Below are 114,989 nucleotides of genomic sequence, written 5' to 3' on the forward strand. Positions count from 1 at the left end.
GCGACGGGCTGCGCGTGAAGCTCACGCGCGCGCTCGAGGCGGGGCTCGATTCGGTGGATGCCGACTGGCTCGCGCGCATCGAGAGCGCGCAGCGCAACAACCCGCGCGACGCCAACCTGCAGTACCTCGCCGGCATGGCCTGCATGAAGCGCCAGCTCTGGGGCAAGGCCCAGCAGCTGCTCACGCAGGCCGGGCTCGGCTTGCAAGACCCCGACCTCTACCGGCGTGCCTGGCTCGCGCTGGCCCAGCTGGCCGAGGCGCGCGAAGACCACGCGCAGGCGGCCGACGCGTGGAAGCGCGCGGCGCAGGTCGACAACACGCCCTGAGCGTTGCCTCGGTTCGCCGGCTTCAAGAGCACGCGGATTCCTTTGCGGTCGCCAGGCCTGTTGTTCGCACCGACGGCTTGCCGTTGCCGAAGATCAGCAGGCTGAGGCCGGCCAGCACCCACACCCCGATCCCGCCGTAGAGCATCACCCAGCCGAAGCTGTGCACCAGCGCCGCATGCACGGCGGCGCCCGACGGATCGACCTGTGACAGCACCGGAAAACTCTCGGGCAGCGACGCAAAGCTGCCCGCCGCGACCTTCTCGGCCAGCGCGCGCAGCTGCACCGCATCGAGCGACGCGGACAAGGCCTGCTTCAGGTGCGCGTGAATGCCTTCGAGCAGCAGGAACCCCATCAGCGCAATGTTGATGGCCAGCGTGATCAGCCGCGCGCTCATGTCCATGCCCGAGGCCATGCCCGCGCGCGCGCTCGACACCGAGCCGGTGGTGGTGTTGGTCACGGGCGTGTTCGTCAGCCCCAGCCCGATGCCGGCCAGCAGGCAGCCGGGCAGCAGCGTGAGCCAGCTCGCATGCGCCACGCCGCTGCCCCAGCGCATCGCGATGAAGCCCAGGCCGATCACGAACAACCCCGCCGGGATGACCACGCCGGGCCGGTAGCGCATCGACAGCCGCTCGGCCAGCGGCGGCAGCACCAGCGTGGGCAGCGTGTAGGCCAGCAACGCCGAGCCTGCCGTGACGGCGTCGTAGCCCAGGCCGCTCTGGAAGTAGATCGGCAGGTAGATCATGAACGGCCAGAAGCTGAAGTTCATGCCGATGGAGCCGACGATCGAGCCCGAGAAGTTGCGGATGCGAAACACCGAGAAGTCGAACATCGGGTGCGGGTTGATCTTCTCCACCCACACGAAGACCGCGAAGCAGGCCAGCGTCGCCACGAGGATGCTGATGGCCACGGGGCTCGCGAACCCAAGGCCCGGCCCCTGCGTGATGAAGTACGTGAGGCCGAACACCGCGAGCGACAGCGTGACGATGCCCGGCAGGTCGAGCCGCTTCGCATCGGGGTCGCTGGACTCTTCCACGCTGCCCAGGACCAGCGCCAGTGCCACCACGGCCAGCGGCACATGGACCAGGAACACCCATTGCCAGCTCGACAGCGCCACGATCGCGCCGCCGACGATCGGCCCGAAACCCAGCCCCATGCCGAACACCACGCCCCAGATGGCGAAGGCCTTGCTGCGCTCCTTGCCTTCCTGGAACTGGTGTGAGAGCACCGCGAGCTGGCAGATCAGCATCGCGCCGCCGGCCAGGCCCTGCAGGAAGCGGCTGACGATCAGCACCGGCGCATTGCCCGCGACGCCGCAGGCCAGCGAGGTGGCGCCGAACAGCACTACGCCGACGATCAGCACGCGCTTGCGGCCGTAGCGGTCGGCCAGCGTGCCGGCGGCCATCAGCACCGTGGTGCAGGCGATGGTGTAGGCGTTCATGATCCACTGCATGTCGCTGAAGTCGCCATGCAGTGATTTTTCGAGCGTGGGAAGAATGACCGGCACGCTGGAGATTTCCAGGCCGAACATCAGGGCAATCAGGCAGACCGCGGACAGGGCGATCCGGTTCTTGCCGGCAGGGGAGAGGGACATCGGACGGTTTCCAAAAAGGCAGAGCGGCCGATTCTGGTGAAACCCTCTTCATGATGGAAATGATTTGATTTCCTAGAATTCATTAGGAAACATCATTGATCAAAACTCGCCATGGACTTCGACCCCACGCTGTTGCGCGCCTTCGTGGCCGTCAAGGAAACCGGCGGCTTCACGCGCGCCGCCGAGCGCCTGCACCTGACCCAGTCGGCCATCAGCCACCAGATCCGCAAGCTCGAGGAGCAGGTGGGCCGGCCGCTGCTGCACCGAACGACGCGCCGCCTCACGGTGACCGAGGACGGTGAAGACTTCCTGCGCTACGCAACGCAGATCCTGGACACGCTCGACGCGATGACGCGGCGCTTTCAGCCCTCGCCGATCTCGGGTGTGGTGCGCTTCGGCGTGCCGGACAACTTCATGGGCGACCGCCTGCCGCCGCTGCTCTCGCAGTTCGCGCGCGGGTTCCCGGCCGTGCGCATGGAGGTCTGCGTGAGCATGCACACCGACTTGCGCGCGGCCATCCGCGCCGGCGAGCTCGACCTCGCGGTCGTGATGTCGCCGCCCGACGTGGTGGAGGGCACCTGCCTGCGGCGCACGCAACTGGTGTGGGCCGCGGCCGAGGCCTTCGAGGCGCCGAAGGGCGCATCGCTGCCGCTGGCCTTCTTTCCGAAGCCGTGCGTCAACCGGCAGGTGGCCGGGTCGGCGCTCGACCTCGTGTCGCTCGACTGGCACGTGGTCTTCACTTCGGCCAGCCCGCAGGGCATTCGCGCGGCGGTGCTGGCGGGGCTCGCGGTGACGGTGCTCACGCGCGAGGAGGTGGAGCCGGGCATGAAGATCGTCGACGGCCGCTACGGCCTGCCACCGCTGCCGAGCGTGAACTTCTCGCTGATCTGGAGCGAGAACGGCAAGACGCCCTGTGCCTGCCGCTTCGGGCAGCTGATCCTGGAGATGCCGGACCTGCCCGGTGTCGAGGCGCTGCCACCGCAGGCCTGAATTCCGAAGCAAAAAAAACGGCGCCACGAAGGCGCCGTTTTCATTTGCGAGGAGGCAGGGCTCAGAGCGAGCGCTGCTGTTCCTGCGGCTGCTGTTGCTGCTCGAACGGCAGCGACATCGAACCGAGGTCGCGGCGGGTTTCGACCAGCACCAGCGGACCTTCGTCGAGCACGATCACCGGCGGGCGCTCGCGCGGCACGTGCACCGGCTTCGGCTCGGCGGCGATCGCGGCGCGCGCCTGCGCGATGCGCTCGGCATCCGAGTTGACCCACTGCAGGCCCGAGCTTTCGGCGATCTGCGCGAGTTCGTTCAGCGGCAGTTCGAAGGCCTGCACCTTGGGCAGTGCGCGGCCGTTGCCGGCGGGTGCTGCGGCTGCGGGCTTGGCTGCGGCTTCGACCACGATAGGCGCTGCGACGGGTGCCGGTGCGGGCGCGGCGGGGCGCTCGAAGCGCGGCTGCTCTTGCACCTGCGGTGCAGGTTCGCGCACTTCGACAGCGGTGGCCACCACAGCCACGGCAGCGGCTTCCGCCACCAGCGGCAGTTGCTGCTGCGGCTGGCGTTCGGCCTGGCCTTCGGCAGCCACGGCGCCTTCGGCGACCGGTGCGGCGTCTGCGCCGTTGGCTTCGTTGCCACCGTTGCCGGCGTCGTCACGCGGACCGCGTTCGCGGCGGTCACGGCCGTAACGGTCGCGCGAACGGCCGCGGCGCTCTTCGCCTTCGCGGCGCGGGGCTTGCTGCTCGTTGCCTTCGTTGTTGCCTTGCTCGGCATCGCCGGCGGAGGCCGATTCGGCCACGCGTGCGTCGCCTTCGTTGGCGGCAGGCGCGTCGTTGCGGCGCTCGCGGCGGCCGTCGTTGCGCTCGCCGCGCGGGCCGCGCGACTCGTCGCCACGGCCGTTGCGGGGCTGGCGTTCGCCGTCGCCGGCGGTGGCTTCGTCGCGCGGCTGTTGCTGCTGCGCGTCGCCGTTGCGTTCACCGCGCTCGTTGCGTTCGCCGCCACGTTCACCACGCTCGCCGCGCTCGCCACGTTCACGGCGCTCGCCGCGGGCGCGCGGTGCGCGTTCCGCTGCGGCATTGCCGTTCTCATCGCCGCCGGGTGCCGGCTGCTGTTGCTGCGCGTCGAGGTTCAGGTTGCCGTCGAGCAGGGCTTCGGCCGGCGCGTTGCGGCCTTCGCCACCTTCGCGGCGCTCGCCGCGACCGCCACGGCGTTGTTCGCCGTCGCGCGGGGCGCGTGCTTCACGGGGCTCGCGTTGCTCGCGTGCCGGGTTGGTGCTGTCGTTGCGCTGCTCGGTGTTGCGAGCCTCGCCGCGGCGTTCGCCGCCTTCACGGCGCTCGCCGCCGCGTCCGCCACGGCGGTCGCCGTCGCGTCCGCCCGAACGGCCGCCGCCTTCGCCACGGCCTTCGCCGCCGCGTCCGCCACGGCGCTGTTCGCCGTCGGCGCCGCGCGCACCGCGCGTTTCGCCATCACGGCCCGGGCGACCGCCTTCGCGGCGGGGCTTCGGTGCTTCGACCGGAATGGCGCTGGGGGCCGGTGCCGGTGCGGGCGCCGGCGAGGCGCCGCCGAAGAAGCTCTTGATCCAGGCCATGAAGCCGGTCTGTGCCGGGGCCGGAGCGACCACCGCGGGCGGGGCCACCGGGGCGGGCGCGGGCGCAGCGCGCACCGCTTCGGGCTTGGGCGGCACCACGGGCGCGGGTGCGTCGGGCAGCACGCCCTTGATGACCGGCGTCTGCTTGTTGGTGGGTTCTTGCGAACGGCGCGTGACCGAGGTCGGGTCTTCGATCTCGTCGGCCATCTTGTAGCTGGCTTCGATGTGATCGAGGCGCGGATCGTCGTGCTTCAGTCGCTCGAGCTTGTAGTTCGGCGTTTCGAGCGTCTTGTTGGGCACCATCAGCACGGTGACGCGCTGCTTGAGCTCGATCTTGGCGATTTCAGGGCGCTTTTCGTTCAGCAGGAACGAAGCGACTTCCACGGGCACCTGCACATGCACGGCGGCCGTGTTGTCCTTCATGGACTCTTCCTGAATGATGCGCAGGATCTGCAGCGCGCTCGATTCGGTGTCGCGGATGTGGCCCGAGCCGCCGCAGCGGGGGCAGGGGATCGACGAGCCTTCGGACAGTGCCGGCTTCAGGCGCTGGCGGCTCATTTCCATCAGGCCGAACTTGCTGATCGAGCCGAACTGCACGCGGGCGCGGTCTTGCCGGAGCGCGTCGCGCAGGCGGCTTTCGACTTCGCGGCGGTTCTTCGACTCGTCCATGTCGATGAAGTCGATGACGATCAGGCCGCCCAGGTCGCGCAGGCGCATCTGGCGGGCCACTTCGTCGGCGGCTTCGAGGTTGGTGCGGGTGGCGGTTTCTTCGATGTCGCCGCCCTTGATGGCGCGGGCCGAGTTCACGTCGACCGACACCAGTGCTTCGGTGTGGTCGATCACGATGGCGCCGCCCGAAGGCAGCTGCACGGTGCGGGCGTAGGCCGACTCGATCTGGTGCTCGATCTGGAAGCGGCTGAACAGCGCCGCGTCGTCGCGGTAGCGCTTCACGCGGGCGGCATGCTCGGGCATGACGTGCGCCATGAACTGCTGCGCCTGGTCGTAGATGTCGTCGGTGTCGATCAGGATGTCGCCGATGTCGTGATTGAAGTAATCACGGATGGCGCGGATGACGAGCGACGATTCCTGGTAGATCAGGAAGGCGCCCTTGCCGCCCTTGGCCGCGCCGTCGATCGCGGTCCACAGCTTGAGCAGGTAGTTCAGGTCCCACTGGAGTTCGGGCGCCGAGCGGCCGATGCCGGCGGTGCGCGCGATGATGCTCATGCCCTTCGGGTACTCGAGCTGGTCCATCGCCTCCTTGAGTTCGGCGCGGTCGTCGCCCTCGATGCGGCGCGACACGCCACCGCCACGGGGGTTGTTGGGCATCAGCACGACATAGCGGCCGGCCAGCGAGATGAAGGTGGTGAGGGCTGCGCCCTTGTTGCCGCGTTCTTCCTTTTCGACCTGGACGGTGAGTTCCTGGCCTTCACGGATCACGTCCTGGATGCGGGCCTGGCTGGCCGACACGCCTTCGGCGAAGTACTGCTTGGAGATTTCCTTGAACGGCAGGAAGCCGTGGCGGTCTTCGCCGTAGTCGACGAAACAGGCTTCGAGCGACGGCTCGACGCGGGTCACGACCGCTTTGTAGATGTTGCCCTTGCGCTGTTCGCGCCCTTCGATTTCGATTTCGTAGTCGAGCAGTTTCTGCCCGTCGACGATGGCCAGGCGGCGTTCTTCGGCCTGCGTGGCATTGATCAGCATCCGCTTCATGATGCGTTGTCCTTATATGTATCGTTCTACCGGCTCATGACGAGCCAACGATGCACGGACGACGCCCGCGAAACCAGGGAATTGCCGCTTGGCCCCGGATGCTGTGACTGCCGCGCCAGGCGCGAACAGGCCTCTCGAGCGTCAGCTCAAGAAGACAGCCGGGGTGGGGGCGCGTGGATGGGCGCGAGCCAGATTCGGTGTTGGGTGGCTGCCTTTTTGACAGCCGGTTGCGCAAGGGTGGCGCGCACTGCGGGCGATTCAATGCCTGAGGCGACTGGTCGAAACCAGGTCGACCAGCGCAGGCATATTTGAATCAGCAGCATCAACACAACAAGGGACTCGCTTCGATCCGCCTGCAGCTTGGAAGCTGCAGGCTGGGTATTCCGTATCGGTGTTTCGTGGGTGTCGGCTTGACTTGGGTGCCTGGCCTGCCACTTTGCGCGATTGCGCGGGGTTTGCGGGCTGGACGCCAAAGCGGCATCGACCTCACAGCATGGTCGTCAGTGCTCTAAACTTCTGTCTAATCAAGCACTTACACGACCGCGCTGGTGAAAAACATTATAGGTGCGAAGAAAAGCCCCGCGGGGGCTCCAAATCCCGCAGATCGACCCGCGGGCGCCGACACCGGCACGCCGCACGCCGCCATCCACTACCTGACCGTCGACGCTGAATCCGCCGGGCAGCGGCTCGACAACTTCCTGTTTCGCCATCTGAAAGGCGTGCCGAAGACGCACGTCTACCGGATCATCCGGTCGGGCGAAGTGCGCATCAACAAGGGCCGGGCCCAGGCCGAAACCCGCATCGAAGACGGTGACCTGGTCCGGATTCCGCCGGTCCGCATCTCGCCACGCGCTGAAGAGGGCGCCACGCCGCCCGCGCCGGCGCGCGAGTTTCCGGTGCTGCTCGAAGACGAGGCCGTGCTGGCCATCGACAAGCCCGCCGGTGTGGCGGTGCACGGCGGCAGCGGCGTGAGCTTCGGCGTGATCGAGCAGTTGCGCACGGCGCGCCCGGGCGCCAAGTTCCTGGAACTGGTGCACCGGCTCGACCGCGAAACCTCCGGCATCCTGCTGGTCGCCAAGAAGCGCAGCGCACTGGTGGCATTGCAGGACCAGTTTCGCGAGCGCGAAACCGGCAAGACCTACCTGGCGCTGGTCGAAGGCGACTGGCCCGCCAACAAGAAGGTGCTCGATGCGCCGCTCGCCAAATACCTGCTCCCCGACGGCTCGGGCGCCGGTGCCGGCGAACGCCGCGTGCGCGTGGTCGCCAAGGACCACCCTGACGCCATGCGGGCCGTCACGCTGGTGCGCGTGCTGGCCCGCCTCAGCCTGCCGGGCGACGCCACGCCGCTGTCATTGCTGGCGGTGACCATCAAGACCGGGCGCACCCACCAGATCCGCGTGCACCTGGCCTCGGCCGGGCATCCGATTGCCGGCGACGACAAATATGGCGAGTCCGAGCGCCAGCGCGCCTTGCACAAACTCGGCCTCAAGCGCATGTTCCTGCATGCGTGGCGGCTGCAATTCAACCACCCGGCCAGCGGCGAGCGCATTGCGCTGCAGGCCGGGCTGCCGCCCGAGCTGCATGCGCTGATGTCGCGTGCGGCGCTCGAGGCGATGGCGCAACACCCCACCCCCACGGCCCATGACTGATTCTTCCGTTCGCCCCCCGCGCTTCGACCTGATCGCCTTCGACTGGGACGGCACGCTCTACGACTCCACCCGCCTGATCGTGCGCTGCATCCAGGCGGCCGTGGTCGATGTCGGCGGCGCCAAGCCCAGCGAGGACGATGCCGCCTGGGTGATCGGCCTGGGCCTGGCCGAGGCGCTCGCGCGCGCGGCGCCCGACGTGCCCAAGGAAAAGTACCCCGAGCTCGGCGCCCGCTACCGCTATCACTTCCTGCAGCACCAGGACGACCTCGTGCTGTTCGACGGCGTGCTGCCCATGCTCGATGCGCTGCGCGCGCGCGGCCACAAGCTGGCCGTGGCCACGGGCAAGTCGCGTCGCGGCCTCAACGAGGCCCTGAAGACGGTGGCGCTGCGCGACCGCTTCGACGCCTCGCGCACCGCCGACGAAACCTTCGGCAAGCCGCATCCGCGCATGCTGCTCGAACTGATGGAAGAGCTCGACGTGCCGGCCGAGCGCACGCTGATGATCGGCGACACCACGCACGACCTGCAGCTGGCGCAGAACGCCGGCTGCGCCAGCGTGGGCGTGGGCTTCGGCGCGCATGCGTCGTCCACCTTCGACGAATTCAAGCCGCTGTACGTGGCGCAGTCGATCGCCGAGCTGCAGGCCTGGCTGCTCGACAACGCCTGAGGGGCAGGGCATGAGCAACCAGCGCATCCCGTTGTGCAACGCTTCGGACCTGGTCGAGGGCGGCAACGCCGTGCCCTTCGACGTGGTCCACGGCGGCGAAACCTGCCGTGCCTTCGCGGTGCGCTTCGAGGGCCTGCCGTACGCGTACCTCAACCGCTGTAGCCATGTGGCGATGGAGATGGACTTCCAGCCCGACCGCTTCTTCGACGACAGCGGCCAGTGGCTGCTGTGCGCCACCCACGGCGCCGTCTACAAGCCCGACACCGGCGAATGCGCGGGCGGGCCGTGCCGCGGCGGGCTCGTGAAGATCGCGCTGAGCGAAGAAGACGGCGTGGTGCACTGGCATACTGACTGGAACCTCCAACCTCTTTCCTTCTGACATGACCGATCCGAACCGCAGGGAACCCCAGGGTTTCGAACCGCTGGAGCCGGCCGTCCCCCTCACGACATCCCAAGACAGCCCCCGCACCATGGCCCAAGATCCCACGCAGCGCCCCGGGTGGGAGCGCGCCACGCTCGAGAAACTCGCGTTCGCCTCCCTGAATGAGCAGAAGGCCACGCGCCGCTGGAAGACCTTCGTGCGCCTGGGCTGGCTGGCTTTCTTCGTGTTCCTGGCCTGGTTTGCGTTCTCGCGCAGCACGCCCAGCACCGCCAAGACCACGGCCCATACGGCCGTCGTCGAGATCAAGGGCGAGATCGCCAACGGCGGCGACGCTAGCGCCGAGTTCGTGATCGCCGCCATGAAGACGGCCTTCGAGGACGAGGGCGCCAAGGGCGTGGTGTTGCTGATCAACTCGCCCGGCGGCAGCCCGGTGCAGGCCGGCATCATCAACGACGAGATCAAGCGCCTGAAGGCCAAGCACAAGAAGCCGGTCTACGCGGTGGTCGAAGAGACCTGCGCCTCGGCGGCGTACTACATCGCCGCCGCCGCCGACAAGATCTTCGTCGACAAGGCCAGCATCGTCGGCAGCATCGGCGTGCTGATGGACGGCTTCGGCTTCACCGGCGTGATGGAAAAGGTCGGCGTCGAGCGCCGCCTGCTGACGGCCGGTGAAAACAAGGGCTTCCTCGATCCGTTCAGCCCGATGAACGACGCGCAGCGTGCGCATGCCCAGTCGATGCTCAACCAGATCCACACGCAGTTCATCAACGTGGTGAAGACCGGCCGCGGCGACCGTCTCAAGCTCGACACCCCGGGCCTGTTCAGTGGCCTGTTCTGGAGCGGCGAACAGGCCGTCGAGTTCGGCCTGGCCGACCAGCTGGGCAACGTCGACTTCGTGGCACGCGAGGTGATCAAGGCCGAGGAAGTCATCGACTACACGCGCCGCGACAACGTGGCCGAGAAGCTGGCCAAGAAGTTCGGCGCCGCCATGGGTGCGGCCTCGGTGAGTGCGCTGAAGACTTCGCCGGCGCTGCGCTGAGCGCGGCTTTTTTTCAGGCGGCGCTGCTGTCGTCGCTGCCGGTGAAGCGGGCCGAGGCTGCCAGCGCGGCGGCAAAGGCCACCACCACATAGAGCGCGGCGGTCAGGGAGCTGACCCGCGCCAGCAGGCCGATCACCGCGGGCCCTGCCATGAACCCCAGGTAAGCGATGGCCGACACGGCCGCAATGCCGTTGGCGGGCGCCACGCCCGGCACGCGGGCCGAAGCGCCGAACAGGATCGGCACCACGTTCGCAAAACCGACGCCGACGCCAGCGAAGCCCAGCAAGGCGAGCCAGGGCAGGTCGGTCAGCAATACCAGCGTCATCGCCCCCGCCGCCAGCAGGCCGCTGCCGCGCAGCAAGGCCGTGGGTGAGAAGCGGGCGCGCATCGCGTCGCCACCGAAACGCGCAGCCGCCATCGCGGCGGAAAAGCTCGCATAGGCCAGCGCGGCCTGCTGCTGCGGGCTGCCCAGCTCCTGCTGCATGTAGAGCACGCTCCAGTCGTAGATGGCGCCCTCGGCGATCAGCCCCAGCGCGGCCAGCACGCCGAGCACCGCGAGCACGCCGCGTGGCAGACGAAAGCCGTGGTCCGCCGCAGCCGCACCGTCGGCGGGTGCGGCCGGCGTGGGCAGCATGCGCGTCGACGCGATTGCGACCAGCCCGATCATCACCACGGCCACCGTCCACAAGTGGGTCTGCGGCGCCATGCCGGCGGCCAGCGCCGCGCTGCCGCTCGCGGCGCCGACCATGCCGCCGAGGCTGAACATGCCGTGCATGCCGCTCATCAACGGCTGATTGCCGCGCAATTCGAGCTGCGCGGCTTCGGTGTTGATCGCCACGTCGAACACGCTGGTGACCAGGCCGAACACCGCCAGCAGGCCCAGCAGCGCGGCATAGCCGGGCATCGCGATGAGGCCGGCGATCAGCAGGGCGTAGACGCAGCCGCAGAGCGCGGCCATGCGGCGCGGGCCGTGATGGCCGATCCAGCGCCCGGCGCTGGTCAGGCCGACCATCGCGCCGGCGCCGGCCGCGAGCATGGCGAGCCCGAGCTGCGCCTCGTCGATGGCGTAGTGCGCCTTGACTGTCGGCACGTGCACGCCCCAGGTCGCGAAGATGAAGCCCGACGCGAAGAACTGGGCGCGCGACGCCCAGCGCGTACCGGCCGTGACGCCCGGCCCCACCCTCAGCGCCCGATCGCGAACACGGCGGGCAGGCGCTCGTCGGTCGTGGCCTGCGGCTTGGCGGCGCGCCAGGCTTTCACCGTCTCGCTGCGCACCTGCGCGGTGGCGAGCGTCAGGCCGCGCGCGACGGCGAGGCGGGTGTTGTGCTGCAACGTCTGCACCAGCGCCTGCAGCAGGGCGGCGTTGCGGTACGGCGTTTCGATGAAGAGCTGCGTCTGGCCGGTCTTGAGTGCGAGCGCCTCGAGCTCGCGGATGCGCGCCTGGCGTTCGCCGCCGTCCTGCGGCAGGTAGCCGACGAAGGCGAAGTTCTGTCCGTTCAGGCCGCTTGCTGCGAGGGCCAGCAGCAAAGACACCGGTCCGGTGAGCGGCACGACGGTGATGCCCAGGTCGTGCGCGGCGCGCGCCACCGACGAGCCAGGATCGGCCACGGCGGGCATGCCGGCTTCGCTCAGCAGGCCGACGTCGTGGCCTTCGAGTGCGGCGGCCAGCAGCGGGCGGGCGTCGAACTGGCCGGCGTGGTCGCCTTTCTTGTGCACCTCGCGCGGCAGTTCCTGGATGTTCTGCGCCTGCAGCGGCGCGGCCAGCGGCACGACGGCGTCGATGCGCTTCAGGTAGGCGCGGGCCGACTTGGCGTTCTCGCAGATCCAGTGCGTGATGCCTGCGGCGGCCTGCAGCGTGCCCAGCGGCAGGGCGTCCTGCAGCGGGGCCTGGAGGTCGCAGCCGAAATCGAGCGGCGCGGGGACGAGGTAGAGCTTGCCTGGGGTGGTCACAGCAGGTCGACCCCCGCGGCGCGCAGCATCCGGCAGGTGCGGATCAGGGGCAGGCCGACCAGCGCGGTGGGGTCGTCGCTGTCGATGGCGTCGAGCAGGGCGATGCCGAAGCCCTCGCTCTTGGCGCTGCCGGCGCAGTCGTAGGGCTGCTCTGTTAATAGGTAGCGCTCGATGGCGGCGTCCGAGAGGTCGCGGAACACCACGCGCACGGGGGCGATGTCGCGCTGGACGAAGCCCGTCGCATGGCAGACGACGGCTACGGCGGTCTGGAAGATCAGCGTCTGGCCGCGCATGCGGCGCAATTGGGCGGTGGCTCGTGCGTGGTCGCCGGGCTTGCCGAGCGCTTCGCCCGCCAGGTCGGCGACCTGGTCGGAGCCGATCACCACCGCGTCGGGAAAGCGCGCGGCCACGGCATTGGCCTTTTCCAGCGCCAGGCGCTCGGCCAGCGCGCGGGGCGTTTCGCCGTCGAGCGGGGTTTCGTCGACGTCGGGGGCGTGCACCTCGAAGGGCAGATGGAGGCGGGTGAGCAGTTCGCGCCGGTAGCGCGAGGTCGAGGCGAGGATCACGGTGCGTTGCATGCAGCGATTGTGCGTGAGCGACCGGACCCGACCGGCTCGACGGGTTGCTCGCCTGGGAGGCCGGCCGGCGCGCTAGACTGGGACGGATGAAGAGAGAATTTGCCCCCGAAAGGCTCAATGTGCCCGCGTTCACCGCGGCGGCTGCCACGCTGGATGGTGCCGATCCGGTCCCGGGTTTCGCACGCCTGGTCGCCGAACTGGCGACGCCGGCCACCGATGCCGTGGTCCGCTGGGAAGCGACCGGCGAAGAGCGCCCCGGCGCCGACGGCAAGGCAACGCCCTGGCTGCATCTGGACGTCGAAACCACCGTGCCGCTGGTCTGCCAGCGCTGCCTGTCGCCGGTCGATACCGAACTGTTCGTGGACCGCTGGTTCCGCTTCGTGGCCGACGAGGCCACGGCCGAGGCGGAAGACGAGGAGTCCGACGAAGACCTGCTGGTCGTCAGCCGCGACTTCGACCTGCGCGGGCTGATCGAGGACGAGCTGCTGATGGAAATCCCCGTCATGCCGGTCCACGACGTGTGCCCGACGCCGGTGCGCCTGTCCTCCAGCGACGACGATTTCCAGGCGGCCGAAGAGGCCAAGCCGAACCCCTTTGCCGTGCTCGGTGCGTTGCGTCCGCGCAAGCCCGAAGAGGGCAAGTAGCCCTTTCTCTTTGGCTGGGCTATAATCATGGGCTTCGCGCGCGCCGCCGTGAGCAGCAATGCATACAAGGCAAAGGCAGAACGTGGCATTCCATGCATGCCGCCGGAGCTTTCGCCTCATTGCCACCGCTTGAGCCCGCATCCAGTCACCCACCTAACCGTCCAGGAGCCATCATGGCCGTCCAGCAAAACAAGAAGTCGCCTTCCAAGCGCGGCATGCACCGTTCCCACAACGCCCTGGGTGTGCCCGGCATCGCTGTCGAGCCCACCACCGGCGAAACGCACCTGCGCCACCACATCAGCCCGAACGGTTTCTACCGCGGCCGTCAGGTGCTCAAGAACAAGTCCGAAGCCTGATCTCGAATCCCAAGGCCAAGGCCCGAAGCTACTTTTGCTGTAGCGTCGGGCCTTTGTTTTGATGGCTGCGCCTTTTTCTCCCGAACTCACTGCTGCGCCCGCCGCAATCACGCTCGCCGTGGATTGCATGGGGGGTGATCATGGGCCGCGTGTCACGCTCGCGGCCTGCCGCGCGTTTCTCGAGCGGCACAGCGAAGCCTTGTTGCTGCTCGTCGGTGCACCGGCCGCATTGGCGGGGTTTGCCGACCATCCGCGCGCCCGCATCGTGCCGGCCAGCGAAGTGGTCGGCATGGACGATCCCATCGAAATCGCCCTGCGCAAGAAGAAGGACTCTTCGATGCGCGTCGCGATCCAGCAAGTCAAGGATGGCGCGGCGCAAGCGGCCATATCTGCCGGCAACACGGGCGCATTGATGGCGATCGCACGCTATCTTCTCAAGACGCTCGATGGCATCGACCGTCCGGCCATCGCGCCGCAGCTGCCCAATGTGAAGGGCGGGGCGACCACCGTGCTCGATCTCGGTGCGAACGTCGATTGCGACGCCGAAGACCTGCTCCAGTTCGCCGTGCTGGGCTCGGCGCTCGTTTCGGCATTGACCGGCAACGAATCGCCTTCGGTCGGCTTACTCAATATTGGCGAAGAAGCCATCAAGGGCAGCGAAACCATCAAGAAGGCCAGCCAACTGCTGCGTGCAGCTGCCAACTCCAAGGATCTGAACTTCTACGGCAACGTCGAAGGGAACGACATTTTCAAGGGCACGACCGACATCGTCGTATGCGACGGATTTGTCGGCAACGTGGCGCTGAAGGCCAGCGAAGGCGTCGCGTCGATGATTGGCGAGTTCATTCGTGTCGAGTTTTCGCGAAGCATTCTCACGAAACTGGTGGCTATTGTTGCTTACCCGGTTCTAAAAGCGTTCAAAGGTCGTCTGGATCACCGTCGCTACAACGGCGCGGCCTTGCTGGGCCTGCGCGGGCTGGTGTTCAAGAGCCATGGCTCGGCCGACGAAGTGGCTTTCGGCCATGCGTTGGATCGCGCTTATGATGCCGCTCGCAACAACCTGCTCGATCGCGTGCGGGCCCGCATCGCCCACGCCGCGCCTTTGCTCGCGCGGCAGGAGTCGGCGGCGCCGGCCGACGCGACAGCCCTTCACGCTTGATGACCCCTTTTTCGCGCATTACCGGCACCGGCAGCTACCTGCCCCCCCGCCGCGTCACCAATGACGACCTTGCCAAGGATCTGGCGACACGCGGCATCGAAACTTCCGATCAGTGGATCGTCGAGCGCACCGGCATCCACGCGCGCCACTTCGCGGCGCCCGATGTCAGCAGCAGCGATCTCGGCCTCGAAGCCGCGAAACACGCGCTGGAAGCCGCCGGTCGCAAGGCGAGCGATGTCGACCTGATCATCGTCGCGACCTCGACGCCCGACATGGTGTTCCCGTCGTCGGCCGCGATCCTTCAGCACAAGCTCGGCATTGCCGGCTGCCCGGCCTTCGACGTCCAGGCGGTCTGCAGCGGTTTCGTCTACGCACTGACGGTGGCCGACGCGATGATCCGCACGGGCACCGCGCGCTGCGCGCTGGTGATCGGCGCCGAAGTGTTCTCCCGCATCCTCGACTTCAACGACCGCACCACCTGCGTGCTGTTCGGCGACGGCGCGGGCGCGGTGGTGCTCGAGGCCTCCGACGAGCCCGGCATCCTGGCCAGCGACCTGCATGCCGACGGCAAGCACGTCGGCATCCTGTGCGTGCCCGGCCACGTGTCGGGCGGCAACGTGCTCGGCACGCCGCTGCTGCACATGGACGGCCAGGCTGTCTTCAAGCTGGCGGTCCGCGTGCTCGAAGACGCCGCGCGCGCCACGCTGGCCAAGGCCGGCAAGACCGAGGCCGACATCGACTGGCTGATCCCGCACCAGGCCAACATCCGCATCATGGAAGGCACGGCCAAGAAGCTGAAGCTGCCGCGCGAGAAGCTGGTCGTCACGGTGCACGAGCACGGCAACACCTCGGCCGCCTCGATCCCGCTGGCGCTCGACGAAGCCGTGCGATCGGGCAAGGTGAAGAAGGGTGAGACCCTCATGCTGGAAGGCGTGGGCGGTGGCTTCACCTGGGGCGCGGTGCTATTGAATTTGTAGTGCGTCGCGGCGCCCCGGAGCGGGCGTCGGCGCGGTGACGAAGAAACAACAATGAAATCCTTTGCTTTTGTCTTTCCGGGTCAGGGCTCGCAGGCGGTCGGCATGCTCGACGCCTGGGGCGATCACCCGGCCGTGGTCGAGACCCTGCGCGAAGCCTCTGAAGCGCTGGGCGAGGACATCGGCGCGCTGATCAAGAACGGCCCCAAGGAAGAACTGGCGCTCACCACCAACACGCAGCCCGTGATGCTGGTGGCTGGCGTGGCCGCCTGGCGTGCCTGGCTGGCTGAAGGCGGCGCCACGCCGTCCGTGGTCGCCGGTCATTCGCTGGGCGAGTATTCGGCGCTGGTGGCCTCGGGCGTGCTCACGCTCTCGCAGGCCGCACCGCTGGTGCGTTTTCGTGCGCAGGCCATGCAGCAGGCGGTGCCGGTCGGTGTCGGCGCGATGGCGGCGATCCTCGGCATGGCGTCCGACAAGGTGGTCGCCGGCTGCGCCGAAGCCACCGCCACGTTCGGCCCCGGCAGCGCCGAAGTGGTCGAGGCCGTGAACTTCAACGATCCGATGCAGACCGTGATCGCCGGCAGCAAGGCCGCGGTCGACAAGGCCTGCGAGCTGCTGAAGGCCAACGGTGCCAAGCGCGCATTGCCGCTGCCGGTGTCGGCGCCGTTCCATTCGAGCCTGATGAAGCCCGCGGCCGAAGCCCTGCGCGAGAAGCTCGCGAGCGTGGCGCTGGCCGCGCCGCAGATTCCGGTGCTCAACAACATCGACGTGGCCGTCGAGACCGATGCCGGCCGCATCCGCGATGCCCTGGTGCGCCAGGCTGCCGGTCCGGTGCGCTGGGTCGAGAGCGTTCAGGCCTTGAAACTGCGCGGTGCAACCGCCATCATCGAGTGCGGTCCCGGCAAGGTGCTGGCCGGCATGGTGAAGCGCATCGCCCCCGAACTGGAAGCCGCGTCGGTGTACGACCCGGCCACCCTCGCGGACGTCCGACAATCGCTCGCCGGCTGAACGCCGCCAGGCCCCGATACTCTTTCTCTTATGAGCACTCCCAAATTCGAAGGCCAGGTCGCCCTGGTCACCGGCGCAACGCGCGGCATCGGCGCTGCCATTGCGCTCGAACTCGCGCAGCGCGGCCTCAAGGTCGTGGGCACCGGCACCACCGACGACGGCGCCGCCAAGATCACCCAGGCGCTGAGCGCGTTCGACGGCCGCGGCCGTGCGCTCGACGTGAACGACGGTGCTGCCGTCGAAGCCCTGATCGACGAGATCGTGCAGGCTTACGGCGCGATCCACGTGCTGGTCAACAACGCCGGCATCACGCGCGACACGCTCGCCATGCGCATGAAGGACGACGACTGGGACGCGGTGCTTGACACCAACCTCAAGGCCGTCTTCCGTCTCTCGCGCGCGGTGATCCGCCCGATGATGAAACAGCGCTATGGCCGCATCATCAGCATCACGAGCGTGGTGGGCGCGTCCGGCAATGCCGGCCAGGCCAACTACGCGGCCGCCAAGGCCGGCGTGTCGGGCATGACCCGTGCGCTGGCCCGCGAACTCGGCAGCCGCAACATCACGGTCAACTGTGTCGCGCCGGGCTTCATCGAAACCGACATGACGGCCAGCCTGCCGGAAGCCCAGCAACAGGCGCTGCTCTCGCAGATCCCGCTGGGCCACCTGGGCAAGCCGGCCGACATCGCGCATGCGGTGGCCTACCTCGCATCGCCGCAGGCCTCGTACGTGACGGGGCAGGAGCTGCACGTCAACGGCGGCATGCACATGTAGCCGAAAGGCGCAATCTTTTTCCGTACCGGAGCGCGGGGCAAATGCCACGGGCCGCCCGGCTAAAATCCACCAGTTACCTACAACCCTTAGAGGGAATCAAATGAGCGATATCGAAGCACGTGTCAAGAAAATCATCGCCGAGCAGCTCGGCGTGGAAGAGTCCCAAGTGACGAACGAAAAGGCTTTCGTGGCCGACCTCGGCGCTGACTCGCTCGACACGGTCGAACTCGTGATGGCACTCGAAGACGAGTTCGGCATCGAGATCCCGGACGAAGACGCAGAGAAGATCACGACGGTGCAGAACGCCGTCGACTACGCCACCAAGAATCAAAAGGCCTGATCGGCCAGCTGACACTGCAACGACGGCCGGCGGCTCTTTTTTCAACCGCCCGCGCCGCTCGGCAGCTGCTCAGCGCTTCCAGAAAGGTTTGCCGGCATGACCAAACGCCGCGTCGTCGTGACCGGACTCGGTTGCATCGCTCCTGTCGGAAACACCGCAACCGAATCCTGGACCAACCTGTTGGCCGGGAAGTCGGGAATTGCGAACATCACCGCGTTCGATGCAAGCGCCTTCGCCTGCAAGTTCGCCGGTGAGGTCAAGGGTTTCGACATCACCCAATACATCTCGGAGAAAGAAGCGCGTCACATGGACCGCTTCATTCATCTGGGACTCGCCGCCGCCATCCAGGCGGTGCAGGACAGCGGACTGCCGACCGGCGAAGCGCTGTCCTATGAAAAGGCCGTGCGCATCGGCTGCAACATCGGCTCGGGCATCGGCGGTCTGCCGATGATCGAACAGACGCACGGCGAGTACGCGAGCCGCGGCCCGCGCCGCATTTCGCCGTTCTTCGTGCCGGCGTCGATCATCAACATGATCTCGGGCCATGTCTCGATCAAGTACGGCTTCAAGGGCCCGAACATCGCCGTCGTGACCGCCTGCACCACCGGCCTGCATGCCATCGGCACGTCGGCGCGCATGATCGAGTACGGCGATGCCGACGTCATGATCGCGGGCGGCGCTGAATCGACCATTTCTCCGCTCGGCATCGGCGGCTTCACCGCGCCTCGCGCGCTGAGCACCCGCAACGACGATCCCGCCACAGCCTCGCGCCCGTGGGACAAGGACCGCGACGGCTTCGTGCTGGGCGAGGGCGCTGGCGTGCTGGTGCTCGAGGAGTACGAACACGCTAAGGCGCGCGGCGCCAAGATCTACGCCGAGGTCTCTGGCTTCGGCATGACCGGCGACGCGTACCACATGACCGCGCCCGACGTCGACGGCCCGCGCCGTTCGATGGCGATGGCACTGGCCAATGCGGGTGTCAACGCCGACGAGGTCCAGTACCTGAACGCGCACGGCACTTCGACGCTGATCGGTGACCTCAACGAGACCAACGCGGTCAAGCTGGCTTTCGGCGATCACGCGAAGAAGCTCGTCGTCAATTCGACCAAGTCCATGACCGGCCACCTGCTGGGCGGCGCGGGCGGCATCGAATCGGTGTTCACGGTGCTCGCGCTGCATCACCAGAAGAGCCCGCCGACGATCAACATCTTCAACCAGGATCCGGAGTGCGATCTCGACTACTGCGCCAACGAGGCGCGCGATCTGAAGATCGATGTCGCGGTCAAGAACAACTTCGGCTTCGGCGGCACCAACGGCACGCTGGTGTTCAAGCGCGCTTGAGCGTCGCTCTCCCATGCACAGCGCACCGTCGGTGACCTATCCGGTGGGGCGCACCCGCGGCGCGACCCGGATTCTTCTGGCCCTTTGGACCCTGGGCGTCTGCTGCGCGGGCGCGGCCTGCTATCTGTTCGATAGCAATGGCTGGCGCCAGTTGCTGCTGCTTCTCAGCGTCGTCTTTTCCGGTGTCGCGGCAGGTTTCGGCCTGCGGCGCGACGGTGCGGCGACGCTGCATTTCGATGGATCGCATTGGTCGCTGACCGGTGCCGATCCGACGCGCGGCGTGCTCGCCGCGCGCGCCGTGGTGGCGCTCGATTTCCAGTCGCTGTTGCTGGTCCGCTTGGCCGAACCCGGCCGCGCGGCGCGATGGGTCTGGCTCGAGCAGCGGGCCATGCCCGAGCGCTGGCGCGACGTGCGCCGCGCGGTCTATGCGCGGCCCCCGGCGGCCGAGCCGGCCGGCGATCCCTGGCGCGCGACCGCTCCGGCCGACGCGCCCTGACCCGTTTCGATGACCACTTCTTTGCCTCCCGTGCCTCCGGAGTCCGCGCTGCCCGATGAGGCGGCGCAGGCGCCGCGCCCGGGTGAGGTCGATTTCCAGCTGGTCCAGCGCACCGTCGCGGGCGACCAGAAGGCGTTCGAGCTATTGGTCATCAAGTACCAGCGCCGCATCGAACGGCTGATCGGGCGCATGGTGCGCGATGTCGACCTGATCGAGGACATCGCCCAGGAGACCTTCATCCGGGCCTACCGCGCGCTGCACCAGTTCCGCGGCGAGGCGCAGTTCTACACCTGGCTGTACCGGATCGCCGTGAACACCGCCAAGAAGGCGCTGGTGGACATGAAGCGCGATCCGACCGTCTCCGAAAGTGCACTGCGTTCGTCCTCGGACGACGAAGATGAAACTTACCGTCCTGGAAACGAACCAACCAGCGATGAAACCCCCGAATCGGTCATGGCGGCGAATGAAATCGCCAGTGCCGTCGAGGCTGCCATGGAAGCGCTCCCGACCGAGTTGCGCCAGGCGGTCACGCTGCGCGAGATCGAGGGGATGAGTTACGAAGAGATTGCCGAGGTCATGGATTGCCCGATCGGCACGGTGCGCTCGCGTATTTTCCGGGCGCGTGAGGCCATTTCGGCCAGGGTCAAGCCGCTGCTGGACAACCAGTCCGGCAAGCGTTGGTAGATCAGCAGGTGAATGACATGAATCAGACGATGACGGTTCGGGAACAGGTGTCCGCGCTGGCGGACGGCCATTTGCAGGGTGAGGCGTTCGCGCGTGCGATCGAATCCGTCTGCGCCGAGGACGACTCGCGCGACGCCTGGCACGCCTATCACGTGGTGGGCGATGTGCTGCGCTCGTCGGCGCATTCGCGCTGCAGCGACACCTCGGCCTTCCTGGCGCGTTTCCAACAGCGGCTGGCGCAAGAGCCGGTCGTGGCGGCGCCGCCTGCGGCCGTGGCACCGCTGGCCGCCGTGCCGGCTGCGATGCCTGTGCGGCAACGCGCCGAGGCGGCCAACGAGCCGGTGTTCCGCTGGAAGCTGGTGGCCGGTGCCGCGTCGCTGATGGCCGTGGCGGCCATCAGCTGGACGCTGGTCGGCAACGGTGCCGCGGTGCCGAACGGCGGTGCCCAACTGGCCGCGGTGCAGCCGCCCGTGGCGAACTCGGTGCTCGCGGCCGCGGCCGGTGGCAGCGCGGCGCCCGGCAGCGGCGCTCTGACGCCAACCCGCGTGCTGGTCGGCAATGGCAATCCGCAAGTCATGCTGCGCGATCCGCGCCTTGACCAGTTGCTCGAAGCCCACCAGCAGGCCGGTGGTGCGTCGCAAATGCCGTCCGGTTTCCTGCGCAACGCCACCTTCGAGGGCCCCACGCGCTGATTGCGCGACCGTCGCCGCCTGCAATGACCGTTGTTCACATGCCGATTTCCGCACGCACCCTGGTGCTCGCGTTTGCTGTTCTTTGCCTGGGGCAGATGGCCACCGCGCAGACCCGCTACGGTGCGGCGAACACGAAGAGCGTGCCCTCGGCGCAGACCGACGAACCGCCGGCCATGGGCGTGACCGAATGGCTGCAGCGCATGCATGCGGGCGCACGGCAGCGCAGCTACGTGGGCACCTTCGTGGTGTCGGCCCCGGGCGGAGACCTGTCGAGCGCGCGCATCTGGCATGTGCGCGACGGCGATCACCAGTTGGAGCGCATCGAAGCGCTGTCGGGCCCGCCGCGCTCGACCTTCCGGCGCAACCGCAACGTGATGACCTTCCTGCCCGAGGCGAAGGTCGTGAAGGTCGAGAAGCGCGAGAACCTCGACCTCTTCCCCAATCTGCCCGACAAGCCCGATTCGTCGGTGGGCGACTACTACGACGTGCGCGCGATCGGCAAGGACCGCGTCGCGGGCTTCGATACCGACGTGGTGCAGCTGGTGCCGCGCGACGGCCTGCGCTTCGGCTACCGCATCTGGAGCGAGCGCCGCTCCGGCCTTGTGGTGAAGCTCCAGACCGTCGACAGCGACACCCGCGTGGTCGAGCAGTCGGCGTTTTCCGAGCTGCAGCTCGATGCGCCCGTGAAGGCGCAAGCGCTCGCGCAGATGATGGCCAACACGAACGGCTACCGCATCGAGAAGCTCGAACTCGAGCGCAGCACCGCGCAGGACGAAGGCTGGATGCTGCGCACACCCGTGGCCGGATTCAAGCCCCGAAGCTTCTTCCGGCGCCCCGCGCTGCCCGCCGGCGACGGCAAGCCGCCCAAGCCCGAGGCAACCACCGTCCAGTGGACCTTCTCCGACGGACTGGCGACGGTCTCGCTCTTCATCGAACGCTACGACCCCGCGCGCACGCCCAGCGATGGCGTGCTGACCATCGGTGCCACCAACGCGATCCGTCGGCGACTGCCCGCACCGGCCAGCGACTGGTGGCTGACCGCGGTCGGCGAGGTGCCGCAGCAGACGCTCAATGCCTTTGCCCAGAGCCTCGCGCGCACGCGCTGACGGGCGGTGCGCTGACGCCGTGCAGGCGTTCGGGCTGAACCAAGCCGGCGCCGGGTACTCATAGCCTCTGTCGTTATTTGCAGCTCTGTTCTTTTTGAAAGACAACCGATGATGTTCAAAGTCGAGGGACACAAGCTTCGTTCCGGTCTGCTGGCCTTTGCGCTGGCGCTGACGGCCGGCGCCACTTTCCTGCCGGTCGAGTCGGTGCATGCGCAGACGCGCACGCTGCCCGACTTCACCGACCTGGTCGACCAGGTCGGTCCGTCCGTGGTCAACATCCGCACCGTCGAGAAGGTCGCGCAGCGCGGCGGCGGCAACGGCGAGATGGACGAGGAGATGCAGGAGTTCTTTCGCCGCTTCTTCGGCCAGCCGCTGCCGGGCACGCCACGCCAGGGGCCGCGTCCGAACCGTCCGCAGCAGGAAGAAGAACGTCCGCGCGGCGTGGGCTCGGGCTTCATCCTGACGGGCGACGGCTACGTCATGACCAATGCACACGTGGTGGAAGACGCCTCCGAGGTACTGGTCACGCTGCCCGACAAGCGCGAGTTCAAGGCCAAGATCATCGGCGCCGACAAGCGCACCGACGTGGCCGTGGTGAAGATCGAAGCCACGGGCCTGCCCGCGGTGAAGGTGGGCGACATCTCCAAGCTGCGCGTGGGCGAGTGGGTGATGGCGATCGGCTCGCCCTTCGGCCTGGAGAACACCGTCACGGCCGGCATCGTGAGCGCCAAGCAGCGCGACACCGGCGAGTACCTGCCGTTCATCCAGACCGACGTGGCCATCAACCCCGGCAACTCGGGCGGCCCGCTGATCAACATGCGCGGCGAAGTGGTGGGTATCAACAGCCAGATCTATTCGCGTTCGGGCGGCTTCATGGGCATCTCGTTCTCGATCCCGATCGACGAGGCGATCCGCGTCAGCGAGCAGCTGCGCACCTCGGGGCGCGTCTCGCGCGGGCGCATCGGCGTGCAGATCGACCAGGTCACCAAGGACGTGGCTGAAGCCATCGGCCTGGGCAAGGCGCAGGGCGCGCTGGTGCGCGGCGTCGAAGCCGGGTCGCCGGGCGAGAAGGCCGGCGTGGAGCCGGGCGACGTCATCACCAAGTTCGACGGCAAGGCGATCGAAAAGCCGAGCGACCTGCCGCGTCTCGTGGGCAACACCAAGCCGGGCACCAAGAGCACGCTGACCGTGTTCCGCCGCGGCAGCTCGCGCGACTTGAGCGTGACCATCGCCGAGATCGAGCCGGACAAGCCCGCCAAGCGCGCGACCGACCGCGATGAGCCGGCTGCGAAGCCGTCTGCTTCCGCGGCCCTCAAGTCGCTGGGCCTCGCGGTCAGCGACCTCAGCGATGCGCAGAAGAAAGAGCTCAAGCTGAAGGGCGGCGTGAAGGTCGATGCCGCCAACGACGCCGCGGCACGGGCCGGCCTGCGTGAGGGTGACGTCATCCTCGCGGTGGGCAATCTCGAGGTGGCGAATGCCCGCGAATTCGAGGCGGCGGTCACCAAGGCGGACAAGGCCAAGTCGCTCAGCGTGCTCTACCGCCGGGGCGACTGGGCGCAGTACGCCCTGATCCGACCCGCACGCTGATACGGCGGCGGCGTCAAGTGGCCCCACCCGGCAGTCGGGTTTGGGGCCATTTTTTCGAGGTGTTTACGACGCTTCGGTGCCGGCCTCTAAAAAAATCCGGGGCCTCGAAAACTACAAGATTTGTTTGCGTTCACTAACTTATAAAAGGGCTAAGGACGAATTTCGGTAGAATAGACAGCTCCTGGCGGCCAGTCAGCGCATAAAGAGGGCGACGGCCTTCACGATGCGAGATGTCACACAGCCGTCCACCGGTGCTCCACAGATCGCCCACAAGTTGTTCAGCTACTGCTCCACCGATCCTGTTGATAAGTTGTGAGTATCTTTGATGTTGTGGACCTGCAACGAGCCCTTTGGACCCTGTTCCCGGATGTACGTGCTTCCCTTTTTGCCTACAATGAAGTTCCAACTACTGCAGTTGCCATTGCTTGTTGGTTCAGGGCGCGTCTCCAGAAGACGCGCCCTTTTTTCTTGGCCCCGCCCCTCGGCGCCCGAGCCAATTCAAGTACTTAAGCGTTCCCGTTGATGAATCACATCAGAAATTTTTCGATCATTGCGCACATCGATCATGGCAAGTCGACGCTCGCAGACCGTTTGATCCAACGTTGCGGCGGCCTCGCGGAACGCGAGATGGAAGCGCAGGTGCTCGACTCGATGGACATCGAAAAAGAGCGTGGGATAACCATCAAGGCACAGACCGCCGCGCTGCACTACAAGGCACGCGATGGACAGGTCTACAACCTCAATCTGATCGACACGCCGGGCCACGTCGACTTCTCGTACGAAGTGAGCCGCTCGCTGTCGGCATGCGAAGGCGCATTGCTCGTCGTCGATGCATCGCAAGGCGTTGAAGCGCAGACGGTGGCCAACTGCTACACCGCGCTCGACCTCGGCGTCGAAGTGGTGCCGGTGCTCAACAAGATCGATCTGCCGAATGCAGACCTCGACAACGCGCGCACTGAAATCGAAGACGTGATCGGCATCGACGCGACCGACGCGATTCCGTGCTCCGCAAAAACCGGTGTCGGCATCGACGACATCCTCGAGACCATCGTCGCGCGCATGCCCGCACCGCGCGGCAATCCCGACGGCCCGCTGCGCGCGATGATCATCGACAGCTGGTTCGACCCGTACGTCGGCGTCGTGATGCTGGTGCGCGTGGTCGATGGCCGCCTCGTGAAGGGCGAGCGCATCAAGATGATGGCGTCGGGTGCGATGTACAACGCCGACAGCATCGGCGTCTTCACACCCGCCAACGAAGCACGCGCGTCGCTCGAAGCCGGCGAGGTGGGCTACATCATCGCGGGCATCAAGGAGCTGCAGGCGGCCAAGGTCGGCGACACGGTCACGCTGATCCGGCCCGGCACCGGCGGCGCGGCCGCCACGGCCACCGAGGCGCTGCCCGGCTTCAAGGAAATCCAGCCGCAGGTGTTTGCGGGCCTGTACCCGACCGAAGCCAGCGAGTACGACTCGCTGCGCGACGCGCTCGAGAAGCTCAAGCTCAACGATTCGTCGCTGCGCTACGAACCCGAAGTGAGCCAGGCGCTGGGCTTCGGCTTCCGCTGCGGCTTCCTGGGCCTGCTGCACATGGAGATCGTGCAGGAGCGCCTGGAGCGCGAGTTCGACCAGGACCTGATCACGACCGCGCCCAGCGTGGTCTACCAGGTGGTGCGCAACGACGGCGAAGTCATCATGGTCGAGAACCCGTCCAAGATGCCCGACGTCGGCAAGATGGCGGAGATCCGCGAGCCCATCGTCACCGTGCACCTGTACATGCCGCAGGAATACGTCGGCTCCGTCATGACGCTGGCCAACCAGAAGCGTGGCGTGCAGCTGAACATGGCCTACCACGGCCGCCAGGTCATGCTGACCTACGAGATGCCGCTGGGCGAGATCGTGCTCGACTTCTTCGACAAGCTGAAGTCGGTGAGCCGCGGCTACGCCTCCATGGACTACGAGTTCAAGGAGTACCGTGCGTCCGACGTGGTGAAGGTCGACATCCTGCTCAATGGCGACAAGGTCGATGCGCTGTCGATCATCGTGCACCGCAGCCAGTCGCAGTACCGCGGCCGGGCGGTGGTGTCGAAGATGCGCGAGATCATTTCGCGCCAGATGTACGACGTGGCGATCCAGGCGGCCATCGGGGTCACGATCATTGCGCGTGAGACAATCAAGGCACTTCGCAAGAACGTGCTCGCCAAGTGCTACGGCGGCGACATCTCCCGCAAGAAGAAGCTGCTCGAGAAGCAGAAGGCGGGCAAGAAAAGAATGAAGCAGATCGGCTCCGTCGAAGTCCCGCAAGAGGCCTTCCTCGCGATTCTGCAAGTCGAAGACTGATCACCACGAACATGGCATACCTCACCACCCTGGTTCTCGCGGCGTTCGCCAGCTACGTCGGCGCCTGGTATTTCGGCGCGCTCGAAGGCAACTTCGCGCTGCTGCTGTTCGTGGCCACGGTGGTCACCGGGGTCTACTGGCTGGCCGAGCGCTTCTACTTCCTGCCGCAGCGCGAACGCGCCGCCGCCACGCTCGAGAGCTCCATCGCCGAACGCAACACGCGGCTGGCGGGGCAAGGCATCACCCAGGTCGACACCACCGACGCCAAGGCCAGCGAGCGCCTGCTGATGCAGCCCTGGTGGCTCGACTGGACGGCGGGCCTGTTCCCCGTGATCCTGGTGGTGTTTTTGCTGCGCTCGTTCCTGTACGAGCCCTTCAAGATTCCCTCGGGCTCGATGATGCCCACGCTGCTGACCGGCGACCTGATCCTGGTCAACAAGTTCACCTACGGCCTGCGCCTGCCGGTCGTCAACACCAAGCTCACCGACGGCACGCCGCTGGCGCGCGGCGACGTGGTGGTGTTCCGCTACCCGCCCAAGCCCAGCATGGACTACATCAAGCGCGTGGTCGGCATCCCGGGCGACGAGGTGGCGTACCTGAACAAGAAGCTCACGATCAACGGCCAGCCGGTGGGCAAGGCCCCGATCGCCGACTACCTCGATGGCGAGTCGATGCGCATCCTGAAGCAATTCGACGAAGACCTCGGCGGCAAGCAGCACAAGATCCTCAACGATGAGAACGCTCCCGCCTTCGTGCCGGGTGCCAGCGACTTCCCGTTCCGCGAGAACTGCCGCTACTCGGTTGAGGGCGTGGTGTGCAAGGTGCCCGAAGGCAACTACTTCATGATGGGCGACAACCGCGATAATTCGGCCGATTCCCGTTTCTGGGGATTCGTACCGGACAAGAACATCGTGGGCAGGGCCTTCTTCGTCTGGATGAACTTCGGCGATCTCGGTCGCATCGGTCCGTTTCAATAATTAATCAACAGTCAACGTTACTGTTCGAGGGGTAAGAGGGCATGAGAACCAACAGTCGGTCCGTCCGTGGCAGTGCCGCGCACCAGCGCGGCATCTCGTTCATCGGCCTGGTGTTCGTCGCGGCGGTGCTGGGCTGCGTGGGCGTCGTCGTCGCGCAGGTCATTCCGACGCTGATCGAATGGCAGGCCATCGACAAGGCCGCCAACAAGGCCAAGGAAGGCGCCACGGTGCCCGAGATCCGCGCGATCTTCGACCGTGCCCAGGCCATCGACGACTTCAAGTCGGTCAGCGGTCGGGACCTCGAGATCAAGAAGGTGGGCGACAAGGTCGTCGTGTCGTATGCGTACGAGCGCGAGATCCCCCTGTTCGGGCCGGCCTACCTGACGCTCAAATACAAGGGCGCGTCCCGCTGACCGCGGTGTCGAACAAGAAGGTGGACGGCAGCCTCGTCGCGCTGCAGGCGCGCCTTCAGTACACGTTCTCGGACCCGCGCCTGCTCCAGCTCGCGCTCACGCACCGCAGTTTCTCGGCCGACCACAACGAGCGCCTCGAGTTTCTCGGCGACTCGGTGCTGAACCTGGCCGTCTCGCACCTGCTGTACATCCGTCTCTCGGAACTGCCCGAGGGCGACCTGTCGCGCGTGCGGGCCAACCTGGTCAAGCAGGACACGCTGCACCGGCTCGCGCTGGGACTGGCGCTGTCGCCGCTGCTGCGCCTGGGTGAAGGCGAGGCCCGCTCGGGCGGCCCGAACCGGCCCTCCATCCTGGCCGACGCGCTCGAAGCGCTGATCGGCGCGGTCTACCTGGACGCCGGCTTTGCCGCCGCGCAGGCGCTGGTGCACCGGCTCTACGAGGCGGTCGAGATCAATCCGCGCATGGAAGCCGCCGCGAAAGACCCGAAGACCGAATTGCAGGAATGGCTGCAGGGCCACAAAATGAAGCTGCCGGTGTACCGCGTGGCAGCGACGCTGGGTGCAGCGCACAAGCAGACCTTCGATGTCGAGTGCGAGGTGCCCGAGCTGGGCCTTCGCGAGCGCGGCATCGGCGGCTCGCGCCGCGCCGGCGAGCAAGCTGCCGCGGCCGCCATGTTGATCCGGCTCAAGGCACGCGGCGCCGCGTGAAATCAGAATGAACGATGTAACCAATCCCGCAGCGGGACCCGAAGACACCGCAGGCGACACGCCTGCCACCGGGCCGCAGCATTGCGGCCTGATCGCCATCGTCGGCAAGCCCAATGTGGGTAAGTCGACGCTGCTCAATGCGCTGGTCGGCCAGAAGATCAGCATCACCTCGCGCAAGGCGCAGACCACGCGCCACCGCATCACCGGCATGCGCACGCTGGGCGCCACGCAGTTCGTGTTCGTCGACACGCCGGGTTTCCAGACCCTGCATGCCAACGCGCTGAACAAGTCGCTCAACAAGACCGTGCAGGGTGCGGTCGGCGACGTCGACCTGATCCTGTTCGTGGTCGAGGCCGGCAGTTTCACGCCGGCCGACGAGCGCGTGCTCAAGCTGCTGGGCAAGGGCATTCCGACCGTGCTGCTGGCCAACAAGCTGGACAACGTGCACCGCCGCGGCGACATCGCGCCCTGGCTGCAGACGATGCAGGCCAAGCACAGCTTCGCGGAGTTCGTGCCGATGTCGGCCAAGAACTCGAAGGACGTCGAGCGCCTGTTCGGCATCTGCGAGAAATACCTGCCCGAGCAGCCCTGGTTCTACGACGAGGACGAACTCACCGACCGCAGCGAGAAATTCCTCGCCGGCGAGCTGGTGCGCGAAAAGCTCTTCCGCCTCACGGGCGACGAGCTGCCCTACACCTCGACCGTCATCATCGACAAGTTCGAGGAAGAGCCGCCCCAGAAGAAGGGCCAGAAGCGCCTGCTGCGCATTGCCGCCACCATCGTGGTCGAGCGCGACGGCCACAAGGCCATGGTGATCGGCGACAAGGGCGAACGCATCAAGCGCATCGGCATGGAAACCCGCGTCGAGCTCGAGAAGCTGGCCGACGCCAAGGTGTTCCTCGAGCTGTGGGTGAAGGTGCGCTCCGGCTGGGCCGACGACGAAGCCCGCGTCCGTTCGTTCGGCTACGAATGAAGTGGCCGCCGCTCATCGCGTTTCGCATGAACCGGCTTACGTGCTCCATCGCTACGACTGGAGCGAGTCGAGCCTGATCCTCGAGGTCTTCACCCGCCACCACGGGCGCATCGCGCTCGTGGCCAAGGGGGCGAAGCGGCCGAGTTCCAATTTCCGTCCCGTGCTGCTGCCGCTGCAGCCGCTGCAGCTCAACTACGGCGGCGACGCCGAGATCCGCACGCTGAAAGGCGCTGAATGGATGGGCGGCCACGTCATGCCGACCGGCGAGGCGTTGCTCTCGGGCTACTACGTCAACGAACTCCTGTTGCGCCTGCTGGCGCGCGACGACGCGCACGAGGCGCTGTTCGACGCCTACGCCGGCGTGGTGCAGGTGCTGGCCGGCGACCACGCGGGCGCCCAGGCCGCGACGCAGGCCGCCGCGCTGCGCGCCTTCGAGCTGCTGCTGCTGCGTTCGGTCGGCTTGCTGCCCTCGCTCGACGTGCAGACGCTCACCCTGGAGCCGCTGGCGGCCCGCACGCGCTACACCCTCGTGCCCGAAGCCGGCCTGCGCCAGGCGGCCAAGGACGAGGCCGCGCTGGCCGGTGCCGACTGGCAGGTGCTGCAGAGCGTGCTCGACGACCGCACGCCGTTCACCGCCACCCTGCGCGAGGTCGCGACGATGAACGCCGGCAGCAACAGTGCCCTGCGCAACCAGCTGCGGGCCTTGCTCAACTACCATTGCGGCGTGACCACGCTGCGCACGCGGCAGATGATGAGAGACCTGCAAGCGCTCTAGCCCGGCGCACGATCGATCGAAACGCCAACCTGAGAACCGAAGCCATGCGTCTGGGTGTCCTTGTCTACGTCGACGACAAGAAAGAAATCGTCGACGAGTTCCACTGGCTGTACCGGAGCATGATCGTCTCCGGCGTCTTCGCGCGCGGCGGTGAGCTGATCGCGGTGTGCCACCCGAACGTCATCGCGCAGCTGCCCGCCGACGACCGGATCGTCGTGATTCCGGGCCTGCCCTACGCCGACCAGCACGCCGAATGGGCCGGCTACGGCTACATCAATTCGATCGCGAACCTGTGCGACCCGGCGGTGCTCGCCGTGTGCCGCAACTACGACGCGATCCTCAAGACCGACTGCGACACCTTCGTCACGCCGGCGCTGGCCAGCTTCGAGCCGACCGGCCTGTGCTTCGGCTTCGGCGCCTATGCGTACCAGGAAGAGGTGCGCCGCAAGCTCTCCGAATGCAGCGCGCGCTGGGGCTTTCCGCATTCGGGGCTGCACAACGTCGGCGCGTCGGTGCTGGGGCCGACCGAGTTCGTGGGCAACTTCGTGCAGGCCCAGCTGGACTACTGCCACAAGCTGCTCGACGAGGAGTTCCGCGATTTCCAGGGCGAGTGGCCCGGCTGGTGCAAGAACGTGCTCACCATGTACGCCGGCGAGCTGGCGCTGCGGCGCACCTACCCCCAGCGCTGCTCGCTGGGCCTGCTCGACCACCTGCCGTACACCGACCGCAGGCTGGGCGGCGACGTGCTGCATATCCACGGCTGGCACACCGACCAATACTGGTCCAAGCATCATTTCCGTGCCGGCGCCTACGATCACATGGCGCCCGGCGACATCGACAGGACGACGCTCGGCGGCTACTGTCACTGGCTTGCCGTCACCCCCACCGACGACCTCCGGGCCGGCGCGGGCGGCGAATGAACGAAGAGAAGAAAGCGATTGCGTCCATGAGCGATACCTCGTCCTCCCTCCCTCGCACCACCACGGCCCTGTCGGTCAACCTCAACAAGGTGGCCCTGGTGCGCAACACGCGCCACCTCGGCATCCCGAGCGTGGTGGGCGCCGCCCAGGCCTGCCTGGCCGCGGGCGCGCAGGGCATCACCGTGCACCCGCGGCCCGACGCGCGCCACATCCGCGCGCACGACGTGAGCGACCTGTCGGAACTGCTCGCCAAGGACTGGCCGGCCATCGAGTTCAACATCGAAGGCAACCCCTTCCACAACCTGATGGACTTCGTGCGCGAGCTCAAGCCGCACCAGGCCACCTTCGTGCCCGACAGCGAAACCCAGTCGACCAGCGACCACGGCTGGAGCTTCCCGGAAGACTCCGAGCGCCTGCGCCCGCTGATCGCCGAAGCCAAGGCGCTGGGCGTGCGCGTGAGCCTGTTCATGGACCCGATCCCCGAGATGATGGCCGCCGTCAAGGCCGTGGGCGCCGACCGCGTCGAGCTCTACACCGAAGGCTACGCTGCCTCGCGCGGCACGCCGCAGGAAGCCGCCGTGCTCGCGCGCTACGTGGACGCGGCGCAGGCCGCCCATGCGGCGGGCCTGGGCGTCAACGCCGGCCACGACCTGAGCCGCGACAACCTCACGCCGTTCCTGCGCGCCGTGCGCGGTGTGCATGAGGTGTCGATCGGCCATGCTTTTGTCGCCGATGCGCTCGAACTCGGGTACGCCGCGACCACGCGCGACTACCTGCGCTGCATCACCGACGCCGCATGATCTACGGCATCGGGACCGACATCTGCGACGTGCGCCGCATCGCGGCCACCTTCGAGCGCCAGGGCGAACGCTTCGCCCGCCGGGTGCTGAGCGACGCCGAGTTCGCCATCTGGCAGGCCCGCGCCGCGCGCTGGCCCAAGCGCGGCCTGAGCTACCTCGCCACGCGTTTTTCCGCCAAGGAAGCCTTCAGCAAGGCCATCGGCCTGGGCATGCGCATGCCGATGAGCTGGCGCCTGTGCGAGATCGCCAACCTGCGCAGCGGCAAGCCGGTGATCGTGCTGCACGGCGAGCTGAAAGACTGGTTCGAGGCGCAGGGCCTGACGGCGCACGTGACCGTCACCGACGAAACCGAGTACGCCGCCAGCTTCGTGGTGGTGGAAAAGGCCTGAACGAATCTCCGGCGCCGTTGCGCCTTGCCGACCGATCGACCGACATGACCGAACTGAACCACGCGCCGCTCCTCATCGATGTGGCCGGCACCGAACTCACCACCGCCGACCGCCGGCGCCTCGCGAACCCGCATGTGGGCGGCGTGATCCACTTCACCCGCAACTGGCAGGACCGCGCACAGATGACCGCGCTGAACGCCGAAATCAAGGCGATCCGGCCCGATCTGCTGATCTGCGTCGACCACGAAGGCGGACGCGTGCAGCGCTTTCGCACCGACGGCTTCACACGGCTGCCCTCGATGCGCAGCCTGGGCGAGCTGTGGATGCACGATGCCCTACGCGCCACGCAGGTCGCCACTGCGGCCGGGCAGGTGCTGGCCGGCGAGTTGCGCGCCTGCGGCGTCGACTTCAGCTTCGCGCCGGTGCTCGACCTGGACTACGGCGGCAGCAGCGTGATTGGCGACCGCAGCTTCCACCGCGACCCGCGCGTGGTCGCGCTGCTCGCCAAGAGCGTGATGCACGGCATGCTGCAGATGGGCATGCGCAACTGCGGCAAGCACTTTCCGGGGCATGGCTTCGTGCAGGCCGATTCGCACGTCGAAATTCCGGTCGACCGGCGCAGCCTGAAGGCCATCCTGGCCGACGACGCGCGGCCCTACGACTGGCTGGCGGGCACGCTCGCGGCCGTGATGCCGGCCCACGTGATCTACCCGAAGGTCGACAAGCGGCCGGCGGGCTTCTCCAAAAAATGGCTGAAGGACATCCTGCGCCAGCGCTTCGCTTTCGACGGCGCGGTGTTCAGCGACGACCTGAGCATGGAGGCCGGTCGCTACATCGACGGCCAATTGCTGAGCTACACCGACGCCGTGCTGGCGGCCCTTGCAGCGGGTTGCGACCTCGCGCTGCTGTGTAACCAGAGCATCGGCGAAGGCCGGCCGCTGGACGAGATGCTCGACGGCTTCACGGCTGCGGCGGCCGACGGGCGCTGGCAGGGCGATGCGGCCAGCGAAGCGCGGCGCCGGTCGCTGCTGCCGGGCGACGAAGCGCTCGACTGGCAGGCGCTCACGGCCTCGACGCGCTACTTGCAGGCGCAACGCCTGCTGGCCGGCGCTCAGTCGCGGAAGGGCCGCACCGGCAGCTGATTCGCCGCGGGGCCGAGCAACGCGGCCACCTCGGGCGTCTCGAACAGCGACTCCAGCCAGGGCTTGTCGGCCAGGCCGGCCTGGAAGAACACCTGCAGCAGCCGCAGGGTTTCGGTGCGCAGCGCGCGCGTCAGCATTTCAGCGTCGATTCGCGGCATGCCGGCGGGCGCGGCGCAGGCGTGCGCCACGGTGCGCAGCAGCTGTTCGGCGAAGTCGCGCTGCGGCGGCCACAGGTGCGCGTAGAGCTGGGCGATGAGGTCGATGTCTTCCACACGGCTGCGCGGCAGCAGGTGACGCAGCACCGCGCGCCGCGCGCGCATGGCGAGCGAGGCGGCCTGCGCGAGGTCGGCCGGCGGCGCGACCGGTGCCGCGCGGTGCAGCAGCTCGGGAATGACCGCGAAGCGCGCACCGGCCACGATGCAGCGGCACAGCATCTGCAGCGCATCGTGGACAGCGAACTCGGGGTCGTGGCGCACGCCGGTGCGTTCCAGGAAGCCGCGGCGCACCAGGCAGGCCGACAGCCGCAGCGGCTCGGGGCCCAGCGCTTCGGCCACGATCTCGTCGTGCCGCTGGGCGTATTTCAGCGGTCCGGCGGGCGTCTCGCTCCAGCAACCGACGATGTCCAGGTCCGGGCAGGCGGCGAGCAGCGCGGCCTGCCGCTGCAGGCGGCCGGGCAGGGCGCGGTCGCCCGCATCGGCGAAGACGACGTGCTCGCCGGTGGCTTGTGCGAGCGCAAGGTTGCGCAGGGTGGCGCGGTCGCAGGCCATGGGCAGCGCGATCCAGCGCAGGTCGGGGGCGATGGCGAGCGCCTCGCTTTCAGCTGCTGCGGGCAGGCCTGCCGCCACCACGACCAATTCCAGCGCCACGTCGGCTTGTGTCGTCCAGTCGCGCAGGTCCTGCAGCCAGTCATCACCGCTGCCGTCGGGTGTCAGGCAGACCGTCACGCGCGGCATCGCCACAGGCGGCATGCGGTCGGGCTGCTGGGCGCGCCAGGCGAAGTAGCGTTCGAGCGCGGGGCCGATGTCCGGCGGCGCGAAGGCCCGCTCGAGCGTGTCGAGCCCGTCGCGTTCGAGCTGCGCGCGGCGCGGCGCATCGGCGACCAGCGCGACCACGGTGTCGACCAGCTGGTCGTAGGGCACGCCCACCACCGCATCGCGGAAGGCGGGGTCGATCTCGCTGTCGGGGTAGAGCTCGCAGACCACGGCCTTGCGATGGCGCAGCAGGATCGACAGCCGCGGCGTTTCGACCACGCGGGACGCTTCCCAGTTGTGCAGGTTCAGCATGACCTTGGCGCGGCGCATGCGGTCTTCGCGCTCGGCCTGGGTCCAGAATCCGCCGCGCGTCATCTCGACGCGCAGGCCGCGCGCCATCAGCGCTTCCAGCACGTCGATCCGGCGCTGCGTGAACGAGCCGAAGAAGCAGACGTCGATGTCGCGCTCCTCCTCGGGCAGGACTTCCGACAACGGCAGGATGCGGGCCGCGTCGGGCTCCCAGCCCAGCGGCACGTAGTCGGCGTTCTGGTAGCCGAGCTCGCGGTGGCGATGGAAGTTGGTCTTGCTGTACTCCCACAGGTAGCAGCGCGGGAGCAGGTCGAGGTAACGGTCGTTCCAGGCATGCGTGCCTTCGACCATCGGTTCGAAGTTGACGACGATGCAATTCGGGTGGAACGGCTCGAGGCTCTGCCAGGGGAAATTCCAGAAGAAGAACAGGATGTTGATCGCGCCGGGGTCGATGTTCGCCGGCGTGTAGCTCGTCGGGTAGCCCAGCCGCTCGGCCGCCAGGCGGTAGGTCCGCACGATGTCGCCGCAGACCGCGTCTTCGGACAGTGACGTGAAGTGCAGCCGTGGCAGGGTCATGGGCGACGACTGTACCGGGTCAGTCCGCGGCCGGCGCGCCCACCGCCGCGGGCCACAGCGGCGCACCGCCCGCCTCCAGGTGCGTCAGGTACAGGCGCAGCTCGAACTCGAAGCGGTGGTACTCGGGCTCCATGTGCGTGCACAGTGCGTAGAAGGGCTTGTCGTGGCTCTTCTCGCGCGTGTGGGCCAGTTCGTGCACGACGATCATGCGCAGCCATTCGAGCGGCACGGTCTTGAACAGGCTGGCCACGCGGATCTCGCGCTTGGTCTTGAGCTTGCTGCCCTGCACGCGCGCGATGGTGGTGTGGGTGCCCAGCGCGTGGCGCACCACATGCAGCTTGTTGTCGAACACAGCCTTGGCCAGCGGCTCGGCCTTGCGCATGTACTCGCCCTTGAGCTCGCAGGCGTAGTCGTACAGTGCGCGGTCGGTGCGGATGTCGTGCAGGCCGGCGTAGCGTCCGCGCAGCAGGGCGCCGAGCTTGTCGGCGGCCATCAGCTCGCTCACCTGCGCCAGCAGCGCGGGCGGGTACGCGGACAGGTACTTCATCTGCGGCTCACCCCGCCGTGCGCGCCGAATAGGCGAGCCCCGCCGCCACGCCACCGAGCAGATCGCCCTCGATGAGCGGCACGCCGGCGAAACTCGCGCGCAGCGCCCGCTGGAACGGGCGCAGGGCCGACGAGCCGCCGGTGAGGTAGATGGCGTCGAGGTCGCCGCTGCGCAGGCCGGCGCGCTTCACGCAGGCGTGGGCGCAGGCCACCACGTTCTCGAGCGGCGCTGCGAGCTGCTGCGCCATGTCGGCCGGCGTCAGCGCCGACACCAGCCCCACCTCGATGCACGACAGGTCGATCTGCACCTCGGCATCGCTGACCGAGCCGTTGATCTTGGCCTGTTCGACCTCGCTGGCGATGCGGTGGCCGTGGCGCTCCTCGAGCACCGTCATCAGGCGGTCGTGCAGCTGCCGGTCGCTGTAGCTGGTGCGCAGTTCGCGCGCCTGGCGCACGGCCTTCGGGGCGTAGAGCCAGTTGATCAGGTGCCAGGACGACAGCTCGAAGAACACCTTGCTGGGCACCTCGCGCCCGCTCGGGCCGAGGTGGCGCAGCCCGAGCAGCGGCATCACGCGCTCCAGGTTCAGGCGCTGGTCGAAGTCGGTGCCGCCGATGTGCACGCCGCTGGTGGCCAGCACGTCGTCGGCGCGGTCGGGGCGCGCCATGCGCTCGGGGCCCAGGCGCACCACGGTGAAGTCGGAGGTGCCGCCGCCGATGTCCACGATCAGGATCAGCGACTCGCGCGTGACACGCTGCTCGTAGTCGAAGGCCGCGGCAATGGGTTCGTACTGGAAGGACACGTCGCGCAGGCCGGCCGCACGCGCGGCGTGGCGCATGCTTTCCTCGGCACGCTGGTCGCGCTTGGCGTCGTCATCGACGAAGTGCACCGGGCGGCCGATGACCACGCGCTCGGGGCGCTGCCCCAGCTCGCGTTCGGCGCGCGTCACCAGTTCGTGCAGGAAGCGCGCGATGATGTCCTCGAAGCTGACCAGCCCGTCGTAGACGGCGGTTTTCTCCTGCATCAGCGGGCTGCCGAGCAGGCTCTTGAGCGAGCGCATGAGCCGGCCTTCGACGCCGGACAGGTACAGCGCGATGGCGTCGCGGCCGAAATGCGTGCTGCGGTCCTCGGCGTTGAAGAAGAGGGCGGTCGGCAGGGTGGTGGCGCTGCCTTCGATGGGCAGCAGGCGCGCGGCCTCGCCGGGGGAGGCGTAGGAGACCGCGGAATTCGAAGTGCCGAAATCGATGCCGATGGCCGGGGTGCGTAGGGGATTCATTCAAGCAGGAAATCGGAGGGCCCAAGAGTGTAGAGGGTCGGCCGGAGCGCGCGATAGACTGCGGCCCAATGACCACCCCACCCGGAAGCCGTCGATGCCGCTGTGCCTGACCTTCTTCGACCGGCTCGACGAGCCGGTGCTGCGCAACCACAGCCACTACTGCCGACGTTTCGGCTACCCCCATGCCTGGGTGGAGACCGAGCGCGCCGGGCACTCCGCGCTGCGCGACTGCGCGAAATACGCCGAGATGCTGCGCCGCCTGCGCGGGCTCGACGAGGGCGACTGGCTGCTCTTTCTCGATGGTGATTCGGTGGTGTTCCACCCGGTGGCCGTCGAAACGCTCCTGGAAGGCCGCGACCTGCTCGTGGTGGACGGGCCCAAGGGCCTGCCGCTGTGCAACCTGATGATCCTGCGCAACACGGCGGCCAACCGCGCGTTGTTGCATGCGCTCATCCGGGCGGCGAGCCAGGTCGTCGCGCGCGTCACGCCCCGTCTCGACGCGGCGGCGCTGCTGCAGCCGGCCGGCCTGCTGCCGTGCAACGGGCCCATCGGCGACTGCTATGTGAACGTCTCGTGGCGCATCGCGACCTGGTTCCATGCCCGCATCTTCGTGGTGCACCTGGCGGCCCTGCCGGAGCTGGATGCCGAAGGCCGCGTGATGGAAGAGCTGCTGCACGACGCCAACCTGCAGCGCCTGCTGGTGCGCCGGGTGAACGCGGCGCTGATCGACGGCGAGCCCGTGCTGCCGCCGCCGGCCTACCCGGCGATCTCGGAGGACGCGTATTCGTGCGTCAACCCGCAGGCGTCCATCGCCTTCGTCACGCTCTACACGCACCACATCAACGACTACGCGCGCGTGTCGGAGCACAACGTGCGGCGCTACTGCGAGCGGCACGGGTGCGGCTACCACGTCTACCGCGGCATCCCGGACGAACTCGATCCGTCGATCAGCGGCGCCTGGGTGAAGAGCTGGCTCGTGAAGCGGCATCTCGCGCAGCACCAGTGGGTGGTCTGGATCGACGCCGACACCCTGTTCGTCAACCAGGCCCAACGCATCGAGCCGCTGCTCGAAGGCCGCGACCTGCTGTTCGCCAAGGACATCGGCGCGTGGGACGTCAACTCGGGCGTGATGGGGTTCCGCCACACCGAGCGCAACCTCGAACTGCTCACGCAATTGTGGGAGCGCATCACCGGCGTCGACGACAAGTCGACCGTGTACGCCAGCCAGGGCGACCAGTACTACACGAACGTGGTGCTGGGCGAACACGGCCTGATCGGCGACGCGGTCGTGACCGACCTGCTGAGCATCAACACGCCGCCGCACCTGGCGGGCGACGACAGCCTGCTGGTGCACTTCGTGGGGCTCGGGGAGCCTTACCGGTCGGTGTACATGGCGGACGTCGACGCGCGGTCGAAGCGCCTGGGCTGAGCGGGCGGCACGCGCCGCGCTTCAGCCGCCGAAGGTGTAGGTCGTGGGGTAGCTGTTCGACGCCATCTCGCGCTCGCTGTCGTCGCGGAAGTCGCCGTGGTGCGGGCTGAGCAGATAAAGGTTGCGGTCGGCGCACAGCCGCGCCAGGTCGTCGGCCGATGCGACCTGCAGCGAGAGCCCGCCCAGCGTCAGCACCAGGGGGAAGGGCTCGGCCTGGTGGCGCTCGTAGATGCCGCGGCCTTCGCCGAGGTAGTCGAGCCGGTGGTCGATCACGCGAAAGCCCGTCTGGTAGAACATCTTGCGCGCGTCGAAGTCTGTGAAGAAGCGCAGGTGCGTGAAGTCGAGCAGGCCCCAGTGGGTGTAGCGCCAATGCCCGCGCATGGCGTCGTACAGCATCGGCAGGTTGGACGCGTTCGGCAGGCTGACCAGGATCTGCGCATCCGGCGCGACGATGCGCTTGAGGCCGCTGAGCAGCTGCCAGGGATTGACGAGGTGCTCGAGCACGTCGAACAGGCACACGAGGTCGAAGGGGCGCGTGAGGCCCATCGCGGCGAAGTCGACGTTTTCCACGTCCTGCTCGACGACCTTGTCGAAATGTTCGCGCGCCACCTGCGCCGCCGAGGCGTTGAACTCGCAGCCCCAGAGTTCGCAACCGGGGTGGCGCCGGCGCAGTTCGTGGCCCACGCCACCGGAGCCGCAACCGATGTCGAGGGCGACCGTGGGAGGACGCTGGATCATGTCCAGGCACTCGGGCCTGGGGTTGAACGGGTAGACGTATTCCTTCTTGTCGCGGTCTTGCCAGAGAAAGTCGGTCATGGACAGCGTCCCCGTCGGGTGGGTCAGCCTTCCCGGCGCAGCGCCGGGAACAGGATCACGTCGCGGATGCTCGGCGAATCGGTCAGCAGCATCATCAGGCGGTCGATGCCGATGCCGCAGCCGCCGGTGGGCGGCATGCCGTATTCGAGCGCGCGCACGAAGTCGTGGTCGTAGAACATGGCTTCGTCGTCGCCGCTGTCCTTGGCGGCCACCTGCGCGTTGAAGCGCGCGGCCTGGTCTTCGGCGTCGTTCAGCTCGCTGAAGCCGTTGCCGAACTCGCGACCGGTGATGTACAGCTCGAAGCGCTCGGTGACCTCGGGGCGCTCGTCGTTGGCGCGCGCCAGCGGCGAGATCTCGGTCGGGTGCTCCATGATGAAGGTCGGCTGCCAGAGCTTCTCTTCGACGGTCTCCTCGAAGTACATCACCTGCAGGCTGGCGAGGCTGCGCTGCGAGAGCTTGTCCTTTTCTTCGCTCAGGCCGAGCTTGCGCAGGGCGTTGATGAGCCAGGCGGTGTCGTCCACGCCGTCACCCGCATCGGTGTGCTTGAGGATCGCTTCGCGGATCGTCAGGCGCTCGAAGGGCTGCGTGAGGTCGACGGCCTTGCCGCCGTAGGTGAGCTGCTGCGTGCCCACGGCCTTGTCGGCGATGGTGCGGATCAGCGTCTCGGTAAAGTCCATGAGGTCGCGGTAGTTCCAGTAGGCCGCATAGAACTCCATCATCGTGAACTCGGGATTGTGCCGCACCGAGATGCCCTCGTTGCGGTAGCTCCGATTGATCTCGAACACGCGCTCGAAGCCGCCGACGATCAGGCGCTTGAGGTACAGCTCGGGCGCGATGCGCAGGAACATCTCCTGGTCGAGCGCGTTGTGGTGCGTCTTGAACGGCTTGGCGTTGGCGCCGCCCGGGATCGGGTGCAGCATGGGCGTCTCGACCTCGAGGAAGTCGTTGGCCACCATGAACTCGCGCAGCGCGCTCACGGCCTTGCTGCGCGCGGTGAAGCGCACACGGGCCGATTCGTCGGTGATCAGGTCGACATAGCGCTGGCGGTACTTCTGCTCCTGGTCGGCCATGCCGTGGAACTTGTCGGGCAGCGGACGCAGGCTCTTGGTGAGCAGGCGCAGGCGGCTGACCTTGATCGACAGCTCGCCGGTCTTGGTCTTCATCAGCGTGCCTTCGGCACCGAGGATGTCGCCGAGGTCCCAGCGCTTGAAGTCGGCGTACGCCTCTTCGCCGATGGCGTCGCGCGTCACGTACAGCTGGATGCGGCCGGTGGCATCCTGCACGGTCGCGAAGCTGGCCTTGCCCATCACGCGCTTGAGCATCATGCGGCCGGCCACGCTGACGGCGACGGCCTGTGCTTCCAGGGCTTCCGGCTCGGTGCCGCCGTGCTGCTCGACCAGCGCCGCGGCGCGGTGGCCGGGCTTGAAGTCGTTCGGGAACGCGACCCCCTTGCCTTCGGTCTGCGCCGTGCGCAGCAGCTTGAGCTTTTCGCGGCGTTCGACGATGAGCTGGTTGTCGTCGGCCGTGGACGTGGGAGAAGAGGAGGGCAGTTGTTCGTCGGACATGGGAGGCGTGTGGGGGCGCAGCAAGAAGAGGGAGGGTGTGCGCGGGCCGTGCATTTTAGCCCATCGGCCTTGAGCGGAATCGGCCTGAAGCGCCCGTCAGTTCTGTGAGGATTGCTATCAAAAGTAGAGCTTAACCCTCAACGTTTTCAGCCGTTCGGCGGTGTCGCGGCGTCTGGCGTGCCCGCGTGGCGGTGCGCGATCCGTTGGGCGTCGTGCTGCATCACCAGCGTGCGCAGGCGATCCGGGTAGCCCATGTAGTGCAGCATGAAGCTGTCGCCGTCGTACAGCGCGGGGTGCGAATTGAAGGACACGCCGTCGGAACGCGGCATGACCGCGTCGCCGCCGGCCTCGGCCCAGGCGGCGACGAAGAAGGCCTGGTCACCGCCCGAGGCGTAGACACCGCGCTTGTCCTGCACGGCGTCGATCAGCGCTTGCACGCGCTCCAGGTAGGCGATGCAGGCCGGCGTGTTCGAGAACACCATGAAGCCGCTGTTGAATTCGTAGCCCGACACGTCGCGCGCCAGCGCCACCGGCCGGCCACGCAGCAGGGACGCGAGCGGCCGTGCGCGGTCGTGGATGAGGATGTCGGCATCGACCCACGCGACCTGTTCGTGTTCGGCCAGGTGCTTGAGCAGCAGCCGGGGCTTGATCCAGTTGCCGGCCACGCGGCCCCGCAGGTCGGCGGGCAGGTTGCGGTAGACGTGGTGGGTGTGGCCGTGGTGGTCGGCGTACGCGGCGATGTTGCGTTCCGACAGCGTGGCATAGCCGGCGATGTTGGGCGTGTAGCTGGTCAGCAGGGCGACGGGGCGGCCGGGGTTGCGCACTTCGTAGTCCGGCTGGCCCGTGGGTGCCGGCGGCAGGTCGTCGTAGAGCTGGCCGTCGCGCGCGAGCACCGTGTTCAGGTGCGCGACGAAGAGGCCCCGCACCCGCATGTCCTGGACATCGATGTGGACCGCGGGATTGAACGAGAGCACGAAGGCCGAGACCTCCGGCAGGTAGTGGCCGAAGCGGGCGAACAGCAGGTTGGGGTAGTGCCGGCCGTCGATGAGCTGGTGGTGCGGATGGGCCGCCAAGCCTTCGAGCTCCCGGTGCGCCCAGCGGTCGGTGCCCGCGTCGGGCGCGGTGCGCAGGCGGTCGAGCACGGAAGCCACCAAAGCCGCGGCCTCGGGGCCGGCGCGCAGCATGAAGCAGCTGCCTTCGGGGCGGTGGTTGTGCTCGTTCTCGGCGATCCAGTAGGGCGCGTCGCCGATCACGGTCGGCGCGGGCAGGGGCACGAGAAAGGCCGCGTCGTCGTCCGCGAAGACCAGCAGCGTGCCGTCGGGCGCATCGGCCAATGCCGCGCTCACCACGCTGTACTTGTAGACCAGCAGCGTGCGCGCGCTGTTGTGCGGCGTGCCGATGGCGTGCAGGCGGTGCGCGTAGCCCCAGCGGGCGCAGTAGGCGCGGTGGTTGTCTGCGAAGGCGTCCGCGCCCGCGCGCAGCAGGATCGAGTGGAAGCGGACCGGCGCCGGGCTCATCTCGCAGCGGGCCGTGTCTAGTCGGTGATGCCGGTACGCGCCAGCAGGTCGCTCACCAGCTCCAGCCGCATCAGCGGGCTGTCGAGTTCCATCAGGCGCTGCTTGCGTTCCAGCTGCATCGGCACCAGCTCGCACCAGCGGTTGGCCACCCAGCCGCAGTCGTCGAGGCGGTAGGGCGCGCTGATCGGCAGGCGCACGGTGTCGCCCTGCGCGTGGCGGCGCTCTTCGAGGGTGTCGATCAGGCGGCGCAGCGCGGTGGCGGTGTGGCGCAGGTCGTCGGGGATCTCGAGGTCGACATCGTCGGCGACGGCGTCGACCTCGGCGATCCACAGGCCGTGCTTCTGCAGCTCGCTGCTGCGCACGCGAAAGCGCTGCGTGCCGACGCATTCGATCTGCAGCAGGCCGCTTTGCGGCGCGTCGAAGGTGCGGATGTCGGCGAGCGTGCCGACGGCGGCAAAGCTTTCGGCTTCGGCGCCAGCCTTGCGCACCTCGGCGCCGCTCGTCAGGCTGACGACGCCGAACGGGGTGCCGGCCTTGCGGCACTTGCCGACCATGTCGAGGTAGCGGACCTCGAAGACACGCAGCGGCAGCAGGCCGCCGGGAAACAGAACCGTACCGAGCGGAAAGAGAGGAATGCGCACGTTGAAAGGGCCGGGCCAGTCGCCGCGGTCAGCTGGGTTGAAGGATCAGGTTGAGGACGGTCGCGTGTTCGGGCCGCAGTATCCCCTGCATCTGGAACGCGTGGCGCGCGTGGTTGAGCAGGTTCAGGATCGACTGCTGGCACTCGCCGGCGCTCTGGCCCCAGCGCGTGTCGACCTCGGACAGGGCGCTGTGCGCCGCGCGATGCAGGTCGACCAGGTGGGCCAGCGTCTGGGGCATGTCGCCGGGGTTGCGGTACAGCGTCAGCAGCTGTTCGCACTCGCGGCCCCGCAGGCGCGGGAAGACCAGCGGCAGCAGGCGCCGGTAGATGCGGTCTTTCGAGGCGTAGAGCCGGTCGCGCGGCAAGGTGCGGGAGGTCATGCCCGGGTGGATGCGGTAGCGCGTCAGTGGCTCGGGCAGGTTCGCGAAACGCGCGCCGTGCAGCATGCAGTCGACCCAGAACCCGAGGTCGTCGACGGCGTAGAGGTTGGGGTCGAACTGCAGCCCGTGCGCGCGGTAGAAGTCCAGCCGCCCGGTCGTGCTCTGGTTCGCGAGGTAGTCGTAGCCCTCCACCATGCGGGCCTTGATCGTCGCGTCGTCCAGCGGCAGGCCGGTGACGCCGGCCTGGTCCTGGAAGTGCTCGAGCTGGCTGCCGACGACGGTGACCGACGGGTTGCTTTGCAGGAACGCGACCTGCTTGGCGAAGCGCTCCGGCGTGGCGCAGTCGTCGTGGTCGACGCGCGCCAGGTAGGTGCCCCGGGCCATCGCCATCGCGAGGTTCATGTTGGCCGGCAGGCCGACGTTGCAGGCGTTGCGGTGCCGCCGGATGCGCGGGTCGTCGAAGGCGGCCAGGCGCTCCCAGGTGCCGTCGGTGCTGGCGTCGTCCATGACCAGCAGCTCGAAGTCGGTGAAGGTCTGTGCCTGCAGCGACTGCAGCGTCTCGATGAGGAACTCGCCGCTGTTGAAGGTGGGGAGCACGACGCTGAGCAAAGGCATGGGGTTCCGTAGGGCGGTGTGGCCGGGGGCGAGGCTTGTGGTCCAGAATCGGAGCAGTCGCGCGCGTGCGCACCTCCCTGCCCATCCGACATGTTGTACCAGATACCCTCGTTTCTTCTCGACGTGATCGTCGGCCTGCTCGGCGGCGCCTGCCTGCTGCGCCTGTACATGCAATACCACCGCGTGCCCTTCGGCAATCCGCTGGGGCGTTTCGTGTTCGCCATCACCGACTGGATCGTGCTGCCGCTGCGGCGCATCGTGCCCGCGGTGAAGCGCTGGGACCTCGCGAGCCTGATCGCGGCCTGGCTGCTGGTGATGCTCAAGTTCCTGGTGCTGTGGCTGCTGGCCGGCAGCCTGGCGCGGATCACGGCGCTGCCGCTGGTGTCGCTGGTCGGCCTGCTGCAGCTGGCGGTGTCGGGCCTGACGGCGCTGCTGGTGGTGTACGCGGTGCTGTCGTGGATTCCGGGCGCTTCGCCGATGCTGCTCGACCTGATCTCGCGCTTGGCCGAGCCGCTGGTGCGGCCGTTTCGCCGCTTCATTCCGCTGATCGGCGGGGTCGACCTGTCGCCGCTGGCCGCCATCGTGGTGCTGCAGGTGGTGGCGATCGTGCTGGGCAACCTGCTGGTCTTCGCGTTCCGGCTCGGCGCCTGAGGACGTTCACTCCAGACAGCAAAACGCCCGCATCGCCTTTCACAGCGTGCGGGCGTTCAGGCCGAGGCCTGAGCTACGGTGAAGGTCAGAGCACCGCGTCGGCCGGCTGGCGCAGCAGCATGGCCAGCGTGCTGGCGATGGTCTTGCGCAGTTCGCGGCGGTCGCTGATGAAGTCGATCGCGCCCTTGGTCTGCAGGAACTCGGCGCGCTGGAAGCCTTCGGGCAGCGTCACGCGCACGGTCGATTCGATCACGCGCGGGCCGGCAAAGCCGATCAGCGCCTTGGGCTCGGCGATCACCACGTCGCCCACGAAGGCGAAGCCGGCGCTCACGCCGCCCATGGTCGGGTCGGTCAGCACGCTGATGTAGGGCAGGCCCTTCTTCGCCAGGCGCGTGAGCGCGGCGTTGGTCTTGGCCATCTGCATCAGCGAGAGCAGGCCTTCCTGCATGCGCGCGCCGCCGGTGGCGGTGAAGCACACGAAGGGCACCTTCTGCTCGATGGCGGTCTCGACGCCGCGCACGAAGCGCTCGCCGACCACGCTGCCCATGGAGCCACCCATGAACTCGAACTCGAAGCAGGCCACGACCACGCTGATGCTGTGGACGGAGCCGCCCATGACGACCAGCGCGTCGGTCTCGCCGGTGTTTTCCAGGGCTTCTTTCAGGCGCTCGGGGTACTTGCGGCTGTCCTTGAACTTCAGGGCGTCGACCGGCAGCACTTCCTGGCCGACTTCGTAGCGGCCTTCGGCGTCCAGGAACGCATCGAGCCGGGCGCGGGCGCCGATGCGGTGGTGGTGGCTGCAGCTCGGGCAGACGTTCTGGTTGTGCTCGAGGTCGGTCTTGTACAGAACGGTCTCGCAGGCCGGGCATTTGATCCACAGGCCCTCGGGCACCTGGCGGCGCTCGGACGGGTCGGTTTGTGCGATCTTGGCGGGTAGCAGTTTTTCAAGCCAGCTCATGGGGGCTCCTTGTGAGGGCAGTGATTATCGACCAGCCGCGTTCTTGGCTGTGGCGGCCGGCAGGGCGTCGAGCGCCTCGCGGATGCCGGCCAGGAATTCGCGCACCGTGGGCACCACGTTTTCGCGGGGCTGGTCTTCGATGAGTTGAATGATCTTGGTGCCGATGACCACGGCGTCCGCCGCCGAGCCGATGGCCTGCGCCGTGCGCGCGTCGCGGATGCCGAAGCCCACGCCGACGGGGATGCTCACGTGCTCGCGGATGCGCGGGATCATGCGCCCGACCGCCTCGGTGTCGAGGTGGCCGGCGCCGGTCACGCCCTTGAGCGACACGTAGTACACGTAGCCGCTCGCGATGCGCGCCACCTGCGCCATGCGCTCGGGGGTGCTGGTGGGGGCCAGCAGGAAGATCAGGTCGATGCCGGCGGCTTTCAGGTCGGCGGCGAAGTCCTCGCACTCCTCGGGCGGGTAGTCGACGACCAGCAGGCCATCGACGCCGGCCGCGGCCGCGTCGCGGATGAAGGCCTTCTTGCCGTGCACGAGGTCGTAGCGCTCGACCGGGTTGGCGTAGCCCATGAGCACGACCGGCGTGGTCGTGTCCTTCGTGCGGAAGGCGGCCACCATGGCGAGCACCTGCTTCATGCCGACGCCCAGCGCCAGCGCGGCCTCGCCGGCCTTCTGGATCACGGGGCCGTCGGCCATCGGGTCGGAGAAGGGCACGCCCAGCTCGATCACGTCGGCGCCCGCCTCGACCATGCCGTGCATGAGCTCGGGCGTGATGTCGGCGAAGGGGAAACCGGCGGTGACGTAAGGGATCAGTGCGCGACGGCCTTGCGTTTGCAGGGCCTGGAACTTGGCGGCAATGCGGCTCATCACTTGCCTCCCTTCACGCTCAGACCGCGCATCGAGGGCCGGTCGTAGAAATCGACGCCCGACAGGTCGGCGACGGTGCCGATGTCCTTGTCGCCGCGGCCCGAGAGGTTCACGAGGATGGACTGGTCGGGGCGCATGGTCTTGGCGAGCTTCAGGGCGTAGGCCATGGCGTGGCTGGATTCGAGCGCGGGAATGATGCCCTCCGTGCGGCACAGGTAGTGGAAGGCTTCGAGCGCCTCGACGTCGGTGATGCCGACGTACTCGGCGCGGCCGATGTCGGCCAGGTAGGCGTGCTCGGGGCCCACGCCCGGGTAGTCGAGGCCCGCGCTGACGCTGTGCGTCTCGGTGATCTGGCCGTCGTCGTTCTGCAGCAGGTAGGTGCGGTTGCCGTGCAGCACGCCGGGGCTGCCGCGCAGGATCGAGGCGGCGTGCTTGCCGCTGTCCAGGCCTTCGCCGGCCGCTTCCACGCCGATGAGGCGCGTGCCCGCGAACGGAATGTAGGGGTGGAAGATGCCGATCGCATTGCTGCCGCCGCCCACGCAGGCGACCACCACGTCGGGCTGCTTGCCTTCCGCTTCGCCGGTGATGCCGTCGGCCGCGAGCATGGCGGGCATCTGCGCGATGCACTCGGTGCCGATCACGCTCTGGAAGTCGCGCACCATGGTCGGGTAGGGGTGCGGGCCCGCCACCGTGCCGATGATGTAGAAGGTGTTTTCGACGTTGGTGACCCAGTCGCGCATGGCCTCGTTGAGCGCGTCCTTCAGCGTCTTGCTGCCCGATTCGACGGGCACGACGGTCGCGCCCAGCAGGTTCATGCGGTAGACGTTGGGGCTCTGGCGCTTCACGTCCTGGCTGCCCATGTAGACCACGCATTCGAGGCCGTAGCGCGCGCAGATGGTGGCGGTGGCCACGCCGTGCTGGCCGGCGCCGGTTTCGGCGATGACGCGGGGCTTGCCCATGCGGCGCGCGAGCATCGCCTGGCCGATCACGTTGTTGATCTTGTGCGCGCCGGTGTGGTTGAGGTCCTCGCGCTTCAGGTAGATCTGCGCGCCGCCCATTTCGCGGCTGGTGCGCGCTGCGTGATAGATCGGCGAGGGGCGGCCGACGAAGTGCTTCAGCTCGTAGTGGAACTCGGCCAGGAAGGCCGGGTCGTCCTTGAACTTCGCATACGCGTCGCGCAGCTCGTTGATCGCGTGGGTGAGCGTTTCGCTCGCGAAGGTGCCGCCGTAGGGGCCGAAATGGCCGCTGGCGTCGGGTTGCTGGTAGTCCTGGAATTGGCTTTGCATGGTTCTCGATCGATGGGCCGCAGCCCGAATGCGATCGGGTGCGGCGGCTAACTGGAGAAGGACGAAGCGTCGGCTGCCGAGGCTTTGACAGTGTTCGCCGCATCTGCGGCTCTCACGGCGGCGACGAATGCCCGGATCTTTCCGGCGTCCTTGAGGCCCTTGTGCCCGGGACCGTCGATTTCGACGCCCGAACTCACATCAACGGACAGCGTCTTGCAGCGCGTCCGCAGGCTGTGAATGCCATCGCTCACGTTTGCAGGTGTGAGCCCACCACTCAAGACGAGGTGAGCGTCGACGGCGGGTGGAAGAAGTGACCAATCGAAAGCCTTGCCGCCTCCGCCATAACCTTCGACATGGGCGTCGAGCAGGATGGCCTGGGCGCGGGAGTAATCGGACGCGTATTTTACGAGGTCGAAGCCGGCCCCGGCAGCCCCCAGTGGAATCCGGGCGGCGCGCATGTAACGAAAGCGTCCCGGGCCGGTGGCTTCCTCGCACTGTTCGGGCGTTTCTTCCCCGTGGAACTGCGCGATGGCGCCTTTCACGCGGGCCAGGGAGGCCAGGACTTCGGGCGCGTCCGCGTTCACGAACAGCAGCACGGGCGTGATGAAGGGCGGCAGGCGCGAGGCCAGCTCGGCGGCGCGCTCGACGCTCACGGCGCGCGGGCTCTTCGGGTAGAGCACGAAACCGATCGCGTCGGCGCCAGCCTCGACCGCCGCGTCGACGTCGGCCTCACGCGTGAGGCCACAGATCTTGATGCGGGTGCGTGGGGCGAGAGGAGCGGGAGATGTCATGGCGGGCCATCATACGAAGCCCGCTCGCCCTGGAGCGTGGCCTCGGCCGGCAGACCCCACTTGGCGTCGTACAACGGGCCGAGGAAGTACAGGCCGTCGGCGGAAAAGGTGGGCGCGGCCACCTTGCGGCTGCGCGCCTCGAGCACCTCGGTGATCCATTCGGGCCGCTCGTCGCCGCGGCCGATGCGCACCAGGCTGCCCATCAGGTTGCGGATCATGTGGTGCAGGAAGGCGTCCGCCTCGAACTCGAAATGCCAGCGGCAGCGTTCGCCGTTGCCCACGCGCGTGATCTCCAGGCGCCGCAGGTCCTTGACCGGCGAGAGGGCCTGGCAGGCCGAGGCGCGGAAGGAGCTGAAGTCGTGCCGGCCCACCAGCAGCGCTGCCGCGGCGCGCATCGCATCGCCGTCGAGCGGGTACATCGACCAGCCGACCCGGCCCGCATCGAGGCTGGGCCGCACGGGCGACTGCGAGAGCACGTAGACGTAGCGGCGCGCCAGGGCGCTGGCGCGGCAATGGAATTCGTCGGGCACCGGGTGCGCCCACTGCACCGCGATGTCGTCGGGCAGGTAGCGGTTGGTGCCGCGCATCCAGGAGAACGGGTCGCGTTCGATGTCGGTGTCGAAGTGCACCACCTGCATCAGCCCGTGCACACCGGCGTCGGTGCGGCCGGCGCACAGCGTGCTGACCCGGCTGCCGGCGGGCAGGCCGGCGAACTTCGCGAGGGCGGCTTCGAGCTTGTCCTGCACCGTGCGGCCCGAGCGCTGGCTCTGCCAGCCCTCGTATGCCTGGCCGTTGTAGCGGATGCCGAGTGCCAGCCTCACGAAGCGATCAGAAGGGCAGTCGGCAACCGGCTCAGCGCAGTTCGGCGAGCAGCTGCTTGGCTTGCGACTTGAGGTCGCCGGCGCTTTCGGCTTCGACTTCCTCGACCAGCGAGCGCGCGCCTTCGACGTCGCCGATGGCCTGCAGTTCGCGGGCCAGCGAGAGCTTCACGGCGTGCGGGTTGTCGTCACCGTCGTCGTCCAGGGCGGACGGCGAGGTGGCCACGGCCGCAGAGCGCGGTGCTTCGGCGGCGGCGGAGCGGGCCGGGAGGCCGGCGAGGGCGCTCATGTCGAACTCGATGAAGCCCGAGTCGGCAGGCAGCGTGTCGCGCAGCATGGCCGGGCGGGTGTTGTGCTCCGCGTCGTTCAGCGACGAGGGGCGGGTGTGGGCCGTCAGCGCGCCGGGGGCCGTGTCGAAATCGTTTTCAAGGTCGACAGGCGCTGCGGCGTGGCCGTTGCTCAGCGGGGCCGGCGCGGCCGTCGGCGCGTAGACCGACTTCGGCAGGCTGGCACCCACCGGAGCAGGTGCCGGTGCGGGCGGCTGGGTCAGGTCGAGGTCGAAGTCCAGTGGTGCGACCGAGGGCATGAAGGCCGGCGGGGCCGACGCCACGGGCGGTGCGGCCGGGGGCGGCGGTGCCACGACGGCGGCTGCGACTGCGGCAGCCGGCTTGGCGGCAGCGGCCAGCGCGCCGGCGAATGCGGCGGTCTCGGCCTGGCTGGCGCCTCGCGCGGTGCCCGTGCCCGATTCGTACAGCGGGTTGCCCGGGTCGAGGTCCTTGCCCATGTCGACCACGCGGTTCCATTCGGAGCCCGCACCGTTGGTCAGCTTGTGCACTTCGGTGGCCAGGCCGTCGAAGGCGCGCACATCGCGGCGCTTGGCGTGGATTTCGAGCAGCTTCAGGTGGATGGCGGTGCGGTCCGGGTTCAGGCGCAGCGCTTCACGCAGGATTTCCTCGGCCTGCAGGTCGCGGCCGTAGGCCAGGTAGACGTCGGCTTCGGCGACCGGGTCGACATCGCCCGCATCGAGCTGGCTCGGCGAGTACGACAGCGACGACACGGTGGAGTCGCCGCGGTTCTTGGTGTCGACCGATTCGCCGCCGCTGGCGCCGAAGAACGAGTCCTTGGGAATGCGGCTCTCGAGGAACACGCTTTCGCTCATCTCTTCGCGGCGGCGGCCCAGCACGCGGTACAGCAGGAAGCCGACCAGCAGCGCGATCAGCGCGGCGCCGGCAAGCATCAGCGGGTTGTCGAGCAACTCGTCGAGGAAGCTGCGCTCCGGCGGGGGCGGCGGCGGTGCGGCCTTGACCACAGGCTTGGGAGCGACGATGGGCGCGGCGGCTGCAACTGCAGCGCTGGCTGCGGCTGCCACGGGCAGGGCGGCTGCGTCGGTGGCCGACGGTGCGGCGGCTGCGGCGGGTGCTGCAGCGGAGGCCGCGGCGACGGGGGCCGTTGCAGCGGGAGCGGTTGGTGCGGCTGCCGGCGCCGGCGTTGCCGGTGCGGTGGCTGCGGCGGTAGGGGCCGCGGCGGGCGCAGGAGCGGCCGCTACCGCTGGCGTCGGCGTCGTGGCACCGGTCAGCGGTGCGGGAACGGCGATGCCGGGCGTGGTGGCCGGCGCTGCGGGCGCGGCGGCCGCAGCGGACGATCCCGTGCCCGTGCCGGTGCCGGCCTTGAGCTTGTTCAGCTCGTTGATGTTCTTCGTGAGTTCGGCGACGCGGCTGCTGCTGTCCTGCGCCTGGCGGGCCTGCGCGACCTTTTCATCGGCGGCGCGCGTGGCGGCGTTGCCTTGCGACACCGTGAGCTTGTCGGGTGCGCTGGCGGCGGCGTTGCGGTCTTCCACGCTGGCCTGCAGCTTGCCCGAGGCCTGGCGGCTTGCGGCGGCCACGTTGGTGGTCGGGGCGTTTTCGGCGAGGCGCTGGCGGTAGCTGCCGAAGTCGCGGCTTTGCGCGGTGATCGTGCGGCGTGCGTCGGCGGCCGGCACGGCGCTCGCTGCGGCGGCGTTCGGCAGGTCGAGCACGGCACCGGCCTTCATCCGGTTGACGTTGCCGCCGACGAAGGCGTCGGGGTTGGCGTTCAGCAGCGCGACCAGCATCTGGTCGAGCGAGACATCGGCTGGCTTGTGAGTAGAGGCGATCTTGCCGGCGGTGTCGCCACGGCGCACCGTGACTTGCTCGTCACTGCCGCCGCTGGGGGCAGCAACGGCGGCACGTGCCGGCGCGGCCGCAGGGGCCGGTGCAGCCGCAGCGGGTGCGGGCGTTGCAGCGACCGCAGGCGCGGGTTCGCGGCGCACGCGCGGGGCGGGCGCGGGGCGCTCGACCGGCGTGGCGATCTGCGGTGCGATGGGCGTCACCGGCGCGGCTGCCGCCTGGCGCGTGGCCGGCGGATCGAGCAGCACGGTGTAGTCGCGGACGATGCGGCCCGAGGCGCCATTGGCTTCGAGCAGCAGGTCGATGAAGGGGTCGTTGAGCGGACGGTTGCCGGCCAGGCGCACCACGTACTGGCCGCCGGCGCGGCGTTGCAGCGTGGCTTTCACGTCGCCGAGGGCCGCGTTGTACGGGATGCCTGCGTTCTTGAAGGCTTCGGCCGTGGCGATGTTGATCTTCAGGCCTTCCGCCTCGTTGGCGGCCATTTCAGTGACATCGATCTCGGCGCGCAGCGGTTCGCCCAGTGCCGACTGCACCCGCAGCGGTCCCAGCGCGAAGGCGCTGGCGTCGGCGCTGGCCAGTCCCAGCGTCAGGGCCGCAGCGGCACCCAGGATGGAAAGGCGCCAGCCATTCGACGGCAGGGCGGGGCGGGCGGCCGAAGGGCGGGCCGCGGGCAACAGATGTCTTGTCATGCTGATAGGGGCGGCTCAGGCCCTGAATTTGTAAGAGGACGTTAGCATCATCAACATGCACTGACAAGGCAATGCGCCTGATCTACCCAGTGCGCGCATACTTCCGATGACATCCTGTGTTGCCTTTTGGCAACATTTTTGTATTTCAAGGCCCTGAGCTGCCCGCATCAGGCTTCGAGCAGGATGCGCAGCATGCGACGCAGCGGTTCGGCCGCGCCCCACAGCAGCTGGTCGCCGATGGTGAAGGCGCCGACGTACTCGGGGCCCATCGCCAACTTGCGGATGCGGCCGACCGGGATGTCCATGGTGCCGGTCACGGCCACCGGCGTCAGGTCCCTCACGGTGGCTTCGCGCGTGTTCGGCACGACCTTGGCCCAGGGGTTGTCGGCGGCGATCATCGCTTCGATGTCGGCCACCGGCACGTCCTTCTTGAGCTTGAAGGTCAGGGCCTGGCTGTGGCAGCGCATCGCGCCGATGCGCACGCAGAAGCCATCGACCGGCGTGGCGGCGGTGCCGAAGCCCGCGCCCTGGCCGAGGATCTTGTTGGTCTCGGCGCCGCCCTTCCACTCTTCCTTGGACATGCCGTCGCCCAGGTCCTTGTCGATCCAGGGGATCAGCGAGCCGCCCAGCGGGGCGCCGAAGTTGGCGATTTCGGAGGCGCTCAGGTTCTGCTGCTTGTGCAGTACCTTGCGGTCGATCTCGAGGATGGCCGACTTCGGGTCGTCGAGCAGGGCGCGCACTTCGGCGTTCAGCGTGCCGAACTGGGTCAGCAGCTCGCGCATGTGCTGCGCGCCGCCGCCCGAGGCCGCCTGGTAGGTCATGCTGGTCATCCACTCGACCAGGCCGGCCTTGTAGAGGGCGCCCACGCCCATGAGCATGCAGCTGACGGTGCAGTTGCCGCCGACCCAGTTCTTGCCGCCCTTGGCGAGCGCGTTCTGGATCACGGGCAGGTTGACGGGGTCGAGCACGATGATCGCGTCATCGTTCATGCGCAGCGTGGAGGCCGCGTCGATCCAGTGGCCGTTCCAGCCGGCGGCGCGCAGCTTGGGGAAGACCTCGCTGGTGTAGTCGCCGCCCTGGCAGGTGATGACGATGTCGCACTTCTTCAGTGCCTCGATGTCGTTCGCATCCTTGAGCGTGGTTTCGTTCTTGGCCATCGCCGGGGCCTTGCCGCCCGCGTTCGAGGTCGAGAAGAAGACCGGCTCGATGAGGCCGAAGTCGCCTTCGGCCTGCATGCGGTCCATGAGGACCGAGCCGACCATGCCGCGCCAGCCCACGAGGCCGACCAGAGGTTGCTTGGATGCGTTCGCCATTTCAGTTTGCCCTTAGTGAAGAAAGAAAAAATCAGTCTTTTTTGCCCCCGACTCGTCGGCCGGGGGAGGGCGTGACGAAGCGGGCTGCGGTTAGCCGGTAATCGTCTTTTTGGTGATGGCTGCTACGACCGCGTCGCCCATTTCGCGGGTGCCGACGCGCTTCGTGCCTTCGGACCAGATGTCGCCCGTGCGCAGCCCGGAGGCGAGCACGTGCTTGACCGCCGACTCGATACGGTCGGCAGCTTCGGGCTGGTTGAGGGAGAAGCGAAGCATCATGGCAGCGGACAGGATTGTAGCCAAAGGATTGGCAACCCCTTTGCCAGCAATGTCGGGCGCGCTGCCGTGGCTGGGCTCGTACAGGCCCTGGTTGCTCGCATTGAGCGAGGCCGAGGGCAGCATGCCGATGGAGCCGGTGAGCATCGCGGCCTCGTCCGAGAGGATGTCGCCGAACATGTTGCCGGTGACGACCACGTCGAACTTCTTGGGCGCCTTCACGAGCTGCATGGCCGCGTTGTCGACGTACATATGGTCGAGCTCGACGTCCGGGTACTCCTTGCCGACCTCGGTCACGATGTCCTTCCAGAACTGGAAGGTCTCGAGCACGTTGGCCTTGTCCACGCTGGTCACGCGCTTGCTGCGCTTGCGGGCCGCTTCGAAGGCGACGTGGGCGATGCGCTCGACCTCGGGGCGCGAGTAGCGCATCGTGTCGAAAGCTTCTTCAGCGCCCGGGAAGTGGCCGTCGGTGGCGATGCGGCGTCCGCGCGGCTGGCCGAAATAGATGTCGCCGGTCAGCTCGCGGATGATGAGGATGTCCAGGCCCGCGATCAGCTCGGGCTTCAGGCTCGAGGCGCCCACCAGCTGCTCGTAGCAGATGGCCGGGCGGAAGTTGGCGAACAGGCCCAGGTTCTTGCGCAGCCCCAGGATGGCCTGCTCGGGCCGCAGCGGGCGGTCGAGCTTGTCGTACTTCCAGTCGCCGACGGCGCCGAACAGCACCGCGTCGGCGTCCTTGGCGAGCTTCAGCGTCGATTCGGGCAGCGGGTGGCCGTGCGCCTCGTAGGCCGCGCCGCCGACCAGGGCCGATTCCATCTCGAACTTCAGGTCGAGGACTTCGAGCACCCTGACGGCTTCCGCCACGATTTCGGTGCCGATGCCGTCACCCGGGAGAACTGCGATTTTCATAAGTTGGTCTGAGGTTTTTTCTTGAAAACGGAAAGGCCGCCGATCACGAGATCATCGTGTGCGCGAGCCAGGGCTTTTGTGCCAGGCGCTCGGTCTCGAAGGCCTTGATCTTGTCCTTGTGGCGCAGCGTCAGGCCGATGTCGTCCAGCCCGTTGATCAGGCAGTACTTGCGGAAGGCCTGCACGTCGAACGCGAACTCCTGGCCGTCGGGCTTCACGACCACCTGGCGTTCCAGGTCGATGGTCAGCGTGTAGCCCGGGAAGGCGAAGGCTTCGTCGAACAGCTGCGAGACCTGCGACTCGGGCAGCACGATCGGCAACAGGCCGTTCTTGAAGCTGTTGTTGAAGAAGATGTCGGCGTAGCTCGGCGCAATGATCGCGCGAAAGCCGTACTGGTCGAGGGCCCACGGCGCGTGCTCGCGCGACGAGCCGCAGCCGAAGTTCTTGCGCGCCAGCAGCACCGAGGCGCCGGCGTAGCGGGGCTGGTTCAGCACGAAGTCGGGGTTCGGCTTGCGGCTGGCCGGGTCCTGGCCCGGAAAGCCGGCGTCCAGGTAGCGCCACTCGTCGAACAGGTTCACGCCGAAGCCGGTCTTCTTGATCGACTTGAGGAACTGCTTGGGAATGATCGCGTCGGTGTCGACGTTCTCGCGGTCCATGGGGGCCACGAGGCCCTTGTGCACGGTGAATTTCTGCATGTGATGTCTCCAGGTCAGGCCAGATCAGGCAAAAGTGCGCACGTCGACGAAGTGGCCGTGCACCGCGGCGGCGGCGGCCATCGCCGGGCTCACGAGGTGGGTGCGGCCACCGGCGCCCTGGCGGCCTTCGAAGTTGCGGTTGCTGGTCGATGCGCAGCGCTCGCCGGGCTCGAGGCGGTCGGCGTTCATTGCCAGGCACATCGAGCAGCCGGGCTCACGCCATTCGAAGCCCGCGGCCTTGAAGATCACATCGAGCCCTTCGCGCTCGGCCTGCTCCTTCACCACGCCCGAACCGGGCACGACCATCGCGAGCTTCACGTTCTTCGCGACCTTCTGGCCGAGTTTCTTCACCACGGCGGCGGCTTCGCGCATGTCCTCGATGCGGCTGTTGGTGCACGAGCCGATGAACACCTTGTCGATGAAGATGTCGTTCATGGCCTTGTTGGGCTCCAGGCCCATGTAGACCAGCGCGCGCTCGATGGCGCTGCGCTTGCTGGCGTCCTTTTCCTTGTCGGGATCGGGCACGCGGCCGTTGATCTCGACCACCATTTCGGGCGAGGTGCCCCAGGTGACCTGCGGCTGGATCTGCGTGGCGTCGAGCTCGACCACGGCGTCGAAGGTCGCGCCGGGGTCGGACTGCAGCGTGCGCCAGTAGCTCACGGCCTGGTCCCATTCGACGCCGGTGGGCGCGAGCGGGCGGCCCTTCACGTAGGCGATGGTCTTCTCGTCGACCGCCACCAGCCCGGCGCGCGCGCCGGCCTCGATGGCCATGTTGCAGACCGTCATGCGGCCTTCCATGCTCAGGTCGCGAATAGCCGAGCCGGCGAATTCGATCGTATAGCCCGTGCCGCCGGCGGTGCCGATCTTGCCGATGATGGCCAGCACGATGTCCTTGGCGGTGCAGCCCAAAGGCAGCTTGCCTTCGACCTTCACGAGCATGTTCTTGGCCTTCTTGCCCAGCAGCGTCTGCGTGGCCATCACGTGCTCGACCTCGCTGGTGCCGATGCCGTGCGCCAGTGCGCCGAACGCGCCGTGCGTGGAGGTGTGCGAGTCGCCGCAGACCACCGTCATGCCCGGCAGCGTCGCGCCGCTTTCCGGGCCGATCACGTGCACGATGCCCTGGCGCTTGCTCAGGAACGGGAAGAACGCGGCGGCGCCGAACTCGGCGATGTTGTGGTCCAGCGTGGTGACCTGTTCCTTGCTGGTCGGGTCGGCAATGCCTTCGTAGCCGCGCTCCCAGCCGGTGGTCGGCGTGTTGTGGTCGGCGGTGGCCACCACCGAGCTGATGCGCCACAGCTTGCGGCCGGCTTCGCGCAGGCCCTCGAAGGCCTGCGGGCTGGTCACTTCGTGCACCAGGTGGCGGTCGATGTAGAGGATCGCGGTGCCGTCTTCCTCGGTGTGGACGACGTGTTCGTCCCAGATCTTGTCGTAGAGCGTGCGTGCCATGTCGGTCTCTTGTCTTTCGTGGGGAAATGGATTGTCTGTCGACGCGGTCTAGGCCGCGAGTCGTTCGGTGGCGTCGGCCGAATCGGCCGCCGCGTGCAGGTGGTTCACCAGCGTGCGCGCCGCCACCGGCAGGGTGGAGAAGTCGCGCGCCACCAGCCGGATCTCGCGCGCCGCCCAGGCGTCGTTGAGCGTCACGCTCACGAGGCCGCGGCCGATGCCGTTGTGCATGAGTTCGAAGGCGCGCTGCGGCATCACGCCGATGCCCAGGCCGTTGTCGATCATCCGGCACATGGCGTCCAGGCCCGTGACGTGGATACGCAGCTTCACGCTGCGGCCGGCGCTCAGCGCCGCTTCATGCATCGCCACGTAGATCGAGCTGTTGGTGTGCAGGCCGACGTGGTCGAAGGCCAGCGAGTCGACGAAATCGATCGTGTCCTGCGTGGCCAGCGCGTGCCCCTCGGGAACGATCAGCGCGAGGCGGTCGTGGCGGTAGGAAAGGCTCTGCAATTCGCCCGCGCCGCCGGCCACGTGGCACACGCCCAGGTCGGCCGCGCCTTCCTGCACCGCGCGGATCACTTCGCTGCTCAGGTGCTCCTCGAGGTCGATCTTGATGGCCTCATGGGCTCGCGAGAACACGCCCAGGTCTTCCGGCAGGAACTGCACGATGGCCGAGATGTTGGCGTGCACCCGCACGTGGCCGCGCACGCCGTCGGCGTATTCGCTGAGCTCGCCCTGCATCTTCTCGAGGCTGTAGAGCACCGAGCGGGCGTGGTGCAGCAGGCTTTCGCCGGCCGGCGTGAGGTCGACGCCGCGCGCATGGCGGTAGAGCAGGGCGGTGCCGAGCGTGGCCTCCAGGTCGGACAGCCGCTTGCTCACGGCCGAGGCCGCGATGAACTCGCGCTCCGCCGCGCGCCCGATGCTGCCCAGCTCGCACACGGCCACGAACAGCTGCAGCGACGTGAGGTCGATGCGGCGGGCAAAGTTGCGTTCGGACGTGCTCATGGGGGCTTGGGCATCGCGTTTGGCGATGAGTTGGCTATTTTCTTACTGTTTTGAAGCCCTTGCCATCGCGATGCGCGATGACCTCGTTGCCGGCTGGCGAGGAGGGGCATGCCGAACGGGCAATAAAAAAGCTGCCCGGAGGCAGCTTTTTCAGGGGGCGGAGGTTCCGCGGCCGGTCGATCAGCGGGCCGAGATCGGCTTCACGTCACGCTTGGGCGAGCCTTCGAACAGCTGGCGCGGGCGGCCGATCTTGTACTCGGGGTCGCCGATCATTTCGTTCAGCTGGGCGATCCAGCCGACGGTGCGGGCCAGCGCGAAGATCGCGGTGAACAGCGGCACGGGGATGCCGATGGCGCGCTGCACGATGCCCGAGTAGAAGTCGACGTTCGGGTACAGCTTGCGCGACACGAAGTACTCGTCTTCCAGGGCGATCTTCTCGAGTTCCTTGGCGAGCTTGAACAGCGGGTCGTTTTCCAGGCCCAGCTCGGTCAGCACTTCGTTGCAGGTTTCCTGCATGAGCTTGGCGCGCGGGTCGTAGTTCTTGTACACGCGATGGCCGAAGCCCATCAGCTTGACGTTCGAGTTCTTGTCCTTGACCTTCTTGATGAACTCGCCGATCTTTTCCACGCCGCCTTCGCGCTGGATGTCGTACAGCATGTTCAGCGCCGCTTCGTTGGCACCGCCGTGGGCCGGGCCCCACAGGCAGGCCACGCCGGCTGCAATGGCCGCGAAGGGGTTCGTGCCCGACGAGCCGCACAGGCGCACGGTCGAGGTCGAGGCGTTCTGCTCGTGGTCTGCGTGCAGGATGAAGATGCGGTCGAGCGCGCGCTCGAGCACCGGGTTCACCTTGTACTCTTCGCACGGCGTGGCGAACATCATGTGCAGGAAGTTGCCTGCATAGCTGAGTTCGTTCTTCGGGTACATGTACGGCTGGCCGACGGTGTACTTGTAGGCCATGGCCACGAGCGTGGGCATCTTCGCGATCAGGCGGATCGCGGCGATCTCGCGGTGCTCGGGATTGTTGATGTCCGTGCTGTCGTGATAGAAGGCCGACAGGGCGCCCACTAGGCCGGTCATGATGGCCATCGGGTGGGCATCACGGCGGAAGCCGCGCAGGAAGAACTGCATCTGCTCGTTGACCATCGTGTGGTTGGTCACGAGCTTGGTGAAATTGGCCTTCTTGCCGGCGTCCGGCAGCTCGCCGTACAGCAGCAGGTGGCAGGTCTCGAGGAAGTCGCAGTTGGTGGCGAGCTGCTCGATGGGGTAGCCGCGGTACAGCAGCTCGCCCTTGTCACCGTCGATGTAGGTGATGGCCGACTGGCAGGCGGCGGTCGACATGAAGCCCGGGTCGTACGTGAACATGCCGGTCTGTGCATACAGCTTGCGGATGTCGATCACGTCGGGCCCGATGGTGCCCTTGTAGATCGGCAGTTCGACGTTGTCGCCGCCATTGCTGAACGACAGCGTGGCCTTGGTATCGGATGCTTTCATTTCGGTTTACTTTCAGAGGTGGATTCAGGACGAAGGAGAAAAAATGGCAGGACGCTGAGCGCCGTCGGTACGCATCAGCTGCAGCAATGCGACCACCTCGGCCCCGGCCCATGCGGGCTCGGGCTCCTTTCTGCACAGCAGCAGGTCGAGGAGGTCGTTGTCCGACAGGTCCATCAATGTCTCCATCGCTCCCGCTTGACCGACGGTCATGTGGGATTCGTGCCGCTCGAAGAAGCGGGCGATGAACAGGTCGTTCTCCAGCAGGCCGCGCCGGCAACGCCACTTGAGCTTGCTCAGCGCGCGTTCGCCGAGCAGCGTATCGGGGGCGTTGGCGGGGGTCGACATAAGTAAGGCTTCTCGGAAAAACCGTCAGATGGCGCGACGCACCATCAGTTCCTTGATCTTGCCGATGGCCTTGGTCGGGTTCAGGCTCTTCGGGCACACGTCCACGCAGTTCATGATCGTGTGGCAGCGGAACAGGCGGTACGGGTCTTCCAGGTTGTCCAGGCGCTCGGCGGTGGCTTCGTCGCGGCTGTCGGCGATGAAGCGGTAGGCCTGCAGCAGGCCGGCCGGGCCGACGAACTTGTCGGGGTTCCACCAGAAGCTCGGGCAGCTCGTGGAGCAGCTCGCGCACAAAATGCACTCGTACAGGCCGTCGAGCTCTTCGCGCTCTTCGGGCGACTGCAGGCGCTCCTTCTCGGGCGGCACGGTGTCGTTCTGCAGGTACGGCTTGATCGAGTTGTACTGCTTGAAGAACTGGGTCATGTCGACGATCAGGTCGCGGATGACGGGCAGGCCCGGCAGCGGCTTGAGCACGACGGTGCCCTTGAGCGTGTTCATGTTGGTCAGGCAGGCCAGACCGTTCTTGCCGTTGATGTTCATCGCGTCGGAGCCGCAGACGCCTTCGCGGCACGAGCGGCGGAACGACAGTGTGGGATCCTGCGCCTTGAGCTTCATCAGGGCGTCCAGCAGCATGCGTTCGTGACCGTCGAGTTCGACCTCGACCGTCTGCATGTAGGGCTTGGCATCCTTGTCCGGGTCGTAGCGGTAGATCTGGAATGTGCGCTTCATCGTATGGACCTTGTAAATATTCTTAGAACGTGCGGACCTTGGGCGGCACGGATGCCACCGTCAGCGGCTGCAGCTTGACGGGCTTGTACGAGAGGCGGTTGTCCGCGCTGTACCAGAGCGTGTGCTTCATCCAGTTGGCGTCGTCGCGGCCCAGCGGTGCGACCGGGTCGTCCGCGGGACGCTCGTAGTCTTCCACCGTGTGGGCGCCGCGGCATTCCTTGCGGGCGGCGGCCGAGACCATGGTGGCCTGCGCCACTTCGATCAGGTTGTCGACTTCCAGCGCTTCGATGCGGGCGGTGTTGAACACCTTGGACTTGTCCTTCAGGCCGATCGACTTGACGCGTTCGCGCACGGCGGCGATCTTGACCACGCCTTCGTCCATCGAGGCCTGCTTGCGGAACACGGCGGCATGCTGCTGCATGACGGCGCGGATCTCGCCGGCCACGTCCTGGGCGTACTCGCCGCCGGTGGAGGCTTCGAGTTCGTTCAGGCGCTGCAGGGTGCGGTCGGCCGCATCCTTGGGCAGTTCCTTGTGTTCCTTGAGCTTGTCGTTGAACTCGACGATGTGGTTGCCGGCCGCGCGGCCGAACACCAGCAGGTCGAGCAGCGAGTTGGTGCCCAGGCGGTTGGCGCCGTGCACGCTCACGCAGGAGCATTCGCCCACGGCGTACAGGCCGTTCACCACGGCGCTGTTGTCTTCACCCTTCTGGATGACGACCTGGCCGTTGATGTTCGTCGGGATGCCGCCCATCTGGTAGTGGATGGTGGGCACCACGGGAATCGGTTCCTTGGTGACGTCGACGTTGGCGAAGTTGATGCCGATCTCGTAGACCGACGGCAGCCGCTTGTGGATGGTGTCGGCACCCAGGTGGTCCAGCTTCATGTGGATGTAGTCCTTGTTGGGACCACAGCCACGGCCTTCCTTGATTTCCTGGTCCATCGAGCGCGACACGAAGTCGCGCGGTGCCAGGTCCTTCAGGGTGGGCGCGTAGCGCTCCATGAAGCGTTCGCCGTTGCTGTTCAGCAGGATCGCGCCTTCGCCGCGGCAGCCTTCGGTCAGCAGCACGCCCGCGCCGGCCACGCCGGTGGGGTGGAACTGCCAGAACTCCATGTCCTGCAGCGGGATGCCCGAACGTGCGGCCATGCCCAGGCCGTCGCCGGTGTTGATGAACGCGTTGGTGGACGCACCGAAGATGCGGCCTGCGCCGCCGGTGGCCAGCAGCACGGTCTTGGCCTGCAGGATGTGCAGGTCGCCGGTTTCCATTTCGAGGGCCGTGACACCGACCACGTCGCCTTCATCGTCGCGGATGAGGTCGAGCGCCATCCATTCGACGAAGAACTGGGTGCGGGCTTCCACGTTCTTCTGGTAGAGCGTGTGCAGCATCGCGTGGCCGGTGCGGTCGGCCGCGGCGCAGGCGCGTTGCACGGCCTTCTCGCCGTAGTTGGCGGTGTGGCCGCCGAACGGACGCTGGTAGATGGTGCCGTCGGGGTTGCGGTCGAAGGGCATGCCGAAGTGCTCGAGCTCGTACACGACCTTCGGTGCTTCACGGCACATGAACTCGATCGCGTCCTGGTCGCCGAGCCAGTCGGAACCCTTGATCGTGTCGTAGAAGTGGTAGTGCCAGTTGTCCTCGCTCATGTTGCCGAGCGAAGCGCCCACGCCGCCCTGGGCAGCGACGGTGTGCGAACGGGTCGGGAACACCTTGGAGAGCACGGCCACGTTGAGGCCGGCACGGGCGAGTTGCAGCGAGGCGCGCATGCCGGAGCCGCCGGCACCGACGATGACGACGTCGAACTTGCGCTTGGTGATGTTTTCTTTTGTGTAGGTCATGGTGGGTCAGATCTTCCAAAGCACTTGAATGGCCCAACCCGCACAACCGACAAGCCAGACGATGGTGAAAACTTGCAGCACGAGACGGATGGCGACAGGCTGGACGTAGTCCATCCACACGTCGCGCATGCCGACCCACACGTGATAGAGCAGGGCAACGATCACGGAGAAGGTCAGGACCTTCATCCACTGTGCGGCGAAGATGCCGGCCCACAGGTCGTAACCGATGGGGCCGCGCGAGAAGATCAGCTGCGCGAGCAGGATGATCGTGAACAGCGCCATCAGGGCGCCGGTGATGCGCTGGCTGAGCCAGTCGCGCAGACCGTAGTGCGCGCCGACGACGATGCGCTTGGAGCCGTAATTCACAGACATGGTTGGCTCCTTCTCAGTACAGGCCGAACAGCTTGGCGCCAAGCACCAGCGTGAGGATGATGCTCGCAGCCAGCGTGAAGATGGCCGAGCTGTGACCGAATTCCTTCGTCACGGCGGAGTGGCTCACGTCCATCCAGAGGTGACGCAGGCCGGCGATGAAGTGGTGCAGGTAGGCCCAGATGAGCGCCAGTGCGACGAGCTTGAAGAACCATCCCGGAGCGAAGCCGACGCCGATGTTGAAAGCAGACTTGAATTTCGCGAACGAATAGTCAGATGACAGCGAGGTGTCGAACATCCAGATGATGAAGGGCATCAGCAGGAACATCAGCACACCGCTCACGCGGTGCAGGATCGACACGATGCCAGCCGGCGGCAGCCGGTAGGTCGTGAGATCGGTGAAGGCGTTGATGTTCCGGAATTCGCGACGCGGCGGCCGGGGGGTAGTTGCAAGCTCTGTCATAGGGAGATGGCTTTCGTGGCTTTGTGACTTGTTGGCTTGTTCTGAGAGCGAACGCTTTTGTTTCTTCTGCGGAATGCAAACAACGCAAAATTCTATTGCAATGCACCATCGCGCATCGGACGCGCAGGAGTCAACGCACTGCGGCAGTCGGATGCTCGGGGCTCGGGGTTGCGTTGCGCGGGCTGAGTGTGCGCGTTTGTGCCCGCGCGGGCGAGGTTCTTCGGCGCCATCGGATCAGCCCAGCTGGTTGCGGTAGTGGTGGGTGTCGGTGCGGTACAGGCCGCGGCGCAGTTCCATCGGCATGTCGTGGTACGTGTGCGCCACGCGCTCCACGCTGAGCAGCGGCATCTGCAGCGGCACGTCGAGCAGTTGCGCCTGTTCGGCATCGGGCAGCACGGCGCGGATCTTTTCTTCGGCGCGCACCATGCGCACGCCGAACTCGGTTTCGAACATCGCGTACATCGGGCCCGGCCAGGCGCGCAGCCGGTCCGCCGTGAGGCCCTTGAAGGGCGCGCCGGGCAGCCAGAGGTCTTCGAGGATGGTCGGCACGCCGCCATAGGCGAGCACGCGGCGCACCTGCAGCACGGCGTCGCCGGTGCGCAGGCTCAGCGCACGCGCCACGTCGGCCGAGGCGCGCAGGCGCTTGCAGTCGACGATGGTGCGCTCGGCCGGACCTTCGGCGCTCGGGCTGCCGGCGTCGGGCACGAGCTTGAGAAAACGGTACTGCACATGCTGCTCGGCATGCGTGGCCACGAAGGTGCCCTTGCCCTGGCGGCGCACCACCAGGTTTTCGGCCGCCAGCTCGTCGATCGCCTTGCGCACCGTGCCCTGGCTCACGCGGTACCGCACGGCCAGGTCCATCTCGCTGGGGATGGGCTCGCCCGGCTTCCACTCGCCGGCCTGCAGGCTCTGCAGGATCAGGGTCTTGATCTGCTGGTAGAGCGGACTGAAGGACGGCGTCGTGGGCTCGTCGAGGGTGGAGGGCGTGTTCATGGCAGCGGTGGGGTGCGCCGTGGCGGACCCCCAGAGGATATCTTATATAAGACATAAGACGGCCTTTGTCGAATCGGCTTAAAATGCGGCCCGGTCCCGCGCCGCGGGAAAGCTTCCCCCCGCTGGACCGCGGCGCCCCACGAGAGCGCTAACCCGTTTCACCACCTTCTGGAGTCTTCCCATGAGCAAAAAGCCTGTCCGCGTTGCCGTTACCGGTGCCGCCGGTCAAATCGGTTACGCCCTGTTGTTCCGTATCGCTTCCGGCGAAATGCTCGGCAAAGACCAGCCGGTCATCCTGCAACTGCTCGAAATCCCCGACGAGAAGGCCCAGAAGGCGCTCAAGGGCGTGATGATGGAACTCGACGACTGCGCCTTCCCGCTGCTGGCCGGCATGGAAGCCCACGGCGACCCGATGACCGCCTTCAAGGACGCCGACTACGCCCTGCTGGTCGGTTCGCGCCCCCGCGGCCCCGGCATGGAGCGTGCCGAGCTGCTGGCCGTCAACGGCGCCATCTTCACGGCACAGGGCAAGGCACTGAACGCTGTCGCTTCGCGCAACGTGAAGGTGCTGGTCGTCGGCAACCCCGCCAACACCAACGCCTACATCGCCATGAAGTCGGCACCGGACCTGCCGCGCAAGAACTTCACCGCCATGCTGCGCCTGGACCACAACCGCGCCGCCAGCCAGATCGCCGCCAAGACCGGCAAGGCCGTGGCCGACATCGAGAAGCTCACCGTCTGGGGCAACCACTCGCCCACGATGTACGCCGATTACCGCTTTGCGACCATCAACGGCGAAAGCGTCGCCAAGATGATCAACGACCAGGAATGGAACGCCAACACCTTCCTGCCGACCGTCGGCAAGCGCGGCGCGGCCATCATCGAAGCCCGCGGCCTGTCGTCGGCTGCCTCGGCCGCCAACGCCGCCATCGACCACATGCGCGACTGGGCCCTGGGCACCAACGGCAAGTGGGTCACGATGGGCATCCCGTCGGACGGCCAGTACGGCATTCCGAAGGACGTGATGTTCGGCTTCCCGGTCACCTGCGAAAACGGTGAGTACAAGCTGGTCGAAGGCCTCGAGATCGACGCCTTCAGCCAGGAACGCATCAACAAGACGCTCGAAGAGCTCGAAGGCGAACGCGCCGGCGTTGCCCACCTGCTGTAAAGCAAGCCCGCCCGCATGCTCGACTGGAACCCCGCGCTCTACCGTCGCTACGAGGACGAGCGCACCCGGCCCGCACAGGAACTCCTGGCGCGGGTCCCGCTTGCCGAGGCCGCCCGCGTGGTCGACCTCGGGTGCGGACCGGGCAATTCCACCGAGCTGCTGGCACATCGGTTCCCGAAGGCGCAGGTCACGGGCACTGACAACTCCGAAGCCATGCTGGTCAGCGCGCGCGAGCGCCTGCCGGCGGCGCGCTTCGAGTTGAGCGACATCGCGACCTGGGCGCCGCGTGAAACAGAAGCGCCCGATCTCATTTATGCCAACGCGTCCCTGCAATGGGTGCCGGATCACGAAACGCTGATCCCCCGCCTGTTCGACGCGCTGGCCCCGGGCGGCGTGCTCGCCGTCCAGATGCCCGACAACCGCCAGGAGCCCACGCACCGCCTGATGCGCGCGGTGGCGGCCGAAGCGCCCTGGGCCGAGCCCATCGGCGACGCCGACAAGCTGCGCACCTTGCTGCTGCCGCTCGGCGGCTACTACGACCTGCTGGCCGCGCGTGCGGCCCATGTCGATGTCTGGCACACCATCTACCAGCACCCGATGGCCAACGCCGCGGCCATCGTCGAATGGGTGCGCGGCACGGGCCTGAAGCCCTTCGTCGACCGCCTGCCGCCCGACCTGCAGGCGAGCTACCTCGCCGAATACGAACGCCGGGTGGACGAGGCCTACCCGGTGCGCACCGACGGCAAGCGCCTGCTCGCCTTCCCGCGCATGTTCATCGTGGCGCACAAGAAAAAAGACGCATGACAACGAAGACCGCCGCTGCCCATCCCGCGGACGTGCTGCTCGGCGCACAGGCCGGCGCCGTGACCCTGCCGGTGTGCGACCACTACAGCGGCGTCGAAGCCCGCATGAAGAAGAGCCTCGCGCTCCAGGCCGAGATGGCGCAGGAGTTCGGCGCCTGCGTGTTCGACGTCACCCTCGACTGCGAAGACGGCGCCCCGGTCGGCGGCGAGGCGGAGCATGCCGCGCTCGTCACCGAGCTCGCGCTGGCCGCCCAGCCCGGCATGCGCGTCGGCGTGCGCGTGCACCCGGTCGACCACCCGGCCTTCGCCGGCGACGTGGTCACCATCGCCGGACGCGCCGGCCAGCGGCTGAGCCACCTCATGGTGCCCAAGGTCGAATCCGTGGCCGATGTGTGTCAGGCTGTTGCCGCGCTCGACGCGGCCGATGCCGCCGCGCTGCCGCTGCACGTGCTCATCGAATCGCCCCTGGCGGTGCACAACGCCTTCGAAATTGCCGCGCACCCGCGCGTGCAGTCGCTGAGCTTCGGCCTCATGGATTTCGTGTCGGCGCATGCCGGCGCCATTCCCGCCGACGGCATGGGCGCGGCGGGGCAGTTCAGCCACCCGCTGGTCGTGCGCGCCAAGCTGGCACTGGCCTCGGCGGCACATGCCTACGGCAAGGTGCCTTCGCACTGCGTGGTCACCGAGTTCAACGACACCGATGCGATGCGCACCGCGGCCCGCAAGGCGGCCACCGAATTCGGCTACACGCGCATGTGGAGCATCCACCCGAACCAGATCCGGCCGATCCTCGAGGCCTTCGCGCCCGACGAGGCACAGATTCAAATTGCCACAAAAATCATTACAAAAGCCGCAGACGCGGATTGGGCACCGACACAAATTGATGGCACATTGCACGACCGCGCGAGCTACCGCCACTTCTGGCAGGTCCTGACGCGCGCCCACGCAACAGGGCGCGCGTTGCCCTCCGAGGCGAAAGCCTGGTTTGCATCGCGGTCTCCTGAAACCCACTGAATCAGCCTGAAGGAACCCCGCTCATGAAGAAAATTGCACTGATCGCCGCCGTTGCGCTAGCCCTGCCTTTCGCCGCCGTGGCCCAGAACGCCACCGCCACCAAGCCGGCCGCGGCCAAGGCCGAAGCCAAGAAGACCCCGCCGAAGCGCCAGGTGACCCGCAAGGCGGCCAAGGCCGTCGAGGAGGTCACGCCGATCGCCGACGACACCAACATCGTGCTGTCCGAGTCCGACCTGGCCGTGGCACAGCGCGTGTCCATCGGCAAGGCCCAGTGCGAACTCGGCGCCGACGTGACCGTCACGCCCGACGAGAAGAAGCCCGGCTTCTTCACCGTGACCACCAAGGGCCTGAAGTACCGCATGCACCCGGTCGAAAGCCGCACCGGCGCCATCCGCCTCGAAGACCCGCGTGCCGGCGCCATGTGGCTCCAGCTGGGCAACAAGTCGATGCTGATGAACCAGAAGGCCGGCCTGCGCATTGCCGACGAATGCCAGACCGCCGCTCAGGTCGCCTTTGCCGACGAGATGAAGAAGAACCCGCCGAAGGCCCTTTTCGAAGGTGCCGACGCAGCCAAGAAGTAAGAAGAGCACCGAACCCGGGGTGCGGCGCGGCTCTTGCTTGGCCGCTAGAGACCGCAGCGCACGCCCGATAGCCTAGTTTCCGGAGAAAAGAAGATGTTGCAAGCCTACGTTGATCATGTTGCCGAACGCGCCGCGCTCGGTATCCCGCCGCTGCCCCTGAGCGCGAAGCAGACCGCCGAAGCGATCGAGCTCCTGAAGAGCGCGAACGCCAAGGACGGCGCCTTCCTGCTGGACCTGCTCACCTACCGTGTGCCCGCCGGCGTCGACGACGCCGCCAAGGTCAAGGCGAGCTACCTCGCGGCCGTGGCCCACGGCACCGAGAAGAACGCGTTCATCACGCGCGCCCGCGCCACTGAACTGCTCGGCACCATGCTCGGCGGCTACAACATCAGCCCCATGATCGACCTGCTGGACGACGCCGAAGTCGGCGCCGTGGCAGCCGAAGGCCTGAAGAAGACCCTGCTGATGTTCGACCAGTTCCACGACGTCAAGGAAAAGGCCGACAAGGGCAACGCCCACGCCAAGGGCGTGCTGCAAAGCTGGGCCGATGCCGAGTGGTTCACCAGCCGCCCGGAAGTGCCGCAGAGCATCACCGTCAGCATCTTCAAGGTGGCCGGTGAAATCAACACCGACGACCTGTCGCCCGCACCCGACGCCACCACGCGTCCCGACATTCCGATGCACGCCCTGGCGATGCACAAGAACGCCCGCCCCGGCATCGTTCCTGAAGAAGACGGCAAGCGCGGCCCGGTGAAATTCATCGAAGACCTGCGCGCGCGCGGCCACCTCGTGGCCTACGCCGGCGACGTGGTCGGCACGGGTTCGTCGCGCAAGAGCGCCACCAACTCGGTGCTGTGGTTCACCGGCGAAGACATTCCCTTCGTGCCGAACAAGCGTTTCGGCGGCGTCTGCCTCGGCGGCAAGATCGCGCCGATCTTCTACAACACGATGGAAGACTCGGGCGCTCTGCCCATCGAGCTCGACGTGACGCAGATGAACATGGGCGACGTGGTCGAGCTGCGTCCCTACGAAGGCAAGGCCCTGAAGGACGGCCAGGTCATCGCCGAATTCCAGGTCAAGAGCGACGTGCTGTTCGACGAAGTGCGCGCCGGCGGCCGCATTCCGCTGATCATCGGCCGCGGCCTGACCGCCAAGGCGCGCGAGGCGCTGGGCCTGCCCGTCTCCACGCTGTTCCGCCTGCCGCAAAGCCCGGTCGACACCAAGAAGGGCTTCTCGCTGGCACAGAAGATGGTCGGTCGCGCCTGCGGCCTGCCCGAAGGCCAGGGCGTGCGTCCGGGCACGTACTGCGAACCCAAGATGACCTCGGTCGGCTCGCAGGACACCACCGGCCCGATGACCCGCGACGAACTGAAGGACTTGGCCTGCCTGGGCTTCTCGGCCGACCTCGTCATGCAGTCGTTCTGCCACACGGCGGCGTACCCCAAGAAGGTCGACGTCAAGATGCACCACGAACTGCCCGAGTTCATGGCCAACCGCGGCGGCGTGTCGCTGCGTCCGGGCGACGGCGTGATCCACAGCTGGCTCAACCGCCTGCTGACGCCCGACACCGTGGGCACGGGCGGCGACAGCCACACCCGCTTCCCCATCGGCATCAGCTTCCCCGCAGGCTCCGGCCTCGTGGCCTTTGCGGCCGCCACCGGCGTGATGCCGCTGGACATGCCCGAGTCGGTGCTCGTGCGCTTCAAGGGCAAGATGCAGCCCGGCGTCACGCTGCGCGACCTGGTCAACGCCATTCCGCTGTACGCCATCAAGTCGGGCCTGCTGACCGTGGCCAAGCAAGGCAAGAAGAACATCTTCTCGGGCCGCATCCTCGAGATCGAAGGCCTGCCCGACCTGAAGGTCGAACAAGCTTTCGAGCTGAGCGACGCCTCGGCCGAACGCTCGGCCGCCGGCTGCACGGTGCACCTGAACAAGGAACCGATCCAGGAGTACATCAACAGCAACATCACGCTGATGAAGTGGATGATTGCCGAAGGCTACGCCGACGCCCGCACGCTGGCACGCCGCATCGCCGCGCAGGAAGCCTGGCTCAAGGACCCGCAGCTGCTCAAGGGCGATGCCGACGCCGAGTACGCCGCCGTGATCGAGATCGACCTGGCCGAGATCCACGAACCCATCGTGGCCTGCCCGAACGACCCGGACGACGTGAAGACGCTGAGCGACGTGGCCGGTGCCACCATCGACGAAGTGTTCATCGGCTCGTGCATGACCAACATCGGCCACTTCCGCGCCGCATCGAAGCTGCTCGAAGGCAAGCGCGACATCCCGGTCAAGCTGTGGATTGCGCCGCCGACCAAGATGGACGCGCAGCAACTTACCGAAGAAGGCCACTACGGCGTGTTCGGCAACGCCGGCGCCCGCACCGAAATGCCGGGCTGCTCGCTGTGCATGGGCAACCAGGCACAAGTGCGCGAAGGCGCGACGGTGATGTCGACCAGCACCCGCAACTTCCCGAACCGCCTGGGCAAGAACACCAACGTGTACCTGGGCTCGGCCGAACTGGCCGCCATCTGCTCGCGCCTGGGCCGCATCCCGACCCGCGAGGAGTACATGGCCGCCACGGGCGTGATCGACGCGTCCAGCGCGCAGATCTACCAGTACCTGAACTTCGACAAGATCGAAGACTACAAGGGCGTGGCGGACACGGTCACGGCCTGAGGGTCGTTGCAGCCGGCGAGCGATTCGCCGGCCTCATGAAAAAGCCCCGCTTCGGCGGGGCTTTTTCATGGGCGGTCGCTGTCGGTGTCAGCCCGGCGGCGGATTCGGCTTCAGGTGCTCCTGCCCCTTCAGCACCATCGCCATCCCGGCGGGGCCGCCCACCGCATAGGGCAGCGAGGCCTGCAACGAGTGCGCGAAATCGCCGCGGTACAGCTTGGCACCCTGGTGGGTCAGGTTCGAATTGGCGTCGATGTAGATCGACTCGCCCAGCCCCGACCACAGCCGGCAGAAGCCGTAGTCTTCCGACAGGTAGCGCCGCGTGACCGGGTCGACCATCACGTCGAAGAAGCGGTAGTGCAGTCCGCGGTCGGCTTCGCCGATGCTGTCGGGCACGTACTGCAGCTCGGGGTAGGCGGTCATGAGCCGCTCGAACACGCCGCGCCGGATTGCCATGAAGCCCGTGGGCGCCTCGGTCATCTTCATGAAGCCGTCGGGCTGCACTTCGAGCTCGATCTGCGTCGCGCCTTCTTCGGCCTTGGCATTGACCGTGTAGCGGGTGAACGCGGCCTCGAACTGCTGCTGCGTGGTGCCGGCCGCCACGCCGCCGGCCGGCCAGTCTTCGCGCTTGAGGGGGTAGACGCCGGCGGCGATGTCGTAGCCCGACAGCAGCAGTCGGAACGCCGCCTCGGCCGAGAAGCCGATGTCTGCGTCGATCCAGAACAGGTGGGTCCACTCGGTGTTGGCCAGGAACTGGGCCACGCAGTTGTTGCGCGCGCGTGTGACCAGGCTTTCGCCCTGGTGCATCAGCACCTGCACCTTCATGCCGGCACGCTCGGCGCTCACGGTGAAGTTCAGCAGCGACGCCACGTAGTTCTGGAAGAACTTGCCGTCGTGGCTCGGCGTCACGATCACGGGATAGAAGTGCCGGAGTTCGGGCGGGTCGAGCATGCGAGGGGCTCCGTGGGGTGAGGGTCTGGCTAGCGGGCAGGGCGCTGCATCAGGCCCTGCAGCAGGGTGTCGTAGGTCTGCGTGGCCACCGCGTCGCCGGGCAGGTAGCGCCCGATCAACGCGCGTTGCCGGTCGCGGTAGGCCTGGGCCTGGGCGTCGTGCCCGTCGATGGCCTCGAGCACGCGGGCGCTGCCCGCGGCCACGTCGTTTTCTGCGTAGTAGTAGCCCAGGTCCGCGCACAGGTGGGCGTTGTGCACCAGCGGATAGCCCTGCCAGCAGGTCTCGAGGTAGAAGTAGTTGAGCGGGTTCTCCCACTGGTGGGAGACCACGATGTCGGTGTTCTGCGCCAGGAACACCGGGGTCTCGTGCCGACCCAGGAAGACCGCCTTGTGCTGGCGCACCAGGTCGAGCTGGTTCATCAGCGTGATGAACTCCATGCTGTCCTTGGCCATGCGCTCCACGTTCGTGACCTGCAGCAGCGCGATCGCGTCGGGGCGGGCGCGGTAGGCCAGCTCGGCGATAAGGATCGGGTAGACGCAGAACTTCACCACGTTGATGTTCGGCTCCATCACGCTGAGCCGCCGCGGGCCGCTGCGCGGCTGGTACGCACCGCCGTCGGGCAGGGCGCGGGCGCGCTCTTGCAGGAACACAGGGCTCCAGACGAAGGGCACGGCGCGCGCCTCGGCGCGGCGCAGCACCTCGAAGTACGGCTGGCTGATGTGGGCCACCTGCGGAACCATCCAGATGTCGTCGTAGCGCTGGTTGATGAACAGGTTGCGGCCCCACAGCGGCTTGCCGAACAGCATCGACTCCATCGCGTGCACGTACTCGAAGCCGCAGCAGTACGACACCAGCCGTGCGCCGCGGCGCTTGAGGTGGTCGGTCTGGTCGGCGTCGATCTGGCCGCCCAGTTCGATCAGCACGTCCACGCTGTCCTTGGCCGCCTCGAAGGTCACGGTCGGCCAGCGGGCCTGGTCCCAGGGCAGGGCGGGGGTGATGGGCGTGGCGGTCGTGTTGACCAGCACCACCGAGGCGACGCTGGGGCAGTGCTTCAGCGCCTCTGCCAGGAACACGGCGTTCTGCTTGATGCCGTTGTTCCAGAGGGTCTCGGCCTCGTGGTGGAGGCCGATCGTGATGCCGATGCGCAGGCCGGCACCCGAGGCGGTGGTCATTGGTTTTCGCGGGGGACGTAGCCGGTCAGCCGCCAGCCGCTGGGTTCGAGGCGGAAGCTGACTTTTTCGAAGACCGTCTTGTCGTTGGTCAGGCGGGTGGCGAAGTCGACGTTGGCGTACAGGCCTGCAGGGATGCCGGTGCTGTCGTCCAGGTAGCGGATGCGGGTCACGCTGGCCCAGTCACGGCGGGCCACGACGCCCACGGTCTGGCGCGAGCGTTGCGTGTTGGCAACGAATTCGGCCTTGGGAAAGCGAGTCTTCACAAACGCAGATGCGGTGTCCCAGATCTCTCCCGCCCGGTTCTCATCGATCTGCTTGAGGCTGCTGAGGCCCGCCTGGACGAGTTCGTCGGCGGAATTGCCGTCCTGTGCCAGGGCGCAGGAACTGGCCAGGGCCAGCGTGCATGCGGCCAGGAAACGGGGGAGAAACGGCTTCATTGGGCACCTTTTGTGAGGAAAACCGCTGTGACAGACAGCGGCGGCGATTCTAGGCGGGGCGTTCGGATCGACGTTCCACAGCGACATCGTCGCGCCCGGATTTGTCGCCAATCGTGAAAGTTTGTGAACTAAATCATCATTTCACGGTTTCCGGTAGACCGAAATGGCTGCAAATGTAAACGGCTGCGTACATTACCGCGTCCATTGTGAACGTCAGGGTAACTACGACCCTGGCTGGGGCGACGAACCGCGGGCGGTCGTCGTCTTCCTCCGCCGTTGATACCGCGCCCGCCCTCTGTGAACCGAGCTCGAAGAATATGAACAAGTCTTACCGAAGTATCTGGAATGAAGCCCTGGGGGCCTGGGTTGCGGCGTCTGAAATCACTTCGGCGAGGGGAAAGAAGAGCACATCGAAGCTGGTTCGAGCGGCAGTCGCAGCGGCGACGCTCATGGCTGTCGCGACGGGGGGACACGCTTCCTATCAGCTCGGCGGCGGGTACGCACCGAACTCGGTGACCAATGCCATCGCCATTGGCAATGGCAATGGCAGCGGCACGTCGGGCAACAACAGTGCGTATGCAATTGCTGATTACTCTCTCGCGATCGGGAACAACGCCCAGGCGAGCTCTCACAGCTCGACGGCAATCGGCTCTGGTGCCAAAGCCTCGGGCAAAGGGGCTTACGCCCTGGGCAACGACGCCAAGGCCAGCGGGACTTCATCGGTCGCGGTAGGGGGCGGGGACGGAACCGGCAACGGTGGCTCGGTCGCGTCGGGCGAGCAGGCCGTGGCCATCGGCCGGGCGACAAATGCCAGCGGAACGAACAGCGTGGCCATCGGCGGCAACCTGACGGTGGATGGCGGCGCGAAGAGCGCCGGCGCCAACGCCGTGGCGATCGGCACGGGAGCCAGCGCCGGCAACGACAACAGCGTCGCGCTTGGTAGTAACAGCGTGACCGCCGCGGCGGTTCCGACTGCCAATGCGACGGTCAACGGGGTTGCGCTGGGCGGGTTTGCCGGCGCCACACCGACCAGTGTCGTGAGCGTTGGTTCGGCGGGCGCTGAGCGCCAGATCACCAATGTGGCGGCGGGCCAGGTGACCTCCACCTCGACCGATGCGATCAATGGCAGCCAGTTGTACTCGGTCGCCAGCACGGTGGGGTCGCTGTCGACCTCCACGTCCTCGGGGCTGAGCACCGCCAACAGCCGCGTCAACAGTCTGTCGACCTCGACGTCGTCAGGGCTGAGTACAACGAACAGCAATGTCAGCAGCCTGTCGACTTCGACATCGAGCGGCATCTCCAGCCTGTCGACCGGCCTGAGCACCACGAACAGCAACGTGAGCAGCCTGTCGACGTCCACGTCGTCCGGCCTGAGCACGACCAACAGCCGCGTCAACAGCCTGTCGACCTCCACATCGACCGGTTTGAGCACGGCGACCAGCGGCATCTCGAGCCTGTCCACGGGCTTGAGTACGGTGAACAGCGAACTGGACAGCCTGTCGACTTCCACGTCGAGCGGTTTGAGTACGGCGACCAGCGGCATTTCCAGCTTGTCGACGGGCCTGAGCACCACGAACAGCAACGTCGCCAGCCTGTCGACCTCCACATCGTCGGGCCTGAGCACGGCGAGCAGCCGCATCAACAGCCTGTCGACTTCGACGTCGTCGGGACTGAGCACGGCCACGAGCAGCATCTCAAGCCTGTCGACCGGTCTGAGCACCACGAACAGCAATGTCGGCAGTCTCTCGACTTCCACGTCGACTGGCCTCAGCACGACCAACAGCCGCATCGACAGCCTGTCGACGTCGACTTCAAGCGGCCTGAGCACGACCAACAGCAACGTCAGCAGCCTGTCGACTTCGACGTCGTCCGGTTTGAGCACGGCCACGAGTGGCATCTCCAGCCTGTCGACTGGCCTGAGCACCACGAACAGCAACGTCAGTAGCCTGTCGACTTCTACGTCGTCCGGACTGAGCACCAGCAGCAGCCGCATCGACAGCCTTTCGACCTCGACGTCGAGTGGTCTGAGCACGGCGACCAGCGGCATCTCGAGCCTGTCCACAGGTCTGAGCACGACGAACAGCAACGTCAGCAGCTTGTCGACCTCCACGTCGTCCGGATTGAGCACCAGCAGCAGCCGCATCGACAGCCTTTCGACATCGACGTCGAGTGGTCTGAGCACGGCGACCAGTGGCATCTCCAGTCTGTCGACTGGCCTGAGCACAACGAACAGCAATGTCGGCAGCCTGTCGACCTCCACGTCATCGGGTCTGAGCACGACCAACAGCCGCATCGACAGCCTCTCGACGTCCACGTCGTCTGGCCTGAGCACTGCTACCAGTGGCATCTCCAGCCTCTCCACGGGGTTGAGCACAACGAACAGCAACGTCAGCAGCCTGTCGACATCGACGTCGAGCGGGCTGAGCACGGCGACCAGCGGAATCTCCAGCCTGTCGACTGGCCTGAGTACCACGAACAGCAACGTCAGTAGCCTGTCGACCTCCACGTCGTCCGGATTGAGCACCAGCAGCAGCCGCATCGACAGCCTTTCGACCTCGACGTCGAGTGGTCTGAGCACGGCGACCAGTGGCATCTCGAGTCTGTCGACTGGCCTGAGCACCACGAACAGCAACGTCAGCAGCCTGTCTACATCGACGTCGTCCGGTTTGAGCACAGCGACCAGTGGTATCTCGAGTCTGTCGACGGGCCTGAGCACGACCAACAGTAATGTCAACAGCCTGTCGACTTCGACGTCGTCCGGCCTGAGCACGGCCACGAGCGGCATCTCCAGCCTGTCCACAGGCCTGAGCACTACGAATAGCAACGTGAGCAGCCTTTCGACGTCGACGTCGTCGGGTCTAAGCACGGCGACCAGCGGAATCTCGAGCCTGTCCACGGGCTTGAGCACGACGAACAGCAATGTGGGCAGCCTGTCAACGTCCACGTCGACTGGCCTGAGCATGACCAACAGCCGCATCGATAGCCTTTCGACGTCCACGTCGAGCGGCCTGAGTACTGCGACCAGTGGAATCTCGAGCCTGTCCACGGGTCTGAGCACGACGAACAGCAACGTCAGCAGTTTGTCGACCTCCACGTCGTCGGGTCTGAGCACCGCGACCAGCGGAATCTCCAGCTTGTCGACGGGCCTGAGCACGACCAACAGCAGCGTCAGCAGCCTGTCGACTTCGACCTCGTCCGGTCTGAGTACGGCCACAAGCAGCATCTCCAGCCTGTCCACGGGCTTGAGCACCACGAACAGCAACGTGGGTAGCTTGTCGACCTCGACATCGTCGGGTCTGAGCACGACCAACAGCCGCATCGACAGCCTCTCGACGTCCACATCGAGCGGCCTGAGCACTGCGACCAGTGGAATCTCGAGCCTGTCCACGGGGCTGAGCACGACGAACAGCAACGTGAGCAGCCTGTCGACATCGACGTCGTCGGGCCTGAGCACTGCCACCAGCGGCATCTCCAGCTTGTCCACGGGCCTGAGCACCACGAACAGCAACGTCAGCAGCTTGTCGACGTCCACGTCGTCCGGTTTGAGTACCGCTGCGAGCGGCATCAACAGTCTGTCGACGGGCCTGAGCACGACCAACAGCAACGTGAGCAGCCTGTCGACGTCCACGTCGTCCGGCCTGAGCACTGCCACGAGCAGCATCGACAGCCTGTCGACGTCTACTTCGAGCGGTCTGAGCACTGCAACCAGCGGTATCTCGAGCCTGTCCACGGGCTTGAGCACGACGAACAGCAACGTGGGCAGCTTGTCGACCTCGACGTCGTCGGGTCTGAGCACGGCCAATAGCCGCATCGACAGCCTCTCGACATCTACGTCGTCGGGCCTGAGCACGGCGACCAGTGGTATCTCCAGCCTGTCCACAGGTCTGAGCACCACGAACAGCAATGTCAGCAGCTTGTCGACCTCGACGTCGAGCGGCTTGAGCACGGCAACCAGCGGCATCTCTAGTCTGTCTACGGGCCTGAGCACGACCAACAGCAACGTCAGCAGCCTGTCGACTTCGACGTCGTCCGGCCTGAGCACCGCGACCAGCGGCATCTCCAGTCTTTCGACCGGTCTCAGCACCACGAACAGCAACGTCAGCAGTCTGTCGACCTCGACGTCGTCGGGGCTGAGCACGGCCACGAGCAGCATCGACAGCCTCTCGACGTCTACGTCGAGCGGTCTGAGCACGGCGACCAGTGGCATCACCAGCTTGTCCACGGGCCTGAGCACGACGAACAGCAACGTCAGCAGTCTGTCGACCTCGACGTCGTCTGGTTTGAGCACTGCCACCAGCGGCATCTCCAGCCTGTCCACGGGTCTGAGCACGACGAACAGCAATGTCAGCAGTCTTTCGACCTCCACGTCGTCCGGCTTAAGCACTGCGACGAGCAGCATCGACAGCCTGTCGACTGGTTTGAGCACGACCAACAGCAACGTCAGCAGCCTCTCGACCTCGACGTCGTCCGGCCTGAGCACGGCGACCAGCGGCATCTCGAGCCTGTCCACGGCTCTGAGCAGCACCAACAGCAACCTGGACAGCCTCTCGACTTCCACGTCGAGCGGGTTGAGCACCGCGACCAGCGGCATCTCCAGCCTTTCGACCGGTCTCAGCACCACGAACAGCAACGTCAGCAGCCTGTCGACCTCGACGTCGTCGGGCTTGAGTACGGCAACCAGCGGTATCTCGAGCCTGTCCACGGCTCTGAGCAGCACCAACAGCAACCTGGACAGCCTCTCGACGTCGACGTCGTCGGGACTGAGCACTGCGACCAGCGGTATCTCCAGCCTGTCCACGGGCCTGAGCACCACGAATAGCAATGTGAGCAGCTTGTCGACGTCTACGTCGAGCGGCCTGAGCACGGCTACGAGCGGCATCTCGAGCCTGTCGACGGGCCTGAGCACGACCAACAGCAACGTCAGCAGTCTGTCGACCTCGACGTCGTCTGGTCTGAGCACGGCGACCAGCGGCATCTCGAGCCTGTCTACGGCTCTGAGCAGCACCAACAGCAACCTGGACAGCCTCTCGACGTCTACGTCGTCGGGACTGAGCACGGCGACCAGTGGTATCTCCAGCTTGTCCACCGGCCTGAGCACGACGAACAGCAACGTGAGCAGCCTGTCGACCTCCACGTCGTCGGGCTTGAGCACCGCGACCAGTGGGATCGCCAGCCTGTCGACGGGCTTGAGCACCACGAACAGCAACGTGGGCAGCTTGTCGACCTCGACGTCCAGTGGTTTGAGCACGACCAACAGTCGAATTGATAGCCTTTCGACCTCCACGTCCTCGGGCTTGAGTACGGCAACCAGCGGTATCTCGAGCCTGTCCACGGCTCTGAGCAGCACCAACAGCAACCTGGACAGCCTCTCGACTTCCATGTCGAGCGGGTTGAGCACCGCGACCAGCGGCATCTCCAGCTTGTCGACGGGCCTGAGCACGACGAACAGCAACGTCAGCAGTCTGTCGACCTCGACGTCCTCGGGTCTGAGCACCACCAATAGTCGTATTGACAGCCTCTCGACGTCTACGTCGTCGGGCCTTAGCACGGCGACGAGCAGCATCGATAGCTTGTCGACGTCTACCTCGAGTGGTCTGAGCACAGCGACCAGCGGCATCGCCAGCTTGTCCACGAGCCTGAGCACGACCAACAGCAACGTGAGCAGCCTGTCGACCTCGACGTCGTCGGGTTTGAGCACGGCAACCAGCGGCATCTCGAGCCTGTCCACTGGCTTGAGCACCACGAACAGCAACGTGAGCAGCTTGTCGACGTCGACGTCGTCGGGTCTGAGCACAGCCACGAGCAGCATCGACAGCCTCTCGACGTCGACTTCGAGCGGTCTGAGCACCGCGACCAGCGGCATCTCGAGCTTGTCGACGGGCCTGAGCACGACCAACAGCAACGTGAGCAGCCTGTCGACTTCTACGTCGAGTGGCCTGAGCACGGCGGCCAGCGGGATCTCTAGCCTGTCTACGAGCCTGAGCTCGACAAACAGCAATGTCAGCAGCCTGTCGACCTCCACTTCGAGCGGCTTGAGCACAGCCACGAGTGGCATCGACAGCCTGTCGACTGGGCTGAGCACGACCAACAGCAACGTCAGCAGCCTGTCGACTTCCACGTCGTCTGGCCTCAGCACCGCCACGAGCGGCATCTCCAGCCTGTCTACAGGCCTGAGCACCACGAACAGCAATGTGGGCAGCCTGTCGACTTCGACATCGTCGGGTCTGAGCACAGCCAACAGCCGTATCGACAGCCTGTCGACGTCCACGTCGAGCGGCCTCAGCACCACGAACAGCAACCTGGACAGCCTTTCGACCTCGACGTCGAGTGGCTTGAGCACGGCGACCAGCGGCATCTCCAGCTTGTCGACGGGCCTGAGCACGACGAACAGCAACGTGGGCAGCCTGTCGACTTCGACATCGTCGGGTCTGAGCACGGCGACCAGTGGGATCTCCAGCCTGTCGACCGGTCTGAGCACGACCAACAGCAATGTGAGCAGCCTGTCGACGTCCACGTCGTCGGGCTTGAGCACAGCCACGAGCAGCATTGACAGCCTTTCGACTTCGACGTCGTCGGGGCTGAGCACCGCAACCAGCGGTATCTCCAGCCTGTCCACGGGCCTGAGCACGACGAACAGCAACGTGAGCAGCCTGTCGACCTCGACGTCGTCTGGTTTGAGCACCGCGACGAGCAGCATCGACAGCCTCTCCACGTCCACATCGTCGGGTTTGAGCACGGCGACCAGCGGGATCTCCAGCCTGTCTACCGGCCTGAGTACCACGAACAGCAATGTCAGCAGCTTGTCGACCTCGACCTCGTCCGGTCTGAGCACGGCCACGAGCAGCATCGACAGCCTTTCGACTTCGACGTCGTCTGGTTTGAGCACTGCCACCAGCGGTATCTCCAGCCTGTCCACGGGTCTGAGCACGACGAACAGCAACGTGAGCAGCCTGTCGACCTCGACGTCCTCTGGTTTGAGCACCGCGACCAGTGGCATCTCCAGCCTGTCTACCGGCCTCAGCTCCACGAACAGCAACCTGGACAGCCTTTCGACCTCCACGTCGAGCGGTCTGAGCACTGCAACCAGTGGAATTTCGAGCCTGTCGACTTCGACGTCGTCGGGCCTGAGCACGACCAACAGCCGTATCGATAGCCTTTCGACATCCACGTCGAGCGGCCTGAGCACTGCGACGAGCAGCATCGACAGCCTCTCGACGTCTACGTCCTCGGGTCTGAGCACTGCGACCAGCGGCATCTCTAGCCTGTCCACTGGCTTGAGCACGACCAACAGCAACGTCAGCAGCCTGTCGACCTCCACGTCGAGCGGCCTGAGCACGGCGACGAGCAACATCGACAGCCTATCGACGTCCACGTCGTCTGGTTTGAGCACTGCCACCAGCGGTATCTCCAGCCTGTCCACTGGGTTGAGCACGACGAACAGCAACGTCGGCAGCCTCTCGACCTCCACGTCGTCGGGGTTGAGCACGGCGAACAGCAGCATTAGCAGCTTGTCGACGTCTACATCGTCCGGCCTGAGCACGGCCACGAGCAGCATCGACAGCCTGTCGACGGGCTTGAGCACGGCGACCAGTGGTTTCTCGAGCCTGTCCACCGGCCTGAGCACCACCAACAGCAACCTGGACAGCCTGTCGACGTCCACGTCGAGCGGCTTGAGCACGGCCACCAGCGGTATCTCCAGCCTGTCCACGGGTCTGAGCACCACGAACAGCAACGTCGGCAGCTTGTCGACCTCGACTTCGTCTGGCTTGAGCACGACGAACAGCCGTATCGACAGCCTGTCGACGTCCACGTCGTCGGGCTTGAGTACGGCGACCAGTGGCATCGATAGCCTGTCTACCGGCCTGAGCACGACGAACAGCAACGTCAGCAGCCTGTCGACGTCGACGTCGTCTGGCCTGAGCACCGCGACGAGCAGCATCGACAGCCTCTCCACGTCCACATCGTCGGGTCTGAGCACGGCCACCAGCGGTATCTCCAGCCTGTCCACGGGGCTGAGCACGACGAACAGCAACGTCAGCAGCTTGTCGACCTCGACCTCGTCCGGTCTGAGCACGGCCACGAGCAGCATCGACAGTCTTTCGACTTCGACGTCGTCTGGTTTGAGCACTGCCACCAGTGGCATCAACAGCCTGTCGACCGGTCTGAGCACGACCAACAGCAATGTGAGCAGCCTGTCGACGTCCACGTCGTCAGGGCTGAGCACGGCGACCAGCGGCATCGCCAGCCTGTCCACCGGCCTGAGCACCACCAATAGCAACCTGGACAGCTTGTCGACATCCACCTCGAGCGGCTTGAGCACGGCAACCAGTGGTATTTCGAGCCTGTCGACTTCGACGTCGTCTGGCTTGAGCACGGCGACGAGCAGCATTGGCAGCCTTTCGACCTCGACGTCGTCTGGTTTGAGTACTGCGACCAGCGGTATCTCCAGCTTGTCCACTGGCCTCAGCTCCACGAACAGCAACCTGGACAGCCTGTCGACGTCCACGTCGAGTGGCTTGAGCACGGCCACCAGCGGTATCTCGAGCCTGTCCACGGGCCTGAGCACCACGAATAGCAATGTCAGCAGTCTTTCGACCTCGACGTCGAGTGGGCTGAGCACGGCCACGAGCAGCATCGACAGCCTGTCGACCGGGCTGAGCACGACGAACAGCAACGTCAGCAGTCTCTCGACCTCGACGTCGTCGGGTTTGAGCACTGCCACCAGCGGCATCTCCAGCCTGTCTACGGGCTTGAGCACGACAAACAGCAACGTCAGCAGCTTGTCGACCTCCACGTCGTCTGGCTTGAGCACTGCGACGAGCAGTATCGACAGCCTGTCGACCGGGCTGAGTACCACGAACAGCAACGTGAGCAGCCTGTCGACTTCGACGTCGAGCGGCCTGAGCACGGCAACCAGCGGCATCTCCAGCCTGTCCACTGGCCTGAGCACGACCAACAGCAACGTCAGCAGCCTGTCGACCTCGACGTCGTCCGGCCTGAGCACTGCGACGAGCAGCATCGATAGCCTGTCGACCGGCTTGAGCACGACGAACAGCAACGTGAGCAGCTTGTCGACTTCGACGTCGAGCGGCCTGAGCACGGCCACGAGTGGCATCTCGAGTCTGTCCACCGGCCTGAGCACGACGAACAGCAACGTCAGCAGCCTGTCGACTTCGACGTCGAGCGGCCTGAGCACGGCGACCAGTGGCATCTCGAGCCTGTCCACGGGCTTGAGCACGACGAATAGCAACGTCAGCAGCCTCTCGACGTCTATGTCGTCTGGCCTGAGCACGGCGACCAGTGGTATCTCCAGCCTGTCCACCGGCTTGAGCACGACGAACAGCAACGTGAGCAGCTTGTCGACCTCCACGTCGTCTGGCCTGAGCACTGCGACGAGCAGCATCGACAGCCTGTCGACCGGGCTGAGCACGACCAACAGCAACGTCAGCAGCCTCTCGACCTCGACGTCGTCGGGTTTGAGCACGGCTACGAGTCGCATCGATAGCTTGTCGACCGGTTTGAGCACCACGAACAGCAACGTCAGCAGCCTTTCGACGTCTACGTCGTCTGGCCTGAGCACGGCGACCAGTGGCATCTCCAGTTTGTCGACGAGCCTGAGCACCACGAACAGCAACCTGGACAGCCTTTCGACCTCGACGTCGAGTGGCTTGAGCACGGCGACCAGTGGCATCTCGAGCTTGTCGACGGGTCTGAGCACGACGAATAGCAATGTCAGCAGTCTTTCGACCTCCACGTCGTCCGGCTTGAGCACTGCGACGAGCAGCATCGACAGCCTGTCGACCGGGTTGAGCACGACCAACAGCAGTGTCAGCAGCCTCTCGACCTCGACGTCGTCGGGTTTGAGCACTGCCACCAGCGGCATCTCCAGCCTGTCCACTGGCCTGAGCACGACCAACAGCAACGTGAGCAGCTTGTCGACTTCGACGTCGAGCGGCCTGAGCACTGCGACCAGTGGCATCTCGAGCCTGTCCACGGGCTTGAGCACGACGAATAGCAACGTCAGCAGCCTGTCGACTTCGACGTCGTCTGGCTTGAGCACCGCCACCAGCAACATCGACAGCCTGTCGACCGGGTTGAGCACAACCAACAGCAACGTCAGCAGCCTCTCGACGTCGACGTCGTCTGGCCTGAGCACGGCGACCAGTGGTATCTCGAGCCTGTCGACCGGCCTGAGCACCACGAACAGCAACGTCAGCAGCCTCTCGACGTCCACGTCGTCTGGTCTGAGCACGGCGACCAGCGGTATCTCGAGCCTGTCCACCGGCTTGAGCACCACGAACAGCAACGTCAGCAGCCTGTCGACTTCGACGTCGAGTGGCCTGAGCACTGCTGCCAGCGGCATCGATAGCTTGTCGACCGGCTTGAGCACGACCAACAGCAGTGTCAGCAGCCTCTCGACTTCGACGTCGTCGGGTTTGAGCACTGCGACCAGTGGCATCTCCAGCCTGTCCACGGGCTTGAGCACGACGAACAGCAACGTGAGCAGCTTGTCGACCTCCACGTCGTCTGGCCTGAGCACTGCGACGAGCAGCATCGACAGCCTGTCGACCGGCCTGAGCACCACGAACAGCAACATCAGAAGCCTCTCGACGTCTACGTCGTCTGGCCTGAGCACGGCGACCAGCGGTATCTCGAGCCTGTCCACCGGCCTGAGCACGACGAACAGCAACGTCAGCAGCCTGTCGACCTCGACGTCGAGCGGCCTGAGCACTGCCACCAGTGGCATCTCCAGCCTGTCCACCGGCTTGAGCACGACGAACAGCAACGTGAGCAGCCTGTCGACTTCCACGTCGTCCGGCCTCAGCACCGCTACTAGTGGCATCGACAGCCTCTCGACCGGTTTGAGCACAGCGACCAGTGGCATCTCCAGCTTGTCCACGGGCCTGAGCACCACGAACAGCAACGTCAGCAGCCTGTCGACTTCGACGTCGTCGGGACTGAGCACGGCCACGAGCGGCATCGACAGCCTCTCGACCGGCTTGAGCTCGGCGACCAGTGGTATCTCCAGCCTGTCCACTGGACTGAGCACGACCAACAGCAACCTCAGCAGTCTCTCGACTTCGACGTCGTCGGGCTTGAGCACGGCTACCAGCGGTATCTCGAGCCTGTCGACGGGTCTCAGCACAGTGACCAGTGGCATCTCCAGCCTGTCGACCGGCCTGAGCACCACGAACAGCAACATCAGCAGCCTCTCGACGTCGACGTCGTCCGGCCTCAGCACTGCTACCAGCGGTATCTCCAGCCTGTCCACGGGCCTGAGCACGACGAACAGCAATGTCAGCAGCCTCTCGACCTCCACGTCGAGCGGCCTGAGTACGGCCGCGAGCGGCATCGACAGCCTGTCGACGGGCCTGAGCACCGCAACCAGCGGTATCTCGAGTCTGTCAACGGGATTGAGCACCACCAATAGCAACGTGAGCAGCCTGTCGACTTCGACATCGTCGGGTCTGAGCACAGCGACGAGCGGCATCGACAGTCTCTCGACCGGCTTGAGCACGGCGACCAGTGGCATCTCGAGTCTGTCCACCGGCTTGAGCACGACGAACAGCAATGTCAGCAGCCTGTCGACGTCGACGTCGTCCGGTCTCAGCACCGCTACCAGCGGCATCGACAGCTTGTCGACGGGGCTGAGTACCGCCACCAGCGGTATCTCCAGCTTGTCCACAGGCCTGAGCACCACCAACAGCAACGTCAGCAGCCTCTCGACTTCCACGTCGTCTGGTCTGAGCACCGCGACGAGCGGAATCGACAGCCTCTCGACTGGTCTGAGCACGGCGACCAGTGGCATCTCCAGCCTGTCCACGGGCCTGAGCACCACGAACAGCACCGTGGGTAGCTTGTCGACTTCGACGTCGAGCGGCATTTCCAGCCTGTCGACGGGCCTGAGCACTGCCACCAGCGGCATCTCCAGCTTGTCTACTGGCTTGAGCACGACCAACAGCAACGTGAGCAGCCTCTCGACCTCGACGTCGTCCGGCCTGAGCACCGCCACGAGCGGAATCGACAGCCTGTCGACCGGCCTGAGCACGGCGACCAGCGGCATCTCCAGCTTGTCCACTGGCTTGAGCACGACCAACAGCAACGTCAGCAGCCTGTCGACCTCGACGTCGAGCGGCCTGAGCACGGCCACGAGCGGAATCGACAGCCTGTCGACCGGTCTGAGCACGGCGACCAGTGGCATCTCCAGCCTGTCCACTGGCTTGAGCACGACCAACAGCAACGTCAGCAGCCTGTCGACCTCGACGTCGAGTGGCTTGAGCACGGCTACGAGCGGAATCGACAGCCTGTCGACCGGCCTGAGCACCGCCACCAGCGGTATCTCGAGCCTGTCCACCGGCCTGAGCACCACGAACAGCACCGTGGGTAGCTTGTCGACTTCGACGTCGAGCGGCATCTCCAGTCTGTCGACCGGTCTGAGCACCGCCACCAGTGGCATCTCCAGCCTGTCCACCGGCTTGAGCACGACGAACAGCAACGTGGGCAGCCTCTCGACGTCTACGTCGTCGGGCCTGAGCACGGCCACGAGCGGAATCGATAGCTTGTCGACGGGTCTGAGCACCGCAACCAGCGGCATCTCCAGCCTGTCCACCGGCCTGAGCACCACGAACAGCAATGTGGGCAGCCTGTCCACTGGCTTGAGCACGACGAACAGCAATGTGAGCAGCCTCTCGACCGGCCTGAGCACCGCCACCAGCGGCATCTCCAGCCTCTCCACAGGCCTGAGCACCACCAACAGCAACGTCGGCAGCCTCTCGACCTCCACGTCCTCGGGCCTGAGCACCGCCACGAGCAACATCGACAGCCTCTCGACAGGCCTCAGCACGACGAACAGCAACGTCGACAGTCTCTCGACCTCGACCTCGTCGGGCCTGAGCACGGCCACGAGCAGCATCGACAGCCTGTCGACCGGCCTGAGCACGACGAACAGCAACGTCAGCAGCCTGTCCACCTCGTTCTCGTCCGGCTTGAGCACCGCCTACAGCGGCATCTTCAGCCTGTCGACGGGCCTGAGCACGACGAACAGCAACCTGGGCAGCCTGTCGTCCTCGACCTCGACCGGCCTGAGCACCGCCAACAGCAGCATCGGCAGCCTGTCCACCGGTCTGAGCACCGCCAACAGCGGCATCAACAGCCTGTCGACCGGCCTGAGCACGACCAACAGCAATGTCGGCAGCCTCTCGTCGGGCTTGAGCACGACGAACAGCAACCTGAACAGCCTCTCGACCTCCACGTCGTCCGGCCTGAGCACGGTCACGAGCAGCGTGAACAGCCTGTCGAGCTCGGTGTCCACCGGCCTGAGCACCTCGGCCAGCCGCATCGACAGCCTGTCGACCGGGCTGAGCACGGTGGGCAGCAGCGTCGACAGTCTTTCGACCGGCCTGAGCACGACCAACAGTGCCGTCGGCAGCCTGTCGACCGGCCTGAGCACGACGAACAGCAACGTGAGCAGCCTGTCCACCGGGTTGAGCACGACCAACAGCACCGTCAACAGCCTGTCGACCGGCCTGAGCACCACCAACAGCAACCTGGACAGCCTGTCCACCAGCGTGGGCGGCGCGGCCAGCGGCCTCTCCAGCCTGTCGACCTCGACGTCGACTGGCCTGAGCACCGCCACGAGCAGCATCAGCAGCCTGAGCACGACGGTCAACACGATCAACGACAAGGGCACGAAGTACTTCCACGCCAACTCGACCAACACCGACTCCAAGGCCAGCGGTGCGGAAGCGGTGGCGATCGGGCCACGTTCCGAAGCCAGCGGCGCCAACTCATTCGCCGCCGGCAACGGCGCGCGGGCCACGGCCGACGGTGCGGTGGCGGTGGGCTTCGGGGCGCAGGCCACGGGCACCAACGCGATCGCCATCGGCACCGGGGCGCTGGCCACGGGCTCGCAGGCCATCGGCGCGAACTCCCGTGCCGGCGGCGGCGGCGTGGCCCTGGGTGACGGTGCGGACGCCGGCGGCACGCCGCTGAGCAAGGCGCAGAACATCGCGCAGGGCACGGCCATCGGCTTCGGCGCGGTGGTCCAGCAGACCGGCGGCGTGGCACTGGGTGCGAACTCGGTGGCCTCGCGGGCGGCGGGCGTGGCTGGCTACGTGCCGGGCAGCGCGAATGCGCAGCAGGAAGCGGCCATCAAGGCCACGACCAGCACGCAGGCGGCGGTGTCGGTGGGCGATGCGGCCAACAACCAGTTCCGCCAGATCACGGGCGTGGCAGCCGGCTCGGCCGACAGCGACGCGACCAACGTGGCGCAGCTGAAGGCGGTCTCGGCGGCTGCGAAGGCCAGCAGCGTGCAGTACGCCACGAACCCCGACGGGTCGGTGAACTACAACCAGATCACGCTGGGCACCGAGACTTCGGGTCCCACGCGCATCAGCAACGTGGCACCGGGCGTGCTGCCGGGTGACGCGGTCAACCTGGGCCAGCTGCAGCAGGTGCAAAAGCAGGTGGGCGACGTGGCGCGCATCGCCTACTCGGGCTCGGCGATGGCCTTCGCGATGTCGGGCACCTACCTGCCCACGCTGTACCCGGGCGAGAAGACGATCGGCATCGGCATGGGCTCGTACAAGGGCTACAGCGCGGTGGCGCTGACCTTCAAGGCCCTGTCGGACGACGGCAAGATCTCCTGGGGCGCGGGCCTGAGCTCCACCGGCAAGGAGTGGGGCGTCAACGCGGGCATCGGCTGGAAGTGGAAGTAAAAGGCCGCTAGGCCGACGCCCCCCGGTCCGGTGGCTCCCGCGCCCTGCGCGCGGGAGCCATTGTTTTTTTGGTACACACTTCGCCCATGCGCATCGGTATTTCAGTCCTCTCCCACGCGGGGCAGAACATCTGGGAAAACGGAATGGGACAGAACGTCCTGTTCCTGGCCCGGCTGCTGCAACGCATCGAATTCGTCGAGTCCGTCACGCTCATCGACGCGGGCGACCAGCAGGCGATGCCGCCGCAGGTCGACCTGTCGGCCATGGGGCTCACGCTGGGCCGTGCCCGCGAGCTGACTGACGTGCTCGACGTGGTCATCGAAATGGCCGGCGCGCTCGACGTGCAGTGGCTGTCGTACTTCCGCGCCTGCGGCGGACGCGTGGCCTTCCACGGCGTGGGGCAGCCCTTCGTGGCGCTGGCCGAGCCGATCGTCTTTGCCGACAAGGGGCACTTCGGCGCCACCGACCGCTGCGACGAGATCTGGCTGCTGCCCAAGGACACGGCCTTTGCGCCGATGATGCGCACGCTGCACCGCTGCCCGGTGCACGAGGTGCCGTACCTGTGGTCGCCGCAGTTCCTGGCGCAGCGCGTGGACGAGGTGCAGGCGCAGGGCTTTCGCTTCGGCTACCAGCCGCGCACGGCGCAGCAACCGGGTTTCCGGGTGGCGATCTTCGAGCCCAACATCTCGGTCGTGAAGTCGTGCAGCATCCCGATGCTGATCACCGACGAGGCCTACCGCACCAACCCGGAGCACGTCGCGGCGATGCACGTGCTCAACACGCTGCACCTGAAAGACCATCCGACGATGCTCTACCTGGCCAACTCGCTGGACATCGTGCGCCAGCACAAGGCCACCTTCCACGGACGGCACGACTTCGCCGGCTTCATGGTGCAGCACGCCGACGCGGTGGTGTCGCACCAGTGGCAGAACGACCAGAACTACAGCTACCTCGACGCGCTGTACGGCAACTACCCGCTAGTGCACAACTCGCCGTGGCTGCGCGATGCCGGCTACTACTACCCCGACTTTGACATCGCCGTCGGCGCCGAACAGCTGGCCGCGGCCGTGCGCGGCCACGACGCGCAACTCGACGACTACCGCGCGCGCAGCCAGCGCGTGTTCGACGCGATCGACCCGATGCACCCCGCCAACATCGACGGCTACGCACAGCGGCTGTTGAACCTGGTGGGCGGCGATCCGGCGTTCCGTGCCGGCAACGCGAAGGTGGCCGCATGAGCGAGGCGCACAACCCCACCGCAGGCCCGCGCGCGGCCGCTGCACCGACCCGGCTGAAAGTCGGCGTCTCCATCTTCATCCGCAAGGGCGAGCAGAGCCTGTGGGAGAACGGCGTCTACCAGAACTGCCTGTTCCTCGTGATGCTGCTGCTGCGCTCGCCCTGCGTCGAGCGCACGGTGCTGGTGGCCGGCGGCGGCGACGGCGGCCCGGCCGACGCCACCAATTTCCTGGCCGATTCGCCGGTGCCGATCATCGACATGGCCACCGCCGCGCACGAGCTCGACCTCATGATCGAGATGAGCGCGCAGCTCGGGCGCGACTGGTCGGTGGCGTTCCGCGAGCGCGGCGGCAAGATCGTCTCGATGCGCGTGGGCAACGACTACGTGATCGACATCGAACGCATGACCTTCAACAAGCCGCACGGCATGCTGGTCAGCGGCGCGCCCTACGACGAGGTGTGGACGCTGCCCGAGTACGAAACCTCCTGCAAGCCGTACTTCGCGAGCACCTTCCGCGCGCCCACCAAGCTCATGCCGCACCTGTGGAGCCCGATGGTGGTCGAGAAGGCGATGGCGCGCGGCGCCGAGGGCAAGCGCTTCGCCTACGAGCCGGGGCGCAAGCAGTGGCGCGTGGCCATCTTCGAGCCCAACATCTGCATGGTGAAGACCAGCTTCATCCCGATGCTGGGCTGCGAGTCGGCGCATCGCGCGCAGCCGCGCCTCATCGAGAAGATGTGGGTCTACAACAGCTTCCACCTGAAGGACAAGCCGAACTTCGTCGCCTTCGCCCAGAGCCTCGATCTGGTGCGGCACGGTTTGGCGACCTTCGAAGGGCGCTTTCCGCTGTACCAGGTGCTGCCGGGCGCGATCGACGCGGTCTTTGCGCACCACTGGGAGAACGCGCAGAACTACCTCTACTACGAGGCGCTGTACGGCGGTTGGCCGCTGATCCACAACTCGCACCTGATCGGCGACTGCGGCTACCGCTACCACGGCTTCGACTGCGAGGAGGGCGGGCAGGCGCTGCGGCGCGCGTTCGCCGAGCACGACGCCAACCTGTCGGCCTACCGCGAGCGCGCCCGCGCCCTCATCGCCAAGCTCGACCCGGAAGGCGAGGAGAACGTGCGCCTCTACTCGGCGGCCATCGAGAGCCTCTACGCGTGAAGGCGACACCGATGACCGCCCTGGCCCGATTCACCGCTGCTGCCTGGGCGCTCGCGATGGCCGGCAGCGCGCTCGCGCAGGGCGTGCTGGCCCCGCCCGCGGCGCCGCAGGATACGCTCACGCGCGCCGCTGCCAGCGTCGGCATCCAGCGCTGCCTGCCGGCCATCACGCGGCTGGCCTCGCTCACCGTGCAGGGCAGCCGCGCGCACGACGTGCTGCTCGACTGGGACCGCAAGCGCCCCGATGCCGGCCCGGTGTTCTCGCTGGTCGGCATCCAGTACCCGAACGCGGGCGTGGCCGCGTCGATCACCGCCATTCCCGACGACAGCGGCGCCTGCACCGTGGCGGCCGAGCGCATCTCGGTGGCACCCTTCACCTGCGCCAGCGTGGCCGAGCAGGAACTGAAGAACTACAAGCGCACGCCGCTGCTGCCGATCTACACGGTCTACACCGACGACAAGGAGCCGACCTCGTCGGTCTCGCTGATCGACTCGCCGCCGGGCTGCCTCGTGATCCGCCGCTACGTCGAGTACGGCTGGCGCGATCCCAATGCACCCGTGCCGGCCGCCGCGCCGGCCGGTCAGGCGCCCAAGCGTCGCTGATCCCGCGGGGCGCGCGAGCCCGTCTCCGACACGCGCGAACGCCCTTGACCGGCCCGGTGCGGGCCGGTGCCGTCCAAGAATGGACGCATGCTGCGCGCTCTGGTGCGGCGCAAGGAGACCCCATGCCACTGGCGACCCTGATCGGCCGATGGGCGATGCAGCCTTTCTCCAAGGCCCTGCCGCCGCTGGGCGACACCGAGCGTGCCGCGCTCGAGGCCGGCACGGTCGGGTTCGAAGGCCAGCTCTTTGCCGGGCGCGCCGATTTCGACGCCCTGACGGCCGCCGGCCCCAACCAGCTCAGCGCGCGCGAAGAAGCCTTCCTGGCGAACGAGGTGCCCGCGCTGTGCTGCATGCTCGACGACCACGCCATCGACCAGGCGCACGACCTGCCGCCCGAGGTGTGGCGCTTCCTGCGCGAGAAGCGCTTCTTCGGAATGATCATTCCCGAGGCCTTCGGCGGTCTGGGCTTCGGCCACTTCGCGCATGCCTCGGTGGTGGCGCGCATCGCGAGCGTCAACGTCGCCACGGCCGTCACGGTGATGGTGCCCAACTCGCTCGGGCCCGCCGAGCTGCTGCTGCGCTACGGCACCGACGCGCAGAAAGACCACTACCTGCCGCGCCTGGCCGACGGCCGCGAGCTGCCGTGCTTCGGCCTGACCTCACCTTACGCGGGCTCCGACGCCGCCGCCATTCCTGACCGCGGCGTGCTCGTCGAGCGCGAGTTCCAGGGCCGGCGCACGCGCGGCTTCCTGGTCGATTTCGACAAGCGCTACATCACGCTCGCGCCGGTCGCCACCGTGGTCGGCCTCGCGTTCCATGCCGTTGACGAAAGCCGGCCCGAAGGCCAGCGCGAACTGGGCATCACCTGCGCGCTGATTCCCGTGCCGCACGAGGGCATGGAGATCGGCCGGCGCCACCGCCCGATGGACAGCGCCTTCATGAACGGCCCGATCCGCGGCCGGCAGGTGTTCGTGCCGATGGACTGGGTCATCGGCGGCGAGGCGCAGGTGGGGCAGGGCTGGCGCATGCTGATGGAATGCCTAGCCGCGGGCCGCGCCATCTCGCTGCCCGCGCTGGGCTCGGCGATGCAGCAGACCGCGCTGTACGTAAGCAACGCCTACGGCCAGATCCGCGAGCAGTTCGGCCTGCCGGTGGGCAAGTTCCATGCGGTGGCGGGGCTGGTCGCGCAGATGTCGGCCGAGCTGTATGCGACCGATGCCGCGCGGCGCTTCACGGCGGCCGCGCTCGACAAGGGCGAGCGGCCCAGCGTGGCCAGCGCGATCCTCAAGGTGCAGCTCACCGAGGCCGGGCGGCGCGCGGTGAACCACGGCATGGACATCCTCGGCGGCAAGGGGATCATCTCGGGCCCGTCGAACCTGCTCGGCGTGGCCTACCGGCAGGCGCCGATCGCGATCACGGTGGAGGGCGCGAACATCCTCACGCGCGCGCTCATCGTGTTCGGCCAGGGCGCGGTGCGCTGCCATCCGCACGTGCTCGACGAGATGGCGGCGGTGCAGGCGAAAGACGAAACGGCGCTGGGCCAGGCGCTCATCGCGCACGGCAAGCATGTGGCAGTGAACCTGTGGCACAGCCTGTTCGGCGCGCCGGTGCTCGGCGATCCCCCCGAGGCGCTGGCGGCCGAAGCGCGGCTCATCGCGCGCATGAGCGCCAAGTACGCGCTCACCGCCGACCTCGCCATGGGGCTGCTCGGCGGCAAGCTCAAGCGCATGGAGCTGCTGTCGGCGCGGCTGGGCGATGTGCTGGCCCACCTGTACCTGGCGAGCGCCTGCGTGTGGCGCTACCGCGTCGATGCGGCGCCCGAACTGCTGCCCTTTGCGCAGGCCGCGATCCGGCTGCAGCTGGACGAGGCCGGCAAGATCCTGCGCGACCTCTACGCCAACCTGCCGACGCCGGGGCGGCGCCTGCTCGGCGCGCTGGTGCTGCGCCGCACCGCGCACTTGGCGCCGCTGCGCGACGTGCAGCTGATGGCATTGGCCGAGCTGCTGCGCACGCGCCCGGACGTGGTCGCGCGGCTCGTGCCCGATCTGTCGGAGCCCGGCCCGGGCGGCCTGCGCGACCTGATGCAGGCGATGGCGCTCGGCGCGCGGCTGGGCGACGAGACCGCCGCGCTCAACAAGGTGCTGCGCCGCACGCGCTCGCTCGACGAAGCGGCGCAATCGGCCAGCGACCCCGCGCTGGCGCTGGCCTACCTGCAGGCGGCCGACAAGGTCATCCAGGTCGACGACTTCGAGGGGCCGGCGCGCAACGCGGACGGCAGCGCCGGCCTCAGCGCGCCTGCTGCGCCGCCAGTGCCGTCAGCGCCGCCGCCGTCTGCTCGTCCGCCGGAAAGAACGATTCCACCGCGAGTTCCTGCAACGTGACGTCCACCGGCGTGCCGAAGATGGTGATGGTGCTGATGAAGCTCAGCACGCCGCTCGGCATGACCACCTGGAACGGCACGGCCACCGCCGACAGCGCGGTGTCGAGCAGCGGCGCGTCGTGGCTCACGGCCGGCGGCGGGTAGCCCTCCAGCTCGTCGTGCAGCGCCTGCAGCACGGTGTCGCCGGTGGCGGCGATCTGCTGCTGCAGCCGCTCCAGCAGGTGCGTGCGCCATTGCGCCAGGTTCGCGATGCGCGGCGCCACGCCCTCGGGGTGCAGGCTCAGGCGCAGCACGTTGATCGGCGGCTTCAGCAGCTCGGCCGAACAGCCTTCCATGAGCAGCGGCACCAGCGCGTTGTGCGCCACCAGGTTCCAGTGGCGGTCCACGGCCAGCGCGGGGAAGGGCTCGTGGCCCTTCAGCACCAGGTCGATGGCGCGGCGCGCCGAGGCCATGGCCGGGTCGTCGAGCGAGCGCTGGCGGTACATGGGCGCGAAGCCGGCGGCCACCAGCAGCGCGTTGCGCTCGCGCAGCGGCACGTCCAGGCGCTCGGCCAGCCGCAGCACCATCTCGCGGCTGGGCGCGGCGCGGCCGGTTTCCACGTAGCTCAGGTGGCGGGTCGACACCTCGGCCTCCTGCGCCAGGTCGAGCTGGCTCAGGCGGCGGTGGGTGCGCCAGTGCCGCAGGTGGGCGCCGAACGGATCGCGCGCGCCGGGAAGGCCGGCGGCGGCGGCCTTGGACGAATGGGTGCGGGGGGTGTTCATGGAGCCGCATTCTGGCGCGACGGCGGCGCGGCGCCATGACCTCCCAGGTCATCGACGCGATCCACGCCCGGCGGAATCATCGACCCCAACGCAGCAGGACTGGCCTGCAGCGTAACCACCCAGGAGATCCACATGTCTGTTTTCGCTTCCCCCCGCTTCCTGTCGAACGTGATGTGGGCCGATGCCGCTTCGTGCGCCGCGACCGGCGCGCTGCAGGTGGCGTTCACCGATGCCCTCGCCTCCCTGACCGGCCTGCCGGCCTGGTTGCTCATGGGTACTGGCGTGTTCTTGCTGGCCTACGCGGCCGCCGCCGCCTTCATGGCCAGCCGCGCCACGCCGCCGCGCACGCTGATCGGCCTCGTGGTCGTCGGCAACTTCGCCTGGGCCGTGGCCTGCGTGGCGCTGCTGGTGAGCGGCGTGTTCGCGGTCACCGCGCTCGGCACGGCCTGGGTGTTGGCGCAGGCGCTGTGCGTGGTCGTGCTGGCCGAGCTGCAATGGACCGGGCTGCGCCGCACCCGGGCCAGTGCCCACATGGCGATGGCCTGAACGCCTGACGACCGTCCGCTCCACGCCCGCCGCACCCCGTGCGGCGGGCGTTTTCGCTATGAGAACGATAGTTCCGGGAGAGCCCGACAAGGAAGACCGACTACAGCCACTGACATTGAACCTCGCTATCCTTGAGAGGCTTCCACGAACACACAGGAGTCTTCTCATGGCCAAAGCCCCGGCGCACGCGTTTGCGTCCACCCTCAAGACCTTCAAGACCGCGTCGGGCAAGTCCGGCAAGTACTGGTCGCTGAAGGAACTGGCCAAGCAGTACCCGTCCGTGGAGCGCCTGCCGGTGTCGATCCGCATCGTGCTCGAGTCGGTGCTGCGCAACTGCGACGGCCAGAAGGTGTCGGCCAAGCACGTCGAGGAGCTGGCCCACTGGGCGCCCAACGCCGAGCGCACCGACGAAATTCCCTTTGTCGTCACCCGCGTGGTGCTGCAGGACTTCACCGGCGTGCCGCTGCTGGCCGACCTGGCCGCCATGCGCAGCGTGGCCGCCAAGCTGAACAAGTCGCCCAAGACCATCGAGCCGCTGGTGCCCGTCGACCTGGTGGTCGACCACTCGGTGATGGTCGACTACTACGGCACGCCCAAGGCGCTGGACCTGAACATGAAGCTGGAGTTCCAGCGCAACAACGAGCGCTACCAGTTCATGAAGTGGGGCATGCAGGCCTTCGACACCTTCGGCGTCGTGCCGCCGGGCTTCGGCATCGTGCACCAGGTCAACCTCGAGTACTTTGCGCGCGGCGTCTACAAGAGCCCGGCCGACAAGAGCGACACGCCGGTGTATTACCCCGACTCGCTGGTGGGCACCGACAGCCACACCACCATGATCAACGGCATCGGCGTGGTCGGCTGGGGCGTGGGCGGCATCGAGGCCGAAGCCGCCATGCTGGGCCAGCCGGTCTACATGCTCACGCCTGACGTGGTGGGCTTCGAGCTCACCGGCAAGCTGCGCGAAGGCGTCACGGCCACCGACCTGGTGCTGTACGTCACCTCGATCCTGCGGGCCGAAAAGGTGGTGGGCAAGTTCGTCGAGTTCTTCGGCCCCGGTGCCGCGTCCATCGCCGTGCCCGACCGCGCCACCATCGGCAACATGGCGCCCGAGTACGGCGCCACCATGGGCTTCTTCCCGGTCGACGAGATGACCGTGGCCTACTTCGAAGGCACCGGCCGCACCAAGGAAGAAGTGGAGCGCTTCGCCGCCTACTACAAGGCGCAGGGCCTGTTCGGCATGCCCGCGCCGGGCGATATCGACTACACCAAGGTCGTCAAGCTCGACCTGGGCACCGTTTCGCCCAGCCTGGCCGGCCCCAAGCGCCCGCAGGACCGCATCAACCTGGGCGACCTGTCGACCAAGTTCGCCGAGCTGTACAGCAAGCCCAACGACGCCAACGGCTTCAACCAGCCGGCCGACAAGCTCAAGCAGCGCTACGCGCTGACGCGCGAAGGCCAGAGCGGCGACACCGAAGTGCCCCCGCCGCCGCCCGGCTCGCCGCGCCCGGTCATCGAGATGGTGGCCAACCGCTCCACCAAGGCCGCGGCCCACACCAGCGCCACGGCACCGTCGGCGCCCAAGGGCGACGTCACCATCGGCAACGGCGACGTGCTCATCGCGGCCATCACCTCGTGCACCAACACCTCCAACCCGAGCGTGATGCTGGCGGCCGGCATCCTGGCCAAGAAGGCGGTGGAAGCGGGCCTGAAGGTGCAGCCGCACATCAAGACCTCGCTGGCCCCGGGCTCGCGCATCGTCACCGAATACCTGGAGAAGGCGGGCCTGCTGCCGTACCTGGAGAAGCTGGGCTTCTACCTCGCGGGCTACGGCTGCACCACCTGCATCGGCAATGCCGGCGACCTCACGCCCGAGATCAACGAAGCCATCACCAAGAACGACCTCATCGGCGCGGCCGTGCTCTCGGGCAACCGCAACTTCGAGGCGCGCATCCACCCGAACCTGAAGGCCAACTTCCTGGCCTCGCCGCCGCTGGTGGTGGCTTTTGCCATCGCGGGCAACGTGATGACCGACCTCATGACCCAGCCCGTGGGCAAGGGCAAGGGCGGCAAGGACGTGTACCTGGGCGACATCTGGCCCACGCCGAAGGAGATCGACGACAACCTGCGCTTCGCGATGAACGCCAAGTCGTTCCGCGCGAACTACGAGAAGGTCAAGAGCGATCCGGGCAAGTTCTGGACGAGCATCAAGGGCACGACCGGTCAGGTGTACGACTGGCCCACCTCGACCTACATTGCCGAACCGCCGTTCTTCGAGGGCTTCCAGATGCAGCCGCACGCGTCGGACGCGGGCATCCAGGGCGCGCGGATCATGGCGCTGTTCGGCGACTCGATCACCACCGACCACATCTCGCCGGCCGGCTCCATCAAGGAAAGCTCGCCCGCGGGCATCTGGCTCAAGGCGCACGGCGTGCCCAAGGCCGACTTCAACAGCTACGGCTCGCGCCGCGGCAACCACGACGTGATGGTGCGTGGCACGTTTGCCAACGTGCGCATCAAGAACCTGATGATTCCGCCGGACGCCAATGGCACGCAGGAAGAGGGCGGCGTCACGCTGTTCCAGCCGGGCGGCGAAAAGATGTTCATCTACGACGCCGCCATGAAGTACATGGCAGCGGGCACGCCCACCATCGTGTTCGGCGGCGAGGAGTACGGCACCGGCTCGTCGCGCGACTGGGCCGCCAAGGGCACGCAGCTCTTGGGCATCAAGGCCGTGGTGGCGCGCAGCTTCGAGCGCATCCACCGCGCCAACCTGGTCGGCATGGGCGTGCTGCCGCTGCAGTTCCGTGGCGCCGACTCGTGGCAGACCCTGGGCCTCACGGGCGAGGAAAAGATCGACGTCGTGATCGGCGGCGAACTCAAGCCGCAGATGGACGTGAAGCTGGTCGTGCACCGCGCCGACGGCACGCACCAGGAGGTGACGGTGCGCCTGCGCATCGACACGCCGATCGAGGTCGACTACTACAAGCACGGCGGCATCCTGCCGTTCGTGCTGCGGCAGCTGCTGGCGGCCTGATCGCTTGATCCGCGTCGGGCTCATCTCCGACACCCACGGCCTGCTGCGCCCGCAGGCCGTGGCGGCCTTGCAGGGTAGCGACTTCATCGTGCACGGCGGGGACATCGGCGACGCCGGCATCCTCGACGCGCTCGCCGCGATCGCGCCGCTGACGGTGGTGCGCGGCAACAACGACCGCGAGGCCTGGGCCGGGGCCATTCCAGAGACGGCATTCCTGAAGGTCGGCGACGTGCATGTCTACGCGATCCACGACCTTTCTCGGATCGACATCGACCCCGCCGGTGCCGGCGTGCGTGTCGTGATCTCCGGCCACTCGCACAAACCCAAGGTCGAAGAACGCAACGGCGTGCTCTACGTCAACCCGGGCAGCGCCGGCCCGCGCCGATTCAAGCTGCCTATCGCCGTGGCCGAGCTGATCGTCGACGGCGACACGGTCAGCGCACGCATCGTCGAACTGCCCCTGTGAGCGGGGCGGGGTCGAATACCCATAATTGAGAATAAATCTTATTTGATGGGGTATCCTCGGGCCGTTCTATGAAAAATGCACCACATCGGGGCATTTTCAAAGAACGTTCTTCTGTTCCGAGATGCTCATTCCCTTTCTCATCATGCTGCGCGAAGGCATCGAAGCCGCGCTGATCGTCGGCATCGTTGCCAGTTACCTGAAACAAAGCGGACGCGGCGTGCTGATGCCCGCGGTGTGGGTCGGCGTGCTGCTGGCCACCGCGCTGTCGCTGTTCGCCGGCGCCGGCCTGCAACTGCTGGCGGCCGAGTTTCCGCAGAAGCAGCAGGAGCTGTTCGAGGGCGTGGTCGGGCTCATCGCCGTGGTCATGCTGACCACGATGGTGTTCTGGATGCGCAAGGCGGCCCGCTCCATCAAGGGCGAGCTGCACGCGTCGATCGACAAGGCGCTGGCGCAGCATGCCGACGGGCAGGGCTGGGCGCTGATCGGCATGGTGTTCCTGGCGGTCGCGCGCGAGGGGCTGGAGTCGGTCTTCTTCCTGCTGGCCGTGTTCCAGCAGAGCACCGGCTGGGAAGCGCCTGTGGGCGCGCTCGCCGGCATCGCCGTGTCGGTGGTGGTCGGCTGGGGCATCTACTCGGGCGGCGTGCGGCTCGACCTGCGCCGCTTCTTCCGCTTCACGGGCCTGTTCATCCTGCTGGTCGCGGCCGGGCTGCTGGCGGGCGTGCTGCGCAAGCTGCACGAGGCCGGCGTGTGGAACCAGCTGCAGACCGTGGTGTTCGATATGAGCGAAACCCTGCCGATGGACAGCCCCGTGGGCGCCGTGCTGTCGGGCCTGCTGGGCTACCAGGCCGCGCCCGTGGCGGGCGAGGTGATCGTCTACCTGGCCTTCCTGGCCGTGGCCCTGTTCTTCTTTCTGCGCCCGGCGGTTGCTGTGGCGCCGCGCACGGCCGCTGCCGGCTGATCTTCTTCCCCGATGTCTTCTTCCTCTCCTTCTTCGTCATCGACGCTCATGCGCGTCGCCGTGGGCGCCTCGGCGCTGCTGGTCGTCGCCGGCCTCGCGGCCTTCTGGTACGCCTCGAACGAGGCGCGCAAGGCGCCGCCCAAGGCGGTCGACCATGCCGTCACCGTCACGATCCGCGGCAACGCCTGTGACCCGAACGAGATCACCGTGCCCGCGGGCCGCACGACCTTCACCATCGTCAACCAGTCGAACCGCGCGCTCGAGTGGGAAATTCTCGACGGCGTGATGGTGGTGGAAGAGCGCGAGAACATCGCGCCCGGCTTCTCGCAGACTATGACGGTCAAGCTCTCGCCGGGCGACTTCGCCATCACCTGCGGCCTGCTGAGCAACCCGCGCGGCAAGCTGCACGTCACGCCGTCGGCGGCCTCGCTGGCCGAGGAAGCGCGGCCGTCGCTCGTCAACTACGTGGGTGCGCTGGCCGAGTACCAGGTGTTCCTGCGGCTGGAGGCCGCCACGCTCGACGACGCGGTGCGCGCGCTGGCCGATGCCGTCAAGGCGGGCGACCTGGCGCAGGCGCGCGCGCTCTACGCGCCGGCCCACCAGGCCTACAAGCGCATCGAGCCGATGGCCGAGCTGTTCGCCGACCTCGACGCGCGCATCAACGCCCGCGCCGACTACTTCGAGAAGCGCGAGGCCGACCCGGGCTTCAGCGGCTTCCACCGCATCGAGTACGCGCTGTACGGCCAGGGCGACGCGAAGGCGCTGGCACCGGTCCTCGACCAGTTGCTGGCCGACACCGAGGCGCTGCAGGCGCGCCTGCGTGAACTGAGCGTGCCGCCCGAGCGGCTCGCCAGCGCCGCCTCGAAGCTGCTGCGCCGCGTGGCCGACAACCTGCCGGCCGGCGGCGAAGACCACTACGGCCACGCCGAGCTGGTGAACCTGCAGGGCAGCTACGAAGGCACGAAGAAGATCGCCGACCTGCTGCAGCCGCTGCTCGTGAAGGCCGCGCCCGCGCAGCAGAAGGCCGTCGACGAGCGCTTTGCCGCCTTCGACGCCGCATTGGCGCCGTACCGCGCCGGCGAAGGCTTCCAGCCCGCGCCGCTGGACGACGCGCAGCGCCAGGCGCTGGCCGTGCCGGTGCGCGCGCTGGCCGAGGAGCTGGGCAAGGTGAACGCCGCGCTCGGTCTGGAATGAGTTGAGAGAGAACGACGACCCCATGGAACCGACGAAGAAGAACGACACCGCTCCTGCCTCGCCGCACCGCCGCCGCATGCTCGGCGCCGCGGGCGTGGCCTTTGCCGGGCTCGCCGCCACCGCGCGCGCCGGCGCGGCCATTCCGGGCCCGCCCGACACCGGTGCGCAGGTCACCGACGCGCCGCAGAGCACCCACATGCAAGACCGCGTGCCCTTCCGCGGCAAGCACCAGGCAGGCGTCGTCACGCCGCGCCCGACGGCCGGCATGATCGCCTCGTTCTACGTGCTGGCCGAGAACCGCGCCGACCTGGAGCGGCTGATGCGCACGCTCACCGAGCGCATCGCCTTTCTCACGCAGGGTGGCCCGCAGACCGACCCCGACCCCAAGCTGCCGCCCGCGGGCTCCGGCATCCTCGGCCCGGTGGTGCAGCCCGACGGGCTGACCGTGACGGTGTCGGTCGGTTCGTCGCTGTTCGACGAGCGCTTCGGCCTCGACAAGAAGAAGCCGCTGCGCCTGAAGCCGATGCAGCGCCATCCGAACGACGCGCTCGACGCCGCGCTGTGCCACGGCGACCTGTCGATCCAGTTCTGCGCCAACACGCCCGACACCAACATCCACGCGCTGCGCGACATCATCAAGAACACGCCCGACCTGCTGGTGCTGCACTGGAAGCAGGAAGGCTCCGTGCCGCCGATCCCGGCCGTGGCGGGCCAGCCGGCGGAGAGCGCACGCAACTTCCTCGGCTTTCGCGACGGCTCGGCCAACCCCGACTCCGCGGACGACACGCTCATGAACCAGCTCGTCTGGGTGCAGCCGAACGGCGACGAGCCGGCCTGGGCCGTGGGCGGCAGCTACCAGGCGGTGCGCATCATCCGCAACTTCGTGGAGCGCTGGGACCGCACGCCGCTGCAGGAACAGGAGGCCATCATGGGCCGCCTGAAACCCAGCGGCGCGCCGCTGGACGGTGGCAAGACCGAGCACGACGTGCCGGACTACACCAAGGACCCCGAAGGCAAGGCGACGCCGATGGACGCGCACATCCGCCTGGCGAACCCGCGCACCAAGGCCTCGGACGCCAACCTGATGCTGCGCCGGCCTTTCAACTATTCGAACGGCGTCACCAAGTCGGGCCAGCTCGAAATGGGCCTGCTGTTCATCTGCTACCAGGCCGACCTCGAGAAGGGCTTTGTCGCCGTGCAGACGCGCCTGGACGGCGAGCCGCTCGAGGAATACATCAAGCCCATCGGCGGCGGCTTCTTTTTCACGCTGCCCGGCGTGCAGGGCGCTGACGACTGGCTCGGGCGCAGCCTGCTGGCCGCCTGATCCTTGCTTTCCCTTTTCATCACCACCGCATCGCATCCAAGGAGATCCATGACCGTGCAGTTCCGCCGCCGCTTCCTCGCCGCTTTCGTCGCAGGCTTTGCCGGGCTCTACGCCGTCGGCGCGCAGGCCGCCGTGTCGCCGCTCGAGCTGGTCGGTCCGATCTCGGACTACAAGATCTACGTGACGCAGAACGTGCGCAAGCTGGCGGCCGACGTGCGCGTGTTCACCGCCGCCGTGAAGGCCGGCGACATCGAGAAGGCCAAGAAGCTCTACGCGCCCACGCGCACCAGCTACGAACGCGTGGAGCCCGTGGCCGAGCTGTTCACCGACCTCGACCAGTCGATCGACTCGCGCGCGGACGACCACGAGAAGGCCGAGAAAGACCCGGCCTTCATCGGCTTCCACCGCATCGAGTACAGCCTGTGGACGCTCAAGAGCACCAAGGACCTGAACCCCGTGGCCGACAAGCTGCTGGCCGACGTGCTCGAGCTGCAAAAGCGCCTGGGCGCGCTGACCTTCCCGCCCGAGAAGGTCGTGGGCGGCGCCGCCGTGCTGATGGAAGAGGTGGCCGCCACCAAGATCTCCGGCGAGGAAAACCGCTACAGCCACACCGACCTGTGGGACTTCCAGTCGAACTTCGAGGGCGCCTACAAGATCGTCGAGCTGCTGCGCCCGCTGGTCGTGAAGCAGGACAAGCCGTTTGCCGAGAAGGCCGACGCCAACTTCAAGGTGGTGTTCGACACGCTGGCCAAGTACCGCACGGCCGACGGCGGCTTCGAAACCTATTCGAAGCTCACCGAGCGCGACCGCAAGATGCTGGCCGGCCGGGTGAACACGCTGGCCGAAGACCTGTCCAAGCTGCGCGGGATGCTCGGATTGAACTGAGTCCGGCCCCGAGGGACGCGCTCATTTCCGGCTGACCCGGGACTTTTTGGGGTTGGTCAGGTTTTCGCGAGTGAGAATTGCTAGCATCTGGCTTTTGCTTACTGGCGCGCCCCGGGGTTTCCGGGGGGCGCACCTCCACCGTGCGAAACAACGACCTCGGCGCAGCGCCGACCACCACCGCGCTGAGCCTCGACCAGCTTCCGTCCCATCAGTGGGCCACCGTGCTCGACGTGGCCCGCCCCGACAGCGCGGACGACCGCGAGCTGGTGCTGCGCCTGACCGAAATCGGCTTCGTGCCGGGCGAGGCCGTGCGCATCGTCGCCACCGGCACCCCGGGCCGTGAGCCGCTGGCCGTGCGCCTGGGCCACACCACCTTCGCGCTGCGCCGCCACGAAGCCGCGCTGATCCACGTCACGCCGGGGGCCGCGAACCATGGTTGAAGCCGTCATCCAGGGGCCGGGCCGTCTCGGCGCCACCGCGCAGCCCGCGCGCATCGCGCTGCTGGGCAACCCGAACTGCGGCAAGACCGCGCTCTTCAACCTGCTGACCGGCAGCCGCCAGAAGGTGGCCAACTACGCCGGCGTGACCGTCGAGCGCAAGGAAGGCACGCTGCGCACGCCCACCGGCCGCCGCGTGTTCGTGCTCGACCTGCCGGGCGCCTACAGCCTGAACGCGCTGAGCGCCGACGAAGCCGTCACGCGCGACATCGTCACCGGCCAGGCGCAGGAAGCGCTGCCCGACCTGCTCGTGTGTGTGACCGACGCCACCAACCTGCGCCTGAACCTGCGGCTGGTGCTCGAAGCGCGCCAGCTCGGCCTGCCGATGGTGGTGGCGCTCAACATGACCGACATGGCCAGGAAGCAGGGCATCGCGGTCGACACCACCGTGCTCTCGCGCGAACTCGGCGTGCCGGTGATCGAGACCGTGGGCGTCCACACCGGCGGCGCGAAGAACTTGCTCGAGGCGCTCGACGCACCGGTCGCCGCCGCGGCGCCCCAGCCTTGGAAGGCGCCCGGCCTGGACGACGTGCTCGCCACGCAGCGCGAGGTGCGCCGCATCCTCGGCCTGGCCGTGAAGGAGCCCGTGGGCAGCCTGGACACCAGCGACCGCATCGACCGCGTCGTGATGCACCCGGTGTGGGGCATGCTGGTGCTGGCCGTCACCATGTTCCTCATGTTCCAGGCCGTGTTCAGTTGGGCCAACGTGCCGATGGACGCCATCAAGGCCGGCACCGAGGGGCTGGGCAACCTCATCAAGACGCACATGCCCGAAGGCATGCTGCAGAGCCTGCTGGTCGACGGCGTGATCGCGGGCGTGGGCGGTGTGATCGTGTTCCTGCCGCAGATCCTGATCCTGTTCCTGTTCATCCTGGCGCTCGAAGACTCCGGCTACCTGCCGCGCGCGGCCTTCCTGCTCGACCGCCTGATGGGCACCGTGGGCCTGTCGGGCCGCTCGTTCATTCCGCTGCTGTCGAGCTTTGCCTGCGCCATTCCGGGCGTGATGGCCACGCGCACCATCAGCAACTGGCGCGACCGCATCACGACCATCATGATCGCGCCGCTCATGACCTGCTCGGCGCGGCTGCCGGTGTATGCGCTGCTCATCGCGGCCTTCATTCCGGCGCGCGAGGTGGGCGGCATCTTCAACCTGCAGGGCGTGGTGCTGTTCGCGCTGTATGTGTTCGGCATCGTCTCGGCGATGGCCGTGGCCTGGGTGATGAAGCGCTTTCGCGACAGCACGCGGCACTCGCCGCTCCTGATGGAGCTGCCGGCTTACCGCTGGCCGAACCCGCGCAACCTGCTGCTGGGTTTGTATGAGCGGGCCTGGATCTTCATCCAGCGTGTCGGCACGATCATCCTCACGCTCACGATCCTGCTGTGGTTCCTGTCGACCTTCCCGTCGCCACCCGAAGGCGCGACCGGCCCCGCCATCCAGTACAGCCTGGCCGGCATGATCGGCCGCGGGCTGGAGCACATCTTCGCGCCCATCGGCTTCAACTGGCAGATCTCCATCGCGCTGGTGCCGGGCATGGCCGCACGCGAAGTCGCGGTGGGCGCGTTGGGCACGGTGTATGCGCTCTCGGCCACCGGCGACGACGTGGCCAGTGCGCTGGAGCCGCTCATCGCCGGCAGCTGGTCGCTGGCGACCGCGCTGTCGCTGCTGGTCTGGTACGTGTTCGCGCCGCAGTGCATCTCGACGCTGGCGGCCGTCAAGCGCGAAACCGGCTCGTGGAAATACGTGTGGATCATGGCGGGCTACTTATTCGCCCTGGCATACGTGGCATGCTTCTTGACCTATCGCATTGCACTCGCTTTCGGCGCGGGGTAAAACCACAGGGAAAGGGTTGAAGAAGACATGACACAGCAACTGATCGTCGGATTGATCGTCGCGGCCGCCGCGCTCTACGCGGTCTGGCGCTGGATGCCTGCCGGCTGGCGCCGTGGCGCCGCGCGCAAGTTCGCGGCCGGCACGCAGCGCGCGGGCCTCATCGATCAGGCCCGCGCCGATCAGCTCGCCGCCTCGCTGGCCAAGACCTCGGGCTGCGGCTCGTGCGACAGCTGCGGCAGCTGTGCCCCCAAGAAACCCGCTGGCGCCGACCCGACCGACAGCCACAGCAGCCCCGCGCTGACTTCCACCACGCCCAGCACCGGACGCTGAGTCCGATGCCCGCGCACATCCTCGTCGCCGGGGGCGGGATCGGAGGGCTGGCCACGGCGCTGGCGCTGTCCCGCGCCAAGCACCGCGCCGACGTCTTCGAACAGGCCGCCGAGTTCGGCGAAATCGGCGCCGGCGTGCAGCTCGGCCCCAACGCCACCCGCCGCCTTCACCAACTCGACCTCGGCCGCGGCCTCGATGCCATCGCGGCGCGCCCCGAGGCGCTGGTGGTCCACAGCGCCGGCAGCGGCGCCGAACTGGCCCGCATGCCGCTGGGCGATGCCATGCAGCAGCGCTACGGCGCGCCGTACTGCTGCGTGCACCGCGCCGACCTGCACACGCTGCTGCTCGATGCCGTGCGCGCGCAGGGCACGGGCTCGCTGGTCACGGCCGCGCGCATCCGGCAGGTCGAGACCAGCGACGACCTGGTCTGCGTCTCGAGCACCGACGCGCGTGCGTGGGAGGGCGAGGCGCTGGTGGGGGCCGACGGCCTGTGGAGCCTGGTGCGCGCGCAGCTCGAATCCGAATCCGCTGAAGCACCGCCGCGCGTGACCGGGCACACGGCCTGGCGTGCGCTGGTGCGGCAGGCTGACTTGCCTGCGGCGCTGCGTCGCTCGCGTGTCGATGTGTGGCTCGGGCCGCGTTTGCATGCGGTCGCGTACCCGGTGCGCGCGGGGGATGCGCTCAACGTGGTCGTGATTGCCGAATCTGCGCCTGCGGGCGATGCGCGCGATTGGGATCAGGCCAGCAGCCTGGTGGCGCTGAAGCAGGCGATGGGGCGCAGCTGCGCGAGCCTTCAGTCATTGCTCGATGCGATGCCGAGTTGGCGCGCGTGGACGCTGAGCGACCGTGCGCCCGTGGCCGGGCCTGGCGACATGGCGCATGAGCGCGTGGCGCTGGTGGGCGATGCTGCGCATCCGATGGTGCCGTACCTTGCGCAAGGGGCGGGCATGGCGATCGAGGATGCGGTCGCGTTGGCGGATGCCTTGGGTGATACCTCGGCGTTGGGGGTGCCAGCTGCATTCGCGCGCTATGCCGAGGCGCGCTGGGAACGCAATGCGCAGGTGCAGGCGCGGGCGCGTCGCAATGGCGAGATATTTCATGCCACGGGTGCTGTGCGCTTCGGGCGCGACATGGCGATGCGCTTGCTGGGCTCCCGGTTGCTCGATCAGCCCTGGTTGTACGGCGGTTGATTCAGGGCGCGCGCCCAGGCCACCGGGTACTTCCCTCCGCGAATGTCCCCCGGGGCTTCGCCCCTCCTCCTTGATTTCGCTGCGGGAAGCACCCAGTGTCCTGGGCACAAGACATGCTGCTGGTGCTCGCCGATCGACAACCGCACTGCCCAAGGCTCCCCGTCGGCGGGAGCGTCGCCCTGAAAGAATCAGAGCCGGAACGTCTGCAGATGCTCGATGCGCTCGGCGAGACCTTCCTGCCCCAGGTAATGCCCATGCGTCCCATCGCGCATCTGCGCGAGCGTGGTTTCCAGCTCGACCAGCATCGCGTCGCGATCCGCCACGAAGGCCGGCGGCACGTCGATGCCGATCTGCGTGCAGGCGTCGGCGATCAGGTGCGCGCTGGCGGGCGCACCGCAGGCTGCGCACTTCACGATGGCCGCCACGGTCGGCTCGGCGCCGTTGTCCAGCAGGGCGCTCGTGAGTTCGGGCGAGATCTGACCGTCGATGTTGCGCAGCACGTCGGATGCCACCGGCGCGCCTGCGCGCACCAGCGCTGCCGCGGCGGCGAAGGCGCTGTGTCCCACGGCCACGTCGGTGGCGAGCGCGCTGCCTTGCTGCGGGCCTTCGAAGTTCAGGCCCGCGGCGGCGAGTTCGGCGACCAGCGCGGCGTCGTCGGTGGCGATGGCGTGGCGCAGCGCCGCGCGTGCGAGCGCCGGGTGATGGCGCAGCGTGCCGTCGGCAAGCGGGGTGCGCCAGTCGACGATGGCGCGGCAATAGAAGGTGACCAGCTTGTCCATCAGGTCGAGGTCCAGCCCGTAGCCTTCGTGGCGGTCGTCGAGGTAGGCGAGCAGCGCCTGCCCCGAGAAGTAGTCGCTCGTCGGCGCCAGCGGGTCTTCGTCGAGATGCAGCGCCGCGAAGGCCCCATACAGGTCGGCCGCGACGGGGCTCAGGCCGTCTTCGTGCAGCGCGTGCGTCCAGGCCGGCGGCAGGCCCTGCTTCCACGCAATGACCTGGCCGTGCGTGGCGCCGGGCTCGACCACCGTGTAGACGCGGTCGCAGTACTCGAAGCCGCCGAAGGGCAGGTGCGTGAGCTTGCCGCTCCAGGGCGTGCCGCTGTCTTCGGCCGCTTCCTCGGCGAGCTCCTGCTCATGCTCGATCCAGCCCTGCAGGTCGCGGTAGCCGTCGCTGCCGTCCCAGAACAGCTCCGACCAGCTGACGCTCTCGACGTTTCCGTTCATCGGCAACGCGAGGTCGTAGTCGAGGCGCCCGCCCGCCGTGTGCTGCCACAGCGCGACCAGCGCTTCGGGCAGCGGGCCGGCGCACAGGGCCTGCACCGCGTCGATCTGCTGCTGCGGCATCGGCGGTTGCGCGTCGAAGATCACGCGGTCGGCGAAGAGCACGACGCCGTGTTCGCGCAAGGTGGAGAGCTCTTCAACAGAGAACGAGGTGTTGTTGTTCATGGCAGCGGCCTCCGTGTTCTCCAAAATGTAGCGCTTTGCGCCGAGGGAGCAACCCTCGTTCGCCCGGGGCTGCTGCAAGCCCCTGCATGACGCACTACAGATCGGTGCGCAGCTTCCAGATCTCGGGGAACAACACCACGTCGAGCATCTTGCGCAAGTAGCTCACGCCCCCCGTGCCGCCGGTGCCGCGCTTGAAGCCGATCACGCGTTCGACCGTGGTCACGTGGCGGAAGCGCCAGAGGCGGAAGGCGTCTTCGAGGTCGGTGAGTTTTTCGCCGAGCTGGTACAGGTCCCAGTGGTCGTGCGGGTTGCGGTAGACCGTGAGCCAGGCGGCCTCGACGCCGTCGCTCGATTCGTAGGGCTGGGTCCAGTCGCGCTCCAGCCGGTCGGCGGGCACGGGCAGGCCGTGGCGTGCGAGCAGGCGCAGCGATTCGTCGTACAGCGAGGGCGCGCGGTAGGCGGCGTCCACCTGCGCGAGCAGGTCGGCGCGGTGGGCGTGGGGCTTGAGCATGGCGGCGTTCTTGTTGCCGAGCAGGAACTCGATGCAGCGGTACTGCGCGCTCTGGAAGCCGCTGGAGTTGGCGAGGTAGGGGCGCATGGCCGTGTACTCGGGCGGCGTCATGGTCGAGAGCACGGTCCACGCGCTCACCAGCTGTTCCATGATGCGGCTCACGCGCGCGAGCATCTTGAAGGCGTCGGGCAGGCGTTCTTGCGCGATGCACTGCACGGCGGCGTGCAGCTCGTGCAGCATGAGCTTCATCCAGAGCTCGCTGGTCTGATGCTGCACGATGAACAGCATCTCGTCGTGCGCGGGCGACAGCGGGTGCTGCGCGTTCAGGATCTCGTCGAGGTGCAGGTAGTCGCCATAGCTCATGGACTTGCTGAAGTCCAGCTGCGCCTTCTCTTCGTGGACGATGGACTCGGGGGTCTTGTTGTTGTCGTTGTCGGTGCTCATGTCACTGCGTTCTTGCGGTTGAATTCGGCGCGTCGCCACTCGCCGGTTTCGAGCACCTGCACGAGGTGTTCGACCGAGTGCCACACATCCTCGAAGCCGAGGTACAGCGGCGTGAAGCCGAAGCGCAGGATGTCGGGCATCTGCGAATCGCCGGCGCGGTAGTCGCCGATCACGCCGCGCGCGATCAGCGCCTGCACGATGGCGTAGGCGCCTTCCTCGCGGCTGAGGCACACCTGCGAGCCGCGCAGTGCGTGGTCGCGCGGGGTGACGAGCGACAGGCCCTGGCCGGCGCAGCGTTCTTCGACGAGGCGGATGAACAGGTCGGTGAGCGCGAGCGACTTGGTGCGCAGCGCGGCCATCGCACCGCCGGTGCCGTTGAAGGCTTCGGCGGCGAGCACGGTGTCCAGGCCGCATTCGAGTCCGGCCAGCGCGATGACCGGTTGCGTGCCGCACAGGTAGCGGCCGACGCCCGGCGCGGGGCGGTAGTGCGGCGTGAACTCGAAGGGCGCCGCGTGGCCCCACCAGCCGGACAGCGGCTGCTCGAACTGGCCTGCGTGCTTCGTGTTCACCCAGGCAAAAGCGGGCGCGCCGGGGCCGCCGTTGAGGTACTTGTAGCCGCAGCCGATCGCGTAGTCGGCGTCGCTGTCGTTGAGCGCCACGGGCACGGCGCCCGCGCTGTGCGCCAGGTCCCACACGGTGAGCGCGCCCGCGGCGTGCGCGGCGGCGGTGACGGCCTTCATGTCGTGCATGGCGCCGGTGCGGTAGTTGACGTGCGTGAGCATGAGCACGGCGACTTCGTCGGTCAGCGCCGCAGGCAGCTCGGCTGCATCGATCAGCTTCAGCGTGAAGCCGCGTTCGCGGCACAGCGATTCGGCGATGTACAGGTCGGTGGGGAAGTTGCTGCGCTCGCTCACCACCAGCTTGCGGCCGCTGGCCTTCTGCTGCGAGAGCGCGGCGAACAGCACCTTGTAGAGATTGACGGAGGTGCTGTCGGTGCACACCACTTCGCCGGGCGCGGCGCCGATCAGGCGGGCCACCTTGTCGCCCAGGCGCTGCGGCAGGTCGAACCAGCTCGCGGTGTTCCACGAGCGGATCAGGCCTTCGCCCCATTCCTTGGCGACCACGTCGGCGATGCGCGCGGGCGCGGCCTTGGGCAGCACGCCGAGCGAGTTGCCGTCGAGGTAGAGCACGCCCTCGGGCAGGGTGAATTGGTCGCGCAGGGCGCGCAGCGGGTCTTGCGCGTCGAGGGCGCGGCAGTCGGCAAGGGTCGTCGTCATGGAAAGGGTGGTTTCAGCGGGGAAGTTCGCGCAGCACGGCGCGCACGGGGGAGGCATCGGCGCTTGTCAGCTTGAGCGGCAGCGCGATGAGTTCGTAGTCGCCCTCGGGCACGGTGTCGAGCACGAGGTTTTCGAGCACGCGCAGGTCGAGGTGGCGGATGCGCTGGTGGCTGTCGAGCGTCTTGCTGTCGGCCGGGTCGATGCTGGCGGTGTCGATGCCGATGAGCTTCACGCCCATGGCCGCCAGGCGCTCGACGGTGGCGGGTGCATAGGCCGCGAGCTGCGGGTCCCAGCGGTCGACGGGCATGGCCGGGTAGGTGCGCACGAGCACGCGCGGGGGCAGCGTGTCGTTCACGGCATGCGCGATGTGCTCCCAGGTGACCAGCGGGCCGCGGCCGATCGCATGGATCACGCGGCACGGGCCGAGGAAGGGCGTGAGGTCGACCTGGCCGATGGTCTGGCCTTCGGGGGCGTAGTGCAGCGGCGCGTCGGCATGGGTGCCCACGTGCGGCGACAGCGTGATCGCGCTCACGTTGACCGGGCAGCCGGGGCCGATGGTGGCGCACCACTGCTGCGAATACGGCGTGTCGCCCGGGAACACCGGGCTGCCGGCGTGCACGGGGGCGGAGATGTCCCAGAGTCGGAGCGGGGCGGTCATGGCGGGCGGCAGGGCGGATGAAGAAAAAGGGCAGTGTGGGCCGGTTGGAGTCGCTCCACAAGGGGCCCGCGGGTGCCGAATGCTATGCGCAGTGGTTGCCTTGCGTCGAGAAGTTATCCATCAATCATCGAAAGATTGAATAATCTATTCAATCAACGGGAATTGGAGAACAGATCATGCAAGCCGACCTCGACCGAACCGACCTCCAGCTGCTGCGCGCGCTTCAGGACAACGCCCGCCTGACCTCGGGCGAGCTGGCGCAGATGGCGCACCTGTCGCAGTCGCCGTGCTGGCGCCGGGTGAAGAAGCTGGAGGACGACGGCGTGATCGGCGGCTACCACGCGGGCCTGAACCGGCGCGCGCTGGGCTTCGGCGTGCTGGCCTTCGTGATGGTCGGCATCGACCACCAGACCGAGATCTCGTCGCGCGCCTTCGAGGACGCGGTGTGCGCCATTCCCGAGGTGGTGATGTTCCACGGCATCTCGGGGCCAGCGGATTTCATCCTCGTGGTGGTCGCGAAGGACCTCGATGCGTATTCCGACCTGTTGCAGCGCAAGCTGCACCGCCTGCCGGGCGTGCGCCATGTGCAGACGCATTTTTCGCTGCAGGAGTTCAAAGGGCAGCTCGGCGGGCTGCCGGTGCCCGTCGCCTGATCTGGCCTGTCGTCAGTGCAGCTCGTCGGACAGCATCGGCAGCCCATGCCGCAGGCGCGCGCGCTGGCAGGCGTCGCTGCCGGCCTGCAGCTCGTGGCAGGGGTTGGGGCGCCATTCGTAGATGCCGCAAGCCACCGACTGGCCGATCTTTCCGGTGAGGGCGGCGCAGCGCGCCGGCGTGTGGTCGGTGCCGCGCATGCGGCACAGGGCGTCGTTCACGTCGACCGCCAGGCCCGAGGGCACGCGGCCTCCGTTGTCGTCGAGCTCGTGGACGCTGAAGTCGACGCGGTAGCTGGCGCAGCAGGCGCCGCAGGTCTGGCAGGGAGACATGGGATCAGGAAGCGAGTAGCGCGGCGTCACGCACGCGCTGCAGCATGCGGCGGCGGATCAGCCCGCTCGCGGGGCGGATCAGCAGCCAGTAGGCGGTGAAGCGGCGCTGCGCGGCGGCATCGCCGCACCAGACCCGGGTGCGGGTGGTGAGGCGCGTGCCTGTGCCCTCGGGCTCGGCCGTGAAGTGGAGCACCAGCTTGGCCAGGCCCGTGGCATCGAGCGCGGCGAAGGCCGGGCCGTCGGCCAGCGGGACCAGGCCGTAGTCGAAGCGCCAGAAGCGGCCGGCCAGGCCGAAGGCCAGTTCGCGCTCGCCGTCGCGCCCCAGCGGCGTGAAGTCGGCAAAACCGAAGGCCTCGCGCTGGCTCTGCGTGGGGGCGGCGAGGCCGAGCCGGCTGGCCAGCCGGTTCGGCAGTTCGCGCAGCGCGATCAGGCTGCGCGCCACGGGGTCGTCGGTGATCTCGGGCCGGGCCGCCACGTCAAGCACGCGCGCGGGCGACGCGGGCACGTGGAGGCTGTGCGTCTCCGCGAACTGGTAGCGCGGCAGGTAGCGGTTCATCAGCTCCATGCGGCGCCTGGGTGGGTCAGCGGTTCGGTGCCTGTCAGAGCCTGCCGAGCAGCAGGAACTCCATCAGCGCTTTTTGCGCGTGCAGGCGGTTCTCGGCCTCGTCCCACACGACCGACTGCGGGCCGTCGATGACCTCGGCCTGCACTTCCTCGCCGCGGTGCGCGGGCAGGCAGTGCATGAAGAGGGCGTCGGACTGGGCGATGCGCATCATGTCTTCGTCGACGCACCAGTCGGCGAAGGCCTTGCGGCGCGCTTCGTTCTCGGCCTCGTAGCCCATGCTGGTCCACACGTCGGTGGTGACGAGGTCGGCGTCGCGGCAGGCTTCCATCGGGTCCTTGAAGACCTTGTAGCTGTCGCCCGAGCGGATGCCGGCGATCGACTGGTCCACCTCGTAGCCGCTGGGCGTGCTCACGTGCACGGTGAAGCCCAGGATCTCGGCGGCCTGCAGCCAGGTGTTGGCCATGTTGTTGCCGTCGCCCACCCACGCCACCGTCTTGCCCTGGATCGAGCCGCGGTGCTCGATGTAGGTGAAGATGTCCGCCAGGATCTGGCAGGGGTGGAACTCGTTGGTCAGGCCGTTGATGACGGGCACGCGCGAGTGCGCGGCGAAGGCGTCGATCTTGGTCTGCTCGTAGGTGCGGATCATCACCAGGTCGACCATGCGGCTGATGACCTTGGCGCTGTCCTCGATGGGCTCGGCGCGGCCCAGCTGGCTGTCGCCCGTGGTCAGGTGCACCACGCTGCCGCCGAGCTGGTACATGCCGGCCTCGAAGCTCACGCGGGTGCGCGTGCTGGCCTTCTCGAAGATCATGGCCAGCGTGCGGTCGACCAGCGGCTGGTGCTTTTCGTACGTCTTGAACTTCTTCTTGATGATCGCCATGCGATCGAAGAGGTAGACGTACTCATCGGCCGTGAGGTCCGAGAACTGCAGGTAGTGGCGCAGGGCGTTCGGTGCGGCGGCGGTCGTCATTGCGCAACAGGCTCCGAGAGGAAGGTTTTGACGATCGGCGCGAGGATCGCGACGATCTCGTCGGCTTCGGCAATGCTCAGGATGAGCGGCGGCACGAGGCGGATCACCTTGTCGGCCGTCACGCTCAGCAGCAGGCCGGCGTCGCAGGCGCGGTTCAGGATCGCGCCGCAGGGGCGGTCGAGCTCGATGCCCAGCATCAGGCCCTGGCCGCGGATTTCCTTCACGCCCGGCAGGCTGCCGATTTCGCGCTCCAGTGCGGCCTTCAGGTGCGCGCCCACGGTGGCGGCGTTCTCGAGCAGCTTGTGCTCTTCCATGATGCGGATGGTTTCCACACCGGCGCGCATGGCCAGCGGGTTGCCGCCGAAGGTGGTGCCGTGGTTGCCCGGGCCGAAGATGTTGGCGGCCTTGGGGCCGGCGACCACGGCGCCGATCGGCACGCCCGAACCCAGGCCCTTGGCCAGCGGCATCACGTCGGGCTTGATACCCGCCCATTGGTGGGCAAACCACTTGCCGGTGCGGCCCATGCCGCATTGCACTTCGTCGATCATCATGAGCCAGTCGCGCTCGTCGCACAGGGCGCGCACCTGCTTCAGGTACTCGACGCGCATCGGGTGGATGCCGCCTTCGCCCTGGATGGTTTCGAAGAACACGGCGACCACGTTCGGGTTGCCTTCGGTGGCCTTCTTCAGCGCCTCGATGTCGTTCAGCGGCACGCGGATGAAGCCCTCGACCAGCGGGCCGAAGCCGGCCTGCACCTTGGGGTTGCCGGTGGCCGACAGCGTGGCGATGCTGCGGCCGTGGAAGGCGGCTTCGTAGACGACGATCTCGGGGCGCTCGATGCCCTTGTCGTGACCGAACTTGCGGGCCAGCTTCAGGGCGGCTTCGTTGGCTTCCAGGCCGGTACAGCAGAAGAAGGCGTTGGTCAGGCCCGACAGCTCGGTGAGCTTGGTGGCGAGCTGTTCCTGGCCGGTCACGTGGTAGTAGTTGGAGCTGTGGATCAGCTTGGTCAGCTGGTCTTGCAGGGCGGGCACCAGCTCGGGGTGGTTGTGGCCCAGCGTGTTGACGGCGATGCCGCCCAGGCCGTCGAGGTAGGCCTTGCCCGTGGTGTCCCAGACTCGGCAGCCCTGGCCGTGCGACAGCGCGATCGGCAGGCGACCGTAGGTGTTCATGACGTGGGGCGAGGTGGGTTGCTGGGCGGTGGCGCTCATTCGGTTCTCCAGATAGGGAACGCGAATTCTAGGCGTGCGGTTTGACGGCTTCGTTGAGGATTCCGCATCACAGCAATGCCCCCCATTCAGGATGCAAAAAGGGCCCCGGATACAATCGCTTGCTGCACCGCAGCACCTGTTCCGGTCGCCTCACTTCACGATGATTTCCCCCAACGCCAAAGAAATCTTCATCCAGGGCATCACCCACGATGGCCGCACTTTTCGCCCCAGCGACTGGGCCGAACGCCTCGCCGGCGTCATGTGCTCCTTCCGCCCCGGCGGTGCCTACCCGGGCAGCCACCTGAGCTACTCGCCCTGGTGCATTCCCACGACCATCAACGGCGTGAAATGCGTGGTGGTGAACCGTGCCCTGCGCGACGCCGAGCCCATGGCCTGGGACTTCTGCGTGAACTTCGCGAAAGACAACAACCTCCAGGTGGCCGAGGCCTGCCTGGTGCCCGACCCGGCGGACACGCCGCCCCCTCCCAAAAAGACCTGACTTCCAGGTCTTTTTTTTGGGCTGCACGGGTTGCTCGATCCTTTGGATGCTTTTCGAGCGCCCATGAAAAAACCGCCCGAAGGCGGTTTTTCACTTTTGCTTGCTGCAGCGCACCCCGATCAAACGGCGGACCGGAGGATTCCGGTCCGGGCTTGCCTGACAGGTGTCAGGCGGCGGCCTTTTCAGGCGCCAGGGCGAGGGCCTTGACCTTGGCCGACAGGCGGCTCTTGTCGCGGGCGGCCTTGTTCTTGTGGAAGATGCCCTTGTCGGCGACGGTGTCGACGATGCTCTGGGCCTTCGCGAACAGTTCGCTTGCCTTGGTCTTGTCGCCAGCCAGAACAGCCTTTTCGACGTTCTTGACAGCGGTACGGTATTTGGAGCGCAGCGAGGTGTTCGCAGCGTTGAGCTTGACGTCCTGGCGGACGCGCTTGCGGCCCGACGCGAGGCGCGGGTTCTTTTTCTTGGGCTTGGCGGATGCCATATTTAGTGTTCCTTAGGTGTCTGAGGATGATGCAGCAAAGCCCTCCATTATAGGCCGGGTTCCGGTTTTTGCCGAATCGCCTGCTTTTGCCACCTTTCGCAGCCCTACACTCGCCCCCGTGTCCCTGTTCAAATCCGCCTCCACCGTCTCCCTGCTGACCCTCGCTTCGCGGATCACGGGCCTCGTGCGCGACGTGCTGTTTGCCTCGGTGTTCGGCGTCAGCGCGCTCACCGACGCCTTCAACGTCGCCTTTCGCATCCCCAACCTGTTTCGCCGCGTGT

The 114,989-nt window shown here is 67.3% G+C and carries 99 protein-coding genes and 1 pseudogene (2 of these 100 running past the window's edge); 56 read left to right on the forward strand and 44 right to left on the reverse strand.

Annotated features, from left to right (window positions below; genetic code table 11):
- A protein-coding gene (locus AC07YS_RS04440) for a heme biosynthesis protein HemY (RefSeq protein WP_062482750.1) crosses the window boundary here: on the forward strand, positions 1-326 show its 3' end. Its footprint begins 961 nt before the window's first position; the window shows 326 of its 1,287 coding nt (coding positions 962-1,287); its start codon lies beyond the left edge, outside the window; its stop codon occupies positions 324-326.
- Between the two features lie 22 nt (positions 327-348).
- Here AC07YS_RS04440 and AC07YS_RS04445 read toward each other — a convergent pair whose 3' ends face one another.
- Positions 349-1,917 carry an MFS transporter gene (locus tag AC07YS_RS04445; protein ID WP_495268235.1) on the reverse strand — a complete coding sequence of 523 codons (1,569 nt, stop codon included), beginning with the start codon at positions 1,915-1,917 and terminating at the stop codon, positions 349-351.
- A gap of 111 nt (positions 1,918-2,028) precedes the next feature.
- Between AC07YS_RS04445 and AC07YS_RS04450 the strand changes: the two genes are divergently transcribed.
- On the forward strand, positions 2,029-2,907 hold the full coding sequence (locus tag AC07YS_RS04450) for a LysR family transcriptional regulator (RefSeq protein ID WP_495261035.1): 879 nt from the start codon (positions 2,029-2,031) through the stop codon (positions 2,905-2,907).
- Positions 2,908-2,968: 61 nt separating this feature from the next.
- Here AC07YS_RS04450 and AC07YS_RS04455 read toward each other — a convergent pair whose 3' ends face one another.
- Positions 2,969-6,199, reverse strand: a complete 3,231-nt coding sequence (locus AC07YS_RS04455; protein WP_495273682.1) for an Rne/Rng family ribonuclease — start codon at positions 6,197-6,199, stop codon at positions 2,969-2,971.
- Positions 6,200-6,747: 548 nt separating this feature from the next.
- Here AC07YS_RS04455 and AC07YS_RS04460 point away from each other — a divergent pair.
- The 4 genes from AC07YS_RS04460 to AC07YS_RS04475 are packed head-to-tail and all read left to right on the forward strand — an operon-like array spanning position 6,748 to position 9,936.
- Positions 6,748-7,848, forward strand: a complete 1,101-nt coding sequence (locus AC07YS_RS04460; protein ID WP_495268105.1) for an RluA family pseudouridine synthase — start codon at positions 6,748-6,750, stop codon at positions 7,846-7,848.
- Positions 7,841-8,515: an HAD family hydrolase gene (locus AC07YS_RS04465; RefSeq protein WP_369646079.1), complete on the forward strand. Its 675-nt coding sequence runs from the start codon at positions 7,841-7,843 to the stop codon at positions 8,513-8,515. The genes AC07YS_RS04460 and AC07YS_RS04465 overlap by 8 nt, the downstream gene beginning before the upstream one ends.
- 10 nt (positions 8,516-8,525) lie before the next feature.
- Positions 8,526-8,894 (forward strand): Rieske (2Fe-2S) protein, encoded by a 369-nt coding sequence (locus tag AC07YS_RS04470; RefSeq protein ID WP_495268104.1) that lies wholly within the window; start codon positions 8,526-8,528, stop codon positions 8,892-8,894.
- 1 nt (position 8,895) lies between these two features.
- Positions 8,896-9,936, forward strand: coding sequence for a S49 family peptidase (locus AC07YS_RS04475; RefSeq protein WP_056572114.1), 1,041 nt, complete (start codon positions 8,896-8,898; stop codon positions 9,934-9,936).
- Between the two features lie 13 nt (positions 9,937-9,949).
- Here AC07YS_RS04475 and AC07YS_RS04480 read toward each other — a convergent pair whose 3' ends face one another.
- Genes AC07YS_RS04480 through AC07YS_RS04490 form a run of 3 tightly spaced genes read right to left on the reverse strand, consistent with a single transcriptional unit; the run spans position 9,950 to position 12,464 of the window.
- Positions 9,950-11,116 carry an MFS transporter gene (locus tag AC07YS_RS04480; protein ID WP_495268103.1) on the reverse strand — a complete coding sequence of 389 codons (1,167 nt, stop codon included), beginning with the start codon at positions 11,114-11,116 and terminating at the stop codon, positions 9,950-9,952.
- Between the two features lie 2 nt (positions 11,117-11,118).
- Complete coding sequence (locus AC07YS_RS04485; protein ID WP_369646081.1) at positions 11,119-11,886, reverse strand: SAM-dependent methyltransferase; 768 nt, start codon at positions 11,884-11,886, stop codon at positions 11,119-11,121.
- Positions 11,883-12,464 carry a Maf family protein gene (locus AC07YS_RS04490; protein WP_495268102.1) on the reverse strand — a complete coding sequence of 194 codons (582 nt, stop codon included), beginning with the start codon at positions 12,462-12,464 and terminating at the stop codon, positions 11,883-11,885. The genes AC07YS_RS04485 and AC07YS_RS04490 overlap by 4 nt, the downstream gene beginning before the upstream one ends.
- Positions 12,465-12,550: 86 nt before the next feature.
- Between AC07YS_RS04490 and AC07YS_RS04495 the strand changes: the two genes are divergently transcribed.
- The 23 genes from AC07YS_RS04495 to nagZ all read left to right on the forward strand — a co-directional run bounded on the left by AC07YS_RS04495 (position 12,551) and on the right by nagZ (position 33,055).
- Positions 12,551-13,108 carry a YceD family protein gene (locus AC07YS_RS04495; protein ID WP_095746469.1) on the forward strand — a complete coding sequence of 186 codons (558 nt, stop codon included), beginning with the start codon at positions 12,551-12,553 and terminating at the stop codon, positions 13,106-13,108.
- Between the two features lie 173 nt (positions 13,109-13,281).
- On the forward strand, positions 13,282-13,464 hold the full coding sequence (gene rpmF, locus AC07YS_RS04500; RefSeq protein WP_057592299.1) for a 50S ribosomal protein L32: 183 nt from the start codon (positions 13,282-13,284) through the stop codon (positions 13,462-13,464).
- A 61-nt stretch (positions 13,465-13,525) separates the two neighbouring features.
- Positions 13,526-14,623, forward strand: a complete 1,098-nt coding sequence (plsX, locus tag AC07YS_RS04505) for a phosphate acyltransferase PlsX (protein WP_495268101.1) — start codon at positions 13,526-13,528, stop codon at positions 14,621-14,623.
- Complete coding sequence (locus AC07YS_RS04510) at positions 14,623-15,600, forward strand: beta-ketoacyl-ACP synthase III (protein WP_070062242.1); 978 nt, start codon at positions 14,623-14,625, stop codon at positions 15,598-15,600. Before plsX ends, AC07YS_RS04510 begins: the two co-directional genes overlap by 1 nt.
- Before the next feature lie 51 nt (positions 15,601-15,651).
- A complete protein-coding gene (gene fabD / locus AC07YS_RS04515; protein WP_495268100.1) occupies positions 15,652-16,605 on the forward strand; it encodes an ACP S-malonyltransferase in 954 nt (317 codons plus the stop codon).
- 30 nt (positions 16,606-16,635) lie between these two features.
- Positions 16,636-17,379 carry a 3-oxoacyl-ACP reductase FabG gene (fabG, locus tag AC07YS_RS04520; protein WP_062475549.1) on the forward strand — a complete coding sequence of 248 codons (744 nt, stop codon included), beginning with the start codon at positions 16,636-16,638 and terminating at the stop codon, positions 17,377-17,379.
- A 100-nt stretch (positions 17,380-17,479) separates the two neighbouring features.
- Complete coding sequence (gene acpP, locus AC07YS_RS04525; RefSeq protein WP_007830471.1) at positions 17,480-17,719, forward strand: acyl carrier protein; 240 nt, start codon at positions 17,480-17,482, stop codon at positions 17,717-17,719.
- Between the two features lie 96 nt (positions 17,720-17,815).
- Complete coding sequence (gene fabF / locus AC07YS_RS04530) at positions 17,816-19,060, forward strand: beta-ketoacyl-ACP synthase II (RefSeq protein WP_062475546.1); 1,245 nt, start codon at positions 17,816-17,818, stop codon at positions 19,058-19,060.
- A 13-nt stretch (positions 19,061-19,073) separates the two neighbouring features.
- Complete coding sequence (locus tag AC07YS_RS04535; RefSeq protein WP_495268099.1) at positions 19,074-19,556, forward strand: hypothetical protein; 483 nt, start codon at positions 19,074-19,076, stop codon at positions 19,554-19,556.
- Positions 19,557-19,565: 9 nt separating this feature from the next.
- Positions 19,566-20,240 (forward strand): RNA polymerase sigma factor RpoE, encoded by a 675-nt coding sequence (rpoE, locus tag AC07YS_RS04540; RefSeq protein WP_235926394.1) that lies wholly within the window; start codon positions 19,566-19,568, stop codon positions 20,238-20,240.
- Positions 20,241-20,257: 17 nt separating this feature from the next.
- Complete coding sequence (locus AC07YS_RS04545) at positions 20,258-20,932, forward strand: sigma-E factor negative regulatory protein (RefSeq protein ID WP_495268098.1); 675 nt, start codon at positions 20,258-20,260, stop codon at positions 20,930-20,932.
- A gap of 38 nt (positions 20,933-20,970) precedes the next feature.
- Positions 20,971-22,038 (forward strand): MucB/RseB C-terminal domain-containing protein, encoded by a 1,068-nt coding sequence (locus AC07YS_RS04550; RefSeq protein WP_495268097.1) that lies wholly within the window; start codon positions 20,971-20,973, stop codon positions 22,036-22,038.
- Positions 22,039-22,146: 108 nt separating this feature from the next.
- Entirely contained in the window at positions 22,147-23,625 is a 1,479-nt protein-coding gene (locus AC07YS_RS04555; protein ID WP_492732035.1) for a DegQ family serine endoprotease, read from the forward strand.
- A 522-nt stretch (positions 23,626-24,147) separates the two neighbouring features.
- Entirely contained in the window at positions 24,148-25,959 is a 1,812-nt protein-coding gene (gene lepA, locus AC07YS_RS04560) for a translation elongation factor 4 (protein WP_056572087.1), read from the forward strand.
- 11 nt (positions 25,960-25,970) lie between these two features.
- A complete protein-coding gene (gene lepB / locus AC07YS_RS04565; protein ID WP_062475534.1) occupies positions 25,971-26,936 on the forward strand; it encodes a signal peptidase I in 966 nt (321 codons plus the stop codon).
- 41 nt (positions 26,937-26,977) lie between these two features.
- Positions 26,978-27,349: a DUF4845 domain-containing protein gene (locus AC07YS_RS04570; protein WP_062475531.1), complete on the forward strand. Its 372-nt coding sequence runs from the start codon at positions 26,978-26,980 to the stop codon at positions 27,347-27,349.
- Between the two features lie 20 nt (positions 27,350-27,369).
- A complete protein-coding gene (gene rnc / locus AC07YS_RS04575) occupies positions 27,370-28,056 on the forward strand; it encodes a ribonuclease III (RefSeq protein WP_056572447.1) in 687 nt (228 codons plus the stop codon).
- A gap of 7 nt (positions 28,057-28,063) precedes the next feature.
- Positions 28,064-29,029, forward strand: a complete 966-nt coding sequence (gene era / locus AC07YS_RS04580) for a GTPase Era (RefSeq protein ID WP_139702430.1) — start codon at positions 28,064-28,066, stop codon at positions 29,027-29,029.
- A gap of 1 nt (position 29,030) precedes the next feature.
- Positions 29,031-29,804 carry a DNA repair protein RecO gene (recO, locus tag AC07YS_RS04585; RefSeq protein ID WP_062475523.1) on the forward strand — a complete coding sequence of 258 codons (774 nt, stop codon included), beginning with the start codon at positions 29,031-29,033 and terminating at the stop codon, positions 29,802-29,804.
- Positions 29,805-29,848: 44 nt separating this feature from the next.
- Positions 29,849-30,724: a DUF7164 domain-containing protein gene (locus AC07YS_RS04590; RefSeq protein WP_495268096.1), complete on the forward strand. Its 876-nt coding sequence runs from the start codon at positions 29,849-29,851 to the stop codon at positions 30,722-30,724.
- A gap of 26 nt (positions 30,725-30,750) precedes the next feature.
- Positions 30,751-31,524, forward strand: coding sequence for a pyridoxine 5'-phosphate synthase (locus tag AC07YS_RS04595; RefSeq protein WP_495268095.1), 774 nt, complete (start codon positions 30,751-30,753; stop codon positions 31,522-31,524).
- A complete protein-coding gene (gene acpS / locus AC07YS_RS04600) occupies positions 31,521-31,913 on the forward strand; it encodes a holo-ACP synthase (RefSeq protein WP_056572075.1) in 393 nt (130 codons plus the stop codon). Before AC07YS_RS04595 ends, acpS begins: the two co-directional genes overlap by 4 nt.
- A 44-nt stretch (positions 31,914-31,957) precedes the next feature.
- Positions 31,958-33,055, forward strand: a complete 1,098-nt coding sequence (nagZ, locus tag AC07YS_RS04605; protein WP_495268094.1) for a beta-N-acetylhexosaminidase — start codon at positions 31,958-31,960, stop codon at positions 33,053-33,055.
- Here the strand turns inward: nagZ and AC07YS_RS04610 are convergent.
- Genes AC07YS_RS04610 through AC07YS_RS04620 form a run of 3 tightly spaced genes read right to left on the reverse strand, consistent with a single transcriptional unit; the run spans position 33,025 to position 36,731 of the window.
- Entirely contained in the window at positions 33,025-34,911 is a 1,887-nt protein-coding gene (locus tag AC07YS_RS04610; protein ID WP_495268093.1) for a glycosyltransferase family A protein, read from the reverse strand. The two genes, nagZ and AC07YS_RS04610, sit on opposite strands and share 31 nt — an antisense overlap.
- Positions 34,912-34,930: 19 nt before the next feature.
- A complete protein-coding gene (locus AC07YS_RS04615) occupies positions 34,931-35,458 on the reverse strand; it encodes a YgjP-like metallopeptidase domain-containing protein (RefSeq protein ID WP_495268092.1) in 528 nt (175 codons plus the stop codon).
- A gap of 7 nt (positions 35,459-35,465) precedes the next feature.
- Positions 35,466-36,731 (reverse strand): Hsp70 family protein, encoded by a 1,266-nt coding sequence (locus AC07YS_RS04620; RefSeq protein ID WP_495268091.1) that lies wholly within the window; start codon positions 36,729-36,731, stop codon positions 35,466-35,468.
- Positions 36,732-36,825: 94 nt separating this feature from the next.
- Here AC07YS_RS04620 and AC07YS_RS04625 point away from each other — a divergent pair, with 94 nt between their 5' ends.
- Complete coding sequence (locus tag AC07YS_RS04625) at positions 36,826-38,160, forward strand: galactosyl transferase GMA12/MNN10 family protein (protein WP_495268090.1); 1,335 nt, start codon at positions 36,826-36,828, stop codon at positions 38,158-38,160.
- Between the two features lie 21 nt (positions 38,161-38,181).
- Here AC07YS_RS04625 and AC07YS_RS04630 read toward each other — a convergent pair whose 3' ends face one another.
- The 5 genes from AC07YS_RS04630 to AC07YS_RS04650 form a co-directional block, all read right to left on the reverse strand.
- Complete coding sequence (locus AC07YS_RS04630) at positions 38,182-38,976, reverse strand: class I SAM-dependent methyltransferase (RefSeq protein WP_495268089.1); 795 nt, start codon at positions 38,974-38,976, stop codon at positions 38,182-38,184.
- 23 nt (positions 38,977-38,999) lie between these two features.
- The gene (lysS, locus tag AC07YS_RS04635; protein WP_062475499.1) at positions 39,000-40,541 is read right to left on the reverse strand and encodes a lysine--tRNA ligase; all 1,542 of its coding nucleotides are present in this window, start codon (positions 40,539-40,541) and stop codon (positions 39,000-39,002) included.
- 146 nt (positions 40,542-40,687) lie between these two features.
- Complete coding sequence (locus AC07YS_RS04640) at positions 40,688-42,058, reverse strand: glycosyltransferase family protein (RefSeq protein ID WP_495268088.1); 1,371 nt, start codon at positions 42,056-42,058, stop codon at positions 40,688-40,690.
- Positions 42,059-42,075: 17 nt separating this feature from the next.
- Positions 42,076-42,699, reverse strand: a complete 624-nt coding sequence (locus AC07YS_RS04645; RefSeq protein WP_495268087.1) for an LON peptidase substrate-binding domain-containing protein — start codon at positions 42,697-42,699, stop codon at positions 42,076-42,078.
- Positions 42,700-42,727: 28 nt separating this feature from the next.
- Entirely contained in the window at positions 42,728-43,693 is a 966-nt protein-coding gene (locus AC07YS_RS04650; RefSeq protein ID WP_495268086.1) for a glycosyltransferase family 2 protein, read from the reverse strand.
- Between the two features lie 90 nt (positions 43,694-43,783).
- Between AC07YS_RS04650 and AC07YS_RS04655 the strand changes: the two genes are divergently transcribed.
- Complete coding sequence (locus AC07YS_RS04655) at positions 43,784-44,344, forward strand: YggT family protein (RefSeq protein WP_056572059.1); 561 nt, start codon at positions 43,784-43,786, stop codon at positions 44,342-44,344.
- An 85-nt stretch (positions 44,345-44,429) separates the two neighbouring features.
- On the opposite strand, the gene accD is transcribed toward AC07YS_RS04655, so the two are convergent.
- The 18 genes from accD to AC07YS_RS04745 all read right to left on the reverse strand — a co-directional run bounded on the left by accD (position 44,430) and on the right by AC07YS_RS04745 (position 63,752).
- Positions 44,430-45,302, reverse strand: a complete 873-nt coding sequence (gene accD, locus AC07YS_RS04660) for an acetyl-CoA carboxylase, carboxyltransferase subunit beta (RefSeq protein ID WP_062475492.1) — start codon at positions 45,300-45,302, stop codon at positions 44,430-44,432.
- Positions 45,303-45,326: 24 nt separating this feature from the next.
- Positions 45,327-46,172, reverse strand: a complete 846-nt coding sequence (gene trpA, locus AC07YS_RS04665; RefSeq protein ID WP_495268085.1) for a tryptophan synthase subunit alpha — start codon at positions 46,170-46,172, stop codon at positions 45,327-45,329.
- Positions 46,172-47,458 (reverse strand): tryptophan synthase subunit beta, encoded by a 1,287-nt coding sequence (gene trpB / locus AC07YS_RS04670; protein ID WP_062475486.1) that lies wholly within the window; start codon positions 47,456-47,458, stop codon positions 46,172-46,174. Before trpB ends, trpA begins: the two co-directional genes overlap by 1 nt.
- Before the next feature lie 47 nt (positions 47,459-47,505).
- Complete coding sequence (locus AC07YS_RS04675) at positions 47,506-48,249, reverse strand: phosphoribosylanthranilate isomerase (protein WP_139702441.1); 744 nt, start codon at positions 48,247-48,249, stop codon at positions 47,506-47,508.
- The gene (gene truA, locus AC07YS_RS04680; protein WP_495268084.1) at positions 48,246-49,070 is read right to left on the reverse strand and encodes a tRNA pseudouridine(38-40) synthase TruA; all 825 of its coding nucleotides are present in this window, start codon (positions 49,068-49,070) and stop codon (positions 48,246-48,248) included. The genes AC07YS_RS04675 and truA overlap by 4 nt, the downstream gene beginning before the upstream one ends.
- 31 nt (positions 49,071-49,101) lie before the next feature.
- Positions 49,102-51,900 (reverse strand): FimV/HubP family polar landmark protein, encoded by a 2,799-nt coding sequence (locus tag AC07YS_RS04685; RefSeq protein WP_495268083.1) that lies wholly within the window; start codon positions 51,898-51,900, stop codon positions 49,102-49,104.
- Positions 51,901-52,067: 167 nt separating this feature from the next.
- A complete protein-coding gene (asd, locus tag AC07YS_RS04690) occupies positions 52,068-53,213 on the reverse strand; it encodes an aspartate-semialdehyde dehydrogenase (protein WP_495268082.1) in 1,146 nt (381 codons plus the stop codon).
- Positions 53,214-53,303: 90 nt separating this feature from the next.
- The gene (gene leuB / locus AC07YS_RS04695) at positions 53,304-54,392 is read right to left on the reverse strand and encodes a 3-isopropylmalate dehydrogenase (RefSeq protein WP_495268081.1); all 1,089 of its coding nucleotides are present in this window, start codon (positions 54,390-54,392) and stop codon (positions 53,304-53,306) included.
- A gap of 43 nt (positions 54,393-54,435) precedes the next feature.
- A complete protein-coding gene (gene leuD, locus AC07YS_RS04700; RefSeq protein WP_062479700.1) occupies positions 54,436-55,086 on the reverse strand; it encodes a 3-isopropylmalate dehydratase small subunit in 651 nt (216 codons plus the stop codon).
- Between the two features lie 24 nt (positions 55,087-55,110).
- Positions 55,111-56,532, reverse strand: coding sequence for a 3-isopropylmalate dehydratase large subunit (leuC, locus tag AC07YS_RS04705; RefSeq protein WP_307586694.1), 1,422 nt, complete (start codon positions 56,530-56,532; stop codon positions 55,111-55,113).
- 48 nt (positions 56,533-56,580) lie between these two features.
- Entirely contained in the window at positions 56,581-57,534 is a 954-nt protein-coding gene (locus AC07YS_RS04710; RefSeq protein ID WP_495268080.1) for a LysR substrate-binding domain-containing protein, read from the reverse strand.
- A gap of 180 nt (positions 57,535-57,714) precedes the next feature.
- Positions 57,715-59,025 carry a citrate synthase gene (gene gltA / locus AC07YS_RS04715; RefSeq protein WP_056572035.1) on the reverse strand — a complete coding sequence of 437 codons (1,311 nt, stop codon included), beginning with the start codon at positions 59,023-59,025 and terminating at the stop codon, positions 57,715-57,717.
- Positions 59,026-59,049: 24 nt separating this feature from the next.
- Positions 59,050-59,370 carry an FAD assembly factor SdhE gene (locus AC07YS_RS04720; RefSeq protein WP_062479704.1) on the reverse strand — a complete coding sequence of 107 codons (321 nt, stop codon included), beginning with the start codon at positions 59,368-59,370 and terminating at the stop codon, positions 59,050-59,052.
- A 24-nt stretch (positions 59,371-59,394) separates the two neighbouring features.
- The gene (locus tag AC07YS_RS04725) at positions 59,395-60,096 is read right to left on the reverse strand and encodes a succinate dehydrogenase iron-sulfur subunit (protein WP_062479706.1); all 702 of its coding nucleotides are present in this window, start codon (positions 60,094-60,096) and stop codon (positions 59,395-59,397) included.
- A 22-nt stretch (positions 60,097-60,118) separates the two neighbouring features.
- Positions 60,119-61,927, reverse strand: coding sequence for a succinate dehydrogenase flavoprotein subunit (sdhA, locus tag AC07YS_RS04730; protein ID WP_056572028.1), 1,809 nt, complete (start codon positions 61,925-61,927; stop codon positions 60,119-60,121).
- A gap of 6 nt (positions 61,928-61,933) precedes the next feature.
- The gene (gene sdhD / locus AC07YS_RS04735; RefSeq protein ID WP_062479708.1) at positions 61,934-62,299 is read right to left on the reverse strand and encodes a succinate dehydrogenase, hydrophobic membrane anchor protein; all 366 of its coding nucleotides are present in this window, start codon (positions 62,297-62,299) and stop codon (positions 61,934-61,936) included.
- 13 nt (positions 62,300-62,312) lie between these two features.
- Positions 62,313-62,759 carry a succinate dehydrogenase, cytochrome b556 subunit gene (gene sdhC / locus AC07YS_RS04740; RefSeq protein ID WP_495268079.1) on the reverse strand — a complete coding sequence of 149 codons (447 nt, stop codon included), beginning with the start codon at positions 62,757-62,759 and terminating at the stop codon, positions 62,313-62,315.
- 234 nt (positions 62,760-62,993) lie between these two features.
- Positions 62,994-63,752, reverse strand: coding sequence for a GntR family transcriptional regulator (locus AC07YS_RS04745; RefSeq protein WP_070062271.1), 759 nt, complete (start codon positions 63,750-63,752; stop codon positions 62,994-62,996).
- 181 nt (positions 63,753-63,933) lie between these two features.
- Between AC07YS_RS04745 and AC07YS_RS04750 the strand changes: the two genes are divergently transcribed.
- The 5 genes from AC07YS_RS04750 (at position 63,934) to AC07YS_RS04770 (ending at position 69,997) form a co-directional block, all read left to right on the forward strand.
- Entirely contained in the window at positions 63,934-64,920 is a 987-nt protein-coding gene (locus AC07YS_RS04750) for a malate dehydrogenase (protein WP_042578072.1), read from the forward strand.
- Positions 64,921-64,935: 15 nt separating this feature from the next.
- The gene (tam, locus tag AC07YS_RS04755) at positions 64,936-65,724 is read left to right on the forward strand and encodes a trans-aconitate 2-methyltransferase (protein ID WP_307637445.1); all 789 of its coding nucleotides are present in this window, start codon (positions 64,936-64,938) and stop codon (positions 65,722-65,724) included.
- The gene (locus AC07YS_RS04760; RefSeq protein WP_495268078.1) at positions 65,721-66,737 is read left to right on the forward strand and encodes an HpcH/HpaI aldolase/citrate lyase family protein; all 1,017 of its coding nucleotides are present in this window, start codon (positions 65,721-65,723) and stop codon (positions 66,735-66,737) included. Before tam ends, AC07YS_RS04760 begins: the two co-directional genes overlap by 4 nt.
- Positions 66,738-66,760: 23 nt before the next feature.
- A complete protein-coding gene (locus AC07YS_RS04765) occupies positions 66,761-67,318 on the forward strand; it encodes a hypothetical protein (RefSeq protein WP_062479718.1) in 558 nt (185 codons plus the stop codon).
- Between the two features lie 93 nt (positions 67,319-67,411).
- Positions 67,412-69,997 (forward strand): bifunctional aconitate hydratase 2/2-methylisocitrate dehydratase, encoded by a 2,586-nt coding sequence (locus tag AC07YS_RS04770; RefSeq protein ID WP_062479720.1) that lies wholly within the window; start codon positions 67,412-67,414, stop codon positions 69,995-69,997.
- Between the two features lie 87 nt (positions 69,998-70,084).
- Here the strand turns inward: AC07YS_RS04770 and AC07YS_RS04775 are convergent, their stop codons facing one another.
- The 3 genes from AC07YS_RS04775 to AC07YS_RS04785 are packed head-to-tail and all read right to left on the reverse strand — an operon-like array spanning position 70,085 to position 72,554.
- Complete coding sequence (locus AC07YS_RS04775) at positions 70,085-70,945, reverse strand: hypothetical protein (RefSeq protein ID WP_495268077.1); 861 nt, start codon at positions 70,943-70,945, stop codon at positions 70,085-70,087.
- A 29-nt stretch (positions 70,946-70,974) separates the two neighbouring features.
- Positions 70,975-72,117: a DUF2827 domain-containing protein gene (locus tag AC07YS_RS04780; protein ID WP_495268076.1), complete on the reverse strand. Its 1,143-nt coding sequence runs from the start codon at positions 72,115-72,117 to the stop codon at positions 70,975-70,977.
- Positions 72,114-72,554 carry a DUF4019 domain-containing protein gene (locus tag AC07YS_RS04785; RefSeq protein WP_495268075.1) on the reverse strand — a complete coding sequence of 147 codons (441 nt, stop codon included), beginning with the start codon at positions 72,552-72,554 and terminating at the stop codon, positions 72,114-72,116. Before AC07YS_RS04785 ends, AC07YS_RS04780 begins: the two co-directional genes overlap by 4 nt.
- 185 nt (positions 72,555-72,739) lie before the next feature.
- On the opposite strand from AC07YS_RS04785, the pseudogene AC07YS_RS04790 reads away from it, so the two are divergent.
- From AC07YS_RS04790 to AC07YS_RS04815, 6 genes and pseudogenes are all read left to right on the forward strand, one after another.
- Positions 72,740-83,068 (forward strand): annotated as a pseudogene (locus tag AC07YS_RS04790) (ESPR-type extended signal peptide-containing protein); the annotation flags it as partial.
- Positions 83,069-85,231: 2,163 nt separating this feature from the next.
- Complete coding sequence (locus AC07YS_RS04795) at positions 85,232-87,271, forward strand: YadA family autotransporter adhesin (RefSeq protein ID WP_495268108.1); 2,040 nt, start codon at positions 85,232-85,234, stop codon at positions 87,269-87,271.
- Between the two features lie 86 nt (positions 87,272-87,357).
- Positions 87,358-88,509, forward strand: a complete 1,152-nt coding sequence (locus tag AC07YS_RS04800) for a DUF2827 domain-containing protein (protein WP_495268074.1) — start codon at positions 87,358-87,360, stop codon at positions 88,507-88,509.
- Entirely contained in the window at positions 88,506-89,672 is a 1,167-nt protein-coding gene (locus tag AC07YS_RS04805) for a DUF2827 domain-containing protein (protein ID WP_495268073.1), read from the forward strand. The genes AC07YS_RS04800 and AC07YS_RS04805 overlap by 4 nt, the downstream gene beginning before the upstream one ends.
- Positions 89,673-89,683: 11 nt before the next feature.
- Entirely contained in the window at positions 89,684-90,274 is a 591-nt protein-coding gene (locus tag AC07YS_RS04810; protein ID WP_495268072.1) for a hypothetical protein, read from the forward strand.
- A gap of 122 nt (positions 90,275-90,396) precedes the next feature.
- On the forward strand, positions 90,397-92,655 hold the full coding sequence (locus tag AC07YS_RS04815; RefSeq protein WP_495268071.1) for an acyl-CoA dehydrogenase: 2,259 nt from the start codon (positions 90,397-90,399) through the stop codon (positions 92,653-92,655).
- On the opposite strand, the gene AC07YS_RS04820 is transcribed toward AC07YS_RS04815, so the two are convergent.
- The gene (locus AC07YS_RS04820) at positions 92,561-93,415 is read right to left on the reverse strand and encodes a helix-turn-helix domain-containing protein (RefSeq protein WP_062477152.1); all 855 of its coding nucleotides are present in this window, start codon (positions 93,413-93,415) and stop codon (positions 92,561-92,563) included. The two genes, AC07YS_RS04815 and AC07YS_RS04820, sit on opposite strands and share 95 nt — an antisense overlap.
- A 132-nt stretch (positions 93,416-93,547) precedes the next feature.
- On the opposite strand from AC07YS_RS04820, the gene AC07YS_RS04825 reads away from it, so the two are divergent.
- The 11 genes from AC07YS_RS04825 (at position 93,548) to AC07YS_RS04875 (ending at position 105,670) form a co-directional block, all read left to right on the forward strand.
- The gene (locus tag AC07YS_RS04825; RefSeq protein ID WP_495268070.1) at positions 93,548-93,961 is read left to right on the forward strand and encodes a hypothetical protein; all 414 of its coding nucleotides are present in this window, start codon (positions 93,548-93,550) and stop codon (positions 93,959-93,961) included.
- A gap of 166 nt (positions 93,962-94,127) precedes the next feature.
- Positions 94,128-96,995, forward strand: a complete 2,868-nt coding sequence (locus tag AC07YS_RS04830) for an aconitate hydratase (RefSeq protein WP_495268069.1) — start codon at positions 94,128-94,130, stop codon at positions 96,993-96,995.
- A gap of 4 nt (positions 96,996-96,999) precedes the next feature.
- A complete protein-coding gene (locus AC07YS_RS04835; RefSeq protein WP_495268068.1) occupies positions 97,000-97,461 on the forward strand; it encodes a metallophosphoesterase family protein in 462 nt (153 codons plus the stop codon).
- A 121-nt stretch (positions 97,462-97,582) separates the two neighbouring features.
- Positions 97,583-98,419, forward strand: coding sequence for an iron uptake transporter permease EfeU (gene efeU, locus AC07YS_RS04840; protein ID WP_495268067.1), 837 nt, complete (start codon positions 97,583-97,585; stop codon positions 98,417-98,419).
- A gap of 12 nt (positions 98,420-98,431) precedes the next feature.
- Positions 98,432-99,613: an iron uptake system protein EfeO gene (gene efeO / locus AC07YS_RS04845; protein WP_495268066.1), complete on the forward strand. Its 1,182-nt coding sequence runs from the start codon at positions 98,432-98,434 to the stop codon at positions 99,611-99,613.
- A 22-nt stretch (positions 99,614-99,635) separates the two neighbouring features.
- The gene (efeB, locus tag AC07YS_RS04850; RefSeq protein WP_495268065.1) at positions 99,636-100,937 is read left to right on the forward strand and encodes an iron uptake transporter deferrochelatase/peroxidase subunit; all 1,302 of its coding nucleotides are present in this window, start codon (positions 99,636-99,638) and stop codon (positions 100,935-100,937) included.
- Positions 100,938-100,985: 48 nt separating this feature from the next.
- Positions 100,986-101,822, forward strand: coding sequence for an iron uptake system protein EfeO (gene efeO, locus AC07YS_RS04855; RefSeq protein WP_082818180.1), 837 nt, complete (start codon positions 100,986-100,988; stop codon positions 101,820-101,822).
- A gap of 140 nt (positions 101,823-101,962) precedes the next feature.
- Complete coding sequence (locus AC07YS_RS04860; RefSeq protein WP_070062301.1) at positions 101,963-102,262, forward strand: FeoA family protein; 300 nt, start codon at positions 101,963-101,965, stop codon at positions 102,260-102,262.
- The gene (feoB, locus tag AC07YS_RS04865) at positions 102,255-104,150 is read left to right on the forward strand and encodes a ferrous iron transport protein B (protein WP_495268064.1); all 1,896 of its coding nucleotides are present in this window, start codon (positions 102,255-102,257) and stop codon (positions 104,148-104,150) included. Before AC07YS_RS04860 ends, feoB begins: the two co-directional genes overlap by 8 nt.
- A gap of 27 nt (positions 104,151-104,177) precedes the next feature.
- Positions 104,178-104,480 carry a DUF6587 family protein gene (locus tag AC07YS_RS04870; RefSeq protein ID WP_493193421.1) on the forward strand — a complete coding sequence of 101 codons (303 nt, stop codon included), beginning with the start codon at positions 104,178-104,180 and terminating at the stop codon, positions 104,478-104,480.
- A 5-nt stretch (positions 104,481-104,485) separates the two neighbouring features.
- On the forward strand, positions 104,486-105,670 hold the full coding sequence (locus AC07YS_RS04875) for an FAD-dependent monooxygenase (RefSeq protein ID WP_495268063.1): 1,185 nt from the start codon (positions 104,486-104,488) through the stop codon (positions 105,668-105,670).
- Positions 105,671-105,858: 188 nt separating this feature from the next.
- Here AC07YS_RS04875 and AC07YS_RS04880 read toward each other — a convergent pair whose 3' ends face one another.
- The 4 genes from AC07YS_RS04880 to kynB form a co-directional block, all read right to left on the reverse strand.
- Entirely contained in the window at positions 105,859-107,112 is a 1,254-nt protein-coding gene (locus AC07YS_RS04880; RefSeq protein ID WP_495268062.1) for an SMI1/KNR4 family protein, read from the reverse strand.
- 94 nt (positions 107,113-107,206) lie between these two features.
- Positions 107,207-108,067 carry a tryptophan 2,3-dioxygenase gene (gene kynA, locus AC07YS_RS04885; protein WP_095746431.1) on the reverse strand — a complete coding sequence of 287 codons (861 nt, stop codon included), beginning with the start codon at positions 108,065-108,067 and terminating at the stop codon, positions 107,207-107,209.
- Entirely contained in the window at positions 108,064-109,344 is a 1,281-nt protein-coding gene (gene kynU / locus AC07YS_RS04890) for a kynureninase (protein WP_495268061.1), read from the reverse strand. Before kynU ends, kynA begins: the two co-directional genes overlap by 4 nt.
- A 13-nt stretch (positions 109,345-109,357) precedes the next feature.
- A complete protein-coding gene (gene kynB, locus AC07YS_RS04895; protein ID WP_062477189.1) occupies positions 109,358-110,002 on the reverse strand; it encodes an arylformamidase in 645 nt (214 codons plus the stop codon).
- A 176-nt stretch (positions 110,003-110,178) separates the two neighbouring features.
- Between kynB and AC07YS_RS04900 the strand changes: the two genes are divergently transcribed.
- Positions 110,179-110,655, forward strand: a complete 477-nt coding sequence (locus tag AC07YS_RS04900) for an Lrp/AsnC family transcriptional regulator (protein WP_062477192.1) — start codon at positions 110,179-110,181, stop codon at positions 110,653-110,655.
- 12 nt (positions 110,656-110,667) lie between these two features.
- Here the strand turns inward: AC07YS_RS04900 and AC07YS_RS04905 are convergent, their stop codons facing one another.
- Genes AC07YS_RS04905 through AC07YS_RS04920 form a run of 4 tightly spaced genes read right to left on the reverse strand, consistent with a single transcriptional unit; the run spans position 110,668 to position 113,728 of the window.
- Entirely contained in the window at positions 110,668-110,985 is a 318-nt protein-coding gene (locus tag AC07YS_RS04905; RefSeq protein WP_495268060.1) for a YkgJ family cysteine cluster protein, read from the reverse strand.
- 4 nt (positions 110,986-110,989) lie between these two features.
- Positions 110,990-111,550 (reverse strand): hypothetical protein, encoded by a 561-nt coding sequence (locus tag AC07YS_RS04910; RefSeq protein WP_495268059.1) that lies wholly within the window; start codon positions 111,548-111,550, stop codon positions 110,990-110,992.
- Positions 111,551-111,584: 34 nt separating this feature from the next.
- The gene (gene argF / locus AC07YS_RS04915; RefSeq protein WP_495268058.1) at positions 111,585-112,520 is read right to left on the reverse strand and encodes an ornithine carbamoyltransferase; all 936 of its coding nucleotides are present in this window, start codon (positions 112,518-112,520) and stop codon (positions 111,585-111,587) included.
- The gene (locus tag AC07YS_RS04920) at positions 112,517-113,728 is read right to left on the reverse strand and encodes an aspartate aminotransferase family protein (RefSeq protein WP_495268057.1); all 1,212 of its coding nucleotides are present in this window, start codon (positions 113,726-113,728) and stop codon (positions 112,517-112,519) included. Before AC07YS_RS04920 ends, argF begins: the two co-directional genes overlap by 4 nt.
- A gap of 160 nt (positions 113,729-113,888) precedes the next feature.
- Here AC07YS_RS04920 and AC07YS_RS04925 point away from each other — a divergent pair, with 160 nt between their 5' ends.
- Positions 113,889-114,227, forward strand: a complete 339-nt coding sequence (locus tag AC07YS_RS04925; RefSeq protein WP_062477206.1) for a DUF3579 domain-containing protein — start codon at positions 113,889-113,891, stop codon at positions 114,225-114,227.
- Between the two features lie 166 nt (positions 114,228-114,393).
- Here AC07YS_RS04925 and rpsT read toward each other — a convergent pair whose 3' ends face one another.
- Positions 114,394-114,708, reverse strand: coding sequence for a 30S ribosomal protein S20 (gene rpsT, locus AC07YS_RS04930; protein WP_056571937.1), 315 nt, complete (start codon positions 114,706-114,708; stop codon positions 114,394-114,396).
- 118 nt (positions 114,709-114,826) lie between these two features.
- Between rpsT and murJ the strand changes: the two genes are divergently transcribed.
- Positions 114,827-114,989, forward strand: the start of a protein-coding gene (gene murJ / locus AC07YS_RS04935; protein WP_495268056.1) for a murein biosynthesis integral membrane protein MurJ. The gene runs 1,391 nt beyond the window's last position; the window shows 163 of its 1,554 coding nt (coding positions 1-163); it begins with the start codon at positions 114,827-114,829; its stop codon lies off the right edge, out of view.

The sequence above is a fragment of the Variovorax sp. GW458-11-26-14-LB1 genome, from assembly GCF_059423965.1.

Coding starts and splice junctions, on each gene's coding strand:
- leuC (WP_307586694.1), bottom strand. CDS start 56,532: ATGGCACGCACGCTCTACGACAAGATCTGGGACGAACACGTCGTCCAC.
- AC07YS_RS04470 (WP_495268104.1), top strand. CDS start 8,526: ATGAGCAACCAGCGCATCCCGTTGTGCAACGCTTCGGACCTGGTCGAG.
- AC07YS_RS04800 (WP_495268074.1), top strand. CDS start 87,358: ATGCGCATCGGTATTTCAGTCCTCTCCCACGCGGGGCAGAACATCTGG.
- AC07YS_RS04510 (WP_070062242.1), top strand. CDS start 14,623: ATGACCCCTTTTTCGCGCATTACCGGCACCGGCAGCTACCTGCCCCCC.
- AC07YS_RS04625 (WP_495268090.1), top strand. CDS start 36,826: ATGCCGCTGTGCCTGACCTTCTTCGACCGGCTCGACGAGCCGGTGCTG.
- tam (WP_307637445.1), top strand. CDS start 64,936: ATGCTCGACTGGAACCCCGCGCTCTACCGTCGCTACGAGGACGAGCGC.
- rpsT (WP_056571937.1), bottom strand. CDS start 114,708: ATGGCATCCGCCAAGCCCAAGAAAAAGAACCCGCGCCTCGCGTCGGGC.
- nagZ (WP_495268094.1), top strand. CDS start 31,958: ATGACCGAACTGAACCACGCGCCGCTCCTCATCGATGTGGCCGGCACC.
- AC07YS_RS04620 (WP_495268091.1), bottom strand. CDS start 36,731: ATGAATCCCCTACGCACCCCGGCCATCGGCATCGATTTCGGCACTTCG.
- AC07YS_RS04450 (WP_495261035.1), top strand. CDS start 2,029: ATGGACTTCGACCCCACGCTGTTGCGCGCCTTCGTGGCCGTCAAGGAA.
- AC07YS_RS04650 (WP_495268086.1), bottom strand. CDS start 43,693: ATGCCTTTGCTCAGCGTCGTGCTCCCCACCTTCAACAGCGGCGAGTTC.
- asd (WP_495268082.1), bottom strand. CDS start 53,213: ATGGCGAACGCATCCAAGCAACCTCTGGTCGGCCTCGTGGGCTGGCGC.
- kynB (WP_062477189.1), bottom strand. CDS start 110,002: ATGACCGCCCCGCTCCGACTCTGGGACATCTCCGCCCCCGTGCACGCC.
- kynA (WP_095746431.1), bottom strand. CDS start 108,067: ATGAGCACCGACAACGACAACAACAAGACCCCCGAGTCCATCGTCCAC.
- AC07YS_RS04595 (WP_495268095.1), top strand. CDS start 30,751: ATGAGCGATACCTCGTCCTCCCTCCCTCGCACCACCACGGCCCTGTCG.
- AC07YS_RS04775 (WP_495268077.1), bottom strand. CDS start 70,945: ATGCTCGACCCGCCCGAACTCCGGCACTTCTATCCCGTGATCGTGACG.
- AC07YS_RS04590 (WP_495268096.1), top strand. CDS start 29,849: ATGCGTCTGGGTGTCCTTGTCTACGTCGACGACAAGAAAGAAATCGTC.
- acpP (WP_007830471.1), top strand. CDS start 17,480: ATGAGCGATATCGAAGCACGTGTCAAGAAAATCATCGCCGAGCAGCTC.
- AC07YS_RS04465 (WP_369646079.1), top strand. CDS start 7,841: ATGACTGATTCTTCCGTTCGCCCCCCGCGCTTCGACCTGATCGCCTTC.
- AC07YS_RS04910 (WP_495268059.1), bottom strand. CDS start 111,550: ATGGAGCTGATGAACCGCTACCTGCCGCGCTACCAGTTCGCGGAGACG.
- AC07YS_RS04765 (WP_062479718.1), top strand. CDS start 66,761: ATGAAGAAAATTGCACTGATCGCCGCCGTTGCGCTAGCCCTGCCTTTC.
- AC07YS_RS04675 (WP_139702441.1), bottom strand. CDS start 48,249: ATGACATCTCCCGCTCCTCTCGCCCCACGCACCCGCATCAAGATCTGT.
- AC07YS_RS04825 (WP_495268070.1), top strand. CDS start 93,548: ATGTCTGTTTTCGCTTCCCCCCGCTTCCTGTCGAACGTGATGTGGGCC.
- AC07YS_RS04750 (WP_042578072.1), top strand. CDS start 63,934: ATGAGCAAAAAGCCTGTCCGCGTTGCCGTTACCGGTGCCGCCGGTCAA.
- AC07YS_RS04630 (WP_495268089.1), bottom strand. CDS start 38,976: ATGACCGACTTTCTCTGGCAAGACCGCGACAAGAAGGAATACGTCTAC.
- AC07YS_RS04780 (WP_495268076.1), bottom strand. CDS start 72,117: ATGACCACCGCCTCGGGTGCCGGCCTGCGCATCGGCATCACGATCGGC.
- lysS (WP_062475499.1), bottom strand. CDS start 40,541: ATGTCCGACGAACAACTGCCCTCCTCTTCTCCCACGTCCACGGCCGAC.
- AC07YS_RS04880 (WP_495268062.1), bottom strand. CDS start 107,112: ATGAACAACAACACCTCGTTCTCTGTTGAAGAGCTCTCCACCTTGCGC.
- AC07YS_RS04725 (WP_062479706.1), bottom strand. CDS start 60,096: ATGAAGCGCACATTCCAGATCTACCGCTACGACCCGGACAAGGATGCC.
- AC07YS_RS04820 (WP_062477152.1), bottom strand. CDS start 93,415: ATGAACACCCCCCGCACCCATTCGTCCAAGGCCGCCGCCGCCGGCCTT.
- era (WP_139702430.1), top strand. CDS start 28,064: ATGAACGATGTAACCAATCCCGCAGCGGGACCCGAAGACACCGCAGGC.
- AC07YS_RS04555 (WP_492732035.1), top strand. CDS start 22,147: ATGATGTTCAAAGTCGAGGGACACAAGCTTCGTTCCGGTCTGCTGGCC.
- AC07YS_RS04535 (WP_495268099.1), top strand. CDS start 19,074: ATGCACAGCGCACCGTCGGTGACCTATCCGGTGGGGCGCACCCGCGGC.
- AC07YS_RS04870 (WP_493193421.1), top strand. CDS start 104,178: ATGACACAGCAACTGATCGTCGGATTGATCGTCGCGGCCGCCGCGCTC.
- AC07YS_RS04720 (WP_062479704.1), bottom strand. CDS start 59,370: ATGTCGACCCCCGCCAACGCCCCCGATACGCTGCTCGGCGAACGCGCG.
- trpB (WP_062475486.1), bottom strand. CDS start 47,458: ATGCAAAGCCAATTCCAGGACTACCAGCAACCCGACGCCAGCGGCCAT.
- AC07YS_RS04760 (WP_495268078.1), top strand. CDS start 65,721: ATGACAACGAAGACCGCCGCTGCCCATCCCGCGGACGTGCTGCTCGGC.
- AC07YS_RS04490 (WP_495268102.1), bottom strand. CDS start 12,464: ATGCAACGCACCGTGATCCTCGCCTCGACCTCGCGCTACCGGCGCGAA.
- AC07YS_RS04745 (WP_070062271.1), bottom strand. CDS start 63,752: ATGAACACGCCCTCCACCCTCGACGAGCCCACGACGCCGTCCTTCAGT.
- rpoE (WP_235926394.1), top strand. CDS start 19,566: ATGACCACTTCTTTGCCTCCCGTGCCTCCGGAGTCCGCGCTGCCCGAT.
- AC07YS_RS04920 (WP_495268057.1), bottom strand. CDS start 113,728: ATGAGCGCCACCGCCCAGCAACCCACCTCGCCCCACGTCATGAACACC.
- feoB (WP_495268064.1), top strand. CDS start 102,255: ATGGTTGAAGCCGTCATCCAGGGGCCGGGCCGTCTCGGCGCCACCGCG.
- AC07YS_RS04475 (WP_056572114.1), top strand. CDS start 8,896: ATGACCGATCCGAACCGCAGGGAACCCCAGGGTTTCGAACCGCTGGAG.
- AC07YS_RS04550 (WP_495268097.1), top strand. CDS start 20,971: ATGCCGATTTCCGCACGCACCCTGGTGCTCGCGTTTGCTGTTCTTTGC.
- fabG (WP_062475549.1), top strand. CDS start 16,636: ATGAGCACTCCCAAATTCGAAGGCCAGGTCGCCCTGGTCACCGGCGCA.
- AC07YS_RS04640 (WP_495268088.1), bottom strand. CDS start 42,058: ATGAGCCCGGCGCCGGTCCGCTTCCACTCGATCCTGCTGCGCGCGGGC.
- fabD (WP_495268100.1), top strand. CDS start 15,652: ATGAAATCCTTTGCTTTTGTCTTTCCGGGTCAGGGCTCGCAGGCGGTC.
- AC07YS_RS04710 (WP_495268080.1), bottom strand. CDS start 57,534: ATGAGCACGTCCGAACGCAACTTTGCCCGCCGCATCGACCTCACGTCG.
- rpmF (WP_057592299.1), top strand. CDS start 13,282: ATGGCCGTCCAGCAAAACAAGAAGTCGCCTTCCAAGCGCGGCATGCAC.
- lepB (WP_062475534.1), top strand. CDS start 25,971: ATGGCATACCTCACCACCCTGGTTCTCGCGGCGTTCGCCAGCTACGTC.
- AC07YS_RS04875 (WP_495268063.1), top strand. CDS start 104,486: ATGCCCGCGCACATCCTCGTCGCCGGGGGCGGGATCGGAGGGCTGGCC.
- leuD (WP_062479700.1), bottom strand. CDS start 55,086: ATGCAGAAATTCACCGTGCACAAGGGCCTCGTGGCCCCCATGGACCGC.
- AC07YS_RS04805 (WP_495268073.1), top strand. CDS start 88,506: ATGAGCGAGGCGCACAACCCCACCGCAGGCCCGCGCGCGGCCGCTGCA.
- efeU (WP_495268067.1), top strand. CDS start 97,583: ATGCTCATTCCCTTTCTCATCATGCTGCGCGAAGGCATCGAAGCCGCG.
- efeB (WP_495268065.1), top strand. CDS start 99,636: ATGGAACCGACGAAGAAGAACGACACCGCTCCTGCCTCGCCGCACCGC.
- plsX (WP_495268101.1), top strand. CDS start 13,526: ATGGCTGCGCCTTTTTCTCCCGAACTCACTGCTGCGCCCGCCGCAATC.
- AC07YS_RS04545 (WP_495268098.1), top strand. CDS start 20,258: ATGAATCAGACGATGACGGTTCGGGAACAGGTGTCCGCGCTGGCGGAC.
- AC07YS_RS04655 (WP_056572059.1), top strand. CDS start 43,784: ATGTTGTACCAGATACCCTCGTTTCTTCTCGACGTGATCGTCGGCCTG.
- AC07YS_RS04455 (WP_495273682.1), bottom strand. CDS start 6,199: ATGAAGCGGATGCTGATCAATGCCACGCAGGCCGAAGAACGCCGCCTG.
- efeO (WP_495268066.1), top strand. CDS start 98,432: ATGTCTTCTTCCTCTCCTTCTTCGTCATCGACGCTCATGCGCGTCGCC.
- AC07YS_RS04445 (WP_495268235.1), bottom strand. CDS start 1,917: ATGTCCCTCTCCCCTGCCGGCAAGAACCGGATCGCCCTGTCCGCGGTC.
- acpS (WP_056572075.1), top strand. CDS start 31,521: ATGATCTACGGCATCGGGACCGACATCTGCGACGTGCGCCGCATCGCG.
- sdhC (WP_495268079.1), bottom strand. CDS start 62,759: ATGACAGAGCTTGCAACTACCCCCCGGCCGCCGCGTCGCGAATTCCGG.
- AC07YS_RS04785 (WP_495268075.1), bottom strand. CDS start 72,554: ATGAAGCCGTTTCTCCCCCGTTTCCTGGCCGCATGCACGCTGGCCCTG.
- accD (WP_062475492.1), bottom strand. CDS start 45,302: ATGAGCTGGCTTGAAAAACTGCTACCCGCCAAGATCGCACAAACCGAC.
- gltA (WP_056572035.1), bottom strand. CDS start 59,025: ATGAAAGCATCCGATACCAAGGCCACGCTGTCGTTCAGCAATGGCGGC.
- trpA (WP_495268085.1), bottom strand. CDS start 46,172: ATGAGCCGCATTGCCGCCAAGTTCCAGGCCCTGCAAACGCAAGGCCGT.
- fabF (WP_062475546.1), top strand. CDS start 17,816: ATGACCAAACGCCGCGTCGTCGTGACCGGACTCGGTTGCATCGCTCCT.
- AC07YS_RS04925 (WP_062477206.1), top strand. CDS start 113,889: ATGATTTCCCCCAACGCCAAAGAAATCTTCATCCAGGGCATCACCCAC.
- leuB (WP_495268081.1), bottom strand. CDS start 54,392: ATGAAAATCGCAGTTCTCCCGGGTGACGGCATCGGCACCGAAATCGTG.
- AC07YS_RS04905 (WP_495268060.1), bottom strand. CDS start 110,985: ATGTCTCCCTGCCAGACCTGCGGCGCCTGCTGCGCCAGCTACCGCGTC.
- efeO (WP_082818180.1), top strand. CDS start 100,986: ATGACCGTGCAGTTCCGCCGCCGCTTCCTCGCCGCTTTCGTCGCAGGC.
- AC07YS_RS04615 (WP_495268092.1), bottom strand. CDS start 35,458: ATGAAGTACCTGTCCGCGTACCCGCCCGCGCTGCTGGCGCAGGTGAGC.
- sdhD (WP_062479708.1), bottom strand. CDS start 62,299: ATGTCTGTGAATTACGGCTCCAAGCGCATCGTCGTCGGCGCGCACTAC.
- lepA (WP_056572087.1), top strand. CDS start 24,148: ATGAATCACATCAGAAATTTTTCGATCATTGCGCACATCGATCATGGC.
- argF (WP_495268058.1), bottom strand. CDS start 112,520: ATGACGACCGCCGCCGCACCGAACGCCCTGCGCCACTACCTGCAGTTC.
- AC07YS_RS04810 (WP_495268072.1), top strand. CDS start 89,684: ATGACCGCCCTGGCCCGATTCACCGCTGCTGCCTGGGCGCTCGCGATG.
- sdhA (WP_056572028.1), bottom strand. CDS start 61,927: ATGACCTACACAAAAGAAAACATCACCAAGCGCAAGTTCGACGTCGTC.
- AC07YS_RS04495 (WP_095746469.1), top strand. CDS start 12,551: ATGAAGAGAGAATTTGCCCCCGAAAGGCTCAATGTGCCCGCGTTCACC.
- kynU (WP_495268061.1), bottom strand. CDS start 109,344: ATGACGACGACCCTTGCCGACTGCCGCGCCCTCGACGCGCAAGACCCG.
- AC07YS_RS04815 (WP_495268071.1), top strand. CDS start 90,397: ATGCCACTGGCGACCCTGATCGGCCGATGGGCGATGCAGCCTTTCTCC.
- AC07YS_RS04770 (WP_062479720.1), top strand. CDS start 67,412: ATGTTGCAAGCCTACGTTGATCATGTTGCCGAACGCGCCGCGCTCGGT.
- AC07YS_RS04900 (WP_062477192.1), top strand. CDS start 110,179: ATGCAAGCCGACCTCGACCGAACCGACCTCCAGCTGCTGCGCGCGCTT.
- AC07YS_RS04830 (WP_495268069.1), top strand. CDS start 94,128: ATGGCCAAAGCCCCGGCGCACGCGTTTGCGTCCACCCTCAAGACCTTC.
- AC07YS_RS04685 (WP_495268083.1), bottom strand. CDS start 51,900: ATGACAAGACATCTGTTGCCCGCGGCCCGCCCTTCGGCCGCCCGCCCC.
- AC07YS_RS04570 (WP_062475531.1), top strand. CDS start 26,978: ATGAGAACCAACAGTCGGTCCGTCCGTGGCAGTGCCGCGCACCAGCGC.
- AC07YS_RS04610 (WP_495268093.1), bottom strand. CDS start 34,911: ATGACCCTGCCACGGCTGCACTTCACGTCACTGTCCGAAGACGCGGTC.